This window comes from Haloarcula sp. KBTZ06 (assembly GCF_048595605.1).
GTDB classification, from domain to species: Archaea; Halobacteriota; Halobacteria; order Halobacteriales; family Haloarculaceae; genus Haloarcula; species Haloarcula hispanica.
The window spans coordinates 1039866-1153810 of the sequence record NZ_CP184337.1; the positions used below are offsets into that span (position 1 = coordinate 1039866).

The 113945-nt window shown below is 62.0% G+C and carries 100 protein-coding genes and 1 tRNA gene (2 of these 101 cut by a window edge); 53 read left to right on the forward strand and 48 right to left on the reverse strand.

Features of this window, described 5'->3' with window-relative positions:
- Positions 1 to 268, forward strand: the 3' portion of a protein-coding gene (locus ACNO8S_RS05555; RefSeq protein WP_014040079.1) for a hypothetical protein. It extends 188 nt beyond the left edge of the window; the window shows 268 of its 456 coding nt (coding positions 189-456); the start codon falls outside the window, past its left edge; the stop codon is at positions 266 to 268.
- 130 nt (positions 269 to 398) lie between these two features.
- On the forward strand, positions 399 to 578 hold the full coding sequence (locus ACNO8S_RS05560; protein WP_014040080.1) for an HEWD family protein: 180 nt from the start codon (positions 399 to 401) through the stop codon (positions 576 to 578).
- A 133-nt stretch (positions 579 to 711) separates the two neighbouring features.
- On the opposite strand, the gene ACNO8S_RS05565 is transcribed toward ACNO8S_RS05560, so the two are convergent.
- The gene (locus ACNO8S_RS05565) at positions 712 to 3537 is read right to left on the reverse strand and encodes an oligosaccharyl transferase, archaeosortase A system-associated (protein WP_420182618.1); all 2826 of its coding nucleotides are present in this window, start codon (positions 3535 to 3537) and stop codon (positions 712 to 714) included.
- Positions 3538 to 3633: 96 nt separating this feature from the next.
- Between ACNO8S_RS05565 and aglG the strand changes: the two genes are divergently transcribed.
- Positions 3634 to 4569, forward strand: coding sequence for a glucosyl-dolichyl phosphate glucuronosyltransferase (aglG, locus tag ACNO8S_RS05570; protein ID WP_420182619.1), 936 nt, complete (start codon positions 3634 to 3636; stop codon positions 4567 to 4569).
- A gap of 24 nt (positions 4570 to 4593) precedes the next feature.
- On the opposite strand, the gene ACNO8S_RS05575 is transcribed toward aglG, so the two are convergent.
- Genes ACNO8S_RS05575 through ACNO8S_RS05585 form a run of 3 tightly spaced genes read right to left on the reverse strand, consistent with a single transcriptional unit; the run spans position 4594 to position 7779 of the window.
- Positions 4594 to 5697 carry a sulfatase-like hydrolase/transferase gene (locus ACNO8S_RS05575; RefSeq protein WP_064287911.1) on the reverse strand — a complete coding sequence of 368 codons (1104 nt, stop codon included), beginning with the start codon at positions 5695 to 5697 and terminating at the stop codon, positions 4594 to 4596.
- Positions 5698 to 5753: 56 nt separating this feature from the next.
- Positions 5754 to 6719 (reverse strand): lysylphosphatidylglycerol synthase transmembrane domain-containing protein, encoded by a 966-nt coding sequence (locus tag ACNO8S_RS05580; RefSeq protein WP_064287912.1) that lies wholly within the window; start codon positions 6717 to 6719, stop codon positions 5754 to 5756.
- Between the two features lie 25 nt (positions 6720 to 6744).
- Entirely contained in the window at positions 6745 to 7779 is a 1035-nt protein-coding gene (locus tag ACNO8S_RS05585; protein ID WP_014040085.1) for a glycosyltransferase family 2 protein, read from the reverse strand.
- Positions 7780 to 8015: 236 nt separating this feature from the next.
- Here ACNO8S_RS05585 and ACNO8S_RS05590 point away from each other — a divergent pair, with 236 nt between their 5' ends.
- Both ACNO8S_RS05590 and ACNO8S_RS05595 read left to right on the forward strand, forming a co-directional pair.
- On the forward strand, positions 8016 to 9716 hold the full coding sequence (locus ACNO8S_RS05590; protein WP_023843212.1) for a glycosyltransferase family 39 protein: 1701 nt from the start codon (positions 8016 to 8018) through the stop codon (positions 9714 to 9716).
- 105 nt (positions 9717 to 9821) lie between these two features.
- Entirely contained in the window at positions 9822 to 10967 is a 1146-nt protein-coding gene (locus ACNO8S_RS05595; protein ID WP_420182620.1) for a glycosyltransferase family 4 protein, read from the forward strand.
- 3 nt (positions 10968 to 10970) lie between these two features.
- Here ACNO8S_RS05595 and ACNO8S_RS05600 read toward each other — a convergent pair whose 3' ends face one another.
- Complete coding sequence (locus tag ACNO8S_RS05600; protein ID WP_420182621.1) at positions 10971 to 12371, reverse strand: flippase; 1401 nt, start codon at positions 12369 to 12371, stop codon at positions 10971 to 10973.
- 183 nt (positions 12372 to 12554) lie between these two features.
- On the opposite strand from ACNO8S_RS05600, the gene ACNO8S_RS05605 reads away from it, so the two are divergent.
- From ACNO8S_RS05605 to ACNO8S_RS05620, 4 genes are all read left to right on the forward strand, one after another.
- On the forward strand, positions 12555 to 13502 hold the full coding sequence (locus ACNO8S_RS05605) for a hypothetical protein (RefSeq protein ID WP_420182622.1): 948 nt from the start codon (positions 12555 to 12557) through the stop codon (positions 13500 to 13502).
- An 88-nt stretch (positions 13503 to 13590) separates the two neighbouring features.
- The gene (locus ACNO8S_RS05610; RefSeq protein WP_420182623.1) at positions 13591 to 14772 is read left to right on the forward strand and encodes a glycosyltransferase family 4 protein; all 1182 of its coding nucleotides are present in this window, start codon (positions 13591 to 13593) and stop codon (positions 14770 to 14772) included.
- A gap of 68 nt (positions 14773 to 14840) precedes the next feature.
- Positions 14841 to 15818, forward strand: coding sequence for an alkaline phosphatase family protein (locus ACNO8S_RS05615; protein WP_420182624.1), 978 nt, complete (start codon positions 14841 to 14843; stop codon positions 15816 to 15818).
- A 2-nt stretch (positions 15819 to 15820) separates the two neighbouring features.
- Positions 15821 to 17275 (forward strand): sulfatase, encoded by a 1455-nt coding sequence (locus tag ACNO8S_RS05620; RefSeq protein WP_420182625.1) that lies wholly within the window; start codon positions 15821 to 15823, stop codon positions 17273 to 17275.
- On the opposite strand, the gene ACNO8S_RS05625 is transcribed toward ACNO8S_RS05620, so the two are convergent.
- Complete coding sequence (locus tag ACNO8S_RS05625) at positions 17266 to 18114, reverse strand: TrmB family transcriptional regulator (RefSeq protein WP_014040092.1); 849 nt, start codon at positions 18112 to 18114, stop codon at positions 17266 to 17268. The genes ACNO8S_RS05620 and ACNO8S_RS05625 overlap by 10 nt on opposite strands.
- A gap of 328 nt (positions 18115 to 18442) precedes the next feature.
- Between ACNO8S_RS05625 and aglJ the strand changes: the two genes are divergently transcribed.
- On the forward strand, positions 18443 to 19513 hold the full coding sequence (aglJ, locus tag ACNO8S_RS05630; RefSeq protein ID WP_014040093.1) for an S-layer glycoprotein N-glycosyltransferase AglJ: 1071 nt from the start codon (positions 18443 to 18445) through the stop codon (positions 19511 to 19513).
- Between the two features lies 1 nt (position 19514).
- Here the strand turns inward: aglJ and ACNO8S_RS05635 are convergent, their stop codons facing one another.
- The gene (locus ACNO8S_RS05635; RefSeq protein WP_008309691.1) at positions 19515 to 19841 is read right to left on the reverse strand and encodes a hypothetical protein; all 327 of its coding nucleotides are present in this window, start codon (positions 19839 to 19841) and stop codon (positions 19515 to 19517) included.
- A 46-nt stretch (positions 19842 to 19887) separates the two neighbouring features.
- Complete coding sequence (locus tag ACNO8S_RS05640) at positions 19888 to 20238, reverse strand: winged helix-turn-helix transcriptional regulator (protein ID WP_014040094.1); 351 nt, start codon at positions 20236 to 20238, stop codon at positions 19888 to 19890.
- Positions 20239 to 20374: 136 nt separating this feature from the next.
- On the opposite strand from ACNO8S_RS05640, the gene ACNO8S_RS05645 reads away from it, so the two are divergent.
- Both ACNO8S_RS05645 and ACNO8S_RS05650 read left to right on the forward strand, forming a co-directional pair.
- Complete coding sequence (locus tag ACNO8S_RS05645) at positions 20375 to 20794, forward strand: DoxX family membrane protein (RefSeq protein WP_420182626.1); 420 nt, start codon at positions 20375 to 20377, stop codon at positions 20792 to 20794.
- A gap of 115 nt (positions 20795 to 20909) precedes the next feature.
- Positions 20910 to 22568 carry a rhomboid family intramembrane serine protease gene (locus tag ACNO8S_RS05650; RefSeq protein WP_420182627.1) on the forward strand — a complete coding sequence of 553 codons (1659 nt, stop codon included), beginning with the start codon at positions 20910 to 20912 and terminating at the stop codon, positions 22566 to 22568.
- Here ACNO8S_RS05650 and ACNO8S_RS05655 read toward each other — a convergent pair.
- The 7 genes from ACNO8S_RS05655 to ACNO8S_RS05685 all read right to left on the reverse strand — a co-directional run bounded on the left by ACNO8S_RS05655 (position 22565) and on the right by ACNO8S_RS05685 (position 30784).
- Complete coding sequence (locus ACNO8S_RS05655) at positions 22565 to 23191, reverse strand: METTL5 family protein (RefSeq protein ID WP_191449280.1); 627 nt, start codon at positions 23189 to 23191, stop codon at positions 22565 to 22567. The genes ACNO8S_RS05650 and ACNO8S_RS05655 overlap by 4 nt on opposite strands.
- A gap of 50 nt (positions 23192 to 23241) precedes the next feature.
- Positions 23242 to 24801, reverse strand: coding sequence for an ATP-binding protein (locus ACNO8S_RS05660; protein ID WP_420182628.1), 1560 nt, complete (start codon positions 24799 to 24801; stop codon positions 23242 to 23244).
- A 96-nt stretch (positions 24802 to 24897) separates the two neighbouring features.
- Entirely contained in the window at positions 24898 to 25971 is a 1074-nt protein-coding gene (locus ACNO8S_RS05665; protein WP_420182629.1) for an ATP-binding protein, read from the reverse strand.
- A gap of 2 nt (positions 25972 to 25973) precedes the next feature.
- Positions 25974 to 26420, reverse strand: coding sequence for a response regulator (locus tag ACNO8S_RS05670; RefSeq protein WP_008309678.1), 447 nt, complete (start codon positions 26418 to 26420; stop codon positions 25974 to 25976).
- Complete coding sequence (locus ACNO8S_RS05675) at positions 26413 to 28344, reverse strand: ATP-binding protein (RefSeq protein ID WP_420182630.1); 1932 nt, start codon at positions 28342 to 28344, stop codon at positions 26413 to 26415. The genes ACNO8S_RS05670 and ACNO8S_RS05675 overlap by 8 nt, the downstream gene beginning before the upstream one ends.
- 64 nt (positions 28345 to 28408) lie before the next feature.
- Complete coding sequence (gene dph2, locus ACNO8S_RS05680; RefSeq protein ID WP_050037863.1) at positions 28409 to 29455, reverse strand: diphthamide biosynthesis enzyme Dph2; 1047 nt, start codon at positions 29453 to 29455, stop codon at positions 28409 to 28411.
- A gap of 54 nt (positions 29456 to 29509) precedes the next feature.
- On the reverse strand, positions 29510 to 30784 hold the full coding sequence (locus ACNO8S_RS05685; RefSeq protein ID WP_050038286.1) for a methyl-accepting chemotaxis protein: 1275 nt from the start codon (positions 30782 to 30784) through the stop codon (positions 29510 to 29512).
- A gap of 265 nt (positions 30785 to 31049) precedes the next feature.
- Between ACNO8S_RS05685 and ACNO8S_RS05690 the strand changes: the two genes are divergently transcribed.
- The gene (locus ACNO8S_RS05690; protein WP_008309674.1) at positions 31050 to 31448 is read left to right on the forward strand and encodes a YlbF family regulator; all 399 of its coding nucleotides are present in this window, start codon (positions 31050 to 31052) and stop codon (positions 31446 to 31448) included.
- 153 nt (positions 31449 to 31601) lie between these two features.
- Here the strand turns inward: ACNO8S_RS05690 and ACNO8S_RS05695 are convergent, their stop codons facing one another.
- Positions 31602 to 32051 carry a universal stress protein gene (locus ACNO8S_RS05695; protein WP_008309672.1) on the reverse strand — a complete coding sequence of 150 codons (450 nt, stop codon included), beginning with the start codon at positions 32049 to 32051 and terminating at the stop codon, positions 31602 to 31604.
- A gap of 112 nt (positions 32052 to 32163) precedes the next feature.
- Here ACNO8S_RS05695 and ACNO8S_RS05700 point away from each other — a divergent pair, with 112 nt between their 5' ends.
- The 3 genes from ACNO8S_RS05700 to ACNO8S_RS05710 all read left to right on the forward strand — a co-directional run bounded on the left by ACNO8S_RS05700 (position 32164) and on the right by ACNO8S_RS05710 (position 35202).
- The gene (locus tag ACNO8S_RS05700; protein ID WP_050037865.1) at positions 32164 to 32997 is read left to right on the forward strand and encodes an MBL fold metallo-hydrolase; all 834 of its coding nucleotides are present in this window, start codon (positions 32164 to 32166) and stop codon (positions 32995 to 32997) included.
- Positions 32998 to 33168: 171 nt separating this feature from the next.
- A complete protein-coding gene (locus ACNO8S_RS05705) occupies positions 33169 to 34266 on the forward strand; it encodes a hypothetical protein (protein WP_129755012.1) in 1098 nt (365 codons plus the stop codon).
- A gap of 39 nt (positions 34267 to 34305) precedes the next feature.
- Complete coding sequence (locus ACNO8S_RS05710) at positions 34306 to 35202, forward strand: hypothetical protein (RefSeq protein ID WP_420182631.1); 897 nt, start codon at positions 34306 to 34308, stop codon at positions 35200 to 35202.
- An 8-nt stretch (positions 35203 to 35210) separates the two neighbouring features.
- Here ACNO8S_RS05710 and ACNO8S_RS05715 read toward each other — a convergent pair whose 3' ends face one another.
- The 7 genes from ACNO8S_RS05715 to ACNO8S_RS05745 form a co-directional block, all read right to left on the reverse strand.
- On the reverse strand, positions 35211 to 36155 hold the full coding sequence (locus tag ACNO8S_RS05715) for an ABC transporter permease (RefSeq protein ID WP_420182632.1): 945 nt from the start codon (positions 36153 to 36155) through the stop codon (positions 35211 to 35213).
- Positions 36152 to 37159 (reverse strand): ATP-binding cassette domain-containing protein, encoded by a 1008-nt coding sequence (locus ACNO8S_RS05720; protein ID WP_420182633.1) that lies wholly within the window; start codon positions 37157 to 37159, stop codon positions 36152 to 36154. Before ACNO8S_RS05720 ends, ACNO8S_RS05715 begins: the two co-directional genes overlap by 4 nt.
- A complete protein-coding gene (locus tag ACNO8S_RS05725) occupies positions 37146 to 38531 on the reverse strand; it encodes a right-handed parallel beta-helix repeat-containing protein (protein WP_420182634.1) in 1386 nt (461 codons plus the stop codon). The genes ACNO8S_RS05720 and ACNO8S_RS05725 overlap by 14 nt, the downstream gene beginning before the upstream one ends.
- Positions 38528 to 39328: a hypothetical protein gene (locus tag ACNO8S_RS05730; RefSeq protein ID WP_014040109.1), complete on the reverse strand. Its 801-nt coding sequence runs from the start codon at positions 39326 to 39328 to the stop codon at positions 38528 to 38530. Before ACNO8S_RS05730 ends, ACNO8S_RS05725 begins: the two co-directional genes overlap by 4 nt.
- Positions 39329 to 39358: 30 nt before the next feature.
- Positions 39359 to 41341 (reverse strand): TAT-dependent nitrous-oxide reductase, encoded by a 1983-nt coding sequence (nosZ, locus tag ACNO8S_RS05735; protein WP_129755008.1) that lies wholly within the window; start codon positions 41339 to 41341, stop codon positions 39359 to 39361.
- 1 nt (position 41342) lies between these two features.
- Entirely contained in the window at positions 41343 to 41855 is a 513-nt protein-coding gene (locus ACNO8S_RS05740; RefSeq protein WP_050007404.1) for a plastocyanin/azurin family copper-binding protein, read from the reverse strand.
- Positions 41856 to 42097: 242 nt separating this feature from the next.
- Positions 42098 to 42823 (reverse strand): DUF7260 family protein, encoded by a 726-nt coding sequence (locus ACNO8S_RS05745; protein ID WP_050037872.1) that lies wholly within the window; start codon positions 42821 to 42823, stop codon positions 42098 to 42100.
- A 535-nt stretch (positions 42824 to 43358) separates the two neighbouring features.
- Between ACNO8S_RS05745 and ACNO8S_RS05750 the strand changes: the two genes are divergently transcribed.
- From ACNO8S_RS05750 to ACNO8S_RS05790, 9 genes are all read left to right on the forward strand, one after another.
- Entirely contained in the window at positions 43359 to 44165 is an 807-nt protein-coding gene (locus tag ACNO8S_RS05750; protein ID WP_014040113.1) for an IclR family transcriptional regulator, read from the forward strand.
- Positions 44166 to 44897: 732 nt separating this feature from the next.
- Positions 44898 to 46181, forward strand: a complete 1284-nt coding sequence (gene gdhB, locus ACNO8S_RS05755) for a glutamate dehydrogenase GdhB (protein WP_008309650.1) — start codon at positions 44898 to 44900, stop codon at positions 46179 to 46181.
- Positions 46182 to 46187: 6 nt separating this feature from the next.
- Entirely contained in the window at positions 46188 to 47135 is a 948-nt protein-coding gene (gene rocF / locus ACNO8S_RS05760) for an arginase (RefSeq protein WP_049942903.1), read from the forward strand.
- 176 nt (positions 47136 to 47311) lie between these two features.
- Entirely contained in the window at positions 47312 to 48634 is a 1323-nt protein-coding gene (locus ACNO8S_RS05765) for an aspartate aminotransferase family protein (protein ID WP_014040115.1), read from the forward strand.
- Positions 48635 to 48693: 59 nt separating this feature from the next.
- A complete protein-coding gene (locus tag ACNO8S_RS05770) occupies positions 48694 to 49482 on the forward strand; it encodes a basic amino acid ABC transporter substrate-binding protein (protein ID WP_014040116.1) in 789 nt (262 codons plus the stop codon).
- Between the two features lie 4 nt (positions 49483 to 49486).
- Positions 49487 to 50167 (forward strand): amino acid ABC transporter permease, encoded by a 681-nt coding sequence (locus ACNO8S_RS05775; RefSeq protein WP_014040117.1) that lies wholly within the window; start codon positions 49487 to 49489, stop codon positions 50165 to 50167.
- Positions 50164 to 50916 carry an amino acid ABC transporter ATP-binding protein gene (locus ACNO8S_RS05780; RefSeq protein WP_014040118.1) on the forward strand — a complete coding sequence of 251 codons (753 nt, stop codon included), beginning with the start codon at positions 50164 to 50166 and terminating at the stop codon, positions 50914 to 50916. Before ACNO8S_RS05775 ends, ACNO8S_RS05780 begins: the two co-directional genes overlap by 4 nt.
- Positions 50913 to 51899, forward strand: a complete 987-nt coding sequence (locus ACNO8S_RS05785) for an amino acid ABC transporter permease (protein ID WP_420182635.1) — start codon at positions 50913 to 50915, stop codon at positions 51897 to 51899. Before ACNO8S_RS05780 ends, ACNO8S_RS05785 begins: the two co-directional genes overlap by 4 nt.
- 42 nt (positions 51900 to 51941) lie before the next feature.
- Positions 51942 to 52658 (forward strand): helix-turn-helix domain-containing protein, encoded by a 717-nt coding sequence (locus ACNO8S_RS05790; protein ID WP_050037877.1) that lies wholly within the window; start codon positions 51942 to 51944, stop codon positions 52656 to 52658.
- Between the two features lie 352 nt (positions 52659 to 53010).
- On the opposite strand, the gene ACNO8S_RS05795 is transcribed toward ACNO8S_RS05790, so the two are convergent.
- Positions 53011 to 54048, reverse strand: coding sequence for a tyrosine-type recombinase/integrase (locus ACNO8S_RS05795; protein ID WP_064287928.1), 1038 nt, complete (start codon positions 54046 to 54048; stop codon positions 53011 to 53013).
- The gene (locus tag ACNO8S_RS05800; RefSeq protein ID WP_151103272.1) at positions 54045 to 54458 is read right to left on the reverse strand and encodes a DUF5805 domain-containing protein; all 414 of its coding nucleotides are present in this window, start codon (positions 54456 to 54458) and stop codon (positions 54045 to 54047) included. Before ACNO8S_RS05800 ends, ACNO8S_RS05795 begins: the two co-directional genes overlap by 4 nt.
- A gap of 1291 nt (positions 54459 to 55749) precedes the next feature.
- On the opposite strand from ACNO8S_RS05800, the gene ACNO8S_RS05805 reads away from it, so the two are divergent.
- Positions 55750 to 55872 (forward strand): hypothetical protein, encoded by a 123-nt coding sequence (locus tag ACNO8S_RS05805; protein ID WP_004962120.1) that lies wholly within the window; start codon positions 55750 to 55752, stop codon positions 55870 to 55872.
- 597 nt (positions 55873 to 56469) lie between these two features.
- The gene (locus ACNO8S_RS05810) at positions 56470 to 57066 is read left to right on the forward strand and encodes a hypothetical protein (protein WP_023843222.1); all 597 of its coding nucleotides are present in this window, start codon (positions 56470 to 56472) and stop codon (positions 57064 to 57066) included.
- Between the two features lie 174 nt (positions 57067 to 57240).
- On the opposite strand, the gene ACNO8S_RS05815 is transcribed toward ACNO8S_RS05810, so the two are convergent.
- From ACNO8S_RS05815 to ACNO8S_RS05825, 3 genes are read right to left on the reverse strand one after another with little or no spacing between them, the layout of a single operon-like run.
- On the reverse strand, positions 57241 to 57663 hold the full coding sequence (locus tag ACNO8S_RS05815) for a hypothetical protein (RefSeq protein WP_050007401.1): 423 nt from the start codon (positions 57661 to 57663) through the stop codon (positions 57241 to 57243).
- 47 nt (positions 57664 to 57710) lie between these two features.
- Positions 57711 to 59633: a HAMP domain-containing protein gene (locus ACNO8S_RS05820; protein WP_014040126.1), complete on the reverse strand. Its 1923-nt coding sequence runs from the start codon at positions 59631 to 59633 to the stop codon at positions 57711 to 57713.
- A gap of 2 nt (positions 59634 to 59635) precedes the next feature.
- Complete coding sequence (locus tag ACNO8S_RS05825) at positions 59636 to 60844, reverse strand: ABC transporter substrate-binding protein (protein ID WP_420182784.1); 1209 nt, start codon at positions 60842 to 60844, stop codon at positions 59636 to 59638.
- A 336-nt stretch (positions 60845 to 61180) separates the two neighbouring features.
- Here ACNO8S_RS05825 and kdgK1 point away from each other — a divergent pair, with 336 nt between their 5' ends.
- From kdgK1 to ACNO8S_RS05840, 3 genes are all read left to right on the forward strand, one after another.
- Positions 61181 to 62140, forward strand: coding sequence for a bifunctional 2-dehydro-3-deoxygluconokinase/2-dehydro-3-deoxygalactonokinase (kdgK1, locus tag ACNO8S_RS05830; RefSeq protein WP_420182636.1), 960 nt, complete (start codon positions 61181 to 61183; stop codon positions 62138 to 62140).
- A gap of 100 nt (positions 62141 to 62240) precedes the next feature.
- A complete protein-coding gene (gene pyk / locus ACNO8S_RS05835) occupies positions 62241 to 64031 on the forward strand; it encodes a pyruvate kinase (protein ID WP_050038287.1) in 1791 nt (596 codons plus the stop codon).
- A gap of 52 nt (positions 64032 to 64083) precedes the next feature.
- Complete coding sequence (locus ACNO8S_RS05840; protein WP_420182637.1) at positions 64084 to 65055, forward strand: ROK family protein; 972 nt, start codon at positions 64084 to 64086, stop codon at positions 65053 to 65055.
- Between the two features lie 30 nt (positions 65056 to 65085).
- On the opposite strand, the gene ACNO8S_RS05845 is transcribed toward ACNO8S_RS05840, so the two are convergent.
- The 4 genes from ACNO8S_RS05845 to ACNO8S_RS05860 all read right to left on the reverse strand — a co-directional run bounded on the left by ACNO8S_RS05845 (position 65086) and on the right by ACNO8S_RS05860 (position 71623).
- The gene (locus ACNO8S_RS05845) at positions 65086 to 66261 is read right to left on the reverse strand and encodes a Cdc6/Cdc18 family protein (RefSeq protein WP_050037880.1); all 1176 of its coding nucleotides are present in this window, start codon (positions 66259 to 66261) and stop codon (positions 65086 to 65088) included.
- 62 nt (positions 66262 to 66323) lie between these two features.
- Positions 66324 to 67415, reverse strand: coding sequence for a hypothetical protein (locus ACNO8S_RS05850; RefSeq protein WP_014040132.1), 1092 nt, complete (start codon positions 67413 to 67415; stop codon positions 66324 to 66326).
- Between the two features lie 3 nt (positions 67416 to 67418).
- Complete coding sequence (glpK, locus tag ACNO8S_RS05855) at positions 67419 to 68951, reverse strand: glycerol kinase GlpK (protein WP_064287933.1); 1533 nt, start codon at positions 68949 to 68951, stop codon at positions 67419 to 67421.
- A gap of 128 nt (positions 68952 to 69079) precedes the next feature.
- Positions 69080 to 71623 (reverse strand): extracellular solute-binding protein, encoded by a 2544-nt coding sequence (locus ACNO8S_RS05860; RefSeq protein ID WP_420182638.1) that lies wholly within the window; start codon positions 71621 to 71623, stop codon positions 69080 to 69082.
- A 350-nt stretch (positions 71624 to 71973) separates the two neighbouring features.
- Here ACNO8S_RS05860 and glpA point away from each other — a divergent pair, with 350 nt between their 5' ends.
- From glpA to ACNO8S_RS05875, 3 genes are read left to right on the forward strand one after another with little or no spacing between them, the layout of a single operon-like run.
- A complete protein-coding gene (glpA, locus tag ACNO8S_RS05865; protein WP_420182639.1) occupies positions 71974 to 73704 on the forward strand; it encodes an anaerobic glycerol-3-phosphate dehydrogenase subunit GlpA in 1731 nt (576 codons plus the stop codon).
- Entirely contained in the window at positions 73694 to 74968 is a 1275-nt protein-coding gene (gene glpB / locus ACNO8S_RS05870) for a glycerol-3-phosphate dehydrogenase subunit GlpB (RefSeq protein ID WP_420182640.1), read from the forward strand. The genes glpA and glpB overlap by 11 nt, the downstream gene beginning before the upstream one ends.
- The gene (locus tag ACNO8S_RS05875; RefSeq protein WP_420182641.1) at positions 74965 to 76341 is read left to right on the forward strand and encodes an anaerobic glycerol-3-phosphate dehydrogenase subunit C; all 1377 of its coding nucleotides are present in this window, start codon (positions 74965 to 74967) and stop codon (positions 76339 to 76341) included. Before glpB ends, ACNO8S_RS05875 begins: the two co-directional genes overlap by 4 nt.
- 24 nt (positions 76342 to 76365) lie before the next feature.
- On the opposite strand, the gene ACNO8S_RS05880 is transcribed toward ACNO8S_RS05875, so the two are convergent.
- Together ACNO8S_RS05880 and ppc are read right to left on the reverse strand one after the other, a co-directional pair.
- A complete protein-coding gene (locus ACNO8S_RS05880) occupies positions 76366 to 76818 on the reverse strand; it encodes a universal stress protein (RefSeq protein WP_008309612.1) in 453 nt (150 codons plus the stop codon).
- 97 nt (positions 76819 to 76915) lie between these two features.
- Entirely contained in the window at positions 76916 to 79612 is a 2697-nt protein-coding gene (gene ppc, locus ACNO8S_RS05885) for a phosphoenolpyruvate carboxylase (RefSeq protein WP_050037886.1), read from the reverse strand.
- Positions 79613 to 79765: 153 nt separating this feature from the next.
- Between ppc and ACNO8S_RS05890 the strand changes: the two genes are divergently transcribed.
- The 10 genes from ACNO8S_RS05890 (at position 79766) to ACNO8S_RS05935 (ending at position 91411) form a co-directional block, all read left to right on the forward strand.
- Positions 79766 to 80470 (forward strand): helix-turn-helix domain-containing protein, encoded by a 705-nt coding sequence (locus ACNO8S_RS05890; protein WP_014040140.1) that lies wholly within the window; start codon positions 79766 to 79768, stop codon positions 80468 to 80470.
- A gap of 416 nt (positions 80471 to 80886) precedes the next feature.
- The gene (locus ACNO8S_RS05895) at positions 80887 to 81219 is read left to right on the forward strand and encodes a hypothetical protein (protein ID WP_023843227.1); all 333 of its coding nucleotides are present in this window, start codon (positions 80887 to 80889) and stop codon (positions 81217 to 81219) included.
- Between the two features lie 397 nt (positions 81220 to 81616).
- The gene (locus tag ACNO8S_RS05900) at positions 81617 to 83029 is read left to right on the forward strand and encodes an ABC transporter substrate-binding protein (RefSeq protein WP_420182642.1); all 1413 of its coding nucleotides are present in this window, start codon (positions 81617 to 81619) and stop codon (positions 83027 to 83029) included.
- 2 nt (positions 83030 to 83031) lie between these two features.
- Positions 83032 to 83844, forward strand: a complete 813-nt coding sequence (locus ACNO8S_RS05905) for an ABC transporter ATP-binding protein (protein WP_151146475.1) — start codon at positions 83032 to 83034, stop codon at positions 83842 to 83844.
- A complete protein-coding gene (locus tag ACNO8S_RS05910; RefSeq protein WP_420182643.1) occupies positions 83841 to 84539 on the forward strand; it encodes an ABC transporter ATP-binding protein in 699 nt (232 codons plus the stop codon). The genes ACNO8S_RS05905 and ACNO8S_RS05910 overlap by 4 nt, the downstream gene beginning before the upstream one ends.
- The gene (locus tag ACNO8S_RS05915; RefSeq protein ID WP_420182644.1) at positions 84536 to 85525 is read left to right on the forward strand and encodes a branched-chain amino acid ABC transporter permease; all 990 of its coding nucleotides are present in this window, start codon (positions 84536 to 84538) and stop codon (positions 85523 to 85525) included. Before ACNO8S_RS05910 ends, ACNO8S_RS05915 begins: the two co-directional genes overlap by 4 nt.
- Before the next feature lie 139 nt (positions 85526 to 85664).
- Positions 85665 to 86828 (forward strand): branched-chain amino acid ABC transporter permease, encoded by a 1164-nt coding sequence (locus tag ACNO8S_RS05920; protein WP_079980826.1) that lies wholly within the window; start codon positions 85665 to 85667, stop codon positions 86826 to 86828.
- A 148-nt stretch (positions 86829 to 86976) separates the two neighbouring features.
- Complete coding sequence (locus tag ACNO8S_RS05925) at positions 86977 to 87831, forward strand: alpha/beta fold hydrolase (RefSeq protein WP_080510065.1); 855 nt, start codon at positions 86977 to 86979, stop codon at positions 87829 to 87831.
- The gene (locus ACNO8S_RS05930) at positions 87824 to 89485 is read left to right on the forward strand and encodes an AMP-binding protein (RefSeq protein ID WP_420182645.1); all 1662 of its coding nucleotides are present in this window, start codon (positions 87824 to 87826) and stop codon (positions 89483 to 89485) included. Before ACNO8S_RS05925 ends, ACNO8S_RS05930 begins: the two co-directional genes overlap by 8 nt.
- Before the next feature lie 54 nt (positions 89486 to 89539).
- A complete protein-coding gene (locus tag ACNO8S_RS05935; protein WP_420182646.1) occupies positions 89540 to 91411 on the forward strand; it encodes a PAS domain S-box protein in 1872 nt (623 codons plus the stop codon).
- Positions 91412 to 91489: 78 nt separating this feature from the next.
- On the opposite strand, the gene ACNO8S_RS05940 is transcribed toward ACNO8S_RS05935, so the two are convergent.
- From ACNO8S_RS05940 to ACNO8S_RS05950, 3 genes are all read right to left on the reverse strand, one after another.
- Positions 91490 to 92740: a mandelate racemase/muconate lactonizing enzyme family protein gene (locus tag ACNO8S_RS05940; protein ID WP_014040150.1), complete on the reverse strand. Its 1251-nt coding sequence runs from the start codon at positions 92738 to 92740 to the stop codon at positions 91490 to 91492.
- A 212-nt stretch (positions 92741 to 92952) separates the two neighbouring features.
- Positions 92953 to 93023 (reverse strand) — tRNA-Pro (locus tag ACNO8S_RS05945).
- A 95-nt stretch (positions 93024 to 93118) separates the two neighbouring features.
- Complete coding sequence (locus tag ACNO8S_RS05950; protein ID WP_014040151.1) at positions 93119 to 94204, reverse strand: right-handed parallel beta-helix repeat-containing protein; 1086 nt, start codon at positions 94202 to 94204, stop codon at positions 93119 to 93121.
- A gap of 113 nt (positions 94205 to 94317) precedes the next feature.
- Here ACNO8S_RS05950 and ACNO8S_RS05955 point away from each other — a divergent pair, with 113 nt between their 5' ends.
- Together ACNO8S_RS05955 and ACNO8S_RS05960 are read left to right on the forward strand one after the other, a co-directional pair.
- Complete coding sequence (locus tag ACNO8S_RS05955) at positions 94318 to 95652, forward strand: DEAD/DEAH box helicase (RefSeq protein WP_050038293.1); 1335 nt, start codon at positions 94318 to 94320, stop codon at positions 95650 to 95652.
- A 90-nt stretch (positions 95653 to 95742) separates the two neighbouring features.
- Positions 95743 to 97320: a DUF790 family protein gene (locus tag ACNO8S_RS05960; RefSeq protein WP_050037936.1), complete on the forward strand. Its 1578-nt coding sequence runs from the start codon at positions 95743 to 95745 to the stop codon at positions 97318 to 97320.
- A gap of 79 nt (positions 97321 to 97399) precedes the next feature.
- Here the strand turns inward: ACNO8S_RS05960 and ACNO8S_RS05965 are convergent, their stop codons facing one another.
- The 4 genes from ACNO8S_RS05965 to ACNO8S_RS05980 all read right to left on the reverse strand — a co-directional run bounded on the left by ACNO8S_RS05965 (position 97400) and on the right by ACNO8S_RS05980 (position 100670).
- Complete coding sequence (locus ACNO8S_RS05965) at positions 97400 to 98623, reverse strand: nucleotidyltransferase family protein (RefSeq protein WP_420182647.1); 1224 nt, start codon at positions 98621 to 98623, stop codon at positions 97400 to 97402.
- The gene (locus ACNO8S_RS05970) at positions 98617 to 99531 is read right to left on the reverse strand and encodes a hypothetical protein (protein ID WP_420182648.1); all 915 of its coding nucleotides are present in this window, start codon (positions 99529 to 99531) and stop codon (positions 98617 to 98619) included. The genes ACNO8S_RS05965 and ACNO8S_RS05970 overlap by 7 nt, the downstream gene beginning before the upstream one ends.
- 424 nt (positions 99532 to 99955) lie before the next feature.
- Positions 99956 to 100471 carry a lasso peptide biosynthesis B2 protein gene (locus ACNO8S_RS05975; RefSeq protein WP_336357975.1) on the reverse strand — a complete coding sequence of 172 codons (516 nt, stop codon included), beginning with the start codon at positions 100469 to 100471 and terminating at the stop codon, positions 99956 to 99958.
- Positions 100374 to 100670 (reverse strand): PqqD family peptide modification chaperone, encoded by a 297-nt coding sequence (locus ACNO8S_RS05980; RefSeq protein ID WP_420182649.1) that lies wholly within the window; start codon positions 100668 to 100670, stop codon positions 100374 to 100376. The genes ACNO8S_RS05975 and ACNO8S_RS05980 overlap by 98 nt, the downstream gene beginning before the upstream one ends.
- Positions 100671 to 100820: 150 nt before the next feature.
- Between ACNO8S_RS05980 and ACNO8S_RS05985 the strand changes: the two genes are divergently transcribed.
- Entirely contained in the window at positions 100821 to 102629 is a 1809-nt protein-coding gene (locus tag ACNO8S_RS05985) for an ABC transporter ATP-binding protein (protein ID WP_420182650.1), read from the forward strand.
- 33 nt (positions 102630 to 102662) lie between these two features.
- Here the strand turns inward: ACNO8S_RS05985 and ACNO8S_RS05990 are convergent, their stop codons facing one another.
- Together ACNO8S_RS05990 and ACNO8S_RS05995 are read right to left on the reverse strand one after the other, a co-directional pair.
- On the reverse strand, positions 102663 to 103163 hold the full coding sequence (locus ACNO8S_RS05990; protein WP_014040158.1) for a DUF7122 family protein: 501 nt from the start codon (positions 103161 to 103163) through the stop codon (positions 102663 to 102665).
- On the reverse strand, positions 103160 to 104071 hold the full coding sequence (locus tag ACNO8S_RS05995; protein ID WP_050038294.1) for an RsmB/NOP family class I SAM-dependent RNA methyltransferase: 912 nt from the start codon (positions 104069 to 104071) through the stop codon (positions 103160 to 103162). Before ACNO8S_RS05995 ends, ACNO8S_RS05990 begins: the two co-directional genes overlap by 4 nt.
- A 51-nt stretch (positions 104072 to 104122) precedes the next feature.
- Here ACNO8S_RS05995 and ACNO8S_RS06000 point away from each other — a divergent pair, with 51 nt between their 5' ends.
- Genes ACNO8S_RS06000 through ACNO8S_RS06015 form a run of 4 tightly spaced genes read left to right on the forward strand, consistent with a single transcriptional unit; the run spans position 104123 to position 107808 of the window.
- Positions 104123 to 104896, forward strand: coding sequence for a proteasome assembly chaperone family protein (locus ACNO8S_RS06000; protein ID WP_079980829.1), 774 nt, complete (start codon positions 104123 to 104125; stop codon positions 104894 to 104896).
- Positions 104896 to 105891: a signal peptide peptidase SppA gene (gene sppA, locus ACNO8S_RS06005; protein WP_050037941.1), complete on the forward strand. Its 996-nt coding sequence runs from the start codon at positions 104896 to 104898 to the stop codon at positions 105889 to 105891. The genes ACNO8S_RS06000 and sppA overlap by 1 nt, the downstream gene beginning before the upstream one ends.
- Positions 105892 to 105931: 40 nt before the next feature.
- Positions 105932 to 107053 (forward strand): DUF373 family protein, encoded by a 1122-nt coding sequence (locus tag ACNO8S_RS06010; RefSeq protein ID WP_014040162.1) that lies wholly within the window; start codon positions 105932 to 105934, stop codon positions 107051 to 107053.
- Positions 107054 to 107088: 35 nt separating this feature from the next.
- Positions 107089 to 107808, forward strand: coding sequence for a diphthine--ammonia ligase (locus ACNO8S_RS06015; RefSeq protein ID WP_014040163.1), 720 nt, complete (start codon positions 107089 to 107091; stop codon positions 107806 to 107808).
- Positions 107809 to 107836: 28 nt separating this feature from the next.
- On the opposite strand, the gene ACNO8S_RS06020 is transcribed toward ACNO8S_RS06015, so the two are convergent.
- Positions 107837 to 108805 (reverse strand): sugar phosphate nucleotidyltransferase, encoded by a 969-nt coding sequence (locus tag ACNO8S_RS06020; protein WP_023843233.1) that lies wholly within the window; start codon positions 108803 to 108805, stop codon positions 107837 to 107839.
- Positions 108806 to 108889: 84 nt separating this feature from the next.
- On the opposite strand from ACNO8S_RS06020, the gene ACNO8S_RS06025 reads away from it, so the two are divergent.
- A complete protein-coding gene (locus tag ACNO8S_RS06025) occupies positions 108890 to 109537 on the forward strand; it encodes an NUDIX hydrolase (RefSeq protein ID WP_146417317.1) in 648 nt (215 codons plus the stop codon).
- A gap of 25 nt (positions 109538 to 109562) precedes the next feature.
- Here the strand turns inward: ACNO8S_RS06025 and mce are convergent, their stop codons facing one another.
- On the reverse strand, positions 109563 to 109952 hold the full coding sequence (gene mce / locus ACNO8S_RS06030) for a methylmalonyl-CoA epimerase (protein WP_050007297.1): 390 nt from the start codon (positions 109950 to 109952) through the stop codon (positions 109563 to 109565).
- Between the two features lie 81 nt (positions 109953 to 110033).
- Positions 110034 to 111716, reverse strand: a complete 1683-nt coding sequence (locus tag ACNO8S_RS06035) for an acyl-CoA mutase large subunit family protein (protein WP_050037945.1) — start codon at positions 111714 to 111716, stop codon at positions 110034 to 110036.
- 128 nt (positions 111717 to 111844) lie between these two features.
- On the opposite strand from ACNO8S_RS06035, the gene ACNO8S_RS06040 reads away from it, so the two are divergent.
- Positions 111845 to 112318: an FKBP-type peptidyl-prolyl cis-trans isomerase gene (locus ACNO8S_RS06040; RefSeq protein ID WP_014040168.1), complete on the forward strand. Its 474-nt coding sequence runs from the start codon at positions 111845 to 111847 to the stop codon at positions 112316 to 112318.
- 19 nt (positions 112319 to 112337) lie between these two features.
- Here the strand turns inward: ACNO8S_RS06040 and ACNO8S_RS06045 are convergent, their stop codons facing one another.
- The gene (locus tag ACNO8S_RS06045; protein WP_420182651.1) at positions 112338 to 112922 is read right to left on the reverse strand and encodes a GNAT family N-acetyltransferase; all 585 of its coding nucleotides are present in this window, start codon (positions 112920 to 112922) and stop codon (positions 112338 to 112340) included.
- A gap of 108 nt (positions 112923 to 113030) precedes the next feature.
- On the opposite strand from ACNO8S_RS06045, the gene ACNO8S_RS06050 reads away from it, so the two are divergent.
- Entirely contained in the window at positions 113031 to 113735 is a 705-nt protein-coding gene (locus ACNO8S_RS06050) for a helix-turn-helix domain-containing protein (RefSeq protein WP_420182652.1), read from the forward strand.
- Positions 113736 to 113763: 28 nt separating this feature from the next.
- Here ACNO8S_RS06050 and ACNO8S_RS06055 read toward each other — a convergent pair whose 3' ends face one another.
- Positions 113764 to 113945, reverse strand: partial view of an ABC transporter ATP-binding protein gene (locus ACNO8S_RS06055; RefSeq protein ID WP_420182653.1) — the final stretch only. It continues 556 nt past the right edge of the window; only the last 182 of its 738 coding nucleotides appear in the window; its start codon lies beyond the right edge, outside the window — the gene reads right to left on this strand; it ends in the stop codon at positions 113764 to 113766.

The following is a 113945-nucleotide window of genomic DNA, read 5'->3' on the forward strand; positions in this document are numbered from 1 at the left end:
GTGGGCCATCGTCACGGATCTAGGCCTCATCGAGGAGTTCGATTTCTTCTGGGACTCCTTCGCGGGCCGTGTCGGCTACCATGCCCCGGGCTTGCCCGAAGACTGGCGTGAACGGGAGATTCACCCGGACATCGACTCCTGGGGCACTGTCTCAGGTATCAACGCCGGACTGACCGAGTTCGGACAGGTCGTCTGTGAGGTACTGGCCGACGAGTACATCGACTGGGAAGCGGAGGAAGTCGGTGCGGACGACCTCCCGGACTTTTGAGCGTCGTATCGTTTGCACTACCCGGGAGTCAGTGTCGGTACAGCACACCCACGGCGTCGGTTGCGAATCGCTTCGGACAGCCCGGTCAGGGACCGGCAGCCTGATAACGACCCACGCGCTTGCACCAGATATGGCTGAAATCGTCACCCCACGCAAACGCGAGTGTGAGCGGTGTGGGCGGGTCGACGAGTGGGACCCAGAACAACACAGTTGGCGCATCGTCACCGACGACGACACCAAGCAGTCCGGCGACCCGCACTGCCTCCACGAGTGGGACATCAACGGCACGTTCAATCCGCTAGCCGAGTGAGCGCGGTACCGCTGCTGTCGGTTTTTTCGCGAGCATGGACCACTGCTAGAACGCAGTCCGTCGACGGAATCCTGTAAACAGTCTCAAGTGGATCGAACAGGCGGTCGGACAGTGACAGACCGCTGTGACTCCGTTATGCGCCCGCTTCAGCCGCGTCCTCGGTCATCGGGGTGCGCGATTCACCGCTGGTCTCGTCGCCCTGCTGAATCGTTATCGGCTCCAGTTCGACGGTTGCGGCGGAGTCGTCCTCACCGATGACCTGTCCTTCAGTGACCTCAGTCGTGCCGGTAAAGCCGGTCCGGTTCCCGTCGTTGGTCCCGATTGCTGTGAACTGGTACTGAGTCTCGGCACGGACGCTCACGTTCGTGTAGCCCTCGTCGGTCCCCCAGTTGTCGTATCCGGTAGTCGAGTAGGGAACGGTCATCTCGAAGTTCCCGTTCTGGTCGGTCTGGGTCCGCTGGCGGTAGACGAACGTCTTGTTCGTGGCCGGGTTACGCATCTCCACGGCGGTCCGCACTGTCGTGTTCGCCGGTCCAGTTCCTTCGACCGTCGCACCGGGGACGCGCTCGAATATCTTCGTCCAGGCCGAGTGCCGGTACTGCGAAGTGTCTGGGAACGCCTCGGTCTCACTGGACCCAACCAGGCGGTAGTGCTCCATCGCCGGAACCCGCTCGGGTGGAGCGCCACCGTACCCACCGAGTTGTGAGGTCGTGTCCTGTTCGACGTACTGACGGGCTTCCTCCATGCTCTGGAACTGGCGAACGATCTGTCCCTGCCGCTGGCCCTCCGGTTCCTCTTCGTTGGTCGGCGCACCACGGTACTGGCCTCCCTGGCGAGTCTCCTTGTTCTCCCAGTCGATGACAATCGGTTGCGGCTCCGCGGCACTGCCGTGGAACCGGTACAGCCGAGTGACCATCGTCTCGTAGTAGGCCTGCTGCTGGAACGTCACCTGCTGGACACCGCCGCCCCGAGACTGGACGTACATTCGACTGTAGAAGTCACTGGCCTGCACCCCGTCGACGAATGCCGATGGAGCGAAAAACTTGCCACGGTAGGGGTCGTTCCCGTTCGTCTCGACCATCCGCCAGTCGACGGCCACGTACCGCGTCTTCGCGTCATCCTCGTCTGTGCTGTCGAGGACATCGTTCGCCTGCGTTTCGTTCTGTGCAACTAGGAACGGGGCAGCCGTGTCCGTTCCCTGCTGGAAGGGGTTCGCATTCGGGACGCGCTCGGCCCTGGTAGTAATCCAGTGCCCGTAGTCCCACCACGACAGGACGCCGTACTGCCCTTCCTGATAGTCGAAGTCCTCTTGTTGCTCGTACGTACCGTAGTAATCGAGCGTCGCGTCGCCACCGGAGCCGTACGCGCCCTCCGCAGGCGTGTTCCCTTCCATCCACTGCAGGCTCTCGTCCCAGCCCTGGATACTTGGGCCGGGGCCGGTCTCGCCAGCCTCGACCGGCGACGTCGTACCGAAGGCGAACAGCGGGACGACGATGACGAGGAGTACCGTGAGAATTGTCATGACCTGATAGTATTCGATCCCGTCGTCGGCGCTGAAATCGAACCAGAGTATAAACCGACCGACGACCATCCCTGACAGCACTGCGATTGGCGCAGCGATATAGTACGCGAACCGCTGCTGGGTGAACGTGGCAAGCAGAATGAACAGCGCCCAGACGACGACGAGTAGCTCTTCGGCGGGGGCGTCGTCGGAGAGGAGCTGCTTTCCGAGCAAAAACAGGCCACCGATCGCCGCAACGATGACAGCGAACCCGTGTGCATTAAACAGAACGCCGGCGTCCCGCAGTGGGGCCGCTTCGCCGACGGTGCTGGCCGTTTCGCTGATGGAGAATCCGATGACCCGCATTACGTTTCGCGTAAAGAACTCCCACAGAGTAGGGGTCAAGACGGCCATCAGGACAGCCCCGATAGCGAGAATCCCGAACACGGTCGCAGGGTACACGTACCGGCCGTACTCGCGCTGCTCCATGAATCGGGCCAGCCATGCCATGAACACGCAACCGAGGCCAACGGCCAGTGCCAGACCCGGCTGTAGCAGCGACTGAGAGGTCGCTGTGATTTCAAGGACGGTGATTCGAGACGCGCTCACTACAGCGGTAGTCGTCATCGTGATTGCGCCCGCGATGGCCGTGTGTTCCGGACTGCTGTCGTGAACGTACTCCAGACACAACCGGAGCAGGAAGAAGACACCGAGTATCCCGAGAAGGAGTACACCCGGCGGCCAAACCCAGAGATACAGCGCAATCGCCACACCGGCCAGCATGGACCAACTGATGGTGTCCCGCAATGCATCGATATCTCGCTCAAGGAACTGCTCGTAGATCGGCTTGTCCCGCGCGGCGATGCTGACAGCCACCATGACTCCGAGGACACCGAGTACCTGAAAGAGCGCTTCAGCGACGTGGTGGTCGGAGAAACCGACGAGGCTCCGCCGCAGGAGCCACCCCGTCGAGAATGCCATCACAGTAACTGCAGTTACACCACCGAGGCGGCCGCCGAGTCGCCGTCCGATGAGGTACGTCGGAACCGCAACGAGCGTCCCGAACACGGCCGGCGCGAACAGGAGCGTCATCGCGACCGTCTGGTCGCTGGGCGAACCCAGACCGATAATGAGGGCAACCGTCGCGATGATCTGATCGAACAGCGTCCCGAACTGCCCGTTACTGGTCCCGTACGGGAACGCGGTCCAGGGGTCGAACGGCATCGTCGCAGGCCAGTTCTGGACCACGTACTGCGTCGAACGGTAGTGGTACCAGGCGTCGTTCCCGCTGAACAGCACCTCGCCATCAACGATAAAGTTCTGCCAACTCCGGACACGATTCCACAGCATGAACCCGAGCAGTACCAGGAGGACCGGAACGTGGTACCAGCGCTCGGCCCACTCCAGGGCGGACTCGAGTTCGGGGTTGTCGTCAAGATAGCCCCGTGATTGACTCATTGCACGGAAAAACTGCCAAGGCGCGCATAAGCCTTTTGACCTCTGTGCGAGCGCAGGATGGAAACGCCTAACAGCACCGGTGGCACACCACCGACCATGCGAGTCTCGGTCGTGCTCTGTACGCACACGATGGAGCGGTACGACGACTGCCGGACGGCGGCCGAGAGTGTCTTAGCCCAGACCTACGACGACGTGGAACTCGTACTGGTCTCGGATGGGAACCGCGAAGTGTACGAACAGTACGACTCTGACTACGGCGACCGGGACGCTGTCCTGACTCACTGCAACGATGCAAACGTCGGACTGCTAGAGAGCCGGAACAACGGGGCCGAAGTCGCCACCGGTGACGTAGTCGCGTTCATCGACGACGACGCAATCGCCGATGAAGAGTGGGTCGCGGCGCTAGTCGATGCCTACGAACGACACGACGCCCTCGCGGTCGGCGGCCGAATGACGCCGGCGTGGGTCGCCGGCAAACCGAGCTTTCTCCCCGAGGAGTTCTACTGGCTCATCGGCGTCACCCACCGTGGCTTTGGCCCGAATGGCGACCCCGACGAACCCGGCGTCGTCCGCAACACCTTCGGCTCGAACATCTCCTTCGACCGGGACGTGTTCCTTGAACTGGGCGGCTTCGACGACGATATCGGCGGCCGCCAGGGCGAGAAGAACCTCCAGGGCGGGGAGACGGAACTCTGTGCGCGCTTGCGAACGGAATACGACGAGGGAGTGTACTACACCCCGGACGCGCTCGTCGCGCACAAGATATTCGACTACCGAACCGACCCCGGGTGGCTCGTCGACCGCGCGTTCTGGCAGGGGTACTCGAAGCGCGGCATGGAGGTGTTTGTACCGGAATCGACCGGCGAGGAGTCCGATTTCCTCAGCGACCTCCTGTTTCGGTTCCTCCCGTTACGTCTCCGTGGACTCGTCGAATCTCCGTCGCTCGGCGCAGTCCTGCAGCTGGTCTTCCTGTTTCTTCTCACCAGCAGTGTCGGCGTGGGATACCTTTACGGAATGTACGTCTGGAGATAGCACTGACCGGTCTACAGTACGACGTTACTCAACGTATCCAAGGTCCTGAAGTCGCTCTTGGACCTCTTCTGCCTGTTCGTTCCTTTCGACATGGGTATCAGTACCTGCTTCCGTCATCGATACACGTCCATCGGTGCTGGTAACGGTGTAGTCGTTGGTTGCGAGTCGGAGTGAAGCCGTATTGTGCCAGGGCGCAATTGTCAGCGTATACGACCTGGATTCTGATCGAATATCGATACCGTTCCACTCCTCGGGCGGATCTATGCCGGCTTGAGTAGCGATCATCGGCCCAATGTCGAGGAGACTACACCGATCTCCAGTAAGCGAAATATCGTTGCTGACAATGGGAACGGTGACCAGCTTATCGGCTGTTCGCCTGCGCTGTGGTTGATGATAGTAGTACCCCTCTTCCCCGAATTCATCGCCGTGATCTGAGGTGAATATGAACGTCGGATCACCATCGAGATCCATCAAAAGATCTTCAATGACGGTATCGACTCTTGAGAGGGCATTTTTATAGGCCGATGTAATCTCTTGGTGTTCGGAATCCTTGAGCGAGGACGGTGAAAACAAGGCTTTCCTATCGAGTGACCTCGAAATGGCGTCATCACCACGGCCATATGGCCGATGGCTACCCATTAAATGCACCCACATGAACCGAGGCCCAGTAGCTTCGTTGAACTGCTCTATTGCTTGCTCGACAACCGCTTTATCAGTCGGAAGATCGGACATTTTCGCATGTGGCGGAAAGAAGCGATGGTAGACTTTTCGAAGAAGATCAAACTGCCCGAGAATCTCCCGTCGGTTGCTGCCGCGATTGCCTGCATCAACGAAATTCTCGTACTTATCGAACCCCTGATTGAAATTGAACACTTCGTCAAGTTGTGGGCTCGGAGCTAGACCGATTGTCGTGTACCCGGCGTTCGACATGACTTCGGGTATTGTTGGTCCAGCTACAGCCGACTTCATCGTTGCCTGGTACTGACTAGACAGGAGGCCTGCTAGACTCGGCCTGGTGTAATGGCCGACTGTCGTTCCCGATTGTGTTGGGAATCCCGAAAGAAACTCCATCTCTTCGATGTAGTCATACCGGACCGAATCAGCTGTAATCAGCACGATATCGTTCATTTACTTGGGATTGACAGTCGGGCATTATATCCCTTCTTGAATCAGGTTTCGAAGTTTCAGGAACGGAGAGTATGAACGGCATATACGGCGCCACCGATAATATTGTTTATTACTCGGAGAATAAGCTGCATTACGACTCCGAACGTCAACGCGACACCGTCTCCGACTCCCACCGAAGTGAACAGATATAGATACGCGCTCTCACGCACCCCAAAGCCTTGGATTGATATCGGCAAAAAGAGGAAGAGTTCCACTAGTGGAATAAATACAAAAAAGTACACGAGTGGTATCTCAATCCCAAGCCCCAAGGCGACGACGTAGTTGCTGGCGATCAGTAAGACTCGGAACACGACCGAAAGTAAAAGTGCAATGACCACTGCTCGTTTGGCTTGACGATACTCGTACACTGCAGTGTACAATCTTTCAGCCCGGTTCCCGATGTCGAGCACTTGTATGTCAAAAATCGTTGTTTCTAGGACTGGACGTAACAGGTCAGTAAATAGCAATAGTGGTATCGTAATTATCCCGACCGCACAGCCGAGGAGTACCATATCTGCGATCCGAGTCGGAACTAGTTCGTAGCCAAATGCGACCGCAACCAAAACGATACACAAGATCGAGTAGAGGCCAGCAATCCGCTCAATCACGACAGAAGAAACTGATGCGGATCCGTCGTTTGTATCCGCATAGAGGTAGTACATCCGTGCAGTGTCTCCACCGATAATTGATGGGAGGAACGCATTGAAGAACTGGCCGATGTAGTAATAAACCCAAGCGGTGAGGAGCGTTAATTTTATACCTTTCACAGAAAGCAGAACTCGCCACTTCCAAGCGCTGAGGCCGACACCAAGAACACTTAGTCCAACAGCGATAATTAGTGTGACTGGCTCAAGCGTTTGGAGATGTTCAATGAGTGTGTCGAATCCGACTCTACTGATCACATACCAGAGTAGTATTACACTGATAGAAACGCGAAGCAAAGCCGAGAGGATGCTACGGATGTCTGTGTTTCTTCTTGACATACTAATACAGGGTGTCAGCTATAGGTCACTTGTTTTCCGCGCCACCGCCGATAACTACTTCCACACGGTAGGGGTCTCTCTCAATGTAGTGTAACTTTGTAATCATCTCCGCCAGAAATCCGAACATAATCAAAATAAGGCCAAATAGAACGAGTGCAACCGTTAGTACAAGTCGGGGAAGATTTGGCAGTAGCGGGACACCCAATACGTACTTCGAGAACACTGCATGAATCCCGATTAGCATCCCTATCCCAAACGAAACCAATCCGAACCCACCGAGGAAGTGAACCGGTCGGGTTGAGTACCGGTTCCAGAATACCTGAAACAAGAGGTCAACAAAGCCCCTTATGAGTCGTTTCGTGCCGTATTTTGAACTGCCCTCCGTCCGGGGGCGATGGTTAACTGGGATTTCTGTAATTCTGTAGCCCCGGTTGTACAATTTTGCCGGAATATACCGGTGACCCTCTCCATACAACTCTATTTCGTTAAGAGCATCTGACCGATATGCCTTCAGAGTACAACCGAAATCGTGGATATCTGGCCCGGTCCAGCGTGCCATCCGTGTCTGTATCGCGGATGGTATCGTCTTTGTCAACGGGTCGTTCCGGTCTCGCCGCCAGCCACTGACGCAATCATAGCTATCGGATTCGCTGTCCCCACTTATCAACATATTGAGGAGGTCCGGAATGTCTTGTGGGTCGTTCTGTCGATCAGCATCAAGAGTTACGATAAATTCGCCAGTTGCTTGTTTGATACCCGCGTTCAAGGCTGCACTTTGTCCAAAGTTGCGGGACAGTAATAATCCGAGAACGTTCTCATTGTGTTCTGCCAAGTCACGGATAACGCTCCTAGTACCATCGGTACTACCATCATCAACGATAACGATGTTATATGGCGAAAATGCCGGTTCGTCCTGGAATACTGACTGGATTTCCTCGATTAGTGGCTCGACATTATCCACTTCATTGTACGCTGGCAGTACAACGGAGGTTCGAACCTTGTCATGGTCTTCACCTGTGAATTCACTTGCGTTACCCCGTACGTCCTCTGTCGTCGCCATTATGTGATGCCGTGACTGTGATTCTTCAAGCAGGTTTATTAACAGTTGTCATTCACAGTACTGCCCACGATAGAAATCATATAGAGTCGTTGTATCGGTAGTTGTTAGTAATTGTCTTCTGGGGCTGGAGAATACTCAGTAATCTCAGCACGAAGAACAAGTTATGATAACCATGTGCAGAGGGTACTCTCGTAAAATCGCACAGACTATTACAGTCAGTGGGTAATCAAGAAGAAATGCCCTCTAATCTGTGGAACAGAATCAGTAAGTCGGTCCGACGTGAGCCGGTTGTCCCGATCATTGCGCTCGCTGCGTTCCTGTTGATGTTCTTCGGTACCTGGCGACTGCGGCCGCATCTGACGTTTCCGGACGAAACCGGCGCTATCGAACTCGCTCTCAGGATGGGATACGAGCAGAACCCCTTCATCGATAACTTCCGGAAGGGTGGGAACCTTCACCTCTACCTTCTGGCGCTCTCTTTTGTCCCGGTGACGCTGTACTGGCTCGTGACCGGACAGTTCGGCGACATCATGTCGGGCGCAGCTAGCGTCGGCAGCTCGCCGAGCTGGGGTGTGTCGCCTGATCTTCTCACAGCCTTCTACGACGTGCTGTTCGCCGGTCGGCTAGTATCTGTCCTGTTCGGTGTTGGGACTGTTGTCGTCCTCTATTACCTCGGTAGAGAACTACTGGACCGCCGTGCCGGAATCCTTGCGTCCGTTTTTCTCACGACTTCTGTCGGGTATGTCCTCACCGCCCACTACGCAACTGAGGACGTCCCGATGACGTTCTTCCTCATGCTCGGGTTCCTGCTAACGGTTCGTGCGTTTCATTCGAGAGAGACCAGAACGCTGTTGGCTGCCGCACTGGTCGCTGGCCTGGCAGCGTCAACGAAAGCAACGGCCGGGCTCCTCGTTCTTCCGATCGCTATCGTCATCATCGAACGCCACTGGGACGGGTCGAGGACCGTTGGTGAGTTCGTCAAAGCGGTTTGGAGGTACCCGACGCTAACTATACTCAGCTACGTCACTACAACGCCATCGATATTCGTCCATCCGGGTTCATGGGCCGACGAGATATCTCGATATATCTACCGAAGTACGAGCGATTCTGTTGCGTACAATTGGTCGGACCCGGGGTGGCTCATCCAGCTCGCACACCTCGCCGAAGGGCAGGGAATCATGCTATTCCTGTTTTCTATACTGTCCGTACTGCTTGTCATCGCCTTCCTCTTGCGGGGTACCCTCGACAGTGCGGTTTGGCTGTTGCTCGTCTATGCCATCCCGTACTTCATCGTCATCACGCAAGGGAATATGACACAGTTCCCTCGGGTAATGCCGCTCTTCCCGATTCTCGCGGTCCTCGCTGGTATCGCTGGCTCGGAGTTGAGTCAGTTCTCCCATCCGGTCCGTCTAGCCGGGATCGGACTTCTAACGCTTGTCATTGTCTTTTCTGGCGTACACACGACCGTTGGTGTCGCAGATATTAACGAATCACGTCAGGAGGCCACGGCGTGGACACACGCCAACCTAGATAGCTCCGACACTGTTGACGTGTACTCGCAGCAAGTGTATCTCCCAGAATTTCCAGACGAGACAACTGTGAACCGATATGAAATCCACTCCACCTTCCCCCGAGAAAACTGGCAGCCAGGGCTTGAACGTCTGGACTGTAACGCGCCCGAGTACGTCGTGCTCTCCAGTTACCACTACTTCCGCTTTTTCAAGGATCCGTCCGTGTTCCCGGATGTGACTGAACGCATGTCGGCGCTGTTTGCCGAGGAAGACTACGAAATCGTCCGGACGTTCGGTCCGCCGGTGAACACCGAACTCAGCGCGGAGCGAAAGTTCAGAGACAGCGCCGGACTTTCGTCGTTCCCCGAGGACGGAAATCCGACTATCCTCGTGATGAAGCGGATAGACGATGAACCGACCTGTTAATGACAACTATATGTCTAAATCACTCCCCGGGACCCGTTCTCTCCACCCACGGACACTACAGGGTAGCCAGCGAATCACCCGTGACACTGGGCGAAAGTGGCATCTATGACTGACGAATCGCTCCAGAGCGTCTGCGTCGTGACCCATCCCCTCGCCGCTGCTGGCGAGAACGCCACACGAAGCCTACTCGACATCCTGTCGGCTGTGACATCAGTCGCGCTCGTGACGGCTGACCTGCCGGCTGATTCCGAGATTCGCGACCGGCACGAACTCGTCGAGCTCACGCGAAAAGGCGCGGGCGACTCCGTCGTCACCGCCGCCGTCCGGTTCCTGCTGAACCAACTCCGGATGTGTCGCGTTATTGCTGACCGTGACGAGGACGTAGTCCTGTTTTTCGGCGCAACGTCGTACCTGCTTCCCATTATCGCGGCGCGGTTGCTCGGTAAAACGGTTCTCGTCGAACCCCGCGGCGACGTGCCGCTGACGCTCCGGCTGAACTGGGAACAGCAGTTGCCGGACCCGGTGGCTGCCGGGCTCGCCGGTGCCGTCCGTGCACTCGAACGAGCCGGCTTCGCCGCGGCTCACGGCGTCATCACGTACACGCCCGAGATGGCCCGCCAACTGGACCTGCATCCGGAATCCCCGACCGTGTATCCGACGGGGGCGCGCCACGTCCGGACGGACGAATTTCGCGTCCAGCAGCCCTACGCCGGCCGCGACCGCGTCGTTGGGTTCCTCGGACGGCTCGACGAAGAGAAGGGCATCCGGGAACTCGCTTCTGTCGCCGCGGAACTACCTGATGACGTGACGTTCCGGTTCATCGGTGACGGTGACCTCCGTGAGTGGCTGGAAACCGAACTCGCGTCTGAAATCGAACGTGGCGCAGTCGAACTCACCGGCTGGGTGGATCACGACGACGTACCCGATCAACTCAACGATCTCTCGCTGCTCGTGTTGCCGTCACAGCCGACGGAGGGACTACCGACGACAATTCTGGAGGCGCTGGCCTGCGGAACGCCGGTACTGGCCTCGCCGGTTTCGGGCGTTCCAGACGTTGTCCGCGAGGGCGAAACCGGCTTCCTGCTCGATTCACGGGAGCCGGCGGCGCTTCGACAGACAATACTCGATATTCTGGACCGAGACGACCTCGACAGCATCAGCGAGAACGGACGCGATCGAATCGAGACCGAGTACAGCTTTGAGGCGGCCTGCGAGCGGTACAGGTCGATACTTGTGGCGTGCAATCGGTAGGCGCTACACCATCTGTAACACGCGCTCTCTGATTTCGCGGTCCGTTGCCATGCCGAGACCGTACGCGACGACGCCGAGTGCGACTAAGCCACCAAGCTTCAAAAGCGTCGATGGCGGTAAGATGGTTGACGCCGCGTACACCACTGCGCCCATCATTAACGCTGTGACCGTCTGTCTTCCGAGCGCCCGCCAGTTTGCTGTCACAGTGATGAACCGCCGGAGATACGCGATCTGAATGACGAGCGCGATGCTGACTGTCGTTATTGTTGCCGCCGCTGCACCGAACGATCCGAGTTCCGGGACCAGTAACAGATTGAGTACAACGTTTGCAACGAGGGTCAGCGCTGCCGTCCGGAATACGAGATTCGGGTGGCCGATCCCCGTGAGTGTCCGCTGGATCAGGATTCTCGGGGCCTGCAACAACTTCTCCGCCATCAGGAGGATGAGGATTAACCCACCCGTGTCGAAGTCATAGACGAGTTGCATGAATGGATCGGCGAGTATCGCTACACCGACTACGGCGGGGATGACAAGCAGGAGACCATATGTGAAGCCTTCGCTTAGGGCCGTTTCAATGCGACTGTACTCATTGCGTGACGCCCACTCGCTGATAGATGGAAACACTGCCTGGCTTAGGGCTTGGCTAGCCATTACTGCGACTACACTGACCTTCCAAGAAGCCTCGTATACGGCAACAGCGGTCTTTGACGCGAAGTATGCCAACACGAGCGTGTCTGCCCAGTTGTATGCTAGCGAACTCACACTATTGAATGATGTATACTTCGAGAAACTCCAGAGGTCTCTGACAGTTTCCCAAGTTGGGATAGATAGCGTACTTGATAAGGCGAAGTAAAATATGACAAATTTCACGACAACTCCAATCAAGACACCATATAACAGAGCAAATATCTTCAACCCGGCTATGATTAGCGCGATACTTGTTACTATACGAATTACTTCACCAAAGAGTTCGATAAGAGAGCTAAGCGCCACTCGCCCTTCACCACGAAGGGCCGCTCCGGTAAGCCATCTCCCGGTACTGGAAATAATAAATACAATCAGTAAAGGTACGGCCGCCACACCAATATATTCGTCTACATAGCCTTCAAGTACCAACAATCCGAGAGACATAATTACAATTGGAGCGAGTGTTATGAGGTATCCTGCAGTCAAGTACGACCCACGCTGTTGAGTTGTCGTTTCGCTGATTCGCTTCTCTATCCCTGTATCGACTCCAAGCCGCGCTCCGGTCATCAGCACGCTCGTGACCGCATCAAAGGTGAAAAAGATTCCAAGAACCGTTCCTCCGAGAGTTTGAGCAAAATATGCGGTTCCAACAAAACCAATTAGACTCAGTACGATATTACTGGCGTATATAACAACACTTGACCGGTCGATATCCATCGATATCTGTGGATTTCTCCCATATGTTTATTATTCTGTCCTTATTAAAACAACGAGGGTTCTTAGCGATGCTAGATGATGTCACTCAACTCTACTCTCCAATTGTACCGTATTTAATTATCCGGGCCTGGACAGGGTGCCATTTCAAAACATTCATTCGACCACCAAATCAACACAGTACAGATGAGCTTCTCTGATTGGTTTTTTGATACAGTGGACCGCCTACAATCAGATCCTTCTCCAAAGAATCTCGAGATAGCACTCAGAAAGTTATGGGCTGGCTTGCTCGGGAGATTCGCTCCAAAGCAACAGGAAGGGCAGGTGGTTTGGGACGAAGACTGGGATATATTGGTCATCTTGGACGGATGCAGGGCTGATGCCATGGAAGAAATCATACAGGGTACTTCTTATCAATCTCTTTTTGCTGATAGCAAACTCGAGACGCGCTGGTCAGTCGGCGGTACCAGCTCTGAATGGATCAAAAAAACGTTTAATGAAAGACATTCAGCAGAGATCCAAGAAACCGCATATATCACAGGCAATCCATATACGGACCAGATACAATACGATGAGTTTTCAGAGTTCACTCATTTTGGGATCGCCAGTACGGAGTATGATATTCGGACGGTTTCGCCTCGGAAACTGACTGATCACGCGATTAACACTTGGAGAAAACGCGACGAGAAAGGCGTTGATAGAATGATTGTTCATTATATGCAACCGCATGCACCCTTCCGGTCGCGACCAGAGTGGTTTCGTGAATTCAAGGGCACAAAGAAGTTCGGTAGCAAAGTCTGGTGGCGCCTCTGTGATGGCACCGTTTCGCACGACGACTTCTGGACTGCATATATTGACAACCTAGAGTGGATACTGGAAGAAGTTAGTATCCTCTCAACGTCTATTGATGGCTCCATCGCTCTAACCGCTGACCACGGCAATGCAAAAGGTGAATGGGGGGTATATGGCCACCCGAAAGGAGTTCCGGTCAGTGCTGTAAGAGAGGTCCCGTGGATTACACTAGACGGGATAGATACTGAGGAATATACCCCTGAGTATAATGTCTCTGATAGCGGCGGAGATGATCAAAAGCCTGCCCGTGAATCGCAACTTGAAGCCTTAGGTTATAAGTGATAATCATATCTGAATACACTCCATGGCTATCTGGCTAGTAGAGAGACGACAAGAATAACTGTTAATTCCCCCATCTCCCACCATCAGTATGCCGCGAGTTCTCATCGGACCGACCAAAACAGACATTCATAACAACGAATACGGGAAGAGTTACAATCTCCTGAATAACCTGTACGACGATAATTTTACTGTCGATATATACACGAGATCAGTTTCTGATACTCTTAGACCGGAAAACGTTACTGTGTATCCGCTTGGGGGCTCTAACAGGATCTCGTTCTATAGTTATTTGTATTATAGACTTTTAAGAGAACTTCGGGAGGGATCTGTTGATATATATCACCACATGAATCTCAGCTACAGGTGGTTCAATCCAATCCTCGTTTCAGAGCTTCATGACAATGTTCCTGTCGTCGTTGGACCGTGCCAAACAGGGCATGCCATCATGGCTGAGGAATTCAATCGGATGCTTTCTTCTTGGGTGGGGAGAAACCTTCCGAGGCCATTTACGGATCCACTTCACACAATTGTTGATGCGACTCGCGATATAATCCTTGATCCACCTCGGATGGATTTGTTCAAGCGAACGCTTGACGCCGCAGACCGAATTGTGGTTGTCGATCAAGAAGCCTACGAGATGTATGCTGACCTCGTTGACGAATCGAAGCTCCGGACGATCCCGCTGGGCGTTGATCCGGACGTCTTCGAGTACAGTGAACCGGACGACTCACATGAACTCGTGGCCATCGGGAGCCTTCGGGAACGGAAAGGCTATGATATCTTGATCGAAGCACTTGATCAAATCCAGCAGGAATATCCCGAAGTCCAGCTCCACGTCTTTGGTGACGGGCCGCAAGAAGACGAATTGGTCGCTCAGGTCAAGCATCTCGATCTAGACGAAAACGTCACGTTCCACGGGTATGTTGACCAGTCTATTGTCCGAGAACACTTATCCCGAGCACGTGCCTTCGTCCACCCTTCTCGGTCAGAGGGCTTTTCGATGGTCCGTCTGGAAGCCATGTCGACCGGCTGTCCAGTGGTCGTTACCAATGTTTCTGGAGCAAACGAAATGGTCCGCGACGGGGAGGAGGGCTTTGTCGTTCCGACAGAGGAACCGGAACCAATCGCAGACGCCGTCACCACCTTGCTCTCCGATTACGAACTCACGAAACAGATATCCAGACAGGCACGAGACCGTGTTGAGGAGAAGTACGACTGGCGGAAAATCGCGGAGGAGTACCTCGACCTGTACCGTTCGCTGTCTGGCTAAGGTCGTACCGCCGTCTATCGCGTGCATCGAAAGGTCTTAAGCCGTCGACTGAGACGTTCAGGGTAGATATGGTCCTCGTAGTGCTGGGTATCGATGCACTCGACCCGGAACTAGTAGACTCGACGGCACATCCGAATTTGACGCTCGCTGACCACCACGCTATCGAGACGATCAGGAGCGTCGAGGGCGGCCCCAGCACGCACGAACTCTGGCCGACGATCATTACCGGGCTCAGGCCCCCGGAACACGGCATCACGCTTGACGACGGCGTTGCCTGGGAGAACCCCGTCCTCCGGTTCGGGAGTGCTGCCGCGGACTACCTTCTCCCGTCAGGGCTGCAGACGCGTCTCGGCGCGTGGCTACTGAACAACACCGAACAGGACGCGTTCCGGATCCCGGCGACCTACTACGAGGAGAACGGCCTGTCGACAGTGTTCGACGGCCGGGAGGCGGCTCCAATCGGCATCCCCAACTACGTCATCGACCCGGGCACGGAGGACCGCGAACACAGCCTCCGGCGGAACCTCGGCGACCTCTTCGAGCGCGACCTCGAAGCGAAAGGCGGCCACTCGTCGACAGACCCGGCGCTGTTCTACGAGCAGTGCCTCGAAATGTCGATGGTTCGCCTCGCTCGCGCACGACGGGCGCTCAGAGGTGGGCGACACGAACTGGTGTTTGCATACACGAGCGGGCTCGACCTCATCGGCCACGTTGCGTACGAACAACCGTCTCTACAGGACCGCGCCTATGAAGAACTCGACGAGTTCGTCGGCGAGGTTCGAGACGACCTCGGTGACAACGACGAGCTACTGCTCGTCAGCGACCACGGTCTGCAGGACGGCGTCCACACCGATGAGGCGATGGTTGCGGGGACCGACGCAACCATGGTCGACGCAATCGAGAGTGTCGTCGACGTCCGGGCGGCTATCGAAGCCGAACTCGACGAAACAGACCACACGTCGACACCGCAGGTGACGGCGTCGGACGACGGCGACCGGTCGGGGGAGGAAGTCAAAGAGCACCTCGAAGATCTCGGGTATATGTAGCCATGTCGGGCGATCCAAACATCTTGCTGGTCATCCTCGACAGCGTCCGTGCACAGAACCTCAGCGCCTACGGCCACGTCAACGAGACGACGCCGTTTCTGGACTCGTTCGCCACAGAGCGGGCGACGCTGTACGAGCAGGCCCGAGCGCCTGGTGCGCGGAGCGTCACGAGCCACGCGAGCATTTTCTCCGGGTTGCACGTCGAAGAACACGGTATCGTCTCGGCGGGGCATCGGCTCGACCCGTCGGCGTCAGTCTTCGCACAGCTGCGAGAAGACGGGTACAGCACCGGCGTGTTCACCGAAAATGACTGGCTGACGGCCGTCGATGTCGGACTCCGGGACGGGTTTGACGAGATCGTCGGGGCGCGGAACGTCCCGTTCCCGGGCGCAGTCAACCCCCACGAGTTTGTCTCGAACGAGGGACGGGGACAGTACGCGGAGTTCGTCAGACTCGCGCTGACAGACGACGCGCCGCTCCGGTCGCTGGCAAACGGTGTGGCGACGAAACTCCAGTCCGATTACAAGCGGTTCCTCCCGGATAGCGTCAGAGCATCGACGCCGGCGGACGTCTACGTGGATTCGCTGCTGGACTGGAGCGACCGACAGGACGGGCCGTGGGCGGCGTGTCTCAACCTGATGGACGCCCACATTCCGTACGAACCGATGCCGGACTACGACCAGTGGGGGGGCTCGGAGGCGTCGTCGTTGCAGGCTTCCTTCGAGGACCAGAAGTGGGACTTCAACGGCGGACACCGCCCGTGGTGGCAGAAGAAGGCGGTCGAGTCGCTGTACGACGGGGGGATTCGCCAGATGGACGCGGAACTCGAACGGCTCGTTTCGTCGCTCGAACGGCGTGGTGAGCTTGATGACACGCTTCTCGTCATCACGAGCGATCACGGCGAGGGCTTCGGCGAACAGAGCGACGTTCGGCCGGGTGTCCGGGTCGCCGAACACGGCGTCGCGATTCACGACAGCGTACTCCACGTCCCGCTCATCGTGCGCTATCCGGGCCAGACCGAGTCTCATCGGGTCGACCGTCCCGCGTCGCTGGTCGAATTTCCGCGGGTCGTGAACCGGCTTCGGGCCGACGATCAACAGACTGCCGGCTTCTGTCCCGACGGACCGGTCCTCGCTACTGCGGTCGGCCTCGACGAGCCGCTGCAGGAACGCGCCGGTGCGTACGTCGGGGACCTGTCGCCGTGGACCGCCACGTCGCGAGCGGTGTTCAAAGACGACAGTGAGGGAGTTGTCAAGTACTGTACTAACCGCGACCGCGCCGCCACCGTCGTCAGCCGCGACGCCCAGACGTCGTACAAAGTGTCCGACGGCGGTGCGGAACACGTCGACAGCGCATTCGAATCGATAGAGGAACTCGACGTCAAGACGGCGGGCGAGGACTTCGACGACCTCGACGACGGGACGTACCAGCGGCTGGAAGACCTCGGCTACGTCTGATGGGCCGTTTCGACGCTCTCGTACTCCCAGATCAGATCGAAGTACCGCTTCATCCCGGCGACGAACGACCCGTTGTCCGTAATCGCGGCCTGGCGCATGTGGTTGGGAACGTCCGGCTCCTCGACCAGTAGAATCGCCTCGCCGCTGTCGTAGTCCATGCTCGGGTCGACGAGCGTGCCGCGCCAGGGGAGTTTCTCCGTGCTGAACCGCAGGTCGACAGCGGGGAACTCCGCCGTCAGCCGCTCGACGATGTCAGCCTGGATGGCTGCCTTCTCCGGTGGGAGTTCGTCGGGATGCAGGAAGAGAACGCTGACTTCGACCCCACGGTCGAGTGTCTTGGCCAGTGCACGCTCGACGTTGTCGAGGTAGGCGAAGCTATTGGTGATAACCCGAAGCGTCTCGGCGGCGTCGTCGTATAGCCGTCTGGTCTCGCGTTCGCTCGGTTCACCCACGTCGACGACGTGGAACAGTTCGGCCGTCGGCGAGATGTCCTCGCTGGCGCGGTCGAACCGCGGTTCGTACTCGGCGAGGAACGCGTCGCGGTAGGAGTCGATGTCGGCGGCGAACGATTCGTATGACTGTCTGTGGTTCTCGACCGCCCGGTCGAGGATTTCGCCGGGCGATTTCGGCTGGTATTCCTTGGGACGACCGGGAATCACCTTGATGAAGCCGCGGTCGGACAGCGCCTCCAGCACGCCGTAGACGCGGGCCTTCGGGATGCCGCTCGCTTCAGCGAGATTCGGGGCCGTCGTCCGGCCGAGCGAGAGCAACTGTTCCAGCGCCGTCGCCTCGTATTCGGTCAGCCCGACCAGGTCGAACACGTCCGCAGGGTCGCTCATACACGCTCATGTGTGGCAGGGGATGTAAAACGCGTCGCCCGTCGCCGGAACCTATTAGTGGGTGGCTGTGAGTAGTTACTCGCAGAGTGAGTAACATGACTGCGACATCCCAGACCGAAGAAGACGATCACCTGGCAGACATCGAAGACGGCTGTGGCTGCGCGGAGGTCTGGGAGCACATGAGCGAGCAACGCGACGACTGACACGGCTGTTATCAGTTGCTTCCGACTGTCGCCGCTTGCTTGCCGATGACTGCGGGAACTTAAAACAGAATCCGCACGCGGCCAGACCCGCATTTATTTGCCTTCGCGTGGATGACGTTGAATCAATGGCCGACCGAGACGACGTCTGTATACTGTTGCCGACATTCAACGAGGCTGAGACTATCGAGTCGGTCGTGTCCGGGTTCCGCGAGCAGGGCTTCGACGACGTCCTCGTCATCGACGGTGGGTCAACCGACGGGACACAGGACATCGCCGAATCGGCCGGCGCGCGGGTCGTCGAACAGTCCGGCTCGGGGAAGGGGCAGGCCGTCAGGGAGGCGGTGACGCGCCACATCGAGCAGCCGTACGTCCTGATGGCCGATGGGGACGCGACCTATCGGCCCGACGAGGCGGACAGGCTCCTCAAGCCGCTGTTGTCGGGTCAGGCTGCCCACGTCATCGGGAACCGGTTCGCGGATATGCAACCCGGCGCGATGACGAAGCTGAACCAGATCGGCAACCGCATCATCAACAGGGCCTTCGAAACGATTCACGGACGGGACCTCACCGACATCCTCTCGGGGTATCGAGCGTTCACGCGTCAGTCGTTCCAGCGGAGTTCGCTGACGGCGTCTGGCTTCGGTATCGAGACGGAGATGGCCGTCGAGTGTGTCAAACATAACGTCTCGACGGCGGTGGTGCCGATCACCTATCAGCCCCGACCAGACGAGTCCGACACGAACCTCCGTCCGTTCCGGGACGGCGCGACGATCATCCTGACGCTGTACCAAATGGCGAAGACGAACAATCCGCTGTTTTACTTCGGAAGCGTGGGCCTCGGGAGCACCGTGGTCGGGTTCCTACTTGGAGCGTACGTGGCCTACGACTGGGTCGTCAACAGTATCTCACACGAGGTGATCGCCGTTGTCGGCTCGTTCGCCATTCTACTGGGGATTCAGCTCCTCATGTTCGGCGTCCTATCGGATATGCTCGTGGCGGTGAATCGCGAGCAGACGCGCCGGTTAGAGGACATCGCAGTCCAGCTCACACACGAGAGCCGTAGTCGGCCGGTGGATGTGTTCGACGACCAGCGGGTCGGCGACGCAGAGCACGGCAAGAAGGGCGACGCGGAAGACACCGGAGACAGCGACATAGAGACAGAGCCGGCGGTGTCCTCCCACAGTTCCGACGAGTAGCTCAGAACGGGACCAGCGCGCGTAGCTGGGAGAGAATACTGTTTCTGGTGGCTTCCCGTTTCCGTTCGAATATCGGATGAAGGTCGTTGAGTAGCTCCTGCTCGTTGTCGAACTCCGTGGCGGTCGTCTCCTCGAGTGCCTCGGCGACGGTCATCGAGTGGCCCGACGCGTCGAACGGGACCGCGATGTGGCCGGCGGCGTCCCGGACCTCCCTCGCCGTCGCGGGATACTCGATGTCCACGTCCGACAGGCGGGCGTCGAGTGCCGCGATACCGAACTCGATGACGTCTGGCTCGTCGCTGTTATCGGCTGGTGGCCGTACTCCCATTGGTAAAGCGATGGGGCCGGGGGATAGAAAAGTCTGCGTTGTCGGATCAGCTCTGGCAACCGGCCAGCCACTCCTCGGCCCAGTCCTCGATTTCGTCGAACACTGGACAGAGGGATTCGCCCTTGGGCGTGAGCTGGTAGTACGTCGCGACGGGGGCGTCCTCTTCGAGCCGCCGGTCGACGAAGTCCATCTCCTGGAGGTCGTCGAGGACCCGCGAGAGGGTTCGGGAGCTGGCGTCGGTGGCGCGCTTGAGTTCGTTGAACCGCTGTTCACCGTTCTGGAGTTCGTGGAGCACGACCAGCCGCCAGCGCGACCCGATCTGTTCCAGCGACTCGATGACGGCACACGGCCCGCTCTCTTCCTCCTCGTCCGCGGTGGTGAATACTTCAGATGACATCGGTGCTACCTGGTATCTCCCTTGTCCGGGAACGTACAAATAGGTTCGCATACGAACCAAGTAACGTAATGAAACTACCAATCGCGGTTCGACAGTCTCGTAGCGAAACCACTCCTGTACCGGCGGTGAGCGCCTGATGGCGTTCGAGTCCGCTGGTGCGGGCGAACTGTTCCTGCTGGGCCGACTCCTGTTCGGCGGGGTGCTTGCGTTCATGGGTCTGAACCACTTCCAGAGCGCTGAGCAGATGGCTCCGTACGCGGAGGCGAAGGGGCTCCCGGCACCCGTGGCGTCGGTCTACGGGAGTGGCGGGTTGCTCCTCGTCAGCGGCGTCCTCGTCGTCATCGGCGCGTACCCCGTTATCGCGGCCGGGGCGCTGGCGACGTTCCTCGTCGCCTCCGCCGTCACCATGCACGACTTCTGGGCGGTCCCGGACGACCAAGTACAGGACGAGATGACGCAGTTCCTCAAGAACGTCGCCCTCGCCGGCGGCGCGCTGTCCCTGCTTGCAGTGGCCGGCACGTCGTGGCCGTACAGCGTCGGTATGTCCCTGTTTTGAGGTGACGCGTTCACTGGCTCGGGTTGCCTGACACCGACCCGTTCCCTGTTTGTCACTGTTGGAGAGTGACACCTGCCGCCATCCATAAGCCGTCCCGTACCTGAACTGTGCGTGAATGATACAGTCGCTGCCGACGCCGGCCATGCCCGCGTGGCTCCCGTGGCAGGAAGCGGTCGTCCTCATTGTGGTGCTCGCCGTCCTCGTTGCCGTCCGCCGCCTGTCGGCCGCGCGACCTGGCGACGGCGTACGGGCGCGCCTCTTCCTCGGCGTTCCGTGGGGGACGCTGCTGACGATGGCCGGCGTCCTGGCGGTGTATCTGTTCCTGCAGGGCGCGTGGTGGCACCCGCGGGACCCGCTTGTCACGCCGTTCCGGACGTGGTCGTACTTCTACCCGTTCGGGATGCTCACCGGGGCGTTCACCCACGGCAGTCAGGGGCACATCACGGGGAACCTCATGGGCACGCTGGTGTACGGGACAGTCGCGGAGTACGTCTGGGGCCACTACCCCCGCAAGCGTGGCGTCCAGACCTTCACGTCGCTGCGGACGAATCCGCTCGCCCGGATTCTGGCCGTTCCCGTCGCCATGTTCGTCGTGGGCGTGTTCTCCGCGGTGTTCGCTATCGGGCCGATTGTGGGCTTTTCCGGCGCGGTGTTTGCCGTCGCCGGGTTCGCGCTCGTGACGCGGCCGACGCTGTTTCTCGGCGCGTTTCTCGGGAACCGCGTGCTCGACCTCCTGTATTCGGCGCTTCGCTACCCCGTGTCGACGGCCTCGGGCCAGACCCGCTTTGTGACGCCGTGGTGGTCCAACATCGCCATCCAGGGCCACGCCATCGGCATTCTGGCTGGCGTCATCGTGGCCCTCGCGCTACTGTGGAACCGGGACGAACGCCCCGACACGCTCCGGGTGTTCTTTGCGACGCTCGTGTTCGCCGTCGCCCAGGGCCTGTGGGCGGTGTATCTCCCGCTCGGCGGCGGCCGGTTTCGGCTGTTCCGCTGGGCCGGGACGGCACTGGTGTTCGTTCTGGCGCTCGTCGTCGCCGCGTCGACCGTCGGCTCCGACCGCGAATTCCGCCCTGGATTCGATCGTCGCCCGGCCTCACTCGCAGTGGTGGTCCTGCTCGTCGTCCTCGGCGCACTGAGTCTTGCCGCCGTCCCGACGAACGTCGTCGACCTGGAGGACGACCAGCTCCCCGAAGACGGCATCGAGGTCAGAGACTACGTGGTGACCTACGACGAGAACGTCCCGAACGCGTACTTCGAGAGCATCTGGGTCCCAACGCAGCGAGAGGGGGCGAGCGTCAACGCCAGCGGTGTCATCGTTGCCAGCGCGGAGCGTGAGGTCTGGATCGCCGCCGTCCAGCCGGGCCGGCTCGCGGTCAACGGCAAGGAGCGAGTCACGGTCGGCGGGGCGACCTGGCGCGAGTCGGTCTACGCGAACCGGACGGACTGGTCGGTGCTCGGCAACGACAGCGTCTATCGGGTCCAACTCAGGCGCGAGGGCGGCCAGCCCCGGACGGCCCACACCTCGGAGCCGTCGACGGCGGACGTGATACTGGATGGGCGGAACGTGACAGTGGCTGCCCAGCAGAACGGGTTCGACGTGAGCGTAACACGGGGGAACGAAACGGTCGGGCAGGCACCGCTCCCGGCGAACATGACGCAGACGCGGATCGGCGGGCTGACCTTCGAGCGGAACCGCTCACGGCTGTACGCAGGGACAGATGGCACTCGCGTCAAAATTGCGGAGCGTCGCCAGCAAGCGGCGCGGAACTAGGTCCAGTCGATGCGGTACACTTCCGCGGTGATCGCCTGCCGGTCCGACTCGTGGAACTCGAACTGTCGCGGCAGGTCGAACTCCGTCTCGAAGGCGTGGGTCACCTCGCCGCCGTTGTCGTCAGTGAAGGATTCGACAAACGATTGGCTTCCGTCGTTGTGAATCGAGTACGAAACGCCCGCGATGGACGCGGCAGTTTCGAGAAACCGTCGGTCAGCGTGTTCATTGTCCGACTGTGCGCCAAAGGGCGGATTCATGACGACAGTGGTTTCCTCGACAGGAGGTGCCAGCGGGGCCATGGTGGCATCTGCTCGAACCCACGACACTGGCGTCGTCGACCCGACCTTCCGCTCGTTTTCGCGCGCCGTCGACAGCGGTGCGGGGTCGATATCTAGCCCGACCACCCGCGCCGGCGACCGCAGCGCTGCACCCAGCGCCAGCATCCCGGTGCCACAGCCGAGGTCGACGACCGTCTGTCCCTGGATATCGTCCTGGAGGTCCGCAGTATGGACCAGATGCGCCGCCAGGTCCGGCGGTGTCCGGTACTGTTCGAGACTGGCCCGTGGGTTGTCGAACCCGGCGACAACGGCGAGTTGCTGGGCGAGCGCACTCTTTGTCGGCATTACTGGAGATACGCCCGATTCATTCAAAAACGTTTGGAAATGCCCAGTAGTTATTCGGACGGGAGTGCGACGACGAATTCGCTGCCGCCGAGGTCGCTTTCTTCCACCCAGATGTCGCCGCCGTAGCTGTCGACCATCACCGACACGAAGTAGAGTCCGAACCCAGTCCCCGTCGACTCGGTTCCACGCTCCCCTTTCTCGAAGATCGCCTCGCGCTGTTCGGGCGGTATCCCAGGGCCGTCGTCCGCGATGCGAAGGTGGACCATCGAGTCGACGCGTTCCGTCGTCACCTCGATTGTGGTGCCTAGATCGCCGTGCTCGACGGCGTTCGTCAAGATGTTCCCGACAACATCGTCGAGGAGGTCGTCAGCCACGACCTCGATGCCGTCAGGGATGTCTGTTTTGAGCGTGCAGTCCTCGTCCATCGAGGCCGCTTTTCTCGTGGCCCCTTCGACGACCGGCCCCAGTGCGATCGTCTCTGCCTCGGTCAGGCCGTCGTCAGACATCGTGCTCAGCACGCTCCGGACCTTCTGTGTGAGGTCGACGATATCCCGACTCCAGTCCAGAATCGTTTCGGCGTAAGTCGCCTGTGTCCCGCCGAGTGCGTCTGCAAGCGTTTCCGCACGCGCTTCGATGACCGTCATCCCGTTGAGGATGTCGTGTCTGAGGATGCTGTTGAAAAACTCCATCTGCTCTTCGTGGCGCTTGAGATCCGTGATGTCTGTCCCCTCGACGATTATTTTCTGCACGGTCCCGTCGACCGTTACCGGCCGAGCCACGACGGAGGTCGAGATCCGCTGGCCGTCTGCGCCGATATGCTCAGCCTCGAACCTGACCATCTCACCGTCCATCGCCCGCTCGACAGCGTCCTGACAACGGTACGCCACTTCCTCATTGTGGTTCCACCAGGGCGTGTCCCAGAACGGTTCCCCGAATACGGCTTCGTCATCAGCATCGACGAACCCGAGCGCTGTTTCGTTCGCCCTGAGGAGGTTTCCGTCAGCGTCGAGGATACCGATGAACGTCTCCGGTGAGTTGAACGTCGCTTCCAACAGTTGCTGGCTCTGCTCGCGTGTGTCGACAGCTAGCTCGCGTTCGATCTCCGCTTCGACCCACTGCGTGAGATGCTCGAACAGCGTCTGTTGCCAGTCCGAGAACTCAGAAATCGCCTCGTTGTCGTTGACGAAACACAGCGTTCCGTACTCCGCCCCGTCCGCTCGAAGTGTCGTGCCGACATACGCCTCCAGTCCGAACCGCTCGTAGGCGGGGTCAGTCGACATTGACTCGCTCGCGTTGGTGACGATGTGTATCCCGGATTCGTCGAGGGTGTGTCTGCAGTACGTCTCGGAAAGTGGTGTCTCGGCCCCCGGCGTAATCGTCGAAGACAGGCCGCTACTGGCGACGATTGTGTGTTCGTCGCCGGAGACGACCGCGATATGCCCGTTCGGAAACCCCAGGTGTTCTCGACCGACGTCCAAGACTGGCTCGACACGCTCCCGAAACGAGGTCCCGCTGGCCGCCATCGCTGCAGTGAGGTCCTGCATAGCTGCCAGATAGCGATCTCGCTCCTCCGAGTCGCTACCCTCGGGACAGTCCAGCGGATCATCCATAGCAGGTGACTCGGTCTCCCGGGAGTTGAAGATTCGGACCCGTTTCTCAGGAGCTGAAATGCACCCGAGCGATGACGGTGTGACAAGCAGCCACCCCTACAGAGTCGCGTGCGGGAGTTCAACGTAAAACGCTGCACCGCCGCTGTCGCTGTCCTCGACCCAGACATCGCCGCCGTAGCTCCGGACCATCGTGTCCACGAAGTAGAGGCCGAAGCCAGTGCCGCCGGACTCAGACCCTTTCTCGCCACGTTCGAAGATGCGGCGGGCCTCGCTGTTCGAAATCCCGTCCCCGTCGTCCGCTAAACAGACGGTCACGACGCCTTCCTTGACCGTTGTCGTCACGTCGATGGTCACGTCTGGTCCGGCGTGTTCGACCGCGTTCAGAAAGAGGTTCCCGAACACGTCATCGAGCAACTCGTCAGCGACGACAGTGACCGCCTGTGGCTCGATAGTAACGGTACAGTCGTCGCTGACTGACCGGGCGCGGTCCGCCGCATCGTCGAGGACAGCCTGTAGCTCCCGGTGCTCGTGGTCCCGTTCGCCCTCTTCGGTGACCGTCTCAAGCACCGCCCGGACCTTCTCGGTGAGTTCGATGAGGTCGTCGCTCCACTGGACGACAGTCGACGCATACTCGCGCTCCTCGCTGTCGAGCGTGTCTTCGAGCAGTTCCCCCCGCGCCCGAATGACGTTCATCCCGTTGAGGATGTCGTGTTGCAGGATGCTGTTGAAGAAGTCCATCTGGTCGGTCTGGCGCTGAATGGCACGCTGCTGGCGGCTCCTGACGACTGCATACCGGAGCGCTCTCACGAGTCGGTCGCCGTCCAGGTCCTCTTTCGGCAGGTAGTCCTGTGCGCCCCGGTTGATCGCTTCGATAGCCACCTCCCGGTCCTGCATCCCGGTGAGGACGATGATCGGCACTCCCTCTACGATCTCGGTTGCCCGGTCAAGGGTCGTAAGCCCTGTTGACTCGGGGAGTCCGAGGTCCAGCAGTACCACGTCGTAGGCCGCCTCCGAATGCTCGGCGACCGGTGCAAGCGATTCGACGTGGGAAACCGTCACGTCGTCGACGAAGTGCGCCACCGCCGGCGAGTTCAGGTGATGCTCGACGAGGCGGGCATCGCCCGGGTTATCCTCGACGAGGAGCACGTCGAGATGCACCGTCTCAGCCATCGTTATTTCGGCGGCCGCTTGACGACCGTAAGGAAGAAATCTTCAATGCTGCTCACGATGTCGACGAAGCCGTCGAAGTCGACCGGTTTCGTCAGGTAGGCGTTCGCGTGGAGATCGTACGATTCGATGATGTCCTCTTCCGCCTCGGAACTGGTCAGCACGACGACCGGAATCCGCCGGAGCGACTCGTCGCCTTTCATCTCTTCGAGGACTTCCTGCCCTCCTTTGCGGGGCATATTGAGATCGAGCAACAGCAGGTCCGGCCGCGGTGCGTCGCCGTACTCACCTTCCTGCCGGAGGAACGCAAGCGCCTCGACGCCGTCGTTGACGACGTGAAGGTTGTTCAGCACCTTCCCCTTCTCTAGGGCTTTCTCGGTCAGTTTGACATCGCCGGGGTTGTCCTCCGCCAGCAGAATCTCCACCGGCCGCCCCTCGCTGGAGTCAGTCATCGCCATTCACCTCCGTCACCGCGGGCAGCGTAAATTTGAATATCGCGCCGTCGTCGGACGGTTCGACCCAGATGCGGCCGTCGTGGCGCAGGACGATTCGCTGGCAGACGGCCAGCCCGATGCCGGTGCCCTCCGTGTCGTGGGCACCGGCGCGGTGGAAGATGTCGAACACCTCCTCACGGTCCGTCGCCGGAATCCCCGGCCCGTTGTCCGAGACGGTGAACGTCACCATGCCGTCGTCTTCTTCCGCGCTGACCTCGATACGGGGTTCGATGCCGGCCTCCGTCGCGTACTCGATGGCGTTTTCCAGCAGATTCTGGAACACTTGGCCGACCTGGTTCGAGTCGGCGTCGACGCGTGGCAGTGACTCTGCCGTGATGGTAGCGTTCACCTCCTCTATTCGCATCTGCAAGGCGTCCAGCGTCCGGTCGAGGACCGCTTCCGGGTCCGTCTCCTCGAAGTCACCCGCCTTCGTCTCGACGCGGGAGTACCGCAGCAGGGCGTCGACCATCTCCTGCATCCGGTGGGCACCGTCGACGGCGAAGGCCATGTACTCGGCGGCCTCCTCGTCGAGGTCGTCGCCGTATTCGCTGTCCAACAGGTCGACGTAGCTCGACACCATCCGGAGCGGTTCCTGCAGGTCGTGGGACGCGATGTAGGCGAACTGCTGGAGCGCCTCGTTCGAGCGCTCTAGTTCGGCCTGTTTCGATTTGAGCCGCGTCTCGCGTTCGATTCGCTCCAGCGCGGCAGCCGCCGTACTCGCGAGAATCTCAAGCAGGAACCGCTCGTCGCCGTCGAACGACGCCACGGTCTCGGACCCGATACACAGCATCCCCTGGTCATCGAGCGGGAGACACAGGAGCGTCCGCATCGGCATCGCCGGCGCTGACGGGTTCGACAGTTCTTGATAATTCTCGATAACGGTCGGCTCGCTGGTGTGGAAAATACGGTTCTCGTCGCTGTCTGGCCCCATCGGCGGGAGATCCGCCGCCGTTTCCACGCCGGCGAAGTCGGTCGCCTTTGCCGTCGCGCCGATTGGATAGAGCGTGTCGTCGCCGCTGTCGTGGGACCATATCGCGGCGAGCGGCTGGTCGACGATACGCTGTGCAATCTGTGTGACTGTGTCCGCGGCCGCAGTCTCTGTGCGGCTGTACAGCAATTCGTTCGTCGCGTCGCTGAGCGCCTCGACGCGCTCCTCGCGGCGTTTGAGGGCGGTGATATCTCTAGCTACACTGACGACCTGTTTGAGTTGTCCGCTGTCGTCGAACACCGGTCGATACCACGTCTCGAAGACGAGGTCGTCGACTTCCTGTGTCACGCGGACTTCCTCCCCGTCGAGGGCCTTCTCGACGGCGGTGATGATGTCCGGATACTCACTGTACGTCTCGAACACCGATGTCCCTTCGAGGTCGCCGGGTTCCATTCCGAGCCCTTCCAGCCCCTTCCCGGCTGAATACGTGAACACGCCGTCCGGGTCTAGCGTAAACACCACGACAGGGAGATTCCCCATCAGGGTGTGGAGCTGTTCGCTCTGTTCTGCGTGTTTTCGTTCCCGCTCGCGGATGCTGGTCACATCGTGAATGAACGCCACAACACGGGTCTCGTCGCCGAGAGCAGCTCGCTTGAGCGTTACCTCGACCAGTTGGTCCGTGCTGTCGGGTCCCTCCGTTGCCCACTCGACCTGCGCCGAACCTGACGTGGCTGCCTCGGCTATCAGGTCGTTTGCGTCCGCCGTGGAGAACCCCGGCGGACTGAACTCGCCGACGTGCATCCCGACGATGTCGTCCGGAGTACACCCCAGGAGCGCGCCCGCGGCCTGGTTGGCCCGGACGACGGTTCCGGTGTCGGCGTCGTGGATCATAATCGGGTCCGGACTCGCCTCAAAAACGTCCTGATAGATAACAGCGTCCTCTGTAGAAGCCATGGACCGTATCAGCGCCCGCGCTACAAGACAGTACGCCCCTTGTTATCAGCGGTGAAAACTGGCGCTACCAGGTACCGTGAAAGGTGTCGAACTCCAGGGATTCGAGCGGTTTCTCGCCGATAGCGATCTCGTACTCGCCGGGCGTGAGCATCGGCTTCTTGAACTGCGGGCCGTCGTCGGTGGTGATGCGCGGACAGCCGGTGTTGACGTAGGCGTCCATCCCGAAGTTCGTCAGCCGGTCCGGCGTCACCTCGTCCATGGTTATGAGGTAGGCGTTCTCGTTGTTGTCGACGATCTCCTGGGCCTTGTCCCAGCGGCCCTGACCGATCTTGGTACAGAAGATGACGCCCCAGGACTCGGCGTCCATCGCGCGGTGGACCGCGCCGTAGCGTTGCTTCATGAACTTCTCCGTGTCGGCGACGGTGACGACGTTGTTCACCGGGTCGGCGATGACGACGTGTTTCTCGGGGTGTTCCATCGCCAGTCCGAGGGGGTGGAACTTCCCGCCACCCACGTACAGCATCTGGTCGGCGTCTACGTCGGCGCTGGCGTAGTTACAGCCCAGCACCTGGCCCTCGTGGGTGAGCCGCTCGTCGCCCCGGCGCGTGTGGACTGTGTAACCGCGCTCCTCAAGCCACTCGCGCATCTCGTCGAACTTGTTCATATGCTGGGCCGTCGTTACCAGCCCCACGTCGGGGTCCTCTTCGGGGTCCGCGAGCTGTTCCTCGCGGGCCTGCTCCATGATGGGGAAGACGTCGACGTTCGAGAACAGCGGTACGTAGATGATCTTGTCCGATTCCTTCATCGGCGAGTGGCCGAAGTGGACGAACACGTCCGTCCGGCGCATCATGTACGTGTCGAGGTCGCAGGCCCCGTAACAGGGCTGGCCCGAGAGCAGCACCGTCACGTCGTCGGGGAGGTTCTCGCGGAGGTCATCGGCGACGGCCGGGCCGCGGCGCTTCAGCCCCTCGGGGAACTGCAGTCCCACCTTCTCGGCGTCTCGCTCCTCGACGGCTTCGACGATTCGGTCGAGCTCGTAATCCCACTCGCGGTCGTGTTTGAGCGACAGTCCGGTGTTCCGGAGGTCGCCGTCAGTCCGCTCTTGACTCATTGCAACCCTGTATCGGTTCGAGCGGCATAACCCCCGTGTTTCGGCGAGCGACAGTTACTCCATAATCTCGGCAAGCTGTCGCTCGACCCGCTCGACGTTCTCCTCTAAGTCACGAGCCATCTGGTGTTGCGTCCCGTTGGCGTCAGCCAGTTCGTCGATAGACTCGGAAACCTCGGCGGCACGCTGGGCGATCTCGTCGATCATGCTGGCGATTTCTTCGGCGCTTGCGGCCTGGTCGTCCGTCGCCTCCGCGACCTCGCTGATACCCTGTTCCGTCTCCGAGGTCGCGTCGAGGATGGCCTGCTGGTTGTCTAGCACCGTCTCCAGATCGGTGAGGGCTTGCTGAACCGCATCGGTCGTTTCTTCGACGTTTTCGGCGGTGTTGTCGGCCATCTCGCGGACCTCGCCGACGATGCGCTCGACCTCGTCGGCGTGCTGTTTGGACTCGTCGGCCAGTTCCTTGATCTCGTCGGCGACGACCGCGAACCCGTCGCTGTCGCTGTTGCTCCGCGCGGCCTCGATGTTGGCGTTCAGCGCCAGCATGTTCGTCTGGTCCGCGATGTCGTTGATGACCTCGACGAACTCGTCGATCTCCTCGATGTGGCCGCGGAGTTCCGTCGAGTCCGACGCGACCTGTTCGGCGGACTCAGTCGCGTCCTCGACGCGTTCGATGGTTTCTTCGGCTGTCTCGACGGACTCCTCGGCGAGCTCCCTGGCCTCGCCGCTCTGACTGCTCACTTCCTCGGCGCTGGAGGCGATTTCCTCGACTGTGGCGCTGAACCCGGAGACCTCGGACTGGACCTCGTCGAGGTTGTCGGACTGCTCGCCGGCCATGTCTTTGATCTCGTCGGACTGCTCGGTAACGGCCGCGGCGGAGTCGCTGATTTCGCCGACCGCCGACTCGACGTCCGTCGCCATCTGAGACTGGAGGTTCTGGAGCGCTTCGCGCTGTTCGACGATATCGCTGAAATCGATCAGTAGCTCTAGCGCACCGATAGCGTCCCCGCCGGGGCCCATGAGCGGGATCGCCACTGCCCGCGCGTGTGCCATCGTCCCGTCGGGTCGTTCTGCCGAGCGGAACTCGTCTTCCCGGACTGGCTCCCCGGTTCTGATGACCTCCTGGGCGAGCGTCTCGTCTTGGCCTTCCGTGCCAAACACGTCGTAGGCGTTCATCCCGACCGCCTTGCTCGCCGGGAGCCCGAGCAGGTTTTCAACCGTCTCGTTCCAGTGTGTGATATCGCCATCCGCGTCGACGACGAACGCCCCTTCCGGTAGCTCCTCGACAAGCGACTCGAACGCGTGGAGCCAGAACTCCTCGCTGTTATCCATAGACTCCGGCAGCAGTTCCCCCGCTGTAGCTTGTTTAGCCATTATTGTAAACAGCAATGAACCGGGTAAATGATTTCTGGCCGATTACAACTGCTGATAACTGAGTGGCGTCATATTGACACCGAGGAGAGGCGGGAATTCACGACTGGAACAGAGTCCCACGGGGTAACAGACGCAGCCTGTCGTACCAGCACTGGGCAGCTATCCCGCCTGAAACAACCCGGTTTCGGCAGGCCTATACCGCCCGAGTCCATACCAATCGGTGATGAGCATCGAGACCGATACCGCCGCTGATATCGACGGTGACCACGTCGAGGCGCTCGCTACAGAGTTCGGCGAGGCAATCGCCGAGCTACCGGTGTACCAGCGATTCAAGGAGACGAAAGACGCCGTCGAGAACCACGACGAGGCGCAGGCGGCCATCAAGGAGTTCGAGCAGATCCGCGAGGAGTTCATGCTCGCCCGCCAGACCGGCAACGCCTCTCAGGAGGACCTCCGGAAGGTCCAGCAGAAGCAGGAGGAACTCCACGACATCCCGGTGATGAGCGACTATCTGGAGGCCCAGAACGAACTCGAACTGCGCCTGCAGGAACTCAACGAGATCGTCTCCGAGGAACTGGCCGTCGACTTCGGCCAGAAAGCCGGCGGTTGCTGCGAAGACTGAACAGCGGTACTTCTCGCGGTCGCGTTTTTCGCTGACTCCGCAGCTACCGGTCAAGAACGCAGATGACGCCGACAGCTACCATCCGTCAGCCGCACTGTTCCACCGACAGTTATGGCCAGTCAGTGACACGGCCCCGCTGGCCGGGCTGTGCTGTCACTCCTCGACTTCGGTTTTCACCACGACCGCCGGTCGCTCGGTCAGCCGAAGCACCTTGTCGGTGATGCTGCCGAGGAGACTCCGGTACTCCGCCGGCCGCCGCTTCGTCCCGAGGACGAGCAGGTCGACGTCCGCCTCGTCGGCGGTTTCGATGATGGATTCGGCAGGCCGTCCGTGTTTCAGAGTCGTCGTCACGTCGACGCCGGATGCCTCTGCATCGGCCTCTATCCGGGCCAGCGTCTCCTGGCCCGTCTCTTCGAGGCCGTGTTCCGGCCCCTCCGATTCGTCGACGTACTCGTCGCCGCTGTAGGCAGTGTACACGTCTTCGTCGACGACATACAGCGCGTGGAGGGCCGCGCCGTGTTCCGCTGCGAGGGCAATCGCGTGGGACTCGGCGTTGGTCGAGGCTTCTGTCCCATCCGAGGCGAGGAGGATGTGATCGTACATACAGGTCGTATTTCTCCCAACTGGGAAATAAACCGAGGGTTCCGTTCTCAGACAGCGGGAGACACCCGGCGTCTTCGAAACATCTTAGCGACCGGGCGTGGCATCTCTGCACATGACAGTCGAATCTGATTGGGACGACTGGCTCCCGCGTGCGGTGGAGTCGGCGACGCCTGACGGGCTGGCGATCTGGTATCTGGGCTGTAACGGCTTCATCGTGAAATCGAGCGGCGGAACGACCGTCTTCATCGACCCGTATCTCGGCACGGGCGACCCCCCGCGGACCGTGCGGATGGTCCCGGTGCCGTTCAACCCCGAGGACATCACCGAGTGCGACGCGGTTCTGGGCACCCACGAGCATACCGACCACGTTCACGGGCCGTCACAAGCGCCGATTCTCGCCGGGACGGGCGCGGACTATTACACGACCGACAGCGGTCACGATGTCATCCGGGAGGAAGCGTGGCTGGAGAACTACAGCGTCACCGACGACCAGCTCCACGAAGTCACGGAGGGTGACACGCTCGAAATCGGCGATTTGACCGTCCACGTCGAACCGGCCAACGATCCCGACGCCGAGCATCCGGTGTCGTACGTGTTCGAACACGAATCCGGCACGTTCTTCCACGGCGGCGACGCCCGTCCCGGCGAGTTCGAAACTGTCGGCGAGCGCTACGACATCGACGTCGGCGTCCTCGCGTTCGGGACCGTCGGGATGATCGACGACAAGGAGACCGGCGAACCCACACGAACGCAGTGGTACAACGACGAGAACATGATTATCGAAGCCGCGAACGAACTCCAACTGGACACCCTCGTCCCAACCCACTGGGACATGTGGAAGGGGATGACGACGGAGCCGACCGTCCTGCACAACCACGCCAACAGCTTCGCGCATCCCTCGACGCTTTCAATCGTTGAAATCGGCGACCGGTACGATCTCGACTGACAACGGTCTGCCAGTGTCGCACGGACGGTCTGTCCGTCTTTGCTGGCTCACGTCCTGTTCGTGTTACTGAGGTTACGTCTCTATATTATATTAATCAGTATCGTATAGAAAAAAGGTGTAAATGTTGGTCAGGTACGTACCTTTAATACTATTGCTGAGACCATACAGACCATGAGCAATTCGCAAGCCTACGACGAAGTTACTGTCACCGCAGATGGCGTGACAGTGACCAAGCGGTTCGAGGCGGACGAGTTCCCCGTACCCGCGATAGCGTTCAATCTCACTTCACGGCGGTCTGTTCCGGTGACGGTCAGGCTAGTCGACACCGTTCCAGAAGACGTAGCAGTCGAGGATCTGGGCTTTCACCCCGAGTACGGCAGCGAGTACTGGGACATCAACGAAAACCGGATCGCCTTCGAGAAGGAACTCGAACCCGAAGCTGACTACACGACCGTCTACGGTATCCGTGCGACGGGCACCGACGACGTCGAGAAGTTCCTGACGGAACCCGAAATCGAGAGTGTGAACCCGCCTCTGGACGAGGACGAGGAAGACCTCGTCGGTGGGGGCGACGAGGCTGTTCGGGACGTCATCGCCGGTGACGCCGACAGCGTTCCCGGTCTGGAAGACGATGACGACGAGGACATCGAGACGCTGGACCTCTCGGACCCGAACAACCCGGACTCAAGCGTCGAAGCCCCGGAAGAGAGCAACGCCGCACCGGCAGATTCCGAGGTCCAATCCGGCGCTGTCGTCGCGACGATGGCACAGGAAATCCGCGATCAGAACGTCTCCCCCGAAGACGTGAAGCTCCTCAAGCGTGCGCTCGACGCCGTCTCCGAGGACGACAGCGACGCCGGCGGCGTCAACGACGCCCGGATCCAGCGCATCCAGAGCGATGTCGCGGACCTCCGTGCGTACACCGACGCTCTCGAGGAGTTCCTCGAAGAGAACGGTACCGGCGAGGACATGATTCAGGAGTTCGGCGAGCGCCTCGATTCCTTCGAAGCGACTCTAGAGGATTTCGAGGACGAGGTCCAGTCGGCGACGGATGCAGCCACGTCCGCCTCCGATCAGGTCGACGACCTCTCCGGGGATGTCGAGAGCGTCGAAGGGCAGCTTGACGCCCTCGAAGACGATATCGAAGCTGTCCGCGAGGAGATCGACGACGGCGAACTCGCCGACCGGATCGACGAAACCGAATCGGAGATCGAAGAGCTCAAACAGTGGCGCGAACAGCTGTCGTCGGTTATCGGCGGCGGCGAATAACCGAACTCGTTTTACCGGTCCCCCGTCTGTGCCTGCATAATGACGACGACGAGAGTGGCCGTGCCGCGCAAGGGCCGGCCCCTCGAAGCAGTGCTGGAGCGACTCGCCGGGCGCACGGGGACCGCCGACCTGGCCGACGATATCATCTCGACGCTTCGCTACGAGAAAGCCGTCACCAAGGGTAACCAGGACGCGGTCGCCGACGTGTACCATCGCATCAGCGACTACTCCTCGCTCGATGAGCCATACGAGCCAGAATACACGCTGCTCCGTGACGACCGCGACGGGATGCCCCGACGGATCGTCTTCGACAGCGTCACGGTTCCGACCGAACACGGTGACGTCCAGCTGGTCGGCCGCGAGGAGCCGTTCCGGGCGCTCCGGACCCACGAGTTCGCGCTCGGGTTCGACAGCGCCGACCTCGTTCTCGAAGAAGTCGTCCAGCTTCGGGACGAACCGCTGACCGCCATCCACGAGATCAACGACCGCATCGACCCGCTGGACACGGACGTGCGGGTCGTGACCGGGCTGGGCGATACGGTGTATCACACGCTGCTGGCGACGCCGGAGGTCATGGACTCACAGGACGGCCCTCTCGACCGGGCCTTCGTCACCAACTACGAGGGCGAACTCTGCATCTCACCGCGCTACGAGCGACTCGTCGAAGCCGTTCTCGGGACGAGCGCGCTCGACGGCGTCTCCTTTACCTATCCGACGGAAGGCGGCGAAGAAGAGGAAGACATCGCGGCGACCGGCCTCGGCGTCTACCTCACCGTCACGGGGTCGACCGCGCGCGACCACGGCCTCGAACTCGGCGAGCAGTTGTTCCCCAGCGAGACCGTGCTTCTTGAAAACGCCCACGAGCGCACCGAGACGACGAAACAGGTCGCCAGTCTGTTCGAAGAACCGGAAGAAACAGCGCTGCAGTCGGTCTAAAACCGTTTTCAGAGACGGCGTCGCTGGATGAGTTTCGCAGCGACACCGACGGGCACGACGACCCACGCCGCAAGCGCCGCGGCGACCATCGGCGCGGTCAGCCCGGCCTGTGCCAGCACGCTGCCGAAGCCGCCGGCGACCACGTCCACCTGCGAGAGCGCGAGCACGCGGAAGCAGTCCACGGGATTGAGGAGTATCGCCGCGGCGATAGCGCCGGACCCGAGGTCGAACCCCGCGACGGCCCCCAGTGCGACCAGGTCGTGCAACAGCGCGACCCACAGCCAGATGGCGAGTGCGGCACCGAGCGCGTGGGTCTTCGTCCGGGCGACCGTCGAGACCAGCACTGCCACGCCCAGCATCGCACAGGCGGTCAGCACCGCTGCGAGTGCGACGGCCGCGTACTGGCCGACGCTGGCGAGACCGATGTAGCGGACGGTCAGCAGCGCGCCGGGGACGAAGCCCAGCAACATTGCGCCGGACAGCACCGCCGCCCGGCCGACGGCGGTCCCGACGACGACACGGCCTTTCGTCACCGGGAGCGCGAGCATGAGTTCGAGCGACCCGCGCTCGTCCGCCCCGACGATGGCGTCGTAGCCGACCGCCAGCGCGGTCAGCGGAACGAGGTAGACGCCGAGTTCGGCGATGGTCGCGATTACCGCGTCGAAGCGACCCGGGCCGACCGAACTTGCGCCGAACTGAACGACGGCGGTGGTGAAGAGACCGAACAGCAGCGCCACGCCGAGCGCCCATCGGCTTCGGACGGCCAGCCGGTACTCCCGGCGAGCGATGGTGAGCAGGCTGCTGTCGGCAAACCGAGCAAGCGCCGATTCGTCGGCAGCGTCCGTGGCCGTACTTCCCTCGGTTCCGCCGTCGTGCAACCGGGTGGCCGGAGCGTCGACCGAAACGACGCCGCCGTCCGGGGTCGGATCTGTCGAGGAGTCGCCCTCGCTCATGCCGGCTCACCTCCGGAGTCCTCGGTCGCCGCCCCCGCAGCCGCTGCCGCCGCCGTGCTGTCGGAGCCGGGGTCATCGGCGTCGTCCGCCCCGACGGCATCGTGGAACGCAGCTTCGAGGCCGGGTTCGCGGACTTCGAAGCGGTCGATGTCGTACGCCTCACCGACGACGGTCAGCAGGTCGTAGGCATCGGTCGGCGTGGTCTGTGCCGTTAGGTCGACGCCGGCGCGGCTGACACTCGACGCGCCCTCGTGGTCGCGAAGCATGCCTGCCACGTCGCTCGCAACCGCCTCGGACGCGAGCGACAGCGACACCGTCACCTCGTCGGCGGCGGCGCGGCGAAGCTCCTCGACCGGTCCCGCAGTCGCCACCTGTCCGTCGGCGATGATGACCGCCTCCGAGCAGAGCCGCTGAATCTCCCCGAGCGCGTGCGAGGAGAAGACGATAGTCACGTCCGTCTCGGCCGCCAGGGATTCCACGACCTCGTGGAACGCCCGGATGCCGTCGGGGTCGAGCCCCGCGGTCGGTTCGTCGAGTATCAGCACGGCCGGCTCGCCGACGAGTGCCGTGCCGAGGCCGAGCCGACGGTTCATCCCGTTGGAGTAGCCGCCGACGCGGCGGTCCGCGGCGTCCGCGAGTCCGACGGTGTGCAGGATGCGCTCGACGTGGTGTGCCCGGTCTTCCCGGGGCACCGAGCGCATCCGGGCGTGGAAGCTGAGTATCTCGCGGCCGGTCAGGCTCGGCGGGAAACCGGCGTGCTCCGGCAGGTAGCGCACTCGCTCGCGGACGGTGGTCCCGTCGGTCGGGTCCGCGCCGGCGACGGAGACGCTGCCAGCGTCCGGTCGGTTCAGCCCGACGAGCAGTTTGAACAGCGTCGTCTTGCCGGCCCCGTTCGTGCCGAACACGCCGAGGGTGGCCCCCTGTTCGACAGACAGACTCAGTCCGTCGAGCGCCTGCACGTCGCCGTACGCTTTCGATACGTCGTCGACATCAATCACATTCATAGTAGCTCCTCCAGTTCTCGTGGGGTGGTTCGGTGAGCGGGCGGGCGTCGACGACACCGGGCGACTGGACGACGGGCACGGACGACTCGGCCAGCCGAACGGCGTCGAAGGCCGGGCTACTGGCGAACACCCGCGCGGCGGGCTTTTCGGCAGTCACTTGCTGGACGGTCCCGGCCGGCTGGTAGCGGGTGTCGCCGACGCCGTCGTCGTCAACATCGGTCGGGTTCGCCCGGGACCAGTAGTTCCCGACGCTCTCGTTCCAGTGGACCTGGTCGCTCATCACCGCGAGCACCGGCCGGTTGTTGCGGATGAAACTGTTCTCGGTCACGGTTCCGTCGGTGCTCCCCGCGGCGATGTGGACACCGATATCGTTGCCGACGACGAGGTTGCCGACGATGCGATTGCTGACGGAGTTGTAGACGAACAGCCCGTTCTCGTTGTCGACGAGGTGGTTGCCGCGGATGTCCGTGTCGTCGATGCTCTTGACGAGGATGCCGTGGCCGGACTGCCCGCTGTTGTTGACCGCGACGTTGTCCTCGATGACGAGGTGTTTCGACACCATCAGCGCGTACCCGACGTCGTTGTTGAAGGCGGTGTTGTCCCGCAGGTGCGAGTCGTCCGAGTACATGTAGTGGACTCCATAGCGGAGGTCCCACATCGTGTTCTCGCTGGCGTTGACGTCTTTGGCCCAGTTGAAGTACAGTCCGTCCCGGACGGTGGTGATGTCGTTGTTCCGGATGACGCTGTCCTCGGTCTTCCAGATCTGGACGCCGTTGCCGCGTTTGGTCAACTGCGTTATCTCCTCGCGGCCGACGATGGTGTTGTTGCGGATCTCGGCGTCGTCGACGCCGTCGAGCCAGATGCCGAAGGTCATGTCGGTCACGCGGCTGTCGCGGACGGTGACGTCGCTTCCGTTGACGAATATCGCGGCGTCGTTCGTCGCGGCGCTGTAGCCGCTGTTGCGGACCCAGAGGTCCGCCACGGTGACGCCCTGCGCTTCGACGGCGAGCACGTCGCCCTCGCCGTCGCCGTGCAGCAGCGCTGACCCGGGACCGTTCCCGGACAGCGTGACGTTCCGCGTCGTTACGACGAGAGTCTCGTCGAAGCGACCGGCAAGCGTGACGGTGTCGCCGGGGTCCGCCGCATCGACTGCCGCCTGTGCGCTATCGTAGGTCTCGCCGTCGACCGTTGCGGTGCCGTCGGCCGACGGGGCGGTGAACGAGTCGGTCTCGGGCACGTCGGGGTTGAAGGCGAGGTCGTCGCTGCCGGTCGGGCCGGCGCTGGCCATCCCGACAGCCACGACCGACAGCACGAGCAGGGCCGCGGTAGCGACGGCGAACACGCGCTCGAAATCGTGGGACAGTGGGCTCATGAGTGGGTTTCTGGTTGGTCAGATTTGACCGCGGTGGTCGTGGGGCGGTGCGGGGCGTCATCCTCGTCGTCGGTGTCGCCGTCACGGCCGAGGCGGTCCCGAACGGCGTCGGGAAGCCCGGTGAGCCCGCTACGGAATCGGGCCGGGAGTTCGCTGAACGTCGCCGCCTGGTCGCGGTAGTAGTACGAAACCGCGAGCAGTCCAACGGCAGCTGCGGCCATGTACGCGCCGAGGCCGAACCGGGAGACGCTCGTGATGTTGGCGACCTGATACTGGCCCCACAGCGGCGGCGTGAAGCCGTCGACGCCCATCACCGGCGCGCCCGGGTCGAGCGTGTGGCCGGCCTGCCAGAGCCGGTACTGGATATCGGCCAGCATCACGGTGAACACCAGCACGGTGCCGCCGAACTGGTATTTCAGGCCGCGCTTGAGCTTCTCGGTAGTCGGTGCGACGGCGACGAACACCGACAGCAGTGACACGCCGATGAACGCAACGGGCCCGAGCGCCCACTCGGGCACGTCGATGGCGTTCTCCTCAACGGGGAAGTTGGGCTCGACTAACACCGGGTCGGGGAAGTAGAACCCGACGTAGTGGTTCAGCCGCGCCATCTCGATGAAATCCCCAGTCAGGTGGGGGTAGGCGTACAGGGAGACGTGCAGCGTCGTGCTCGGATACTGGACCGCGTCGACGCTGATGTGCCACATCGGGAACGCGAGCGCCGCGACGAACAGCAGCGCCGCTCCCACGGGGAGGCCCCGTCGAATCTCGCGGAAGTCGTCGATGGTGGGTCGTTGCATGGCTGAACACCTCCGAAATGGGTTGTGTCGCTACCCCTCCGCCGGTTCGACGATCATCCGGCTGCGCATCTCAAGGTGCAGGGCGCTACAGAAGTACGTGCAGTAGATCCAGTACACCCCGGGGTCGTCAGCCGTGAACGTGACTTCGCGGGTGTCCTGTGGGGCCACGGCGTAGTTGATGTCGTGCTCGGGGATGGCAACGCCGTGGATGATGTCCTGTACGCCCTCGATGTTGGTCGTGGAGAGTTTCACCTCGTCGCCCTCCTGAACCGTGAAGTCCGGCAGGCCGAACTCCGAGCGCTTGGTCGTCATTTTGACGTGGACGCTGTTCTCGCCCGTGCGCTCGACGCCGGAGTCCTCCTCGGTGATGTAGGTCTCCTCGTAGTCGTCCTTGTCGTAGACCTTCTTGGCGTCTATCTTGTCCTTGTGGGCGAACACGCAGTCGTGTGGCTCGGGGTAGGCCGGGTGGTCCGCGACCAGTTCCATCTCCTCCTCGCCCTGCCCGATGTGGATGAGCTGGTCGTTGTCGGGCATAATCGGGCCGACCGGGAGGAACCGGTCCTTGGAGAGTTTGTTGAGGCTGACGAGCCACTCCCCGTCGGGGTCGGTCGTCATCGCCTCGAGGGCCTGAATGTGCCCGGGGTTGTAGTGGACGTCCTGCTTCTCGATGATGGGGTCCTCGGACCCTTCTTCGGCCTCGACGGCCGCCTCGATGTCCCACTTGACGGCCTGTGAGTCGATGAACAGCGACGTGTAGGCGTGTCCGTTGCCGTCGAAGGTAGTGTGTAGCGGGCCGAGTCCGACGCGTGGTCGCCCGGCGACGACATCTTCGGGGTCGGAGGAATCGGCCAGCGCGTTCAGGTCGATCATCGTCACCGTCGGCGAGAGCTTCCCCGCGACGAAGGCGTAGTCGCCGTTCGGGCCGACCTCGACACAGTGGGGGCTTTTCGGCGTCGGGATGTACTTCACGATCGGACGGTCGCCCTGGTTGAGCGAACTCCCCTGCGTGCCGTCGACGACGGGGATGCCGTTGACCTCCTCGTAGTTCCCGTTCTCGACGGCCTGCTCGATGGCCGGGATGTCGAAGGCCTTGACGTTGTCCCGGTCGTCCTTCGTCATGCCCTGAATGTCGGTGGCCTCCTCGCTGTTGTACGCCGAGGAGATGGCCCACCGACCCTCTTTGCCGGTGTCGACGATGTCGAGGTTCCCGTCGACTTTGACCTGCCACTGGGTCTCCATCGACTCGGGGTCGACGGCGACGAACAGCGACGTGTAGTTGTCCGGGTTCTTCGCGTCGGTCCCGTCGTTGGGCAGCGGCACGCGGAACTCGCCGTTGCCCAGCACATACTTCGTGTCCGGCGAGAGGACACAACAGCCGTGGATGGCCTGCATGTTCGGGACGTCCGTGATGGCGTCCGTTTCGAAGTACGTGAGATTCACGCGGGCGATGCGGCCGTTGGCCTTGTCGTTGACGTACAGGTATTCGCCGTCGTAGTCACCGTCCGTCTCCGAGAGGTTCGGGTGGTGATTGTCACCCCAGCTATACCCGCCGCCCTCTTCCAGCATTTCCTGAGTCCCGTCAGTGAACCCATAGCCCGACGCACAGTCGGTGTTGAACACCGGAATACGGGTGAGTTCCCGCATCGACGGGATACCGATGACCCGCAGTTCGCCGGAGTGGCCGCCGGACCAGAAGCCGTAGTATTCGTCGTGTTCGCCCGGTTCGACCGTGTGGCTCGCGCCGCTGCCCGAGGGTGTCGACTGGCTGCCGGCACTGCCATCGCCACCGCCGGTCAGCGCTGAACAGCCAGCGACGGACCCCATCGCACCGGCGGCGACGCCGGCCTTCATGAAGTCTCGGCGACCGAGCGAGAGGCCGGGCAGTCCCAGCGAGAGGTTGTCGTCCGCAGTCGATTCGTCGGGGGACTCGACCTCCGCCAGTACCGAGTCGAGGGTTTCTTCGTACTCTTCGAGGACTTCGTTCGGATCGCGTGGGGTTTCGTTTTTGCTCATATCAGACCACCTTGATTGTGCCGACCATCCCGTTCATCTCGTGGGGGATGCAGTAGTACTCGTAGGTCCCCGTCGTCTCCAGCGTAACCTCGTAGCTCTCGCCTTTCGGAATGTTGCCTTCCTGCCCGTTACTGTAGCCGTCTTTCGCGGCCTGCAGGGAGTCGAACCCGCCGGACGCGAAGTAGTCCGCGCCGTCGGGGATCTCGTCCTCGTAGGCCGTCACCGTGTGGCCGATGCTGCCGACGTTCTCGAACGTGACCGTCGTGCCTGCCTCGACCTGGATTTTCTTCGGCTCGTATGCCAGTTCGTCCGTCATTTCGACGGTGCTCGTCTCGGTCCATTCGGACCCGCTCCCGCCGTCACTGGACTCGGTCTCGCCGCCGTCTGATCCGTCACCGCCGCTACCTGAGTCGCCGTCACCGCTACTGTCGGAGCCGCCGCCCGATGAACAGCCAGCTAGCGCGACTCCAGCCGCGAGACCCAGACCGCGAACGAATGTTCTACGCGTTTCCATGGTAGCTCACGGCTGCAACTCGAAGACCAACCTGTATATATAGGGAACCGCACTCTCATCTCGCAGGAAGCGGGGCGAATATGTTCGCCCGGAGATAGTGAATGGTGTCCTCTCGTGACGGTTGCCGCGGAATACAACGACTGTGTACTCGTCTCAGTACTCCTCAAGTTGGGAGGGTGTGCCGGCGTCCAGTTCACCGCGCTTCAGTGACGCCTACACCTGTCTGCCAGAGAGCCGCCCGTTCAGCTGTCCACAGATTCCTGTAACCGCGCGAGACTGGTCAACACCGGATACGTCCAGAGTTGCTCTTCGTACATGTACGTACAGAACTCGTGTGTCTCGAACCGGTAGACGCTTGAGTGGAGCTGGTCCTGGCGCTCCTGTAGAAGCGCAGTAACGTCACTCTGGAACGTCTCGCGATACCACTCGGGCACGACTGTGCTGTCGAGCGTCTCGATGATCTCCTGCAGACTGCTGCGGTACTCCAGCATCGACTCCTGTTCGATTTTGACAGCGCGGTCCAGCGAGGTCCGTTCGTCGATTGCTTGCTCGGTCGCTGCCACCAGCGAGCGTTTGAGCGGCGGCGAGAACCCGACGTTCGTCTCGGGGTGAAACAGCGCTGCGTAGTCCGGCCCAAACTCGATAGCGACGTTCTCGACCAGCGATTCGTCGTACACTGACTCGTAGTGGTCGACAGCCAGCACCGTGTCGGCGTAGGCGTCCCGTAGCGCTTCGACGGGGTCTGATGCGGACTGTCGACCTCGCGCACCGACGGGGGAGGAGGGCTGGTCGGCGGGGTCGACGGCACGCAGGCGCTGGAGGAAGTCTTCGAGACCACCTTGCTCGGCCGCGAGCTCCGTTTCCTCCACGTCAAGCACGGAGAGAGCCGTCTCGATCGGCTCGAGAATGTGGTCTCGCCATGTATGCAGGAACCACTGCGTGCCGTCCTGCGCAGGCGTCGTTGACATACTAGTGTCTCGTTCAGTAACAACAATAAGTGTTTTAGTTACCGGACAACACCCCCGTGTTCTGGACGACTATTTATATATCCTTGTCGGCTAGCACCACCGTCTCCGGGACCCATCGTGCGGTTTCGATCTAGCAGCGATTACGGTACTGTAGAACAGCAGCAGATTCCATCAGAGGTAATTATATCTGTATTCATCATTTCTGGATAGAAAAACGGACTATATTAGAGACGGTTCCGAACTTTCAATCTAGAAGTGCGATATACGATATTAAAATTGATAGCTCAAGGATAAATAACTCAATAGTAGGTGCAAATTGAGCGTTAATCTGAACACCTCGATAAGACAGCGCCCTACGGCTCACAGCACAGACACACTCACAGCTCGGCTGTTACCGATTCTGTCCGCAATGAGTCGGACGGTCATACTGTGCGTGGCATTACTTCCTGTCGGTCGGTAGCGACCAAACGGGTGTTCCGGTCGCTCATCGCTCACATCCGGGTTTTTAAATAATGACGGCAACTCTACTGGGGTAATGACCGACGACGCCGACACACAAAACACGGGCCGGCGGATACAGTCCGTGGAGAACGCCTGCGAGATCATCGAAGCCGTTCAGGAGTCAAACAGCGCGACGTTGCAGGAACTGAACGAGCGAATCGAGCTCTCCCAGGGAACGCTTCACACGTATCTTGCGACGCTGACCGACTGTGGCTTTCTCACGAAGGACGACGACACGTACCAGCTCGGTTTTCGGTTCGTCACGATGGGCGAACACGTCCGCAACGAGACGGAACTATACACCGCTGGACAGGAGGAAGTGGACAAACTGGCGGACAGGTCCGGCGAGTACGTCCATCTGGTCGTCGAAAACGACGGGCGCGAAGTCGCCATCTACGAGCGGCGAGGGGAACACGCCGTCGGGATGGACTACCACCTCCAGTTACGGGAGGCCCCACAGCACCTCCACGACAGTGCTTCGGGGAAGGCGATCCTCTCGTGTCTCCCGTCCGAACGCGTCGAGGAAATAATCGACCGTGAAGGGCTCTCGCGACAGACACAGCACACGATTACGGACCGAGAGACGCTCTGCGACGAGCTAGAGACCATCCGGGAGCGAGGGTACGCGACGAACGACGAGGAAGAGATTCGGGGCCTTCGGGCGGTCGGTGCGCCGATTCTGGACAACGACGGGACCGTCGTCGGCGCGGTCAGTGTGACTGCACCGACCAGCCGTCTGAAAGGGACCCGTTTCGACACCGAAATCCCAGAGATGGTGATGGAGGCCGCGAACCTCATCGAAGTCAATCTCGAAATGACCTCGTTTGACCGGGGCACGTAACAACGGCGTCGTACACTCGTCTCCATCTGTCGGCGACGACCACGAAACGACGACGGCGTCCGGACTTCGACATTTGGATAGCTCAAATCTCGGCTGTGCTACTGTGACCGTCGAACGGAGCGATTCACCCAGCAAATGAGCCACAATAACAGTCGTACCATCGTTAGGAAGAGGTCGAGGTAGCGTATCAGGCCCGATAGCCAAGCCTGCAGGCTGTTTCCGGCGGGTCGCCGCGGGAGTTATACCTGTCGTGGGTGGTCTCTCTCAGTACAGTGCTCCGACACTGCTGTGCCAAGTCTATTTTTGAGATAGTCAAAGCACGGGGAAATTCTCTGTTCAGTACTAGGCCATGGTATAGCACGTCTGCGTCGATATTCTGCTATCCGGCGTGGCTTCATCTGACCAGTGTGGCCTCGCCTATGTTGAGCATATCAAAGATTATTTATCGGATATTCCGCAAATACGCCACTAATCTGGCCCATAATACTCTATAAGCGACGAATGAAGGTGTCTGCTTGGTTTTGCTATGTTCAAACTATTTGTCCCGCAGACAGTCCCAAATATTTATTAACAATACCGGTATTGGTGCCGATACACTGTCTCACTCCAGCCGTCGGATGTTGACAGTCAGGACGGAAGCAGCGTGCTGAACGACGCAGCGTACTCGCCCCATTGGTCCCGAAGCGAACGGGCGTACGCACCGGAACCAAGAGCCGAATCCACCAACCAATCATGAGCACACAGAAGGAGCCATCAGAACAAGCACCAGACGACGATGAATCGCCAATCGCGACAGCCCGCCGCCAACTGGAGCGGGCGGCCGAACACCTCGATCTCTCCGAGGGGCTGCTTGAGCAGCTCCGTCACCCATCGAAAACCGTCGAAGTGTCTGTCCCGATCCGCCGAACCGACGGGAGCGTCGAGGTGTTCAACGGCTATCGCGTCCAGCACTTCGAGGTCAGAGGGCCGTACAAAGGCGGCATGCGATACCATCCGAGCGTCTCCGCCGAGGAGTGTACGGCGCTGGCGATGTTGATGACGTGGAAGTGTGCGGTGATGGACCTCCCCTTCGGCGGCGCGAAAGGCGGCATCGTCGTCGATCCGTCGACGCTCGACGCACAGGAGACCGAACAACTGACCCGTCGGTTCGCCGAGGAGCTCCGCGAAGTCGTCGGGCCGACGAAAGACATCCCAGCACCCGATATGGGGACCGACGAACAGACCGTCGCCTGGTTCATGGACGCGTATTCGATGCAGGAAGGCGAGACGGTCCCCGGCATCGTGACCGGCAAACCGACAGCGGTCGGCGGGACACACGGCCGCGAGGAAGCACCCGGCCGGAGCGTCGCCATCGTCGCCCGCGAAGCGCTCGACTACTACGACGGAACCGTCGAGGGTGCCACTGTCGCCGTACAGGGCTTCGGTGCTGTCGGCGCGAACGCCGCACGCCTCCTCGACTCTTGGGGCGCATCCGTCGTCGCTGTCAGCGACGTCGACGGCGGCATCTACGACGAATCCGGCCTCGATATCGAATCGATTTCGGCTGACGGCGACGAACACGGCCAGCTAGGGGACGTCGACGCACCACGGCAGATATCTAACGCCGAGCTGCTGGAACTCGATGTTGACGTCCTCATTCCCGCGGCAGTCGGGAACGTCCTGACCAAGGAAAACGCTGCAGACGTGCAGGCGAGCATCGTCGTCGAAGGGGCGAACGGCCCGACAACGACAGCAGCCGACGCTGTGTTCAAAGAGCGCGACATCCCAGTCATCCCGGACATCCTCGCCAACGCCGGTGGCGTCACTGTGAGCTATTTCGAATGGCTCCAGCACATCAATCGCCGGAGCTGGTCCCGCGAGGAGGTCAACGAAGAACTCGAAGCCGAGATGCTCGATGCCTGGGAGGCTCTCCGGACCGAAGTCGAGGACCGTGACGTCACATGGCGAACGGCTGCCTACATCGTCGCGCTCTCACGAATCGGTGAGGCTATGAACGCCCGCGGGCTATGGCCGTAGCAACGGATGTCCCTTCAGTCTACCCACTCGCGAGACCACAGTCGTTCCGTGTCACCTGTCGCGGTGCTCGGTGTCCCCTTCGCGCTCGGTGCCGACCGGCGTGGCGTCGACATGGGGCCGTCGGCGATTCGCTACGGCGGCCTCAGTACCGCCCTCGATACGGCCGGCGTCGAATACACTGACGCTGGGGACCTCGCACTGCCGACGCTACAGTCGCAGTCGGCGACCACCGACGACGGCGCGAAGTACCTCGATGCGATCGCCGAAATGACCGACACCCTCGCCGACCGGGTGGCGACGGAAATAGCCGACGGGAGCGTGCCGCTGGTGTTAGGCGGCGACCACTCTATCGCGATGGGCACGATGCGTGGCGCGGCCCAGACGGACGAACTTGGCGTCATCTGGTTCGACGCCCACGGCGATTACAACACCCCGACTACGTCGCCTAGCGGGAACGTCCACGGTATGCCGCTTGCGGCCGCCCATGGCTACGGCGACTTCGCAGAGATGCCGTGGGCGACCGCCCCGAACGTCGCCGAGGAGAACACCGCCATCGTCGGAGCGCGGAGCCTCGACGCTGACGAACGAGCGGTCCTCCGTGAGAGCGACATCTCCGTCTTTACCATGGAAGATATCGACAGGCGCGGTATCGGACCGGTCACCGACGAGGCGCTCGACATCGCGACCGACGGCGTCGACGACATCCACGTCAGCCTCGACCTCGACTGGCTCGACCCGGACGACGCGCCGGGGGTCGGGACGCCAGTCCCGGGCGGCGTCACCTACCGGGAGGCACATACGGCGATGGAACGGGTCGCCGACCGCGACGCCGCCGAATCGGTGCTGCGCTCGCTCGACGTCGTCGAGGTCAACCCTATCCTCGACCAGCGCAACACGACGGGCGAACGAGCGGCCGAACTCGCCGCCAGCGCGTTCGGCAAGCGGATCCTGTAGCGTATCGTAGCCATTGAAAATCAAGGCACACCTGATCGCATGACGGCAGTGCGATCAGTGTGTACATCGTTTCAATTGTTACTATAGCTTCGAACCGCGGCACGCACCCAGTTGTGTGGCCGGCACGCGGGGCCGGAACACAGTGATTTATTACCAATGATGGCGATTGTGATAACATGGACCGCAATACTGCGGAGCCGCGTGTCGATAGCCTTCCCGGCCCACAGAGCAGCGAGTGGGTCGAGTACCACCACGAAACCGCCGCGCCGAGCACGTACGTGTACGATTTCGTCTGGGACATCACTGAAGACGCAATCGGTCCGTTCTGTACCGATGCGGACGGCAACGTCCTGCTCGATTTCACCTGCCACGTCGCCGCGTCACCGCTCGGCTACAACAACCCGAAAGTGCTCGACCGAGCCGACGAGTTCGACATGGTCGACCCGCTGAAAATAGCCGGCCAGGACTTCTACGTTAGCACCGGCGGCTCGCCCGACGAAACGTCGCTGCCGGGTCCCGCCCACCTGATGGATAGGCTGACCGACATTACCAGCCACTACGACTTCGACACCGTCTTCCTCTCGAACTCCGGCGCAGAGGCCGTCGAGAACGCGATGAAGATCTGCTACGACAACTGCGAGACGCCGAAGTACGGCATTACCTTCGACGGCGCGTTCCACGGTCGGACCCTGGGAGCGCTCTCGCTGAACCGTTCGAAGTCCGTCTACCGCCGGAAGTTCCCCGAACTCAGCGGGATCCACGACGTGGAGTACTCCGAGGCCGGGGTCGAGCGCCTCCGTTCGAAACTCGACGCAGACACCGGCCACATCCCGCCCGAGGAAGTCGCATTCCTCATCTTGGAGCCGATACAGGGCGAAGGCGGCTATCGCGTCCCGAGCCCCGAGTTCCTCTCGGCCGTCGACGACCTCTGCCGGGAACACGACATCCCGATCATCGCCGACGAAATCCAGTCGGGAGCCGGCCGCACGGGCGAGATGTGGGCTGTCGACCACTACGACATCGAACCGGACGTCATCACGAGCGCGAAAGCGCTCCGGGTCGGCGCGACCATCTCCCGCTCGGACATCTTCCCGTCCGAAACGTCGCGGCTCTCCTCGACGTGGGGGGCCGGAGACATCCTCGGCTCCATGCGCGGCGCACTGACACTCGCCGCTATCGAGGACCACGACCTGCTGGACAACGCCGCCGAGAAGGGGACGTACTTCATGGATCGGCTCCGCGAGGTTTCGGCGGACCGTCAGCTGGTCGAGGACGTTCGCGGTCTCGGCCTGATGACCGCGCTGGAGTTCGACACGGCTGACCGACGCGATGCCGTGATGGAAACCGCGCTCCAACACGGCCTTCTCACGCTCGGCTGTGGCCAGAAATCCCTCCGGCTCCTCCCGCCACTCGACGTCACCGAGCGCGAACTGGAACTCTGTCTCGACATCCTCGATTCGGTGTTTACCGAGGTTGCAGACCCTGTCGCGTCGGCCTGACCCTCGCGACTTCTGCAGTAACCGAAATGTTAAAATATGATTGATTCGACTGTGGGACTATGCCACGAGAGGCACGCGTAGACAGACGGAGGTATCTGCAGGCAATCGGTGGCACTGTCGCGACCCTGTCGGTCGCTGGCTGTCAATCGGGCAGCGGGGACTCACAGACGCTCACCGCGGGAACAGCGCCGGGCTTTCCGCCGTTCGAGATGAAGCAGGACGGCGAACTCGTCGGCTTCGACGTCGAGTTGCTGGAAGCTGTTATCGCGGCGTCGGAGTACGAACTGAGCGGGTGGGAAGAACTGGAGTTCAAATCACTCATTCCGGCGCTGAACAACGGGAACGTCGACGTCGTCGCGGCAGGCATGACGATCAACGACGACCGCGACGAAGCGATCGACTTCTCCGACCCGTACTACAGTTCGAACCAGGCCATCGTCGTCCGCGAGAGCGGGTCGTTCTCGCCGTCGTCGTTAGACGACCTCTCCGGAGCGACGGTCGGTGCACAGAAGGGGACGACCGGCGAATCCGTCATCAAGGACCAGCTCATCGAAGCGGGAACGGTTCCGGAGTCGAACTACAACGCGTACGGCAACTACGTGCTCGCCGTCGAGGATTTGCTGAACGAAAACGTCGACGTCATCATCATCGACGTCCCCGTCGCGAACTCCTTCGTGGCGGACCGCCCTATCGAGTCCGCGTTCGTCCACGAAACCGGCGAGCAGTTCGGCTTTGGGGTTCAGTCCGGCAACGACGAACTCGCGGGTGCGCTCAACAGCGGGCTGACTACCGTCGAGGACGACGGGACGTACCGGGACCTGACCGAGAAGTGGTTCGGACAGAAGTGAGGCCATGGCAGCAATCCTACTCCAGACCGCTGACTGGCTGTTCGTCGCCAACAACTGGGGCCTGTTGCTCGGCGGGACAGCTGTCACCATCGCGCTCACCGTCTCCAGTATTCTCCTGGGATTCGTCGTCGGGTTCCCGGCCGGTGCGATAGAGGTGTACGGCTCGGACAGGGCCCGGCGGTTGGTCGAACAGGTCGGGGTCGTCCTCCGTGGCACCCCGCTGCTGGTCATCATTATGATTCTGTACTTCGGCCTCTCTATCTCCAGTAGCGCGTTCGTCACGGCGACCATCGCGCTCGGTCTCCGGAGCGCCGCCTACCAGTCACAGATCTTCCGCGGTGCGCTCCAGAGCGTCGACGACGGACAGCTGGAAGCGGCACGCGCCGTCGCGATGTCCCGGTTCGAAGCGATTCGACACGTCGTCGTCCCGCAGGCGCTCCGCCGGAGCGTCCCGGGGTTCCAGAACGAGTTTACCATCGTCCTCAAGGACACAAGCATTGCCATCGTCATCGGAATCGGCGAGCTGCTGACGACGGGACAGAACCTCTACGAAGGCGGGCAGTCGACGGCGGCACTCGAAATATTCCTCGCCGTCAGCCTCGTCTACTTCGTGCTGACGTTCGCGACGAATCGGTCGCTCGACAAGCTCAGTGACTACTACGCCGTACCGGAGGGAACGACATGACACAGCCACTACTTTCAATCGACGACTTACACAAGTCCTACGGGAACGAAGAGGTACTGGAGGGCGTGGGCCTCGAGATGGACCAGGGCGACGTGACGGTCCTCATCGGCCCCAGCGGCTCGGGCAAGTCCACGCTGCTCCGATGTGTGAACCGACTGACGGAGATCAACAGTGGCCGGATCGCCCTCGACGGGCAGGACGTGACCGGAGCCGACACTGACGTCAACGAACTCCGAAAGGAGGTCGGCATGGTGTTCCAGGATTTCAACCTCTTTGCGCACCTGACGGCGCTCGAAAACGTCACGCTCGGCCCGAAAAAAGTACTCGGCATGGACGCTGCTGACGCCGAGGAAGCCGGCCGGACCCATCTCGAACAGGTCGGATTGCTGGAGCAGGCCGACTCCTACCCCGCTGAACTCTCCGGCGGACAGAAACAGCGCGTCGGTATCGCGCGCGCACTCGCGATGGACCCGGAACTGTTACTGTTCGACGAACCGACCAGCGCGCTCGACCCGGAACTCGTCGGCGAGGTCGTCGAGGTGATGCGCGACCTCGCAGCGGAGGGCATCACGATGCTCGTGGTCAGTCACGAGATGGACTTCGCGCGGTCGGCCGCGTCGGACATCGTGTTCCTCGACGACGGTGAAATCGTCGAACACGGCCCACCGGAGCAACTGTTCCAGAACCCGACAGCGGACAGAACCGAACAGTTCCTGAGCAGATTGCACGCACACGAGGAGACGGCATGAGCACGGCCGAATCGACAACGTCGCCGAATCCGGGGCTCCGTGACCGCGTGGAGACGGTCTTCACCGTCCGCCCCCTCACAGTCGGCCTGGCACTGTTCTGGGTCTGGGTTCTCGCCCGCTGGACCACTGATTTCGTTCTCGCGGGGGTATTCGGGCTTGACCGCGGCACGCCGTTCGTTCCGGCGGCCCCGTTTCTGACGACAGCGGACACTGTCGCCTCGCTCGCCGCGTCACTTGGTGTTGCCGGAGCGCCGCTCGTGTGGTTCGCCGACGCGCTCCGGTTTGCCGCCGACGCGACGGCGTATCTGCCGGCACTGGCCCACGGCGTCTGGACGACGGTGCTACTGACGGTCTTCAGCGTCTGTCTCGGGTTCACGCTGGCGCTCCCGCTCAGCGTCGTCCGTGTGTACGGAGGGCGGTGGGCCCGGTGGTTCGCGCTGTCGTACACGGAACTCATCCGCGGGACGCCATTGCTCGCCCAGTTGTTCGTCCTCTACTTTGCGACCTCACTCACGCAGGTTCTCAGAGGCGTCCCGGGGGTCGGCGTCGGATTCATTCCCGCGCAGGCGTTCTGGGTCGCTGTCATCAGTTTCACGCTGAACAGCGCCGCCTACCAGTCCGAGTATCTGCGCGCGTCACTGGAGTCCGTCGACGGCGGGCAGTTGACCGCTGCACGCGCCATCGGGCTCTCGAAGCTCGAAGGGATACGGTACGTCGTCGTTCCACAGGGCCTCCGACTCGCGCTTCCCAGCTGGACGAACGAACTCGTGTACCTCATCAAGTACTCCTCGCTGGCGAGTTTCATCACCGTCCAAGAGCTGTACGGCCGGACGAGTACCATCGCTAACGAAACGTACCAGTATACCGAACTCTTCGTGCTGGTGGCGATACTGTATCTGGCCCTGGTCGTGTCGGCATCAGCACTGATGGACCGAGTTGAATCGCACACCGCAACCGCCGGTGTCGGACACACCAGACAATGATTACGCTCTTAGGGTCACCGATCAAATATCTCAGCACATCCCATGAGCCAAACCGATAGCGCCGGAGCACGGCTAACACTCGACCTGTGGCATCCGAACTGCTGGGCTATCGAAGCGACCGACTGCACTGATGGCGGCATCCTGGCACACACGGTGCAACAGACCGCCCAGTCGCCAGCGGCATCGGTCAATGGCGTGTTTACGGCGTACGGAGCCACGAAGTCGGCTGTCGAGGACTGCCTCGACGCAGTCCGTGCGTCACCTCACGCCGGAGAGATACAGGAACTTCAGGCACGCATCGGACACAAGCGCGATGCACCGGGAACCGTCGTCAGACAGTTCCTGCTAGAGTACGACCCAGAAGAGTTAGTCTGCCCAACACTCCTCGAACACGGATTCGTCCACAGCGCGCCCGTTCGTATCGAAGACGGGCGCGAACGGTGGCAAGTGAGCTTCACCGGAGAGCGGCCCGAAATACAGTCCGCACTCGATGCCGTCGAAGCCGACGCCGACGCTGACGTGTCGGTCGAGTCCATCGTCACGCCTGACAGCGACTCCGAGCGGTCGGTGGGTGGGCTCCGAACCGACTCGCTAACGCCGGCCCAGCGGCGCGCGTTCGAAGCGGCCCGCGAGGCCGGCTACTATCAGTGGCCGCGTGGGATTTCGGTCCGCGAACTCGCCGACCAGATGGATATTTCGAAGACCACGCTCCTCGAACATCTCCGAACTGCGGAGTCGAAACTTCTGGACCCCGAGTAGCCCTCCCAGGGACCTGCATCCGGAAGGGTCTACGTCTGAGACGTGCGTGATCCCGGCATCTGCAGCCACCAGTAGGACGTTCCATTTCGAGCCGGTATGATCTCTTGTAGTCCGGTCGGGAGTCCCCCAACAAGCGCGTGCCAGAGCGCTGCTCGGTCGAGCTACCTGCTGGGAGGCCCCGCAGTGTAATCCGGCCGCACCTCCTGTCTCGTATGCGGCTATCGAAATCGTCCATTGAGACAACACAGCTGAGAAGCAGAATCCGCCCAGTTCTATATAGCGCTATATGATTTATTAGTTCAGCAGCCACCACCCGGAGTGCGGCAATAGTGTTGAATAGACAACAATAAAATCACAGTAGCGAGTAAATTTCGGCCTCGTACACATCCCTGACCCGAGTTCCCCATTCGTGGGTGTAGGTATCGATGACGTCCTGTGCCACGTCGCCTCTGAGGTATTTGACGACGCCGCGATCACCGGTCCGATCCCGAAGGTGTGTCGTGAAGAAGTGCCGGAAGTAGTGCGGCGTAACGTTCTCTTCGGCTCCCCCACCGTCCGAGTACCAACCGAACTCGCGCGCGTGGGATTCGACGATGTGGTGTACCATATTCGGCGTGAGTCGCTCCCCCCAGCTGTCGCTTGTAGACACAAACAGCGGCGCTGCTGGGGACTGTGTGTCCGGCCGAATTGCGAGCCAGTGCCGCAGCACTGATGCCAGTTCGGCGTCGACAGGGATCGTCGTCTCCCGTTTCCGCTTGTTGGACGCTGTCCGCTCTTCCCCGTTACTGGCCTCGCCACGAGCCGTGTCTGCCGCGACGAACAACGAGTCCGGACGCCCGTCGAGCCCCGCTCGGACCGGGATCTCCGGTCTGGGGCCGGGGGTTTCGAGGTTGAGGTCACGGATATCGAGGTTACACAGTTCGCCGGCCCGCATACCCGTTTTCAGCAACGTCACTACGATAGCCCGCTCTAGCGGATGTGGGACGCTGTCGACGAACGTCCGCATCGACTGGAGGTCGATTTCGCGGCGGGTCGGGTCGGTATTGATGGACTCGTCCATCTCTTCCATGACCAGCGTCATCGGGTTCGATTCGAAGACACCTACCTGTGTCATGTACGCGAAAAACCGGTGTAGATAGGAGGCGTACGTCGCGACTGTACTTTCTTCGACGTTACCGCGGAGGCTGTGAACATATGCCATGCAGTCCCGGTGGGAGGCCTCCTGGACGGGAATGGGCTGGTGGCCGTCTGCCAGATAGGACTCGAAGTCCCGAAGGACGCGCTCGTAGGAGGCACGAGTTCGGTCGCTCTTTCCGTGGTACGTGATGTCATCGAGGAAATACCCGACCGGGTCCGACTCGGCGTCCGGCGTGGTCGTATCCGTGCTCATTCGTCCCGAACGTACCCTCCGTGTCGCCCGCTGTACTGCACTTCGTTGTTGGACTGCAGTTCCTGCAGCGTCTCTTCGAGGCGTTCCTCGATATCGTCGGTCAGTCCGGCGAGCAGGTCGTCCCACTCGTAGTAGTCTCCGTCAGCCAGAATCTCTCGGACCCGGTCTTCCAGCCCGTCACCCCCAGGGGTAGCGTCCGGAGAACGGGGTTCCTCGCTCTCGCTCTCAGCGGCGTCCGACTCGGTTGTTTCGGATGCTACTGGCTCGAACCCGCTTCGGCCCGCCTGTACCATCGTCCGGACGAACTCGCTTTGACTCATATCCAGTTCCTCGGCGTGGGCCTGCCACTGTTCTTTCTGGTAGGCCGGAATGTACGTCCGAACCGTCGTTCGTTCACTGTCACTGGACACATTTTACCCTGGGACGCCGGGGACTTCAATGTAGTCCCATACTCAGGGATAAACACACTTATTTGGGTGCGTGGTACCCTATTTGCGGGAGTTATGCGCCGATACTGATAGTAGTCTGTCATTTTAGCAGTAGATAAGGTCAGATACACAAATACAAAATGGGCGTAGATTTCTGTCCCTCATCTGATCGGTCCACTCCATTACCCGGATAAAGTGCTCTGTTGAATAGCGGTGTTGGTTGAGGTGGTCGGAATTTGAGTCGGCTTGTTAGTAGCTGACGCTAGTGGTCTCAAGACCGGGGTCGTCTCAGTGTAGCTCAGATGCCGCTATTCAACACAGCAGGATAAAGACGTATGGTAGCACAGTCACGGATTGTCAATACGAGGCAGTGTCGTTCTGATCTAGTGAGAGACCACTTCGAGTGGGTCCGAGACTATTCCGGCCTGGTTCAGCTACTCACCAATACTCAAACCAGTGGACCGGACAGTCTGTCGCAACCGCTCAGGTGTCGCAGACCCTTCCTGCATACCGTCCCCTTGCTCTCTCACGCTGCATACCGACAGCCGCGACTTTCCCGGATGACACGCGCGTCAGTTCTGGTGACGCGCCTGTTGGCGCTGTTGCCAAATGGAGAGGCCGTCTATGTCCCGCCGTAATCGCCATATTACGACTTTATTGGGGGAAGCCGTCGTTGCCTAAGTATGCCGGGACTGTTCTCTCTCTCGGACTCAAGGCCCCAAAGTGTACTCCACAAGCTGCTAAAGCGCGCACCCGTCGCTGCTACAGTGCCAGTCTTGGCGACCCTCGCTATCGTGACCCTCTACACACCACTGGTTCGCTGCAGTGGCCGAAAAGCGCCCTCTCGCCACGAGAACAGTGGCTCGGTTGGGAAACACAGATCGCCGTTAAAATACCCTATCGACGGTTCCGCAGCCAAATGCAGAATGGCCTTCCTCAGAAGCGACCGCTGCGTACCGGTGACTTCGGTTACGGTCAGCCATATTCGATATTTCCGCTCCCGACTGAGCGGAATGTCCCGCTTTCCACCACCGTCCCTGAACGCTCTGTTCAGTGCAAGGTATAGGACGCTGTCAGCAACCAGATACGTGACCTACTCGAGCCTTGCTATCCCTTTTCCACATGGATCACCCAGGTATATCGAAAGTGGACCCAATATAAACCGCGAGTGCCAGAGAATGTCGGACTGAAACCCTACTTCATTAGCGTGTCCAGGCTGAAGCTAGCGACATGCGCGTTCGACGATACGCACTTTCTCAGGCGGGTGGGTCCGATGGCTAACGACGCACTTGTCCTTTTGTTCATGATTGCGATTGTACTCGTAGTCATGGCTGTTACCCTTATTGGTGGGTTCTATCTGGTCAAATACCTCGTCGAGCGGACGTTCAATTCGTGATCTCGTTTCCTCACCAGTGCGCGTCGGAAGTCTGTGGAGCTAAGTGGCTGAGATTACTGTCTGTAGTCCATCTACTGTCCTCGGACTCACCATCACACGGTCTGTTCCGAACACATAAACTGTATACCGCTATATCGAATGGGGGTTGGTGGTCGAAACGACGTGAATTTAGCGGGCATGTCCCGGTCTCGAACACCTCGCTGGTTATGCCCGAGAGCGTCGTTTCACAGATATCCGTCGAGAAGTCGTCGATATGGCTGACGACTCGATCAACCGCGATCTCTTTGAGGAAACAGCGGCGGCTCGCCACTGGTTCCACAGTCAAGGGTAATCCTATTGCTCGTCGTCCGTGTTCGAAGCGCCGGAGCGACGGTCGTCAATTTGGTTCGTCTCGTCGGACGTAGGTGGTTCAACCTACTCAGTCTCACATGGAATCAGCCGATCCAACAACTACACTTCTGAATAGCGGGAACTCTCTTTATCTCTCGGCCACCGCATTTCAGAAGCTACTGATGAATTTGGTTCGTTCTGTGGCACTTTGCGCCCAAATGTCAGCATAAGATTATATATAGTGGGGACTTGGATGGGAAACGGAGTATGGGTGAGGTACAAAGTCAAACCGGTGGTGGACTGTCACCACTTCGGTTCATGGTACAGAAGTACAATGAAGTGATTGACCGCGTCGTCGAGGGCATACTAGTGCCGTACGGGACACGCATAGCATTCCTCACGTATGCCTTCGTTTTTTCATATTATGGGTTTCTGAAGGTCCAGGCACTGTTTAGCGGGCTATCGACACCAGTCCGTGGTGAGGTCCATGCGGTGGTCACTATCCTTGGTCTTCCGGAACTAGGGATCTCTCTGACCGCAGTGATGGTGTTCATTGGAGTGTATGAGCTGACGATCGGGCTGTTGTTCCTCCTCCAGAAAATTCGGGCCATATTTTTCCTGTTCCTTGGCCACCAGTTTGTCACCCTCGCGACGCTCGTGATTGCCCGATCCGCGTACTTCCAGGAACCGTTTCTACTAGGGACAGTTCCGTGGCTGTTTGACGCGTTCGCGGCGTACATTCTGAAAAACACGATATTCATCGGTGGCTTTCTTGTACTGGCTGCTGTGGAACTCGGACAAGGAAGCCCCGAGGCTGCGACAGCTAAATCCGCTAAGATGGAGTCAGCAGTGTCGACTGATTGACCGCTGGCGCTAAAACGGTTTAGCACGGTGAACGCGGTGGGGGTAGTTGTTGCCCCACCTCAGTGATGTCGAATGTTGTACCAGCGCTGGGTCGTTGCCGAACCGCAGTTGCCACCAGCCCCGGCGCTGTAGAGCAGCCTGTCTGTGGTGCAGAGCGTCCTGTAAAATAGACTACTACTTGTCTTCTCCAGTCGCCACTCCCAGAATCGTTGTCTCGGCGTCGAAATATGTCGGGGCATCGGTATCGATTTCGAATTCAAGAACGGTTTCAAGATCACCGGTCCCCTCAGTGAGTTGCTCGGCGAGATCCGTATAGCCCTCTGCGAGCGTCCGGTATTCGTCGATTTCGTCCTGTTTCGCCTGTGCTCGCTTCTGCTTGGCCTCGATGTTTTCGACAGCGGCTTCCGCATCGGGTTCCGGTCGGCCTGAACTTTCAGACAATGTCGCACGAGCGTCGGCGGTGTCCTGTTCGATTTCTTCGAGCAAATCGGAGAGCTCCGCACTGCGCTGGTCCAGATGGCCAGCAAGAATCGCAGCCTGGGTTCGACAGTACTCGGCGAGTTCCGCCTGCGAGATTTCTCCTGCGTCGTCGCTCATTAAAAGAAGTACGTCGCCAGCGCGAAAATCGGTTTCGGTGAACCGGATTACTCTTCTTCCTCTTCGCCCAGACTCTGTGACGGACCGCCCGAGAAGACGAACTCGTGCTCGGCTTCGGTCTCGAAGCGGTTCAGGATGTCACCGAGTGGCTTCGCGTAGCGTTTGAGCTGTTCGGCACGCGAAGACACTTCGTTGAGCTCTGCGGCCTGCTCTTCGGCTGCGCCGGCCACGGTCTGGGTTTCGGCCATCATCTGGTCACTTGTCTCGGCTGCCGACTGTAGCGTCGTCGCCACCGTCCGGAACCGCTCGAGCGAGTCACCAAGGTCGATGTCCGGATTGTCCGCTTCCAGTTCTTCGAGCGTGTCCACGAGGGTATCGAGGTCCTCTGAGATGGTCGCGAGGCGGTCCTTCTGGTCGTAGGCGTCGTCGGAGATTTTCTGTGTGGATTCGGCCACCTGCTCGGACGCGTCACGGACGGACTCCGCACTCGACAGAACGACGTCTCCGGATTCCGCGACTTCGTCGGCGAAGCTGTTGAGCTGACCGATCGTCTTTTCGAGTTCGTCGACCATGCCGTTGAACTCGCTGGCGATCCGGTCCATCGACTCGTTCTCGCCGTCGGTTGCCATCCGCTCGGTGAGGTTTCCAGCGGCCGTCTCCTCCATCACGTCGGAGAATTCTTCGGCCTTCTTCTGGAGGTATTTGTTGACTTCAAGGGCTTCCGCGCGGGAAACCTCTGCCTCTTTCTGTGCACGCTCGGCCTCGTTGATCTGTTGTTTGAGCGCGTCGCGCATATCAGCGAACCCGCTGTACAGGCGGCCGATATTGTCGATACGACTGGTGGCGATCTCGACGTCGAGGTTCCCCTGTCGCATCTGGTCCGTCTTTCGGGTCAGGCGGTCGATGGACGTTGCCGTGTTGTACCCGAGTATCGCACCGACGCCCGCGATGAGCAACACCATCAGTGCCGTGCCGATAAGTCCGTACTGCTGGACGTTCTGGACGAAGCCAAAGACCGCGGAGTTGGGTGCGTGTACGAGAACGACCCAGTCAGTGCCCTGAATCGGTGCATAGCCGACAGTGTAGCGCTCGTTGAGTACGTCAGTCGCCGGCATGTCAGCGGTGACGCCGGACTGTTGCTCCGACGAGCGGAGGTCATCTGCCGCGTCGATCGGTTCCGTGGCAGGGCTGTTCGAGCTATACGACTGCAGCATGTTTTCGCCGAGGCCGCGGCTCCCGTCTCTGGGTTCGTCGATCATGACGACCGCCGACCCGTTGACGACCTGCGTGAATCCGCCTTCGGCCCTGTTGTTCCCCTGAAGCGAGTTCGCGATTTCGTCGAGCGAGTACTCGATGAGGATATACCGGTTCTGTGAGGCATCGACAGGACTGGCGAAGCCGACGACCGGGCCGGAGTTCGTCTGGTACACGTCGGAGACGGCGACATCGCTTGCCGTTTCGAAGTTCGCACCGGTAAGCCAGGCCCTGCTCGTCGATTCGAGCGCCGAGTTAGTCAGCACCTGTGAGTTAGATGTGCTGGCGACAACCTGGGATTGGCCGGCATTCCGTTCGACCAGATGGATGTCGGCAGCATCTGCGGACAAGGCGGCTTTCCGATTGTTGAGTTCGATATTGATGTCTTCGGTATCACTACTGGCCCAAACGTCGTCGGAAGAGACGAACTGGGTCGATAACCGGTTTCGATCAACCCACTGTGACAGGATATCAGCCTCCTGTGCGGCGGCGTTTTCGTAGTCGCTCAGAACCTGTTGTTCCGTGTAGTCCTTGACTTGCTCTGTCGCGGCAAGGCCGATGAGCCCAACCGACAGCGCCATCACGAAGAGGACGATACCGAATTTGAGTGCGAAGTTTCGCCGGATGAAATCCGGGACGACTGTTGCAAGAATCCCACCGGAGGCGTTCGAATCGTTTTCTGAACTGTCTGGTATCTGTGTGTCTCCTGAACTCATAGCTAGTTCCCTCCAAGCGAGCAGTTAGCCGCTGGACCGCTGTCGCATGCGTACTGTACATCCGCTGGTTCCCCAATCAGGCCGTAGTAGGTGCCGTAGGACTGCTGAACCTCTGGCTTTCCTTTCACGACTGGCACCTGGCGCATCGCCTGGTGGTCACAGGCTCGGAGCGTCTGTGCTCCGAGACCGGCGTCGTACTCGTGTCCTTCGAGCGCTCCGATGACATCGATCGGATTGAACGTTCCCGCCCGCTCGGCTGCACTGGCGTATTGCAGCGTTTGCGTGTATGCGATGTGGGCTGCTCCTGATGGGGACGCCGATTTCGAGGTCCCCGTCGAACTGCCGTACTCCTCACGGAACGATTCTCGGAAGGTATCAGACAGCGGCGAGTTGATCTCCGGACTCCAAGCGACCGTTCCGATAACACCCTCTATCGCATCGCCTGCGGTCCGAGCAATATCTCTCGAGGTTATCGGAAGGACGATATTCGACTCCGGGAACTCCTCCCGGAACGCTCTGAGTGCGTTTACTGCGTCGAGGCCCCCCAGTCCGAGCACGATCACGTCGAAATCGACCGACTTGATGTCTTCTGCGTACTGAGAGTAGTCGGTCGTCCCGACCTGAGCAGTTGTGTCCCAAACAGGTGCCCAGCCGAGATTCCCGAGGGCTGTATCCATCTCATCCCGGAGCGTCTGTCCCCACTCATTGTCCTGGGAGATCTTGACGTAATTGACGTCGTCTCCGAACTCGTTACTGAGGGCCGGAGCCAGCGCTTTGGCCGCCATGTGGTTGTTGTACATCTCGCGGAAGGAGTACCGGTTGCAGTCGATACCCGTCAGCGAGTTCGCGTTGGCCATCGTCGCCATGTACACGACCTGGTTCTGTGCGGCGACCTCCTGATTGGCCAGGCCGGAATTGCTGGACGTTCCGCCAGCAAGCATAATCACCTCCTCGCTATCAACAAGCCGCTGTGCGTTGCTCCGGGCGGTCTCCGAATTACCACCCGTGTCTTCGACAGCGAATTCGACATCCTTATCGAGAAGTCCGTCACCGTCCAGCGGTGACTCGTACTGCTCGCTCGTTACCCACCCACCACCGTTGTTAATGTGCTTGACCGCGAGTTTGAAACCTCGGAGCTCCTGCTTGCCGGCCGTTGAGTACGCCCCCGAGGAAGCGACGTTGAAACCGAACGTCACCGAATCCCCGGACACCGGAAAGTTTCCAACTGGCGTTGGGGTCGGCGTCCCGTCCCCATCTGTCACTCCCTCGCTGCCACCACAGCCTGCAAGTCCGGCCAGTCCGGCCGCACCAATCGAACGGAGTAGGTTCCGCCTAAAGACGGACGGCCCACCACCATCTCTCCCTGAATCCATACTGGCGTGTCTAAATTAGTATAGCACATAAACTTTTGGAGAAAACTTATACTGTCCATAACCCATGACGAAAAATACGAGCTAACGCCCTCCACCCCAGTAAGGTGTAATTAACAGGTCCGTTAGACGACGGGTTCTCCGGGATTTATACCCAGCCAGTGAGCAACGTCGGATATGACGGAGTTAGTTACGTTCGGTGAGACGATGTTGCGGTTGTCGCCACCTGACGACGAGCGACTGGAGACTGCAGACCAGTACATCGTCAGGGCGGCTGGTGCGGAGTCAAACGTCGCGGTCGCTGCTCAACGGCTTGGGCTCGATGCATTGTGGGCCTCAAAGCTCCCCGACTCACCGGTTGGTCGCCGAGTCACGGGAGAACTCAAACACCATGGCGTATCGGTCGATGTCGCCTGGGACGACTCGGACAGCGCCCGACAGGGAACCTACTATCTGGAGCAGGGTAGTCCACCGCGGGGCAACGATGTTATCTACGATCGCCAGAGCGCCAGTGTCACGACCGCCACACCGGGGGAGCTTCCGACGGAGACCATCGCGGACGCCGCGGGATTCCACACCTCGGGTATCACACCGGCGCTCTCAGAGACGCTCGAATCGACCACTGCTGACCTCCTCTCGCTCGCACAGGACGCGGGCACGACCACGAGCCTCGATCTGAACTACCGCTCGAAGCTCTGGACGCCGGCGGAAGCCCGCTCGGTCCTGACCGGGCTATTCCCGTCTGTCGACGTACTCGTCGTCGCCGAACGCGACGCGAACGTCGTGTTGGACCGGACCGGTGATGCGGAAACGATTGCCCGGGACCTCGCCGCCGAGTACGGGTTCGAAGCAACAGTAATCACCCGTGGCAGCGACGGGGCGCTCGCGCTTGCCGACGGGGCTGTAACGGAGCAACCGACGTTCGAGTCGACCGACGCCCATCCGGTCGGGACCGGCGACTCCTTCGTCGGCGGCTTCCTCTCGCAGTATCTCTCCGGTGGCAGCGTCGCGGACGGGCTCGCCTGGGGTGCTGCGACAGCCGCACTCAAACGGACGATTCCGGGCGACATTGCCGTCGTGTCACCCGAGGAAATCCGTTCGATTCTCAGTGGCGACACGGAAGCGATTTCCCGGTAGCTACGCCGTCCAGCAAGGTTCTTATCCCTTCGCGGGGAACGGCAGGGTATGATTAACTATGAACGCTGTAAACTGTGGCTCCCCAGAGACGGAGGTCACAATGCGTAGCGCAAAGATTGTCTGTACCCTCGGCCCTGCGTCGGACTCGGTCGACGACATCGCGTCACTTGCAAAGGCCGGGATGTCTGTTGCCAGACTGAACGCGAGCCACGGTTCGCCGGAACACCGCCGTGAAATGATCGATCGCATCCGCGAGGTAGACGAGGCGGTCGAGGAACCGGTCGCGGCCATGCTCGATATGCCTGGGCCGGAAGTCCGGACCGCGGAGATCGACGAGCCGATTCAGCTCACGGAGGGGTCCACCATCCGCTACGTCGTCGGCGACGACGCGACGCCCGAGGAGGTCGGCCTCTCGCAGTCGATCACGGCGGTCGAGCCGGGCGACCGGGTGTTGCTTGACGACGGACGCATCGAGACGACTGTCGAACGTGTCGAGGACGACACGGTGTTTGCGACCGTCGAGAACGGCGGTGAACTGGCCGCCCGCAAGGGTGTCAACGTTCCCGGCGTCGAACTCGACCTGCCGACGATTACGGCAAACGACGAGCGAGAACTCGACGTGGCCGCCGAGAAGGAGCCGGATTTCGTGGCCGCGTCGTTCGTCCGTGACGGCGAGGACATCTACGAGATCAGCCAGGCGCTCGAAGAGCGCGGCGTCGACATCCCGATCATCGCCAAGATCGAACGGGCCGGGGCCGTCGAGAACCTCGACTCGATCATCGACGAGGCCTACGGCGTGATGGTTGCCCGCGGTGACCTCGGCGTCGAGTGCCCGCTCGAAGACGTGCCGATCATTCAAAAGCGTATCATCCGTCGGTGTCACGAGGCCGGCGTCCCGGTCATCACGGCCACCGAGATGCTCGACTCGATGGTCCACTCCCGGCGGCCGACCCGCGCGGAGGCCTCAGACGTAGCAAACGCAGTGCTTGACGGCACCGATGCAGTGATGCTCTCGGGCGAGACAGCGATCGGTGACCACCCGGCTCGCGTCGTCGAGACGATGGACCGGATTATCCGCGATGTCGAGAGCAGCGAGGAGTACGCCGAGTCCCGGGAACAGCGCGTGCCAAACGCCGGTGACACCCGGACAGACGCGCTCGCGCGCTCCGGCCGGTTCCTCGCGCGTGACATCGGGGCGTCGGCGATTGTCGCCGCGTCCGAGTCCGGCTACACCGCCCTGAAATCGGCGAAGTACCGGCCCTCGATCCCCATCGTCGCGTCGACGCCGAGCGAGCGCGTCCGCCGGAAGCTCGCGCTCTCGTGGGGTATCACACCCGTAACGACCGAGTACACCACCGAAGGCGCTGATGCCGTCATCCAGACGGCAGTGCAGGCGGCTCTCGACACCGAAGCCGCGGACAGCGGTGACACGGTCGTCGTTCTCTCCGGGATGATGACTGAACTGGAGGGGATGAACACGGCGAACATGCTGAAAGTCCACGTCGCGGCCGAAACAGTCGCTAGCGGTCGGTCCATCGTCGACGGTCTGGTTACCGGTCCGGTTCACCGGATTTCGACGGCACCGCCCCAGGAGTCACCGGGCGACCTCTCGAAGGTCCCCGACGGGGCTATTCTGGCAGTGCCCGAAGGGTTCGACGGCGAATTCGTCGGCGACACCAGCCGTATCGGGGGCATCATCGACGCCCACGAGGGCGTCACGAGCTACGCGGCCATCGTCGCCCGCGAGCTTTCGATTCCGATGATCTCGAACGCGGACTTGCCCGATGCTGTCTCCGACGGATCGACCGTCACGCTAGACTCCGAGCGCGGCGTCGTCTACGAGGAGGCCGTTGGCCGAGAGGACATCTCGGGCAGGGAGCGAGACTACTGACCGCGGTAGAATCTGTGTAGTTAAGTATCGGTGGGGCAACCCTTCGACCAGCATGGGCGCTTACGCAGGGGTCGACCTCGGAGCGACACATATTCGGGCTGTTATCGGTGACGAGACGGGTTCGATACTCTCGTCACACAAAACTGAGACACCGCGTGGACCGGCAGGTATCGCGGTCACGGAGGTGGTCCTCGACGCGATCCGACAGGCCTGTGACGCCGCCGATATCGCCCCCACAGACGTGGTTGCCGCCGGTATCGGGTCCTTCGGTCCGATGGATCTGGCCGAAGGGGTCGTCGAAAACCCCGCGAACCTCCCCGACACCATCGACCGGATTCCGCTGACCGGGCCGGTGGAAAATCTCATCGGCAGCGAGCGGGTGTCGCTGCACAACGACGCCAACGCCGGCGTCATCGGTGAGCGGTTCTACTCGGACCGGAGCCCCGATGACATGGTGTATCTCACAATCTCCTCCGGGGTCGGTGCCGGGGTCGCTGTCGACGGGAATATCCTCTCAGGCTGGGACGGCAACGCTGGAGAAGTCGGCCACTTGACGATCGACCCACATGGGTTCATGACCTGTGGCTGTGGGCACGACGGCCACTGGGAAGCGTACTGTTCGGGCGAGAACATCCCGCGGTACGCCACACAACTGCACCGGGAGGACCCCGTCGAGACGGCGCTCCCGATCGAGACTGAGGAGTTTTCCGCGGCGGATATCTTCGAATATGCCGGCGAAGACGAGTTCGCGTCCCACGTCCTCGACCAGATCTGTCACTGGAACGCGATCGGCGTCGCGAACATCGTCCACGCGTACGCGCCCCTCGTCGTCTACGTCGGTGGGGCCGTTGCGCTCAACAACCCCGAGCAGGTGCTAGACCCGATCCGAGACCGGCTCGACGACATGGTGATGTCGAACATTCCGGATATCCAGTTGACGCAGTTCGGTGACGACGTCGTAGTCCGTGGCGCACTGGCGTCCGCGCTGACTGGCGGCACAGGTGACCCGTCACAGCGCGTTTGAAAAGCGTCGACCTGACCGCGAAACGTCGGCCTACTGTTGCAGGTCGTACAGCCGCCGGAAGGCCGTCGGGGGGAACCGCGGTTCGACACGGCTCGGCGGGCGGCCCTGTCCGTTGGTGGTCGTCGCCTCGACACGGTCGACGACACCGGATTCGGCCATTTCGTAGAGGAACCGTTTGACCGTCCCGGGCGAGAGGTCGACTGATTGTGCCGACGCAATCGCCTCCGTCGTTGCCGTTACCGAGGAGCGTTCGCTCTCCTCCAGGTCGATGAGTTCCCTGAGAACGGCCTGTCGGTTCGTCGGCAGGGAGAGGACGACGCCCAACGAAATGCAGGGGTCGGGCACCTCCGCGATGGCCGCGTCGACGTTGGCCTGTGTGATGCGGTCCTGGCCCCGTTCCTCGGCCAACTCCGCAGCGATAAACAGTGCGGCAAGGGCATCGTGGGCGTTTCCGTCCGCCCAATCGGCGATATGCCTCGCCAGACCGTGATCGAGTCCCTGCTGAGCCAGCCCGTTCGAGGTTCTGGTCATCAACACGTCGACGAGCATCTGCCGCTGATAGCGGTCGATACTGATCGACTCGGCGGTGTACCGCGTCAGTTCCGTTGTCGACGGGTCGTCGCGACCGATAGCGAGCCAGCTGACGTTGCTCGGTAAGCCAGCAAACAGGTCAACGAGGGCCGGGGCCTGGATGCTCTCCGGTTCGCTGATGTGGTCGACTGCAATGACGATGCCCGTGCGTTGCTCTCGTACCAGTTCGTGGAGTCGGGATTTGAGCGTCTCCGTCCCGATCCCGTGTTCCGGCACCGATTCGTCCACGAGCGAGTCCAGCACTGCATGGTAGAACGCGAACTCGCTTGCGGTCTCTCGGGCGTTCACGTAGACGAACGACGGCGAGGTCGGTGGCTGTGCACGGGTCGTCGTGTGGATAATCGCCTGTTGCTCCGTCGGGAGCTGTTCTAAATTGGCGAACAGCGCCGTGATAACTGCGGACTTCCCTGAACCACGGGGGCCGTACACGTACGCGTTCGGCGGAAGCTGCCCATCGAACACCGGATCGAGGTGGTCAAGTAGGCGCTCGAGCACCGGACCGCGGTCAGCCGGCTCCTCTATGTGGACGACCGGTGAGATCGACTCGTAATCCTGAATGAGCCGTGGCTCACCGTTCCGGCGTTGTCGACGCTTGATTCTCGCTTCGATGTCCATGCTTGGAAATTAGATCGTGTGTATATTCGATTGGACCTGTAAATAAAAAGCCGTATGAGTTCTTACGGCAGGGGGATCGCTGCGGACGTCGTGAACACTCCAGCCAGTGCCAGAATGCCCAGGATGAGGGTCGTCGTGATGATCGAGGCGGCTGGCGGGTCAAAGTGCGTATCCGAGTGCGCATAGAAGATGCGCTGGTAGACCTCACCGAACAGCGCACCCAGGATACCGAAGAATGCGCCCAGTCCGAGCGCGACTAGGACGCTCGCTCCATCCGTCATCGCCATACTAGCGACGAACGTTGCTGGGAGCGTCATGTGGTGTGTGACCGGGAATTTCTCCACGCCGAGGTTCAGGAACAGCAGACTCGCTGCTGAGATACCGAACGGGAGGAAGAGACTTCCAGTCTTCGCGAAGATGTACGCACCGAGGATGCCGGTGATGAGCCCGAGCATTGCGACGTGTGTCCACTTGTACTGGTGTGGCAGCCACGGCTCGACAGCCGGTCGCTCGGCAGCCATGGCTCCGCCATCCGTTGCGACTTCTTCACTGTTGCTCGACCGCATCTTTCCGCTCTCGAACGGCGACATATCGAGCAGGCCACTTCCGCGGGCACGGCCGATAACCGGGTAGCCGAAGACCAGACGGGCGATAACAGCCGTCAGGATAACGCCTGCTGCAGGCGGGTCGATTGGAATCCCGAGTCCACCGGACGTCTGCCGGATTGCCATCCCCAGGATGCCGAACACACCACCGACGGCGAGGACGTCCGGTCGGGTACCGAGGGCGTAGGCGATGTCCTTCGCCGGGTGGTAGTCACCGTCGTCCGGCTCGTACATTCCGTCGTACTTCGCGGCGTAAGCGGCTGCTGCCACACCACCAGCGAAGGCGACGTGTGGCCCGAACACGGGACCGAAGGCCAGCGGGCCGACGATGCCGGCTCCGTACCCACCGGCGCCACCCGCGATGACGTCAGGAGAACCGCCGACGAACGACTCTGAGACGACGTTGCCGGCTTCTCCGATAAGCACCATGAAGCCGGTGAAACAGAACGCCGGGAGTGCACCGATAGATGCCCCGAACGCGCCGCCCGCGAACGCCGCGATGGCGAGGACGAGCATATCGACTGCCGTGAGTCCGAATGCGATTGCCATCTGTTATTCCTCCTGTGCCCAGTCGCGGGAACGGTCGACGGCGTCGTCCCAGCGATCGTACATCTTGTCTGCCTTCTCGGCGTCCATCTCCGGCGAGAACTCCTTGTCGACCTGCCAGTTGTCGCGGAGCTCGTCGACGGTGTCCCAGTACCCGACGGCGAGACCGGCCGCATAGGCCGACCCCAGTGCGGTGGTCTCGTCGACCTGCGGGCGGGCGATATCCGTCTGGATGATGTCCGACTGGAGCTGACAGAGGAAGTTGTTCTTGACTGCACCGCCGTCGACTCGCAACGTCGTCATCTCGACACCGGAGTCTTCCTCCATCGCCTCCGCGAGGTCGCGGGTCTGGTATGCGATGGATTCCAGGGTCGCACGCACGATGTGCTCCTTTCGCGTTCCGCGAGTCATACCGACAATCGTCCCGCGGGCGCGGCCGTCCCAGTGCGGAGCGCCGAGCCCCGTGAAGGCCGGCACCATGTAGACACCGTCGGTCGATTCGACCGAGCGGGCCAGTTCCGCCGTCTGGGCGGCGTTGTTGATGAGGTCGACGTCTTCGAGCCATTCGATTGCCGCGCCGGCGATGAAGATGGAGCCTTCAAGCGCGTACTGGACGGGTTCACCGGACATCTGGAAGCCAATCGTCGTCAGCAGGCCGTTATCGGAGGCGACTGCTTCGGAACCGGTGTTCATCAGATAGAACGCGCCGGTACCGTAGGTGTTCTTCGCATCACCCTTGTCGAAGCAGGTCTGGCCGAACAGCGCGGCCTGCTGGTCACCCAGCGCGCCCGCAACGGGGACTTCCTCTTCGAGGAAGCCGTCCGCATCGGTGTGTCCGTACAGGCTCTCGTCGGAGGACGGGCGGACTTCCGGAACCATGGACTCCGGGACGCCGAACTCTTCGAGGAGTTCCTCGTCCCACTCCATGTCGTGGATGTTGTACAGCATCGTCCGCGATGCGTTCGAGACATCCGTAATGTGGTTGCCGGTGAGCTTGTAGATGAGCCACGCGTCGATGGTCCCCATCAGGAGTTCACCGTCTTCGGCCCGCTCACGGAGGTCAGCGCCGCGCGAGCTCTGCATCTTGAGTGGCTCCGCGTTGTCGAGGATCCACTCGGTCTTGGTTGCCGAGAAGTAGGCGTCACATTCCAGCCCGGTCTTCCCCCGGATCCACTCGACCTTGTCTTCCTCTTGGATCTCCTCGACGCGGTCGGTGGTTCGGCGGTCCTGCCAGACCAGCGCGTTGTGGACCGGCTTGCCGGTCTCTTTGTCCCAGACGATCGTCGTCTCACGCTGGTTCGTGATGCCGAGTGCCTCCAGCTGTTCGGCACCGACACCTGCATCCGCAAGCCCCTTGGTCACGACTTCCTGCGTGTTTTCCCAGATTTCGACGGGGTCGTGCTCGACCCAGCCGGGCTCCGGATAGATCTGTTCGTGCTTCTCGTAGGCGTTCGCAACGACCTGGCCGCTATGGTCGAATACCATGAAGCGAGTGCCAGTCGTTCCCTGGTCGATCGCGCCAACGTATGTGTCTGCCATTGTTGTGTTCTCCGTGGTGGAGGTAGCTTATTTATGAAAGCTACCACCTTGACAGTAAACAACATAGTGAACCATTATAAAGATTACTAATGGTGATGTTTGGCTAGTAAAGAAAGGACGGGACGGCGCTACCGGTCGGAATCGTACCGCTCAAGCTGTTTCGTGACCTGTGTGTCGAGTCGGTCGAGCGCGGACGGGACCGAGTCGGGCCCGTCCATACTGTCGACCGCGTCTTCGATGATCGTTCGCACCGTATCGAACGGACCGATCTGTGCGCCCCGTGTCGCTGTGGTGTCGCGTGTGTCGACGAGCTGGTCGAACGCCGTTCTGTAGTGTGGGTTCTGTTCGAACCAGTCCGCCGACCGGAGCTGTGGGATCGCATCGGCGTGCACTGGGAAGTACCCGGTTTCCTGATGCCACCGACGCTGCTGGGCCGGTTCGGTGAGCCATGTGAGGAACTCGCCGACCGCGTCGTGCACGGCCTCGGAAACCGCATCACCGACCCAGAGGGACGCACCGCCGACGAGTACGCCGGTCCGGTCGTCGAGGACGGGGAACCGGCCGGTTCCGACGTCGAAGTCAGCGCTGCTTTCGATGCTGTTCAGCGACGATGTCGAGCCGATCAGCATCGCAGCGTTCCCCTCGGCGAAGTGGGTCCGAGCGGCTCCTCTGGCTTCGATGCCGGGGTCGTGGTACAGTCCGTCCGCTTCGAGGCCTTTCCACCACTCGAATAAGTCGTGGGCGAACTCCCCGTCGAGATGGCTCTCCGTTGGCGACCCGGACCGCCCGTTGTTCTGGTCCACAAGGAGCTGGTCAGCCTCGGCAAACCACTGTTCGACGAACCACGAGTAGTTCGCGAACGTGATACCTGTATCCACGCCTCTCCCGTCGACGAGCTGCTCGGCCGCGCTTCGTACGTCAGCGAGGGTTTCCGGCGGTGAATCGGGATCGAGCCCCGCCGCCCTGAACGCGTCGCGGTTGTACGCCATCACCGGGTTCGACGCGTTGAACGGGAGCGAGTGGAGCGTCCCGTCGAAGCGGTAGTAGTTCGTCACCGGGTCGAGCAGCGAGTCGATGTGGGTTGCGGGGAGGAGATCCTCGACTGGCGTAAAGTGTCCACTGTCGCGCGCACGCGTAGTGCCGATCTCGAAGATCTGTGCGATCGCGGGCGGATCGCCGTTTTCGGCGGCGTTCAGCGTTGCATCGAGGGTCCCGCGGTAGCTCCCTTTCGACCGCAGTGTGAGACTAATACCCTCGGTCTGTGATTCGAACTCGCGGACGAGCTCTTCAAGCAGTAGCGCTTTCTCGCCGCCCATCGCGTGCCAGAACTCGACGACGGTTCCGTCCGTGTTCGCTGCCGCCGAACCGGTCGCAAGTTCGAAGGAATCCAGCGACGCGTCCAGTGATTCGGCCCGCTCGGTGAGCGTCGACACCCGCGTCGAGACCTCCGCGAGTTCCGTCGTCTGGTCCGCTGCGGCGTCGGCGGCGATAGCCGCCTCTTCGGCTGTCCGGGCGCTGATGTCCTCGACGTCGTCGACCATCGACACCACTTCCTGCGTGGAATCAGCCTGCGTATCCGTCGCATCGTCGATCTCCTGGACGCTCGAATCGACCTCTTCGACCATCGAGACGACGGAATCCAGTTCGTCGAGCGCGCTGGCGACTGACGAGCGGGTGTCTTCGACACTCTCCCGCGTATCGTACATCTCCGAAACCGTCGTGTCGGCCTGTTCGTGGACCTCCTGAATGGAGGCTGCGATCTCGTCGGTCGCCTCCTTCGTCTCGGTCGCGAGCGATTTGACCTCCTCTGCGACGACGGCGAACCCGTCGCCGGATTCGCCTGCTCGGGCCGCTTCGATGTTGGCGTTCAGCGCCAGCATGTTGGTCTGGTCCGCGACGTCCGTGATGAAACCCACAATCTCCTCGATGTCCGACAGCAGGTCGTTCAGTCGCTCGACCTTGTCGACGGTCGCTTCGGCGTTGTCGGTCAACCGGTCGAGCGTCGTCATCGCCGAGGACGCCGACTCCAGTGCGGATTCGCCTCGAACGCTGGCTTCGCTGGACGTGTCCGCGACCTCGTTTGCGGCGCTCGCTATCTCCTCGATCGTCGCCGAGAGGTTCCGCATCTCGTCGGAGATCGACTGTATCTCGTCGCGTTGCTCGTCCGACCCGGTCGAAATCTCTCCGACAGCGCCACTCACGTCCCGGCTGGCGGACTTGACCGACCCGAGACGGGTGTCGACCTGTTCCGTTGCGGCGGTCACCTGCTCGCTGAACGACGCCATCCGGTCGACGGTGTCGGTCCATTCCCGGAGCAGTTCACTGTATGCGTCGTACAGCGGCTCAGCTGCCTCAGCTGGTGGCTGCCCCGGTTTCGCAGTGAGGTCGCCGTCGGCGTTCGCCCTGGCAACAGAAGTGAGACGGTCGACAGCGGTTTCGAGCGCTTCACGTTCCGCCCGCTCTTGTTCGAGTTCCGCCGCCAGTTGCTCACATCGTGCTTCCAGCTCCGCCTGTTCAGGACCGTTTCCGGTCTCTGTGTCCTTCTGGAGGGCTTCTGCTGACGGCGGTTCAGTCTCCGACTCGTTTCCGTCCCGCCCCTCTGTGACGCCGCCGTCGGTGCGTTCCCCGTCAGGCGGGCCGTCTTCTGAATCAAGTGGGTTCCATTTACTCATTGTCGCTCCCGTTGGCCGAACGGCCAACACGTTCTCGGGAATAGTCCACTATCAAAATATATAATAGTTACTGTCGAAACGGTAGGAGTGATAATTAATCCGTGAGCGCGGTTTCTATCCTGCAACGTCGTCTGTAGTACGTCAGTAATTGAAAATGTGGAGTTATCTCTCGAATTTGAGAGAATATGTTCAACCACTGCCTTGACCAATCAGTAAAAAATAATGTGGTGTGCGTTTCCGATTAACAGTGGGTGTCACCGGGATTCCTCATGATTACATAGAAAATTTACTGCCCAAGCACCAGCAACGGTAAAGTGAAGTGTATGCGCTCCAAACCCACGGAAAGATAGATGGGACCGACACCACACATCGCCGTCATCGGTGGCGGCTCGACTGGGGCGGGCATCGCGCGGGACCTCGCGATGCGCGGGCTCGACGTGACCCTGGTAGAACAGGGAAACCTGACCCACGGGACCACGGGTCGGATGCACGGGCTGCTCCACAGCGGCGGGCGATACGCCGTTTCGGACCAGGCCAGCGCGACCGAGTGTATCGAGGAGAACCGGGTTCTCCGGGATATCGCCAGTCACTGCGTCGAAATGACTGGCGGCCTCTTCGTCAAGCGGCCGGAGGACTCCGAAGAGTACTTCCAGAAGAAACTGAGCGGCTGTGAGGAGTGCGGGATTCCCGCGGAAGTCGTCTCCGGCGAGGAGGCTCGGGCGATGGAACCCCACCTGGCGAAGGACATCGACAAGGCCATCAGCGTTCCCGACGGGGCAATCGACCCGTTCCGACTCGTCGTCGCGAACGCCGCGAGCGCACAGGAACACGGCGCACGGATCGAGACACACTCCAAAGTGACTGACCTCCTCGTCGAGAGCGGCGAGGTCGTCGGTATCGAGGTCGAACACGACTCCGGCCCCGGGAAACGCGTCCACGGCACGGAGGGCGGGACGGAGCAGATCCGCGCCGATTACGTCGTGAACGCGACGGGAGCCTGGGCCGGTCGCATCGGCGACATGGCCGGACTCGACATCGAAGTCCGCCCCTCCAAGGGCGTCATGACCATCATGAACATCCGCCAGGTCGACACCGTCATCAACCGCTGTCGGCCCAAGGGCGACGCCGACATCGTCGTGCCCCACGAGACGACCGCGATTCTGGGGACGACCGACGAGGAAGTCGAGGACCCCGAGGACTACCCCGAGGAGCAGTGGGAAGTCGACATGATGATCGACACCCTCTCGGAGCTGATTCCGATGCTCGACGAGGCGCGAACCATCCGCTCGTTCTGGGGCGTTCGCCCGCTGTACGAACCGCCGGACGTCGGCAGCGACGACCCGACGGACATCACACGGGACTTCTTCCTGCTCGACCACGACGAGCGCGACGACCTGCCTGGCATGACTAGCATCGTCGGTGGGAAGTTCACCACCTACCGGATGATGGGCGAACAGATCGCCGACCACGTCTGCGGGAAGTTCGGCATCGACGCCGACTGCCGGACCGCCGACGAGCCGCTCCCCGGCAGCGAGGACTTCTCGGTCCTGCGGGACTACATGGACGAGTTCGGGCTTCGCTCACCTATCGGCCGTCGGAGCGTCGAACGGCTCGGCTCCCGGGCCGACGACGTGCTCAAGACCGACGGGCCGAACCCGACGGTCTGTGAGTGCGAGGGCGTGACCCGCGCCGAGATTCAGGACGCTATCGAGGGGTCCGGCTCGGACCTCAACGCCGTCCGCATCCGCACCCGCGCGTCGATGGGGAACTGTCAGGGTGGCTTCTGCTCGCACCGGATGGCGAGCGAACTCCACTCGGAGTACGACGAGCCGGTCGTCCGCGAGGCCTGGGACGAACTGCTACAGGAGCGCTGGAAGGGACAACGACACGCCCTCTGGGGCGAACAGCTCTCCCAGGCGGCACTGAACTACGCGCTGCACGCCACCACGCAGAACCGCGACCAGGACCCGGCGGACGGCGATCCCGTCGATTTCTCGGCGTTCGATTCGGGCCGCGGACAGACAGGCGGCAGCGTCGACAGCGCGGACGTAGCCGCCGACGGAGGGACAAATGGCTATTGAGTCGGAGGTACTCGTCATCGGCGGCGGCCTCGGCGGGCTGACCAGCGCGCTGGCGGCCGCCCGCGAGGGAGCTGACGTGCGACTGGTCTCCTACAAACAGAGCACGCTCCGGCAGGCGTCGGGCCTTGTCGACGTGCTCGGCTACACGCCCGACGGCGACGGCCCGCTGACCGACCCGTACGAGGCGATTCCGTCGCTGCCGGAGGTCCACCCATACCGGAAAGTCGGCGTCCAGACGGTCCGGGACGCACTGTCGCTGTTTGACGACGCGGTCCCGACCTACGAGGGCGAACACACGGACACGAACGCGCTCCTGCCGACCCACGGCGGGAGTATCAAACCGACCGCCCGCTACCCGGCCGGGGCCAGCGCCGGTCTGGCCAGCGACACCCGCGATACGCTGCTGGTCGGCATCGAGGAAATGGTCGACTTCAATGCCCCGCACGTCGCCGCCCATCTCGACGCGACGGGCGTCCCATTCGACGTCCGCGGCGAGACGATCCGGTTCCCGGGCGACCTGCGCGCGGACGCGAAGGTCACGCGCTATGCCAAACTGCTCGATACCAACAGCGAGGTGGCAGTCCGCGGGCGAATGGTCCCAGCCCGCGAGGCGCTTGCCCAGCGCGTGAACCCGCTACTGGAGGACGAACAGCGGGTCGGCTTCCCAGCGATTCTCGGCGACGACAATCCCGGCGCTATCCGTGACTCGCTGAGCGACCACCTCGGCGTCGACGTGTTCGAGGTGCCGATGGGGCCGCCGTCGCTGCCCGGCCTCCGACTGGAGGACGCGCTGTTCTCGGCGCTGGACGAAGCCGGCGCGAGCATCGAAACCGGTAATCCGGTCGTCGACTTCGAGGGCGAAGACCGCATCGAGAAGGTGTTCATCGAAAAGAACGGCGCGAAGATACCCAACAGCGCCGACCAGTACGTCCTCGCCACCGGCGGCTTCGTCGGCAAGGGCGTCGAGTCCGACCGCGAGGGCGTGTACGAGCCGGTGTTCGACTGCCACGTCCCCCACGCCGAGGACCGGTACGATTGGTTCGACGGCGAACTGTTCGGCGACCACGAGTTCGCTCGCTACGGCGTAGCGACCGACGACGACCTGCGCCCCCTTGACGCGAGCGAGCAAAGCGAGTTCGAGAACCTGCGCGCCGCCGGCTCGGTGCTGGGCGGCTACGACTTCGCCGCCGAGAAATCCGGCAGTGGCGTCTCGATTGCAACAGGCTACGCGGCGGGCCAGCGCGCCGCACAGGAGGCACGATGAGTGACGCTGAAACCCCACCAGAGACAGAGTTTGACCCGGTAGCACCGAATACAGGCGAGGAGTTCGAACCAGTCGATGTCTTTCCCGACAGCGACGACTTCGACCTCCGACCCGGCGCGGACTCCTGTTACAAATGCTCGACTTGCGACACGAACTGCCCCGTCGCGGAGGTCGACGACGACTTCCCCGGCCCGAAGTTCCAGGGCCCCGAACAGTGGCGGCTCAAGCAGTCCGACGACGACCACGAGATCGACGACTCGGTGATGGACTGCTCGAACTGCATGCGCTGTGACAACGCCTGCCCGTCGGGCGTCCCGCTCAGCCAGATGCACAACACCGCCCGCGGGGAGTACGTCAGCGAGCAGATGGACAAGCTCTCCGTCGAGTACATCCGCAACCGCATCCTCGCGAACTACCGCACCTCCGCGTTCCTGGCGAGCAAGGTCCCCCGACTCGCGAACTTCGCCATGAACTTCGGGCCGGCCCGCTGGGTCATGGAGAAGACGATGGGTATCACCAGCGAGCGTGACTTCCCCGCCTTCGCAAAACAGACCTTCCGCGACTGGTGGGCCGACCGCGGCGGTCAGGTCCAGTCGCGGGAGAACGCGAGAGCCGCCCGCAAGCGCCGCGGACTCCCCGAGGACGCCGATAAGAAAGTTGCGTACTTCCACGGCTGTTACTCCAACTACAACACGCCGGAAGTCGGCAAGGCGACGGTCCGGGTGTTCGAGGAGTTCGGCTACGAGGTCGTCGCACCCGAGCAGAAGTGTTCCGGGACGCCGATGTTCGCAAACGGGATGCTCGACGACGCCCGCCGCCACGCCGAGACGAACGTCTCGTCGATGTCCGAACTCGTCGACGAGGGGTATCACGCAATCGCCTCCTGTACCTCGTGTTCGATGGCGCTCCGACAGGAATACCCCGAGCTGTTCGACATCGACGGTATCGACAAGGTGGCCGAAAACACCTTCGAGGCCATCGAGTACCTCCGCATCCACGAGGACCTCAAGGGCGAAGTGCAGGCGGCAGACGTTGACGGCGACCTCGCCGAGGAGTTCGCCTACCACGCCCCGTGTCACTCACGCAACCAGGGACTCGACCGCCAGGCCGTCGAACTGTTCCGCGACCTCGACGGCGTCGAAGTCGAAGACGTGGGCGACTCCTGTTCCGGCATTTCGGGGACCTACGGCTGGAAGGAAGAGAAGTACGAGAAGTCCATGGAGATCGGCGAGGAGATGTTCGAGCACATGGACCACGCTGAGGGCGAAACCGGCATGACCGAGTGTCCGACCTGCGCGATGCAGATGGAACACGGCAGCGGCTACGAGATCCGACATCCGCTCGAACTCCTCGAAGCCGCGCTGGTGGAGTAACTGAAAAACTCGCTTTCTGCGGTCTTAGTCCTCGCCGCGGACGAACGTGACCGGACACGGCGCGTTCAGCATGACTTCCTGTGCGGTGGAGCCGAAGACGGCCTTCCCGGTCGGCGAGCGCTTGCGGCCGCCGACGACGACGAGGTCCGACTGCGTGGCCTCGGCGAGGCTGACGATCTGCTCGCCGTGGTTGCCCACGGCACCGCGTACCTGTGTCGACAGCCCGGCGTCGTCGAACCGCGAGACGAGTTCCCGGACGGTTGTGTGGCGGTCGGCGACCTCGTCGGGGTCGGCTTCGCCGGTCGATTCGAATTCGAGCCTGTCGACGACGCCGTCGTACTGGTCGTCGGTGAATACGTGTGCGACGATGACTGTCGCGCCGGCCGGGCTCGCGATATCGAGCACGGCGTCGGCGAGTTCGTCGATTCGGTCGGCGTCGTTTGGTCCAACTGCAAGAAGAACAGTTTCGAGTGCCATACCGGCTACTCCGGGGGAAGACGCCTAAATCCTTCGATGGGTACTACTTTTGTAGTAAGTCGTTCGCACGATGCCGCACCCAGTGTCGATCAGTGCCTCACCCGGTGTTTTTCATCCCGGCCGCGATACCTTGGACGGTCAGCCGCAGCGTCCGGCGCTCGGTATCGGTTCGGTGGGACTGCTTGAGCAGGCGGACCTGCAACAGGTTCAGCGGGTCGACGTAGGGGTTCCGGCGCTCGAGGTTCTCCTGCAGCCACTCACGCGAGAGCAGGCCGTCCTGCCCGGTGATTTCGAGCACCTTCTCGACGGTGTCCTCGTACTCCTCGACGATACGCGGGTAGATGCGCTCGCGGAGTTCGGGGTCGGCCAGGTCGGCGTACTCCTCGGCGATTTCGAGGTCAGTACGGGCGAGCGCCAGCGACGCGTTGTCGAGCTTCGTCCGGAAGAACGGCCAGTTCTCGTACATCTCCTGTAGCGTTTCCATGTCGCCGCCGTTTTCGAGGTAGGCGTCCAGTCCGGTCGCGATAGAGTACCAGCCGGGGATGATACATCGGGCCTGCGTCCAGGAGAACACCCACGGGATGGCCCGGAGATCCTCGACACTGCGGTCCTCGCTTCGGGAGGCCGGCCGCGAGCCCATGTTGAGGTTCTCGATGACGGTGATCGGCGTCGCCTGCTCGAAGAACTCGACGAAGCCGTCCGTTTCGAGCAGGTCCTGGTACTCGTTGCGGGCGGCGTCGGACGCTGTCTCCATCGCCTCCTCCCACTCGTCGGGAATCTCCTCGACGGGCTCCTCAATGGCGTTTTTCCGCGCCCGGATCTGGGCGTTGAGCATCTGTTCGAGGTTGCGCTCGGCGATGTCGTGGTTGGCGTACTTCTCGGCGATGGCCTCGCCCTGCTCGGTGAACTTTATCTGACCGGTCACTGTCTCGTTCGGCAGGGCCAGCATGGCGTCGTTCATCGGGCCGCCGCCGCGGGAGATGGAGCCGCCGCGGCCGTGGAACAGGCGCATCTCCACGTCGTAGTCATCGGTGATGTCCGCCAGTCGTTTCTGGTTGTTGTACAGCGACCAGTTGGCGGCGAGGAAGCCGTTCTCCTTGTTCGAGTCGGAGTAGCCCAGCATGATCTCCTGGATGTTGTCCCGGGCCTCAAGAGCCTGGGAGTAGGCCTCGTTCTCGAACAGCGTGCCCATGATGCGGCGGGCTCCGGAGAGGGCGTACTCCGATTCCAGCAGCGGCACCACGTCGAACCCGCAGTAACCGGGCAGGTCGACGATGTCGACCTGGTCGGCGAGAAACAGGACCTCAAGGGCGTGACTTGGTTCTTCACACCAGGAGATGGCGTAGGTGTCGATAGCGTCGATGCCGAACTCGTTTTGCCAGTCGGCGGCCGCGCGGAAGCGGTCGAGGACGCGGGTGGCGTCCTCCGAGAGCCCCTCGGTGTCTTCCATGTCGATGACGGGGTTGTCCTGGAGGATAGCCTCGGTCAGGAACTCGACACGCTCGTCTTCGTCCATGCCGGCGTAGTCGATGCCCTCGCGCTCGACGGATTCGGCGATGGCATCGGTGTGCATCTTCCGGTGGTCGCGCAGGTCGAGGCTGGCGAGGTTGAAACCGAACGTCTCGACCTTGCGGATCAGCGGGTCGACGTGGGCCTCAGCGATGACCTCGGCGTCGTTCTCACGGAGACTGTCGGCGATGACGCGGAGGTCGGTCAGCAGTTCCTCGTCGTTCTCGTAGCCGCCCTGGCGAACGTCGCTGACCCGGATGACGGACTCGCGCATCAGCCGGAGCTTCTGGCGGTAGGGCTCGTCCGGATACCGTTCCTCGGCCTCCGTGGCAATTCCGGGGAGCCTGGACTTGTGACGGTCCAGTCGCTCGTTGAACAGCGCGTCGGTCGCGATGTTCGAGGCGTCCTGACTCAGCACCCCGGAGAGTTCCTTGAGCTTGTTGCGGTACAGCGGCAGCACGGTGTCACGCTGGCGCTCCAGCGTCTCCTCGGTCACCTCAGTGGTGACGAACGGGTTGCCGTCGCGGTCGGAGCCGGCCCACGAGCGGAACTCGTAGAGTGTGTCGATGTCGATGTCCTCGTCGTACACGTCTTCGAGGGTGTGTTCGAGTTCGTCGTACACCTCGTCGATAACGTCGAACAGGACGTTTTCGAGGTACCACTGGACGTTCAGCGCTTCGTCGGTGACCTCCGGGCGGCGGTCTCGGACCTGCGGGGTCTGCCAGAGACTCGTCACTTCAGCGTCGAGGTTGCGCTCGATGCGTTTCTGCTCGCGGTCCGTGAGCCGCCGCTCGTCGAGTCGTTCGATGTCACGGGCGACCGACCGGAGCTTCGCCTTCACCGTCTTCCGGCGGGCTTCGGTGGGGTGAGCCGTGAACGTCGGCTGGATGAGAACGTCTTCGAGCACCTGCTCGAACTCCTCCGGGTCTGCGCCGCGTTCGGCCAGGTCCCGAACGGCTTCCTCGACGCTGTCGGCCAGTACACCCTCCTCGCTCCCCTCTCGGATTTCGCGGACCCGTTCGCGCTCCTCGGCGAGATTGATAAGTTCGAAATAGGTCGTAAACGCGCGTGCGACGATATCCTGGGTCTCCGGGTTCAGTCGGTTCAGTGCCCGGTGGACTTCGTCCCGCGTCTCGGCGTCACCGCGCCGGTAGTCGATACACGACGTTCGAATGGTTTCCACCGTTTCGAACGCCTCGGTCGAGGTTTGTGCTTCCAGCACTTCGCCCAGGAGCGCACCCAACTCCCGTACGTCCTGGTTTATCTCTCTGGCGTGCAAAGTCATACCACTTCCTCCAGAACCGAGCCCTAAAACACTATTGAAACGGTGTATCAGGGATAGACGTTCGTGAAGAACCCGGTTTCGGGAAATAGCTATTATTAATCGTGGGGTTCTTTACCGTATCACACGAATCACACAGGATACAGTGGACTGCCAATGATAGATATCGCCCTGGACATGGAGCAGTACGACTGTCCCTTCATCGACACGACGGCAGACCACGACGTCGCCTTTGCAGCGGTACACTGGGACTTCGACCAGCGTGCGCGGGAGTTGGAGACGCGGATGGTTGTCGAAGCCGAGGACGCGGGGATACTCGATACGGGGCTGGACAGTCTGCAGGCCCACGAGAACATGAACGACTGTGCGCTGTTGCGCCGCGAGGACAACGCCGCCCACATCCGGACGACTATCGAGGAAACGGCGGCGATGCAGACCATCCGGGACAACGGCGGCTACATCACCGGCCCGTTCCACATTGAGGCGGGCAGCGAAACCTGGCACGTCGGATTCGACCGCGGCCGGGACGCCGATACGACGCTCTCGGAACTTGACCGCGACAACGAGTACGACGTGGTCGAACGCACGTCGACGACGCTCCCACAGCTCCAGGACCTCGTGCAGAACGCCGGCGCGGCGATGACGCTCGTCGACGGCTGCCGGGACCTCTCAGACACCGAACGCGAGACGCTGGAAACCGCCGTCTCCGAGGGCTACTTCGAGTCGCCCCGGGACGCGACGTTGGGGTCGCTTGCCGAGGACTTCGGCGTGTCCAAACCCGCCGTCTCGAAGAATCTCCGACGCGGCGAGCGGAAGATGATCCAGCGCGTCGTTGAGGCGCTGGACGACATCGAGGACTGATTCCGCTGTCTCCCCCGGCCTGTTCGCTACTCTGTTCAGAATGACAGCTGGGTGCAACTGTCACAACGGCCGTACCTAGCTCCCACTGTAGGCCTTAGCGTTGTTTTACTGCATAACTGACACTCGTGAGAGCGACATCGATACAAGACAACACCGATTGCGTGGGCTGAGATATGAATCAGCAAATGCCGGTCAAACGAATCCTGAACTGTCCGCATATCTGTGCTGCTGGGTGGTGACCGCTGATTCCACCCAGACGGATAGAGTAAGGGTTACTTCCATGCATGATTCCGAGATTGTGACCTGCTTAAATCATATTCCCACGGCCGGACGCAATACGAGTGCAAAGGAGGGGACCGGTCAAACAAATATTTCGACCAAAGATATTTTTATACAAAAGCAAAGACAACATAATCATGACTGCTGAAGAAGACGAATCATCATCTAGAAGAGCCATACCGGCTCTTGGGATGCTTTTCAAAACGGTATTTGGGTTGCTCTTGCGAATCATACTCGCACCGTACCGTCGGCTCGCAAGGCGGTTGCTTGTTGGAGTTATCCTGATACCAGTTGCCGTATTCCTCGGCGTGTTCATTTTTGCGGGGTTTGCGGGAGGAATGGAACTGTTTGACTTCCTCGGTGTGAACCGTCAGATTGGGTTTCTGATTTCAATCACCGTCGGAATGACCTTGCCGTGGGTGGTCATCCTCGGTATCCTGCATCGATACACTGACCACGAAATTCTCTAACTACCCGCAGTGCGACTGGGACAGCGAATAGCGGCGTATTTTCGTCCGAACTCTGGTCGGGTTGATAAACAGTTCTCTGATGGACCTTTGTCGCAGAAATCTACTCGATTTCGTCGGACACACAGTTCGCTGTGGCCCTTGGACTGGTCCTCTCTATCATTCCGGCGTTACTAACGTGGGTGACCGCTGAAATATATCGATTGACAGTTACTGAAGCAGTTACGTAGCAGATAGTCAAATCGGTGTGAGCGCATAATTCGCCAAGGAAAGAACGATACAGACCGTTTACGACCAGTTTTGTGACAGTCCCGGTACGGACGAGAATTGCGGTCTGTCTCGCCGCGTTAACATGTTAACTCAGCACACTATGTAGTCGGCGAGTCTACGATAATCTGTTATGCAGAACACGGCTACACGGAGGCGCGTTCTCGGCGCGCTCGGTGCCGGCGTTGTCGGGCTCAGCGGCTGTGTCAGTGACGACTCATCCATGACTGAACAGGACGGTTCGGACGGCGGCACGACGGACAGTGGCACGAACGGCGAATCGGGCGGCGGTGACTCGACGCAGACGGTCAGCATCGGCGTGCTTCAGCCCCGCGCCGGCGACCTGAAATACTACGGCGACCAGTCGCTGTGGGGCTTCCTCTCCGGGCTGGCGTACAAGGGTGAGACCGATCCGCCGACAGACGCCGGCAGCGGCGAGGTAACCATTACCGCTGGTGACACGGAGTACCGCCTGCTAATACGGGACACGGAGTTCTCGGCGGACACGGCTCAGACGGCGGCGACGAACCTCGTCGAGAACGAGAGCGTGGACATGCTCGCCGGCTGTGCGTCCTCGGCGGTCGCCAGCCGGGTCGTCACGACGGTCGTCAATCAGGCGCAGGTCCCCATCATGCTCGGTCCGGCGGCGTCGGCCGACATCACGTCCAACTCCGAGACCTGTAGCGACCTCGTCTACCGAGCGAGCGAGAACACCGCGATGGACGCCCGCTCGGGCGGGAAGTACGTCGCCAGAGAGACGGACGTTTCGAGCGTCTACCTGTTCGGCGCGGACTACAGTTTCGGCCGCGCAGTCGTCAACAACTACCGGGACGTGCTGGAGGCCGAAGGCGTCGATATCGTCGGCGAGCGATTCGTCGAGCAGGGGTACGCCGAGTGGGATGGGCTGCTTGACAACGCCGAGGAGGCCGGGGCCGAAGGCGTCGTCGGCGGGTTCACCGTCGCGACACTCCCGGCGATGTTCAACGCATTCCTCTCGGGCGACTACTCCTATCGGGTGTTCGGCGGGTTCGCCACCAGAATCACCAACAGCGTCGTCGGCGGGACGATGCAGAGCGTGCTCGGCGAACCCCTGACCGAGGAAAAGATCAGAAACTCACAGCTCGGGCCGTTCACGACTCGCTACCACTGGAACCAGTACGACAACCCGATCAACGACGCGTTCGTCGAGAGCTACACCAACGCCTACGGCGTCGTCCCGGACCTCTTCACGGCCGGGACGTTCACCGGCGCGTCGGCGATCCACCAGGCCGTCCAGGAGAGCGGGTCGACCGAGGGCGCGGACATCGCCGACGCCCTGAAGGGGATGACCGTCATCGACACGCCGAAAGGCGAGAACGGCTACACCTTCCAGGAGTACAACAATCAGGCACAGTCGGCGATGACCGTCGCGAACCCGATTCCGACGACCGACGAGTGGGCCGACAACTGGGGAGCCGCCATCATGCCCGGCGAACCGCTCGCTCGCATCAGCGCCGACGAGACGACCATCCCGCAGGACAGCGACCAGATGGACTGTTCACTGTAGGTATGCTCAGAACACAGGGACTGACCAGAGAGTTCGGGGGACTCACTGCTGTCGACAGCGTCGACTTCGAACTCGACGCGGAACTGTGCTCGCTCATTGGCCCGAACGGGGCCGGCAAGACGACGTTCTTCAATCTGCTGACCGGGAGCCTCTCGCCCACCGAGGGGACGGTCGAACTCCGGCGTGACGGACAGTGGGAGGACATCACCGACGCGTCGCCCCACGAGACGGCCAGCAAGGGCATCCATCGGTCCTATCAGGTGACGAATGTCTTCCCCAACAGCACGGTGCTTGAGAACGTCCGGGTCGCCGAACAGGCCCACAGCGACGACGCCACGACGTTCTGGCGCAACGTCGACCACTACGACGAGTTCACGGAGCGCGCCCACGAGATTCTCGACCGGGTCGGGCTTGCCCACCGGGCCGAGGACCTCGCGAGCACGCTGAGCCACGGCGCAAAGCGCAAGCTCGAAGTCGCTATCGCGCTGGCCGGCGACCCCGCGGTGCTCCTGCTGGACGAGCCAAACGCCGGCGTCTCCTCGGAGAGCGTCGACGAAATCCGGGACCTCATCGAAGCAGTGGCGGAGGACTACCCAGTCCTGCTGGTCGAGCACAACATGGACATCGTGATGGGCGTCTCCGACCGCGTCGTCGTCCTGCATCAGGGCGCGGTCATCGCAGACGGGCCACCAGCAGAGGTGCGAGCTAACCCCGACGTACAGTCGGCGTATCTCGGTGGCTACGAACCGGGCAGCTTGGACGATGACACGACAGCGACCGGGTCCGGAACGGACTCGGAGGAGGGGACGGCGTGAGCCTGCTCGAACTGAGCGGCGTCCACACGTACTACGGCGACAGCCACATCCTCGAAGGCGTCGACCTCTCCGTCGAGGAGGGTGAGGTGGTCGCGCTGGCCGGCCGCAACGGCGTCGGTAAGACGACCACGCTGCGGACGATTCTGCAACTGACACCGCCACGCGAGGGGTCGATCACCTTCCGCGACGAGTCGCTGGTCGGGCTGGAGACACACGAGGTCGCGACTCGGGGGCTGGGTTGGATTCCCGAGGACCGCCGAATATTCGGCCAGCTCACCGTCGAGGAGAACCTCCGGACGGCGATTCCGGACCCCGAGGACGTGCGCGACGGCCTCCGACTGGCCTTCGACTCGTTCCCGATACTCGAAGAGCGACGCGGGCAGGAGGCCGGGACCCTGTCGGGCGGCCAACAGCAGATGCTCGCCATCGCCCGCGGGCTGGTCGGCGACAACGACCTGCTGCTGGTCGACGAACCGAGTGAGGGGTTAGCCCCCCAAATCGTCGCCGACGTGGCCGAGGCGCTGTCGAAAGCAAGCGAGGATGTGACGATGCTGCTGGTCGAGCAGAACCTCCCGCTGGCGCTCGACTTGGCCGACCGGTTCTACATCCTCGACAAGGGCCGCGTCGTCGACGACGGCGACACGGCGGCGGTGACGGCCGACGACGAGCGGTTCAGGAGGTATCTGTCGGCATGATACTCGAAGCGCTCGTGGAGTTCCTGACGCTCGGCGAACTCGGCGGTGTCATCGTCAACGGGCTCGCCAAGTCAGCGCTGTACGTGATGATTGCCAGCGGTCTGACGCTGATTTTCGGCCTGATGGGCGTGTTGAACTTCGCCCACGGGTCACTGACGATGGTCGGGGCGTACCTCGGCGGCCTCCTGATGGTGATGACAGTCACCGGCGGGACGGCCCCGCTGACCCGCCTCGGCCTGTTCTTCGTCGCCATCGTCGTCGTGTTCGCGCTGCTGACGGTGCTTGGCGGGGCTATCGAGACAACCATCATCCGGCCGCTGTACGACCGGCCGCCAATATACCAGATCCTGCTGACGTTCGGCCTGACGCTCGTCATCGAGGAGGTCGTTCGCATTGTGCTGGGTGTCTACGGCCTCCAGCCGCTGTCGGACTGGCAGGCCGCGCTGGCGACCAAGCCGCAGTTCCTCCGCGAACCGGTCGCCCTCGGTCCCGTCAGCGTCGGCTGGATGTCGCTGTTCCAGATACTCCTTGGAACTATCACGGTGGTCGGCATCTGGGCGTTCCTCACAAAGACCCGCTATGGCCTGTACATCCGGGCCGGGAGCGAGGACACGGAGATGGCATCGGCGCTTGGCATCGACGTTCGGCAGGTGTTCACCGTCGTGTTCGCGCTGGGTATCGGGCTGGCCGGCGCGGCCGGAACGCTGCTGATGTGGGACCCGACGTGGGGCGCGAGCGTCCCGCTCGCAGCCGAGACGCTGCTGCCGGCGTTCATCGTCGTCATCGTCGGCGGCCTCGGGACGTTCCGGGGCACTGTTGTCGCGGCACTGGTCGTCGGGATGGCCGACGCGGTAACGACCTGGTGGTTCCAGAACGTCATCGAGTTCACGGGCCTGCCGGAACTGGTGTTGTTTCTGGTCCTCGTGGTGACGCTCATCGTCCGCCCGCAGGGCCTGTTCGGCGTCGAGGAGGTGGGGGGCCATTAGCGCTGAAACCGAGGCCGACGCCGAGGCGGCGTCCGAGCCACAGACCCCCACGACTGTTGAGACGGGGTGGCCCCGCGAGTACTTGCGGGACCACACCGCTCACACCCTCGTTATCGCCCTGCTGGCGCTGTACCCGCCGGTGTATCACACGCTGTTGAACTCGCCTGTCGGTGCCGAGACGCAGATGCTACTGCCGACCGTAGAGACGATGGTCGGCGTCCTCTATTTCGGCCTCTTTGCTATCTCCTTTGACTTCATCAGCGGCTACACCGGCTACCTCTCGTTTGGCCACGCGGTGTTCTACGGCACCGGCGCGTACACCGTCATCCTCATTGCTAACGGGAAGCTGCCGTTGCTTGGCCCCGGGACGCCGTTCATGCTGTCCCTGCTGGTCGGCGGTCTCATCGCCGTCGTGCTGGCGATGCTCGTCGGCCTCGTCTCGTTCCGCCTCTCTGGTGTCTACTTCGCGATGATTACGCTCGGCTTCGCGCAGGTGTTCTACGTGTTCGTCCGCGGCTGGGACTACGTGGCGACCAACCCCCGGGACGGCCCCGCGGTCGGGCCGAGCCACGCCGAAGGCTTCCAGATTGGGGTTCCCGGCATTGACCAGCTATCCCTGTCAATCGGCGTACTCACCGGCGACGAGGTGGCCCTGCTTGGGTCGACGCTGTCCGGGACGGAAGTGTCCTACTACATGATCGGCCTCGTCGTCCTCGCATGCTACTTCGCCATGCAGCGAATAATCCACTCCCCGTTCGGGCGGGTGCTGATTGCCATCCGGGAAAACGAGGAGCGCGCTATCGCCATCGGCTACAACACCTACCTCTACAAGCTCGGAGCCTTCGCCATCAGCGGCTTCTTCGCCGCCGTCGCCGGCGGACTGTTCGCCGGCTTCAAGCGGTCGGCCAGCCCGGAGAACTCCTTTTACTTCCTGGTGACCGGCGACGCCCTGCTGGCGAGTATCATCGGCGGCTTCGGGACGCTTGCCGGTTCGCTGTACGGGCATCTATTCGACGAGACCGTCCGAGAGTTCCTCTCGAAGGCCGGGCAGGGTGGCGGCCTGTTGCCCTATCTCCGCGCCCTGCTGGGCCAGGAAACGCTGGACGCGACGCTGGTCGGCGAGACGACTATCGGCGGCCTCATCGACCTGCTGTTGAACGGCCACGCGAGTCTCTACGTCGGTATCGTGTTCGTGCTGTTCGTGCTCTATGTCCCCGACGGACTGCTCGGGACGCTGCGAGCACGCATCGGCGGAACGTTCGCCGAGGCGCTGCCGGCGAAACTTCGGGGTGATTCGGAATGACGAAACCAGTGAAAACGACCGTCGAACCGCCAGACCGTACGACGACTTGGGCGTGGGGCGGCCGCTATCCACCTGGTCGGCCCACGGAGGCGTATCGACAACAAGACGACACGCAGTGTGACAACCCGAAGGGGGAGCCAGCAGAGCAATGACCGCGGAACCGGACCACTTGAAGGATATCCAACCAGAACCTGCCAGTATGCAATACGCGACTAACGACGGCGTCTCGCTCGCCTACGAGCACGAGGGGCCGTCAGACGCCGAGACTGTGGTCTTCGTCGAAGGCATCGGCTACGGCCGCTGGATGTGGCTGTGGCAACAGGAGGCACTCGTCGACGAGTACCAGACCCTCGTATGGGACAACCGCGGCACCGGCGACTCCGAGGAGCCCGACGGGCCCTACACGATGCGCGAGATGGCCAGCGACCTAGAGGCCGTACTCGACGACGCCGGCGTCGAGCAGGCCCACGTCGTCGGGGCCAGTATGGGCGGGATGATCGCCCAGCAGTACGCACTGGAGTACGATCGGGCGCAGTCGCTGACGCTCATGTGTACCTCGCCAGGCGGGCCGGAAGCCAAGGCGGTCCCCGAGGAGACCCAACAGCGGATGTTCAACGTACCCGAGGACCTCGACAAGCGCGAACTCCGGCGGTACAAAATGCAGCCCGCGCTTTCGGATCGGTTCATGGGCACCCACGAAGACCTCATCGAGCGCATCATCGACTGGCGCATCGACAGCGACGCCAGCGACCAAGCCCTCGAATGGCAAGGCGCGGCTGTGCAGGCCCACGATGTGTCGGACCGCCTCCAGCAGATTACGGAGCCGTGCCTGGTCATCCACGGGACCGCTGACGAGGTCGTCCCCTACGAGAACGGGAAACTGCTGGCGCGGGGCTTGCCAAACGCCGACTTCATCACCGTCCACGGCGGTCCGCACCTGTTGTTCATTGAGGAGTACGACCGCGTCAACACACAGATACGGGAGTTCATCGACGATGTCTGAGGGGACGCCACAGGAGTGGGTCGGTGCCTGGAGCGAGCGCCGGGCCGCGCTCACGCCGGACCGCGAGGGATTGGTGGATGCGACCACCGGCGAGCGGTTCACCTACGCCGAACTGGACCGGCGAGCGAACCGGACCGCTCGCCTGCTCCGGCAGTACGGGGTCGGTGCGGACGCCGACGCCGCCCGCACTGCGACGGACGCCACGGCGGCAGCCGGCACCGTCGCCGTCGTCTCGCGGAACCGCCCCGCCGTCGTCGACCTGTTCTTCGCCACGGGCAAGACCGGGAGCCGACTCGCCCCGCTGTCCCATCGGCTCGCGCCCCCTGAACTCGCCGAACTCCTTGACCGCGTGGACCCTGAAATCCTCGTCGTCGAGTCCCCCTTCGCAGAGACTGTCTCGACCGCTCTGGAGACAGCCGACGCGACTGCGCCCGAAATCATCCAGCTCGAAACCACCGACGGCGCGTCCTCGGATTCCACGCTCGACAGCACGCTCTACGCTTCGGCCCTCCCCCAGGATGACGCGCCCGTCGAGACGGCGACCCCGGCCCCCGGTGACACGCACCTCCTCCTGCACACCGGCGGGTCGACGGGGACGCCCAAGGAGACGGAAATCACGCATCGCGGCATCGTCTGGAACTCCCTGAACACGATTACGGCCTGGGGGCTGCGGGCCGACGACGTGACGCCGATGGTGTTCCCGATGTTCCACACCGGGGGCTGGAACGTCCTCACCGTCCCGCTGTGGCATCTGGGCGGAACGGTCGTCATCGCCCGCGAGTTTGACCCCGGCGACGTGCTGGAGACCATCGATACTGAGGGTGGGACCGTCCTCGTCGCCGTCCCCGCAGTGCTGCGAATGATGACGGACCACGACCGCTGGACGGAGACGGACCTCTCGACGCTGCGCTTCGCCAAGTCCGGCGGCGGCCCCTGCCGCAAGAGCGTGATGGAGGCGTGGTGGGATCGCGGCGTCGACCTCTCGCAGGGGTACGGTCTCACCGAGTGCGGCCCGAACAACTTCGCGATGCCGGAGGGCTGGCCCCGCGAGAAGGCCGATTCCGTCGGCAAGCCGGCGATGCACGTCGACGCCAGAGTCGTCGAACCCGACGACGGTGACAACGGCGATGGTCCCTCCGACGCGCGAAAGACGGTCGACCCCGGCACCGTCGGCGAACTCCAGTTGCGCTCGCCCCACGCCGCGACGGGCTACCTCGACAACCCCGAGGCCACCGCCGAGACGTTCGGCGACGGCTGGGTGTCGACTGGCGACCTCGCCCGCGCCGACGCAGACGGCTACTACTACATCGAGGGTCGAACCAAGCATATGTTCGTCAGCGGCGGCGAGAACGTCTATCCCGCGGAGGTCGAGGACGCTATCGCCGACCATCCGTCGGTCGGTGAAGTCGTCGTGATTCCGGTGCCCGACGACAGGTGGGGCCAGGTCGGCAAGGCCGTCATCGAACCTGCGACCGATAGCACGACAGGCGGGGCCAGCGACCGGTCGCTGACACTCGACGGCCTCCGGACGTTCCTCGACGACCGACTAGCCCGGTACAAACACCCCCGTGAGATTGCGTTCGTCGAGGCGATGCCGACCAGCGGTCCGGACAAGATCGACCGGGGTGCAATCTTGGACCGGTTCGGGGCGTAATCCGTCAATGCAGGCGTATCTTCAAGAGGGGTGATGCAGTTCCACTTACACAAGATGGCTGACACATATGCGACGACGGATTCGATACATGTGTTGCAGGTGGACGACACCCCGCTACTCGACGAGACTGTCGAGTTCCCGGATGGACGAGACCCGGACTCGCTTACCCTGACTACGACTGACCGGGCTGACAGTGCGCTCGAACGTCTCGAAGACAACGCTATCGATGGTATCGTTACCGCGGACGACCTCCCGGACCGGTCCGGCCGTGAATTCGCTGAGATAGTCCGCGAGCGGGATAGCAATGTCCCGGTACTGCTGCTGACCGAGTCGGAATCCGTCGCCAGTGACGCGGTCTCGAACGGAGTCACCGACGTTTTCAGCAGAGACACGGCTCTCGGGCGTGGCGATCTCCTCGCCAATCGGATTCGGTTGCTCGTCGAACACCACCAGTCGACAGAAATCGCTAGCCGGACCAGACGGCGACTCACGGAGCTGGCGGAACAGTCGAACGAACTGCTGTGGGTGTTCTCCGGGGACTGGACCGAGCTACAGTTCGTCAATTCGGCATACGAAACGCTCTACGGCCGCTCCGTGGAGTCCCTGCAGGCTGACCCCGCAGAGTTCATGACAGCGATTCACCACACGGACCAGGAGAGAGTCATGCAGGCGATGCAACGCGTGTCAGCCGGCGAATCCGTCGACCTCGAATTCCGTATTACCAAACCAGATGGCGAACAGCGCTGGGTGCGGGCCGAGGCGCAACCGATCGTCGACGACGGCACAGTCACCAGAATCGTCGGGGCCTCGTGCGACATCACCGAGCGGAAGCGACGCGAGTCCGAACGCGTCACGGAACTGGATAGCCCCGACGCGCCGGTCGATGCAGTGCCGGATCTGTTCTATGAACTCGACGAGAACGGCGATCTGGTTCGCTGGAATGATGCACTGGCGGCAGCCACCGAGCACGAAGACGCTGACCTCGAGTCGATGGCTCTGACAGCCCTCTTCGCCCCGTCCGACCGCGAGACGGTTCGTCAAGGTATTGAGACGGCGTTCGAGACCGGTGAGGCGTCGTTCAAAGCCGACCTGCTGACCGCCGACGGAACGACAGTCCCGTACGAATTCACTGGCGGCCGGATAACGGCTGCTGACGGCTCGACGCTCGGCGTGGCCGGTATCGGACGGGAGATCTCTACCCTCGACAGCCGTCAACAGGCTCTCGAACAACAAAACGAGCGCCTCGACGAGTTCGTCAGCGTCGTCAGTCACGACCTCCGGAACCCGCTTGACGTCGCCCGGGGCCAGCTAGAACTCGCACAGATGGAACACGACAGCGAGCATCTCGATGCAGTCGAGCGAGCCCACGACCGTATCGGCCAACTCATCGAGGACCTCCTGTCGCTGGCCCGGAACGGCGAGGCCGCGCTCGACAGCGAGTCAGTGCCGCTCCAGACCGTCGTCGAGCAGTGCTGGCAAACCGTCGAGACCGGCGACGCGACACTGGAGCTACGGACCGCTGCCGTGGTCCGCGCGGCCCCCAGCCGGCTCCGGCAACTGTTCGAGAACCTCATCCGCAACAGTGTGGAACATGGACAAACGCCACACACCGAGAAACAGGGAGACACCGGCGAGCAGCGTGCGACAACCTCGATATCACAGTCGCAGGGAGCGGCCACCGACCTGACGATAACTGTCGGCGAACTGAACGACGGCTTCTACGTCGCGGACGACGGCGTCGGGATTCCGGCCGACGAGCGCGAGGACGTGTTCGAGGGCGGGTACTCGCTGGCTTCGGGTCCCGGGTTCGGCCTCCGAATCGTCGATGAGATCGTCGACACCCACGGCTGGTCGATAACGGTCGCAGAAAGCGACGCCGGCGGTGCTCGCTTCGAGATCACCGGCGTCGAATTCGATGCGGCGTAACTGTGCCGCCGTGATATCGGGTGACCACCACGTCACCCGGTGCCGTCCCAGTCAACACCAACAGATGGGGGGCTGAACTTACGCTTCGTCGAAGACGGTGTCGCCCTCGACGACGTGCTCTTCGACGGCGTCGAGATCGAGCGTCAGACCGAGACCCGGCTCTTCCGGAATCTCGATGTAGCCGTCCTCGATGACGGTCTCCTCGACTAGGTCCTCCCACCAGCCGAGTTCGTAGGAGTGGTACTCGACGGCGAGAGAGTTCGGGACAGACGCCCCGACGTGGGCGCTCGCCATCGTCGCAATCGGCGAGGAGACGTTGTGCATCGCGACCGGGATGTAGTACTGGTTCGCCACATCGGCGACCTTGCGCGTCTCGCGCATCCCGCCGACCTTCGGCATGTCCGGCGCGATCATGTCGACGGCCTGGTTCTCGATGAGCCGCCGCTCCTCGGTGACGCGGTAGCGGTTCTCGCCCACGGTAATCGGCGTGGTCGTGGACTTGGTGACTTCCTCCTGCACTTCGAGATTCTCCGGCGGAACGGGGTCTTCGAGCCACCAGACGTCGTACTCCTCGATGGCGTCGGCGAGGCGCTTCCCGGAGCTGCCCGAGAACGTCCAGTGACAGTCGAAGGCCACGTCGGCCTCGTCTTTGACCTCCTCGGTGACCTTCTCGACGATCTCGGCCTTGTGGCGGATTTCGCCCGGGCGGAGGTGGCGGTTCGCGCGGTCCTTTTCGAGGCCGCTCGGCACGTCGAGATCGAACTTCAACGCGTCGTAGCCCAGTTCGTCGACGACGCGGCGCGCCTCCTCGGCGCAGGCGTCGGCGTCAGCCTCTTCCTCGGTATGGCAGTCGCAGTACACGCGCATCTCGTCGCGGTACTTGCCGCCCAGGAGCTGGTAGGCCGGCACTTCGAGGATCTTGCCCGCGAGGTCGTGCAGTGCGACCTCGATGCCAGCGATGGCCGTCACGGTGACGCCCTCGACGCTCCCCTCGCCGCTCATCTTCTGGATGAGGTGCTCATAGAGGCGGTCGATGTCCAGCGGGTTCTCGCCGACGACGAACGGCTTCATCCGCTCGATGAGTTCCGGGACGCCCGCGCCCCAGTATGCCTCGCCCGTACCGACGATGCCTGCGTCGGTGTAGATCCGGACGAGCGTCCACGGGAAGTTCCCGTCGACCATCGTCGTCTGAACGTCTGTGATCTCCACGTCACGGCCGCCACCGCGCTTGGCGGTGACGCCCATTGTCTCCGCAGAGAGCTCCCGCATGGTGTACTCTGCGTTCGGGTCGTGCAGGTCAGCGTAGTCTACGTCGTTTGCCTTTCCCATACCCCTCGCTTGCTATCGGCATTACAAAAGTGTAGAGGAAATCGGTCTCGTTCTGGCAGGGCCGCACAAATCACAATTTGGCTGTCAGCCTTCCTCTGCTTCCGCCTTGGGTGTCTGATTGATGCTTCCGTCAACCACTGTGGCAGCGCAACCCTCGCGGCCCGTATGAAACCGCTGCTGTCCAGTTGTATTCCTTGCACAAAGCCTTGAAGTGGGACCGCCGAGATTCGAACTCAGGTCCGACGGACCCCATCCGCCGAGGATACCGCTACCCCACGGTCCCGCACTCTGGGAGAAGAGGGTGTTTTAATTAAGGGCTTCGCTTTGGTGGCGAGAGTGGCAGCCCGTGACGGGGTAGGCAATGCCGGCGTGTCTGCTTCACTCGGCGACTTTGATATCGGGGCTGTCGATGGTGACGTTCTCAAGCGACCAGCCCTCGCTCGCGGAGCGGGCGTCGACACCGATGGCATTCTGCTCGGCGGTCACGGAGACGGTCGATTCAGAGACAGTCCACGACGCGTTGGTCTTGACGGCGTGGATTCCCTGTTGCCGGCTTTCGATGATCGTATTCTGGATGGTCCACGCGCCGGTCGTTCGAGCGCTGAAGACCCCGATATCCCGGGTTTCGAGGGTGGCATTTTCGAGCGTCCACGCACCGCCCGAGAAAGCGGTCACCAGGCCGGTGTCGCTCCGGCGGACCGTCAGGTCGGTCACCGTCCAGTCGCCGTCGCTGTCGATAGCTTTGACGCCGGTATCGCTACGACGGACCTCCGTGTTCTGGACCGTCCAGTCGCCAGTTGTCCCGGAGGCATCGACGCCGTCCGCGCCGGACCGGTCGACGACGACCGCTGCGACCGCCCAGTCGCCGGAAGACCTGCGGACGTCGGCGCCGTCGCCGCCGACAGCGACGAAGCGAGTGTCGCGAATCGTCCAGTCGCCGCTGGTCTCGCGGGCGAACACGCCGCTGTAGGTCGTGCTGGCGACGGCGGCGTCCTCGATAGTCCAGTTCCCGGACGAATTCGGCGCGTAGACGCCGACGTCGGCAGCGATAACGGTCGTATTACTGACCGTCCAGTCGCCATTGGTCCCGTTGGCCATGACACCGAAGCGGTAGTTCCGCACGGTAAATCCGGTGACGGTCGGTTCGGCTGGGCCGGCCACCGTAACGCCGGTACCGTTGACGAACCGCGAGCCGTCCAGTATCGCCCGGTCGGGTGCGACGAGGGAGATGTTCTCGTTGATTCGGACTTCTTCGTAGTAGGTGCCCGGCCGGACCTCGACGGTGTCACCGCTATCGGCGGCGTCCACGGCGGCCTGTATCGACCGGTAGTCGGCACTCCCGTCTTTGTCGACGGTTAGTGTCTCCTGTGCCGTCTGTGTTCCTGCTACGCTTGCCGGTACCACGGCGAGGGTCAGCACTGCCGACAGCAAGAGGGCAATTACTGCTGCTCGTGCGTCGTCCATACTAAGAATAGTGGGTGCGAACGGACGTAAACTGTATTGTTATTTTACCCGGTGGTGCCCCCGGCGATGTGGCCCACGAAAGCGTTATCGGCCGGACCGGCGAACCCCGGAGTGTGCTGGAGTTGACGTACGAGTCGGGGACCATCCGCGTGACGGGGGACCCGTCGTCGGACCTGCCCGGCGTCGAGTACGACGAGCGCTCGCAGACAGATCGAGCGCCGGCCTACCGGTACGCCGAACTCGTGAACGCACTCGACGAGCGCGGGCTGGCATACGAGGACCACGTCAGTTCGCTCCCGTCGCTGTCGCTCTCGACGACGTACGACCTCAGAGCGTACCAGCAGGCAGCGCTGGACGCTTGGCGAACGACCGGCGATAGAGGCTGTCTGGAACTCCCGACGGGGAGCGGCAAAACCGTCATCGGCATCGCGGCGATGGTCGCGCTGGGGACGCCGACGCTGGTCGTGGTCCCGACTATCGACCTGCTGGAGCAGTGGCAGCGCGAGCTACAGCGGGAGTTCGACCAGCCGGTCGGCCGCATGGGCGGGGGCGAACAGCGCGTCGAGGACATCACGGTGTCGACGTACGACTCGGCGTACCTGCGGGCCGACGAACTCGGGGACCGATTCGGACTCGTGGTCTTCGACGAGGTCCACCACCTCGGCGGGGAGGGGTACCGGGACATCGCTCGGCTGCTCGCCGCGCCGGCACGGCTCGGGCTGACGGCGACGTTCGAGCGCCCGGACGGAGCCCACGAGGTTATCGAGGACCTCGTCGGGCCGCTCGTCCAGCGAGTCAGCGTTGACGACCTGGCGGGCGAGCACCTCGCGGACTACGATATCAAACGAATCGAAGTCGCGCTCACGCCGGACGAGCGGGACCGCTACGAGGAGTCTCAGAGGACGTTCACCGACTACCTGAAGCAGTCCAACATCCAACTCCGGTCCGGCAGCGACTATCAGGAACTCGTGAAGCGGTCCGGCAACGACCCGGCGGCCCGGGAGGCGCTGCTGGCGAAACAGCGCGCCCGCGAAGTGATGATGAACGCCCAGCGGAAGGTCGACCGGCTGGCGACGATTCTGGACCGCCACCGTGAGGACCGCATCATCGTCTTCACCGCCCACACTGACCTCGTGTACCGCCTCTCCGAGCGGTTCCTTATTCCAGCGATAACACACGAGACCGGTGCGAGCGAGCGTCGGGAGATCTTAGAGCGGTTCCGCGACGGGACCTACTCCCGGGTCGTGACGGCGAACGTCCTCGACGAGGGTGTGGACGTGCCCGACGCCAACGTCGCCGTCGTCCTCTCGGGGAGCGGGTCAGAGCGGGAGTTCACCCAGCGACTCGGCCGGATTCTGCGGCCAAAAGCCGACAGCGGGCGGGCGCTGCTGTACGAACTCGTGACTGAGGAGACCGCCGAAGAGCGCGTCGCCAGGCGACGCAGATAGCGGGCGTCGCAGCATCGAGGTGCCCCTAAGTATGTTGAGAGATTGCCCTGACTCCCCGTGTTTTTGTCGTTCCGTCGCGGAGACACGCGTGTGCTGACGAAAGACCTCCTGCGGGTGTCTCGGGCGGGCGGCGGCTATCACCTGCAGTTCGCCGATGCCGATGTGGAGCGACTGGCGGCCCGCGTGCTCGGTATCTACCAGGGCCACGTCGGCGAATCCCGTGAGACGCTGGAGACGGCGCTCGCGGACGTAGAGCGAGAGGCCGACGATTTCAAACTCGTCCGCGGGCTGGCGAAACTCGTCGAACGGGAGGCTGCCTTCGAGACGCAAGCTCTGGTCGACCCTGTCCGCGCCCGCCGTCGGGTGTTCGAAGCCGCTGCGGACGTCGGCGTCGTGACCGAGGCCGAGCGCCAGCAGGCACTCTCCGAGGCGGCCGACCACTTCGGCACGGATGCCGAGACGCTGGCCGACACACTGTACGCCGACCGCGACTCACGACAGATTCTCACCGATGTCGACTCGCGCTGGGGGCCGGCCGAACTGCGGACCCAGTACAACCTCTCGCTGGCGCAAACGGCGCTGTTCGACGCGACCGAGGTTCGGGTCCGCTCGTCAGACCCGAACACGCTCGTCTCGGCGGTCAAACGCCTCCGGCTGATGTACGAGATCCGGCGGACAGAAAGCGGTCGGGAGGTCGTGGTCACGGGCCCGGACGCGCTGTTCTCGAATACACGCCGGTACGGCACCCGCTTCGCTCGTCTCCTTCGGACAGTCGCGGCCGCGAGCGAGTGGGAATTGACGGCGACCATCGATGACCGGGGTACCGAGCGGGAACTCACCCTTTCAGATGCGGATGTCTCCGTTCCCGGCGTCGAGCCCGTAACTGAGGTCAGCTACGACAGCGGTGTCGAAGCCGACTTCGCCGGGCGGTTCGCCGCGCTGGACCTCGACTGGGACCTGATCCGGGAACCGGAGCCTCTAGCGGCAGGGGAACACGTCATCATCCCGGATTTCGCCTTCGAGTGGCGACCCGGCGCTGATACCGGCGTTCGGGACACCGGGCGCAGTGGCGGGGGCTCGGACGGGGCTGACGGGGCTGCCAGTGACGCTCCCTTCCGGATTTTCTTCGAAATTATGGGTTTCTGGACGCCGGAGTACGTCGAGAAGAAGCTCGCCCGCCTCGACGCGCTGGCGGACGTGGAGATGCTGGTCGCCGTCGACGAATCGCTCGGTGTCGGGGACGAAATCGAAGCGACGGATAACCGAGCGATTCCGTACGCCGGGACGGTCAGCGTGAAAGACGTGCGGGATGCCCTGCGACCCTACGAGGAGCGGCTGGTGCGCGAGAGCGCCGCGGAGATACCCGATGAACTCCGGCCGGATGCCGACGTTACCTCGCTCGCTGACCTCGCCGCGGAGTACGGCGTCAGCGAGGATGCGCTGGAAGACGTGGCCTATCCGGCCCACGAGCGCGTCGGGCGCACGCTCGTTTCCCCTGCCGTGTTAGACGACCTGGCCGAGGAGATCGAGCCCGGAATGGCGTACGAGGCGGCGAGCGACAGACTGGCAGACTACGGTATCGAGGATGACAGCGCCGCCCTCGCACGCCTTGGCTACCGCGTTGCCTGGGAAGGGCTGGGTGAGGGGACAATCCAGCCACGGGAGTGAGCCGCCTGTGGGATACCGCTGAGAATCAGCCCCCAGATACAGCGAATCGTCGCCGGAACGAAGCGAGCGACTCGGCTGTTCAGGTCGCTTCGTCAAGTGGCTCTTCGGACCGCTGTCGCTGCCACTGTGGCACTTCGAGGAGGAGTCGGAGCGGCCAGATGACGTAGTATAGCGGATGCAGCGGACCGGGGAGCGGGCAAAACTGGTACTCCGAGTAAGTCGGGTGAAGCGACGAATGCAACAGCAGGAGCGGCACCAGCGCAGTTGCCGAATCGCTGGCAGCCAGGTGAAACTGAGCGGCCTCGAACTGCGTGGGTGCCTGTGGCGTCCCAGCGGCCAGCGATTCGACGACGGCCTCGGTTAACTCGGTGACGCGGTCGTCCGTGCGAAGGCGATCCAGTATCGGCGCTGGGAGGGCATACCCGAAGACAGTACGGGCGAGCGCGGCCCCGAGCAGTAGGTTCCGCTGGACGCCAGTTTCCCGCGCCCGAGCGAGGACGTGTGACCAGTCGGCTTCCGTCGACTCCAGCGCCGCAACGAAATCACAGAGCCACTTCAGGAGATACCAGCGGTGCTTGGTTCCGTGGAACGCTAACACGAGTAGCCGGTCTGGCTGTGCAAGCGCCGGAAGCGGTTGGCCGCCGACCGCGACTGTGTCGCGGCGGTCCCAGAGTTCACCGAACGGTGTGGTGAACGGTCGCTCGGCGTCGCCCACGCGCCAGCGGAGTTCCACGTCGAACTCCGGACCTCGCATCTCGTACTCGTGAACGATTGCCTTCGTCACGGGACCGCCCAACAGCGCGGCGTCGTCCAATCGCGGCGTGCCCCCGCGCCACTCGTAGCCTCGCTCTTCCAGAATATCCGCGGCGACAGTGATATCTTCAGGATGGACGAGCAGATCCAGATCGTTGTACTCCCGCACCGTTGCGTCGTCATAGGCGGCGGCGGACAGCGTCGGTCCTTTGAACGGTACCGCGCGTACACCGAGTGTCTCAAAACTCTCGATTATCTCCTGTAGCTCGGTCGTGAACGCGAGATTTCGCATCCGCTTTCCCTGTACTGTGCTGCTAAGTCGTGTCAACACGGACTCTGGCACGGTGAACGCATCACCGCTCTCGCGTGCTATCGGTTCCAGCCCCTGATAGAGGAGTTGCACGACGCCATGATATCGGGCGAGTTCAAGGACGCGGTCCCAGGCAGGTTCGGCATCCAGCGCGGGAGGGTCGGGGGAAGCGTCGGTGACGATTGCGGTACGAACACAGTCGACTACCAATTGGAGTTCGGGTTCAGCCTCCGTTAGCATGGCTTACTCTCGAGATCAGACTGAATCCGGGCTACGACCTCCGGGAGCATATCGAGATCGAACGGTCGGCGGAGCCGTTTTATATCTGTCATGTCGACGATCTCCCCGCAAGCACTGAAATTGGACACGGCCTGGCCGTCGGCGTCCAGCGCGCCCAGCGTGTACGTGTTATCGACGAGCGCCATGACCTGTTCGTCCGGCCTGACTGAATCCACCCCGATAGAGTCGCCGTCTTCGAGCAGATAGATGCGTTCTAGCGGCACCGGAGTCGCGGGCTGGTCGTGTCTGAGCCCGTAGAAATGTCGCGGGCGCCCGCTGTGGACCTGTTCCGGCGGCTCGACCGGGGGGTCAAATGCCGCAACTGCCTCCGGGTCGAGTTTCATCGATGGGTAGCCGCTCCGGACGACTGGACCCGCATCAGCCAGCGCTATCGCGGCCACGTCGTCGCTCAGGACACGGTGCCCGTCAAGCAAACAGGCCATCGCAGTCGTCGTTTTTCCGACCCCGGACTCCCCGACGAACGCCACTGCACGCCCGTCGATGCTGACGGTACTGGCGTGCAGCACGAAGTAGCCCCGCTGGTCCAGCAAGTGATTCAACGCCGGGCCGACCAGTACGTGGCGGAGGACTTCGCTTGGCACGTCCGAGGCCGGGTCTACAGCGATGGACGTCCCGTCGAGAATTCTGACCGTTGCGGCGTCGTATAGAAGGTAGTATTCGCGCTCGTCTACCGCGTGAAAGGTCGATTCGGAGTCAGCCGACAGTGGGCGAGGGAGCCGTTCTTCAGTGATGGTGACGTCGGCCCGCCCGTCGGGCTCTGTCTCAGCGGGCGGAAGCTCCGGTACGTCGAATGCCGAGCGGACTGTCAGTCCAAAGGCTTCGTACGTGGCTGTGTTTACTGTTGCCATCCTGCTAGGTCCCTCCCTGCGTAGTTGTCCATCGATTCCGTCCGTGCTGAAACACACCCCATCTACGACACCCCTGGTTCATACCAGATCGCTTGACTGCTGTGGTGGATAAGAATGCACTCTCTACTTCCGACACACAGCCACGAAACCGTCACGACGTAGCCACTGACCGGTGCCAGTGTCGAGGATCAATAAAGGAGGGATCAGTTAGATACGTGAACCGACTGCGGACGCTAGCTCCACTTCCCGTATCCGTCGTCGTGGTCCCACCAGTTCGTCTTTTCTTCGACAGTTCCGTACGTTTCGACCGACGGCGTTTCGTATTCCTTCATGGGTTACCCCCGCCTCTGGTTTCAGATGTAGATGTATTTGTTATAGTACTCATTACTGTTGAATTCATACAGAATGCCGTGTTTACTATTCGTTAGCCACGTACTTCGCGTTCCGTGAGTGTGCGGAAGCGCCCAAAGTCGTCGACATCCCCGATAAGGACAGCCCCGTTGGACTCGATCCAAGCGTGAGCCTCGAACGTCTCGGACTGGGTGTCCACGCCGAAGCGGAGACGATGCGGCAGGTCGTTTGCTACCAGCAGTGTGCTACCAGTGAGTGCTCGGTCAAGACAATCGTAGGAACCTGGGAGACGTGATCCTGCTGTCAGAACCGCCCACCGTACTGACTCTGGTGACCCGGACTGACGATGACACGGGAGGTACTGAGAGACCATACCGAAATATCGCTCTGCGTCCTCCAGCCCAGCGACTGCAAGCAGTACCTTGCTCGCAACGATCAGTACCACAGCTTCACAGAGCAATAGCTTCTGCGCCCGTGGCAACGCCCTGAACTCACGGAGTCGGGCTCGCATCGACCTTGATGAGTTGCTCCGCGGCAAGCGTTTCCAGGAATCGTTCCACGTCATTTGCCACTCGGTCTCTGTCGACATCGTACTCCTCGACCAGCGTTGAGACGATAGCCGCTGGTTCCGTCGGTTCCTGGATTCGGTCCCAGATGTCCGGGCCGACGCCCGACAGACCCTGATACCGCCCCGTCTCGTTGTTGAGCAGCACGATCTCGCCGTCGATTGTCGTGGTGACACAGTTATCAGTTGCGACGACAGCCGATCCAGAATCTATCGCGACCATATGTGGACTCCAGGGATACTCGCACTATTTGTTATGGCCTCTTTTCGTCGCCGTCACGACCCAGACAGGCGGTAGACGCTCCCTTCGCTCCCGTACTGCCCAACCGTAGAGAGTCGGTAACTATGTTACATAGAACTCGCATCCGGACCAATGGCTGATACTCCCTCCGTCAGTGAGAAATACGCATCGCTGCGCCGTGTGGCACTGTATCGTCCGGCGCTGACGGGGAGTATCGTCGCCGCCAGCCTCTTCGTGATGCTGCTGGAGGGCGTCGGCCTCTCGTTCCTGTTTCCGATACTCGACGCCGCACAGGCCGGGCAAGGCCTCCCGCTTCAGGCGGACGGTGTTACCGGTCAGTTCCTGTCCGCGTACGCCGCCGCCGGACTGCCGCTCACGCTCGAATCCCTGCTACTCGGCCTCGCGTGCGTGATGGTCGTCCGGTTCACGGCATCGTTTGCGGTGAAATGGCTCGCGGCGAAGCTTACACAGGCGTACGAACGCGACCTCAAAAACCGGGCCTACGAACTGGCGATGAACGCGTCGGTCGCCTACTACGACGACAAGGGGTCCGACGACATCATGAACACGATTCTGACACAGACCCGGTACGCCGGCCGTGTCATCGGCCGGATTATCCAGTTCTTCCAGCAGGGAATCCTCTGTCTGGTCTACATCGGAATCGCACTGGCTATCGCGCCGATGCTGGCAGTCGGTGCGGCTGTCGCTCTCGGCGGGGTCACGGCGCTCATCAGATACGGCATCGAGCCCGGGTACGCCGTCGGCGACCGTGTGGCGACGGCAAACGAACGGCTGCAGGAGACAACACAGGCGGGGACGCAGGGTATCCGTGACGTGAAGCTGTTCGGCATGCGCGACGGACTGCTTGCCGAGTTCCGGGATACACTCGACCGATACACTGCAACCAGCATCGCCGTTCGCCGGAACGAGGTCGCAATCGGTAGTCTCTATCGGCTCTCGGTCTCGCTGCTCCTGTTCGGTCTCGTCTACGTCGCAATCAGTTTCCGGGCGCTGTCGATCGCTGAACTCGGCGTGTTCCTGTTCGCGATGCTCCGACTCGCGCCCCGACTGAGTTCGCTCAATTCTACCATCTACGCCATCGAGGGAGAGCTACCACATCTGGTTCGCACCCACCAGTTCATCGACCGCCTCGAAACCCAGCAGGAACCGACCGGTGGGAAGCCGGTCCCGGACTGCATCAAGGAAATCGCGTTCGAGAACGCCTCGTTCGCCTACGAGGACGAGCCAGTACTCGCGGACTTCTCGATGACTGTCGAGCGAGGCGAGTTCGTCGGTATCGTCGGCGAGTCCGGTGGCGGCAAATCGACAGTCGTCTCGCTGCTCACTCGGCTCTATGCCCCGGACAGCGGTGAGATCCTGGCGAGCGGGACGCCGATTTCGACCTATGCACTCGACGAATGGCGTGACGCTGTTGCGATGGTCCGACAGGACCCGCATATCTTCAACGACTCCTTGCGGTACAACCTCACCGTCGGCAGGGATATCTCCGACGAGACGCTGTACGAGGTCGCCGAGAAGGCCCTCGTCCTCGAATTTCTCGATGACCTTCCGCAGGGGCTCGACACGGTGCTGGGCGACGACGGCGTGAAACTCTCCGGCGGGCAACGCCAGCGCGTCGCACTGGCCCGCGCGCTGCTGACGGACGCAGAGATACTCGTACTCGATGAAGCCACCAGCGACCTCGACTCGAACCTGGAACGGCAAATCCATCGAACCGTCGAGACGCTCGACGGGGACCAGACCGTGATCGCAATCGCCCATCGGCTCTCGACCGTCTCTAACGCCGACCGAATCTACACCGTCGAGGACGGGCAGGTCACAGAACGGGGCAGCCACGCCGAACTGCTTGACGACGACGGCACGTACGCGGAGTTGTACGCGATGCAGGGAACGCCGGCCGCGAAGTCTTCCAGCGGTTGAGCCGCTCTCACCTGCCCGGTTGTACCGCCCGGTTCAGACCTCTCGCCGGCGACCCTTCGGCACCTGGGACCTGAGTTCGCCGTACACGTACAGGCCGACGCCGACCGGTTCGGCCTCGCCGGCGAGGTCGTGGGTGACGACGAGATACCCCCAGTCGCCGTCCCAGTCGAGTTCCTGATCCTCGCCCGCGACGAACGCTCGGGCAGTGTCCTCGTCGAGGTGAATGACGTTCTGGCTGGCGTGCTCGCCGAATCGCTGGACGGCCTCCAGCGTCGGCTTCCAGTGTTCCTGGCGCGTCCGCAGGAACGTCATTCCAAGGCCCTCGATGTCGACAGGCGATGGCGGACTCCCCTGATACAGCCACAGTTTGCCAGCGCCGCGTTCCCAGAACGTGTATCCCTCGAAAGTCTCCGGCGGGACGCCGAACCGCTCGGTCCAGAAGTCGAGGACTTCCTCGCGGGTCGCCCGCTCGGGGTCTTCTCGCTCTTCGTCTGTCTCTGGGAGCCGTGTGAACTCCGTGCTCTGGTCGCTCATTCCGCGGGTACCTCCAGTTTCGCACAGAAGAACCCGCCCGTGTCGTTGTGATGCGGGTAGATGCGCTTGGCGTCGGCGACGCTGGGGTCGAATGTCTCGTCCTGCCACTCGGTGATGCCGGGGGCGTGGTCGAGCGGGAGGTCGTAGTCCACAATTTCGCAGGCCGTCTCGCCGAGAACGAAGTCCAGTACGGCCTCGTTTTCCTCCGGGGCAAATGTGCAGGTGGAGTAAACGACGGTTCCGCCGGGTTCGGTCACTTCGACGGCTCGCTTGAGGATTCCTTTCTGGACGCCGGAGATGCCTTCGACGTGCGAGAGCGTCCAATCTTCCAGCGTATCGGGGTTCTTTCGAATGGTCCCTTCACAGGAACAGGGGACGTCGACGAGTGCCCGGTCGTATCCCTCGCCGCCGAAGGGCTTGAGCGAGTGGTTGCGCCCGTCCTCGTGGGTGACAGCGACCGTGGTCGCGCCCAGCCGCTCAGTGTTGGTCCGTAGCGCCGAAATCCGTCCGAGGTTGTTGTCGGTTGCGACGACTTCGCCGGTGTCCTCCATCAGCGCGGCGAGCTGAGTCGTCTTGCTCCCCGGTGCCGCACAGGCATCCCAGACTCGCTCGCCAGGCTGGGGGTCCAGTACGGTCGCCGGAATCACGGACACTTCCTCCTGCCCGTGAATCCAGCCGTGGAAGTACGGCCAGTTCGCGCCGGGGGAGTCCTCGGGCAGGACGAACAGGCCGTCGTGCCAGTCGACGGGTTCGTAGGCGATGTCCGCGTCCGCAAGCGCCGTTCGGACCCTCTCGACGGAGGCTTTGATGGTGTTGACCCTGACAGCCGACGGTAGCGGGCGTTCACATGCGTCGATGAACGCCTCGAAGTCGTCGATGATGGGTCGGTAGCGGTCGAGTGGTTCCATTGTCCGGCGTTCGCTGGCGGTCGGTTTGTGGGTTTCGAACGGCACTGGCCCATGGCTTTCAAGCCGCCGGCGGCCGATACCACAGACATGGCACACATACAGGTCCACCGCGACGACATTTCGCTCGATTCCCCGACACTGGTCGAGGGGCTCCCGGGCGTCGGACTCGTCGGCAAGATAGCCGCCGACCATCTCGTCGACGTCTACGATATGGAGTACTACGCGTCAGCCCACTGCGAGGGACTGCCAGAAATCGCCGTGTACGGGACGGACGATCCGGACGTTCGCCCGCCGGTCCGACTGTACGCGGATGAGGGCCGTGACCTGCTCGTCCTCCAGAGCGATGCACCGATCTCCCCGTCCGGCGCGAAGGAGTTCGCCGGCTGTATGGTCAGCTGGTTCGAGGCCAACGACGCGACGCCGATCTACCTCAGCGGCCGTCCTGCCGAGAAAGACGGTGTACCGGACGTGTACGGCGTCTCAACCGGCGACGGGGCGGCGATGCTGGAGGAGGCGAACGTGGACTCGCCCTCGGAGAACGGCGCGATCACCGGGCCGACCGGGGCGCTGGTCCACGAATCACAGCGGGTCGGGCTGACGAGCATCGGGCTCATCGTCGAGGCCGATCAGCGCTTTCCTGACCCGGAAGCGGCGCGGGCGCTCCTGCAGACGGCGATAAGCCCGCTGGCCGACTTCGAGGTCGATACCGAGGCACTGGTCGAGCAGGCCGAGGAAATCGGTCGAGCCAAGGCGCAACTCGCACAGCAGCTTCAGGAAAATCAGGAGGAGAGCACGAGCGCACAGCCGCTCGGGATGTATCAGTAATGGCGGGCACAGACGACATCGTTCGTGGGTTACTGGTCGTAATTGTGGTCGGTATCGGCACGGTCCTGGGCTGGGTGCTGTTCGTCAGAACGCCCGACAACCTCGCCCAGTTGCTCGGCGTCCTGCTGGTCGTCGCTGTCGCCGTCGCCACCGCCCGTATCGGCAGCAACATCGCCGGTTCCCTCCTCCCGGCACACAACGTCGCGGAGGTCGCCGTCGAAGGGCCGATCAGCCGTGACGGCGGTGGCGGCATCACCAGTCCACCGGTGGGCGCGTCGGCCGACGACATCGTCGAACAGATAGACCGTGCCGACGCGGACCGGGGCTCAGAGGCGCTGCTCCTGAAACTGAACACGCCGGGCGGCGAAATCGTCCCCAGCGAGGACATCCGCATCGCCGCCGAGGAGTTCGACGGCCCGACCATCGCCTACGCCACGGACGTCTGTGCCAGCGGCGGCTACGACATCGCCGCCGGCTGTGACGAGCTCTGGGCGCGCGAGGGCTCTATCGTCGGCTCGATCGGCGTCGTCGGCTCGCGGGTCAACGCCAAGGAACTGGCAGACCGCCTGGGCCTCTCCTACGAGCAGTTCACCGCCGGCGAGTACAAGGACGCCGGCGTGCCGTTGAAGGAGATGACCGAGGACGAGCGCGAGTACCTCCAGGGTATCGTCGACGACTACTACGATCAGTTCATCGACACCGTTGCCGAGGGCCGCGAGATGGACGCTGAGACGCTCAAAGATACCGAAGCGCGCATCTTCCTCGGCGACGAGGCGGAAGAACGTGGGCTCGTCGACCGGCTCGGCACGCGTGATGACGTCGAGGCGAGCCTGGAGCAACGGCTGGGCGAGGCTGTGACAATCAAGGAGTACGAACCCGAGCGCGGCCTGACCGGCAAACTCCGCGGAGGCGCACAGCAGGTCGCCTTCGCCCTCGGCGCGGGTATCGCCGGCGTCGCCGACGGCGATATCGAGGGCCTCTCCTTCCGGCGATAGCTCGGGAGGTTTTTTATTCGGGGACCGCCTTCGCCGTAGTGTGACTACGCTGGTGGTGTGTATCGACAGGGACAGTCCGGCCGCAGCGGCGTGTCCCGTCGTCGGCCGCGACGCCGTCGAGTCACTCATCACGCAGACGGGCGTCGTAGACCCGGAAGACAGCCGGGTCAACTGTTTGCTGGAAGGGCTCGCGGTCGCGGACGAACTCGAAGCCGAGGGGTCCTCGCCGGTGCTTGCCGTCGTCGGCGGCGGGAGCGACAGTGTCGGCTCGGACCGGGAGATCGCCAGCCAGATCGACGACCTGGTCGCCAAGCACGACCCGGACTCCGCGGTCGTCGTCGTCGACAGTGCCGACGACGAGCGGCTGGTTCCCATCATCGAGAGTCGCGTCCAGGTCGACGCCGTCGACCGGGTCGTCGTTCGTCAGGCCCGCGACATCGAATCCACGTACTACCTGCTCAAGCAGTTCCTGGCCGACGAGGAACTGCGCAAGACGGTGCTGGTCCCCGTCGGGATCATCATGCTCGCGTTCCCGCTGTTGCTCGTCGTCACCAGCCCGACCATCGCCGTCGGCGCTATCGCGGCCGCCATCGGCGTGTTCCTCATCTACAAGGGACTGGGTATCGACGCATACCTCTCCCGACTTCCCAGCCAGACCCGGGAAGCCCTGTACTCGGGACAGGTGTCGCTCGTGACCTACGTCGTCGCCGCCGGCCTCTCGCTCGTCGGCATCTTCGCCGGCGTGCTGGGCGTCTCGGCGGTCGGCGATATCAGCCCCTTCCTGCTTGCGAACCGCTTTGCCTTCGCGTCCGTGCCGTGGCTGACCGGCGCGGCGCTGGCCGCTTCGCTCGGTCGCCTGCTGGACGAACTCATCCAGCAGGAAGGGGTCCGGAGCGCGTACGTGAACCTCCCCTTCGGTGCGGTCGCGGTCGGGCTGGTCGTTCGCGGCTTTTCTGCGTACTTCCTCGAACGCGGTGGCGTGTTCGAGCCGTTTCAGGTGCCGGAGACGAACCTCGGCATCGTTCAGGTCCAGGGGTTCATACTGGAGGCGGGGACCCGCCTCGGGCTGTTCATCCTCGCAGGTATCCTCATCAGCATCGTCGGCGTCCGGGTGGCGACCTACGTCAGCCACACCGATATCGAGGACGAACTGGTGGAATAGACAGCGATTTACGCCGCCGCCGGCTACCGGCGGCTATGACAGACGGCGCGTGGGTTTCGCTGTTCTCCGGCGGCAAAGACTCCTCGTGGGCGTTGTACCGGGCACTGGAACGGGGCCACCCTGTCGAACATCTGGTGACGGTCCACCCGGAGGGCGACTCCTACATGTACCACGTTCCGGCGACTCGACTGGCCCGCCTGGCCGCCGAGAGCATCGGTATCCCACTGGTGGAAATCGAGCCCGATGACTTCGAGGCCGACGACGTGCTCGACTCCGGCGACCAGGGCGACGCCGAACTCGAACCGCTGGAGGCCGCGCTACGCGAACTCGACGCCGAACTGGACGGCGGCATCACCGGCGTCACCGCTGGCGCAGTCGAGAGCGAGTACCAGACGACCCGCATCGAATCGATGGCCGACCGCCTCGAAGCCAACGTGTTCGCGCCGCTGTGGCAAGAGAACCCACGCGACCTCGCCGACGCGATGCTCGACGCCGGCTTCGAGATACGGATCATCCGCGTGGCCGCCTACGGGCTCGATGAGTCCTGGCTGGGTCGCACGCTCGATGCCGACGCGCTCGACGAACTGGAGGCGCTCAACGACGAGTACGGCGTCCATATTCTCGGCGAAGGCGGCGAGTTCGAGACGCTCGTCACCGACGGGCCACACATGGACCGCCGGATCGAACTGGAGTACGAGACGGAGTGGGACGGCAGTCGCGGGACGCTACAGATCGAAGACGCGTGGCTGGCGTAATCGGGAGAATCAAGACGGCTAGGCGGAGTCAGTCGCCGTTCGTCAACTGTGTGTGTGCGCCGATGAGCGCTCCGGCGAGGTCCAGACTCTCGACCTGCGTATCCCGGTCGATAATCGACTCGCGGATGTCCGAATCGAGGATGGTCGTGTCCGGGAACACGATGGTGCCGTCGAGGCTGGAGTTGACGATTTCTGCCCCCGAGAGGACGTGGACGTTCTCGCCGAGCGTGGTGTTCTCGATGGTGGCGTCCTCTGCGACGACGTTGTCGCCGTCGAGTTCCCACGCGACGGCCTCCAGATAGCTTTCGGGCGTCCCGATGTCGTACCAGGCGTCGTCGAAGGTGAACGCCCGGACCGGACCGTCGTCGACGAGCCACTGGATGAACCAGCCGGGTTCGTCGGGGTTGTTTCCATCTTCGAGATACTCGTTGAAGCGAATCGCATCGGCCGGGAACGCGTAGCAGGCAATCGAGACGAGCGTGCTGTTGGGGTCGTCGGGCTTCTCTTGAAAGTCCGTGACTTCCTCGCCGTCCAGTTCGATGAGGCCGTAGGAACTCGCCTTCTCCCGCGAGCCGACATCGTAGGCGGCGAGCGTGGGATCGCCGTACTGCTCGAAGTAATCGACGAAATCGGCGATGTCGAAGCTGATGAGGTTGTCGCCGGCGATGACCAGCAGGTCCTCGTCGCCGAGCCCCTCCCGGTCGACCAGTTGGGCGAGCGCGCCGACGACGCCGAACTTCTCGTCCTCTTCGGCGGTTTCCTCGACGGTCAGGGACGGCTTCTCGAAACTACTCGCGGCGATGTGGTCCCGGAAGTCGTCGGCAAAGCGCTGATTCGTACTGACGAACACGTCCGAGATGCGATCGTCCTTCTCCAGTTCGCCCAGAATCCGGTCGATGACAGTCGTCTCACCGACTGGAAGCAGCATTTTGGGCCGGTTCTTGGTGACAGGCCAGAGCCGGGTGGCGTACCCGCCTGCGAGGACAATCGCTTTCATGTCCGGAAGCAGACAACCAGAATACAAGTTCTTTTTCATCGGCTGGACCGCGGCACTTATCGGTGGCCCGCAGTATCACCTCGTATGACTGGCGACGACACCCCGGCCGACGCGGAGGCCGGCGACGCGAACCTCACAGAGAAAATCAACCAGACGAACGTCGACAAGCGCATTGCGAGCCTGGAAGCGGCCTACGACGAGGTTCCGGTCACCGAGGAGGCCTTCGAGCTGTCGCCCGACGAATACGCTGACGTGTTCGCTGCGACACGCGGGACCGGCTACTCCGGAAACAGCGTCGTGTTCGTCACTCGGGACGGCTCCGAGTTCCCGGAGCTAAGCGACCAGATACCCGATCAGGCGGCCGGCGACACCCGCGACCGCGTTCTGCTGGTGCTGGGCCGCGGCGCTGATATGTGGGCGCTGCCGGGCGGCGGCAAAGGCGACGAATACGAATCGGTACAGGGGACCGCCGTCCGCCGCGTCAACGAACAGACCGGCATCCGCTGTACGGTCACCGGCGTCGCAGAGGTCGTTCACTCGAAGTACTATCCGGATACCGACGCACAGGGGTCGGTACACACGCTAGACATCTACCTCGAAGCGGAGTACAAGAAGGGAAGCCTCGATGTGGACGAGTCGGAACTCGTTGGAGCGGCGTGGTTCGCGGAGCCGCCCGAGCGGCTCACGCCCGGTGCCGAAGAACGGTTTGCAGCGTTGCTCGACGACGAGTGAATCCGGGCCCGGGACGAGAAGCCGATTAGTGTTCGACGAACTCCACGAGCACCCCGCCGGTCGTCTTCGGATGGAGAAAGGCCACGTCGTGTCCCCACGCGCCGGGCCGCGGCTTCTCGTCTATGAGGTCGATGCCGCAGTCACTGACTGTCTCTAGCGCGGCAGCGATGTCGTCTGTCTCCAGGGCGACGTGATGGATACCCGGGCCGTTGCTGTCGAGATATCTGGGAATCGCGCCGTCGGCGTCCGGCAGCGGTTCCAACAGTTCGAAGTACCCGTTGCCCATCTCCAGAAACGTCACCTGCAGGCCGTCGAACGTCTCCTCGTGGACGACCGGTGTTTCGAAAGCCTCGGCGAACAGTTCCACGAGCGGAGCGGCGTCGTCAGTTGCGATACCGGCGTGGTCGAATCGCATGGACGGCCGTACACCGGGGTAGCTTATAATTCTGGAGCACAGATGGCTCGAAAACAGGACGGTCCCGCGTTTCGACCGACCTTACATCGACGAACCGGGCTGGTACTCGCCGAACACGTCCCGGAGCACGTCACACACCTCGCCGGTCGTGGCGTACACCTTCACGGCGTCGATGATGTAGGGCATGACGTTCTCGTCGCCCTCGGCGGCCCCCCGGAGCGCGTCGAGTTTCGCCTCGACGGCCTCCTCGTCGCGCTCCTCCCGGACGGTGGCCACGTTGTCTTGCTGGGCCTGTTCGACGGCCTCGTCGACTTCCTCGATGTCCTGTTCGCCCTCTTCTTCGACCTGATACTCGTTGACGCCGACGATGATGCGCTCGCCGGCCTCCTGTTCGCGCTGGCGCTCGAAGGCCACGTCCTGGATCTGGCGCTGGACCCACTGCTCCTCGATGGAGCGGCGCATCCCGCCGCGGTCGTCGACCTCCTCGATGAGGTCGCGGGCCTCGGCTTCGAGTTCGTCGGTCAGCGACTCGACGTAGTAGCTGCCGGCTAACGGGTCGATTGTGTCGGCCGCGCCGGATTCGTGGGCGAGTATTTGCTGGGTCCGCAGCGCAGTCCTGACAGACTGCTCGGTCGGCAGGCCGATGGCCTCGTCCTTGCCGTTGGTGTGGAGGCTCTGGGTCCCGCCGAGGACCGCCGCGAGTGCCTGGTAGGACACGCGGACGACGTTGTTCTCGATCTGCTGGGCGGTCAGCGTCGAGCCGGCGGTCTGAGTGTGGAACTTCAGTTGCTTGGACTTGGGGTTCTGGGCGTCGAAGCGCTCGTCCATGATTTTCGCCCAGAGGCGACGCGCCGCCCGGAACTTCGCCACCTCCTCGAAGATGTTGTTGTAGGAGGCGAAAAAGAACGACAGTTGCGGGGCGAACTCGTCGACATCGAGGCCGGCCTCGATGGCTGCCTCGACGTACTCGATGCCGTCCCCCAGCGTGAACGCGATTTCCTGAGCGGCCGTCGAGCCGGCCTCGCGGATGTGATACCCCGAGATGGAGATGGTGTTGAACTTCGGCGTCTCGGCGGCGCAGAACTCGAAGATGTCGGTGATGAGCCGCATCGACGGCTCCGGCGGGTAGATGAACGTGTTCCGGGCGATGTACTCCTTGAGAACGTCGTTCTGGATGGTCCCGCGGAGTTCCTCGCGGTCGACGCCCTGCTTGTCGCCGACGGCGATGTACATCGCCAGCAGCACCGACGCGGGGGCGTTGATGGTCATGCTGGTCGACACCTCGTCCAACGGGATGCCGTCGAACACGGTCTCCATGTCGTCCAGCGAGTCGATGGCGACGCCGGTTTTGCCGACTTCGCCGGCAGCCATCGCGTGGTCGGAGTCGTAACCCATCTGCGTCGGGAGGTCGAACGCCATCGAGAGCCCAGTCTGGCCCTGGTCGAGTAGGTAGTTGAACCGCTCGTTGGTCTCCGTCGCAGTTCCCATCCCGGCGTACTGGCGCATCGTCCAGAGTCGGCCTCGATAGCCGGTCGGATACACGCCGCGGGTGTACGGTTCCTGGCCGGGGAAGCCCAGATCCTCTTCGTAGTCGAGATCGGAGATGTCTTCAGGGGTGTACAGACGGTCTACTTCGTGTCCCTCGGTGTCCGTGGTGAACGTCTCCTTGCGTTCGCCAAAGCGGTCGACGGTGGGCTGGACGTCGTCTTCCTCCCACTGAGCCTTCGACTCCCGTATCTCTTCCAGCTCGTCGGGGTCAAACATGGACGGATTGTCGGACGGCGGAGGCTTAAGGGTTCTTAAATCCTTCACGGTTTGTAATGCATCCCGTCACGATACGGCAGCGCGCTGTTCCGAGGTGGGTTTATATCGTCGGTATCTATCGAGGACGTATGCCAATCGAACCGGGAGACGGCGTCACCATCGAGTACGTCGGCCGCTTCGAGGACGGGAGCGTCTTCGATACGTCACGTCCCGAAGTCGCCAGAGAGCACGGACTCATCGAGGCACAGGGCGTCGAGGCGAGCGAGTACGCACCGCTTTCCTTCACCGTCGGTGCAGGGGATATCATCGAAGGGATCGACGAGGCCATCGTCGGAATGACTGCGGGTGAGGAGGCCACTGTCACGGTGCCTCCGGCGAAAGCCTACGGGGAGTTCCAGGCCGACCGCGTCCGCGAGTACGACCCCGAGACGTTCGAGGGTATGGTCGGAAAAGAGCCGGAGGTCGGGCTCCACGTCGAGGCCGAGAACGGCCTGCACGGGGACGTGACTGCGGTCCGTGACGACGCTGTCGAGGTGGATTTCAACCACGAACTGTCCGGCAAGACGCTCGTGTTCGATATCGAAGTCGTCGACGTCAGATAATCCGTCCGTCGTCGGATAATCAGTCGCCCGTGTCGTACTTGTAGGTCGCTTCGTCGGGATCGATGCCGAAGTCCTCGGGTCCCTCCTCCGGCTCGGGTTCCTCGGACTCGCCGGCACTGGCCCGCTTGAACCGTTTGCGGAGGTCCCCCGGTACTTCGAAGCGGTCGATGGCCACCCGGAGCGGCACCGCGTCGGGCTGGATGTTCTCCTGTTTGGTCGCGAGTCGGTCCCGGAGCGAGTCAGGGAGTTGCGCCGGCTCGATGCGCTCGAAACCGAACTGCGCGAGGTACTCGGAGGCGTTCGTCAGCGAGTAGACGGTGTCGAACCCCTCGTCGCCGGCGTACTCGACCAGGCGCTCGATGACGTGTGCGCCGACCCCCTGGTTGCGCCATACGGGCAGCACGCCGATACTCGTCAGTTCACAGACGGACTCCTCGTCGCTCTTGTGAATACGGATACGGCCGAATCCCGCCTTCTCGTGGCTCTCCTCGTCGATAGCGACGACGTAGTCCCGGGATCTGAAAGCCGTCTCGTCCAGCCCCATCTCCTCGATACGGTCGAGCAACCAGACTTCCTCTCGGTTTTTCGCATCCCGGACGTACATACTCGAAAGTTAACTGCCGCAGTCAAAAGGGTTTGCGGCGTGACTGGCACGGTCGGGTTACGTGGCGGAGAGGCAATCACTAAGAGAGTTCAACATGATTGATTACCCATGATCTCGCTCGAGATGGACATGGTCCAGTACGACTGTCCGTATATCGACACAACACGGGACTACGAGGTGTCGTTTCTGGCCAAGCAGTGGGATTTCCACCCTGTCGAGCGGGAGTTGGAGACGCGGATCATGGTCAACGGCGCGGACCGGGAGGAACTGGATCGCGGGCTGAACGCGCTGGAGACGCACGATCACATGGAGTCCTATCAGCTTCTCCGTCGGAAGGGCGACCTGGCGCTCATCCGCTCGCGCATCGACGAGACGAACGCGATGAGCGTCATCCGCGACCACAGCGGCTACATCACCGGGCCGTTCCGCATCCGGAACGGGTCGGAAATCTGGCACGTCGGCTTCGATACCGAACGCGTCGCGGAAGGCACCCTGTCGGAACTGGACCGGGACAACGACTACACCATCCGGTCCCGCGAATCGGTCGACCTCGAAGACTACTACGACCTGCTGCAGAACATCGACTCGGCAAAGCGGCTGGTCGACGGCTGCCGGGAGCTGTCGGATGTCGAACGGGACACATTGGAGAAAGCCGTCGAAGGCGGTTACTTCGACACGCCTCGGGACGCGACCCTGTCGTCGCTCGCCGAGGAGTTCGACGTCTCCAAGATGGCTATCTCGAAGAACCTTCGGCGGAGCCAGCGGAAGATACTCGACCGCGTCACGACGGCGATGAACGACGTGACCGAGTAGGCCACCGGTCCGGTGCTCCGGTTTTCCGCTACTCCGTGCCGCTCCCTTGCATCAGCTTCTGGATGTCTTCGTCGGCCGCCAACTCCTCCGGGTCGCCGCTGGCGACGATATCGCCCCGTTCGATGACGTACAGGCGGTCGACGACATCGGGGACGTGCGTGACGTTGGACTCCGCGATGAGCACCGCGATGTCGCGGTCGTTGATGGCTC

What these genes read in the sequence shown, in the direction of transcription:
- ACNO8S_RS05560 (WP_014040080.1), top strand. Translation starts at nt 399, where the DNA reads ATGGCTGAAATCGTCACCCCACGCAAACGCGAGTGTGAGCGGTGTGGG.
- ACNO8S_RS05565 (WP_420182618.1), bottom strand. Translation starts at nt 3,537, where the DNA reads ATGAGTCAATCACGGGGCTATCTTGACGACAACCCCGAACTCGAGTCC.
- aglG (WP_420182619.1), top strand. Translation starts at nt 3,634, where the DNA reads ATGCGAGTCTCGGTCGTGCTCTGTACGCACACGATGGAGCGGTACGAC.
- ACNO8S_RS05575 (WP_064287911.1), bottom strand. Translation starts at nt 5,697, where the DNA reads ATGAACGATATCGTGCTGATTACAGCTGATTCGGTCCGGTATGACTAC.
- ACNO8S_RS05580 (WP_064287912.1), bottom strand. Translation starts at nt 6,719, where the DNA reads ATGTCAAGAAGAAACACAGACATCCGTAGCATCCTCTCGGCTTTGCTT.
- ACNO8S_RS05585 (WP_014040085.1), bottom strand. Translation starts at nt 7,779, where the DNA reads ATGGCGACGACAGAGGACGTACGGGGTAACGCAAGTGAATTCACAGGT.
- ACNO8S_RS05590 (WP_023843212.1), top strand. Translation starts at nt 8,016, where the DNA reads ATGCCCTCTAATCTGTGGAACAGAATCAGTAAGTCGGTCCGACGTGAG.
- ACNO8S_RS05595 (WP_420182620.1), top strand. Translation starts at nt 9,822, where the DNA reads ATGACTGACGAATCGCTCCAGAGCGTCTGCGTCGTGACCCATCCCCTC.
- ACNO8S_RS05600 (WP_420182621.1), bottom strand. Translation starts at nt 12,371, where the DNA reads ATGGATATCGACCGGTCAAGTGTTGTTATATACGCCAGTAATATCGTA.
- ACNO8S_RS05605 (WP_420182622.1), top strand. Translation starts at nt 12,555, where the DNA reads ATGAGCTTCTCTGATTGGTTTTTTGATACAGTGGACCGCCTACAATCA.
- ACNO8S_RS05610 (WP_420182623.1), top strand. Translation starts at nt 13,591, where the DNA reads ATGCCGCGAGTTCTCATCGGACCGACCAAAACAGACATTCATAACAAC.
- ACNO8S_RS05615 (WP_420182624.1), top strand. Translation starts at nt 14,841, where the DNA reads ATGGTCCTCGTAGTGCTGGGTATCGATGCACTCGACCCGGAACTAGTA.
- ACNO8S_RS05620 (WP_420182625.1), top strand. Translation starts at nt 15,821, where the DNA reads ATGTCGGGCGATCCAAACATCTTGCTGGTCATCCTCGACAGCGTCCGT.
- ACNO8S_RS05625 (WP_014040092.1), bottom strand. Translation starts at nt 18,114, where the DNA reads ATGAGCGACCCTGCGGACGTGTTCGACCTGGTCGGGCTGACCGAATAC.
- aglJ (WP_014040093.1), top strand. Translation starts at nt 18,443, where the DNA reads ATGGCCGACCGAGACGACGTCTGTATACTGTTGCCGACATTCAACGAG.
- ACNO8S_RS05635 (WP_008309691.1), bottom strand. Translation starts at nt 19,841, where the DNA reads ATGGGAGTACGGCCACCAGCCGATAACAGCGACGAGCCAGACGTCATC.
- ACNO8S_RS05640 (WP_014040094.1), bottom strand. Translation starts at nt 20,238, where the DNA reads ATGTCATCTGAAGTATTCACCACCGCGGACGAGGAGGAAGAGAGCGGG.
- ACNO8S_RS05645 (WP_420182626.1), top strand. Translation starts at nt 20,375, where the DNA reads ATGGCGTTCGAGTCCGCTGGTGCGGGCGAACTGTTCCTGCTGGGCCGA.
- ACNO8S_RS05650 (WP_420182627.1), top strand. Translation starts at nt 20,910, where the DNA reads ATGATACAGTCGCTGCCGACGCCGGCCATGCCCGCGTGGCTCCCGTGG.
- ACNO8S_RS05655 (WP_191449280.1), bottom strand. Translation starts at nt 23,191, where the DNA reads ATGCCGACAAAGAGTGCGCTCGCCCAGCAACTCGCCGTTGTCGCCGGG.
- ACNO8S_RS05660 (WP_420182628.1), bottom strand. Translation starts at nt 24,801, where the DNA reads ATGGATGATCCGCTGGACTGTCCCGAGGGTAGCGACTCGGAGGAGCGA.
- ACNO8S_RS05665 (WP_420182629.1), bottom strand. Translation starts at nt 25,971, where the DNA reads ATGGCTGAGACGGTGCATCTCGACGTGCTCCTCGTCGAGGATAACCCG.
- ACNO8S_RS05670 (WP_008309678.1), bottom strand. Translation starts at nt 26,420, where the DNA reads ATGACTGACTCCAGCGAGGGGCGGCCGGTGGAGATTCTGCTGGCGGAG.
- ACNO8S_RS05675 (WP_420182630.1), bottom strand. Translation starts at nt 28,344, where the DNA reads ATGGCTTCTACAGAGGACGCTGTTATCTATCAGGACGTTTTTGAGGCG.
- dph2 (WP_050037863.1), bottom strand. Translation starts at nt 29,455, where the DNA reads ATGAGTCAAGAGCGGACTGACGGCGACCTCCGGAACACCGGACTGTCG.
- ACNO8S_RS05685 (WP_050038286.1), bottom strand. Translation starts at nt 30,784, where the DNA reads ATGGATAACAGCGAGGAGTTCTGGCTCCACGCGTTCGAGTCGCTTGTC.
- ACNO8S_RS05690 (WP_008309674.1), top strand. Translation starts at nt 31,050, where the DNA reads ATGAGCATCGAGACCGATACCGCCGCTGATATCGACGGTGACCACGTC.
- ACNO8S_RS05695 (WP_008309672.1), bottom strand. Translation starts at nt 32,051, where the DNA reads ATGTACGATCACATCCTCCTCGCCTCGGATGGGACAGAAGCCTCGACC.
- ACNO8S_RS05700 (WP_050037865.1), top strand. Translation starts at nt 32,164, where the DNA reads ATGACAGTCGAATCTGATTGGGACGACTGGCTCCCGCGTGCGGTGGAG.
- ACNO8S_RS05705 (WP_129755012.1), top strand. Translation starts at nt 33,169, where the DNA reads ATGAGCAATTCGCAAGCCTACGACGAAGTTACTGTCACCGCAGATGGC.
- ACNO8S_RS05710 (WP_420182631.1), top strand. Translation starts at nt 34,306, where the DNA reads ATGACGACGACGAGAGTGGCCGTGCCGCGCAAGGGCCGGCCCCTCGAA.
- ACNO8S_RS05715 (WP_420182632.1), bottom strand. Translation starts at nt 36,155, where the DNA reads ATGAGCGAGGGCGACTCCTCGACAGATCCGACCCCGGACGGCGGCGTC.
- ACNO8S_RS05720 (WP_420182633.1), bottom strand. Translation starts at nt 37,159, where the DNA reads ATGAATGTGATTGATGTCGACGACGTATCGAAAGCGTACGGCGACGTG.
- ACNO8S_RS05725 (WP_420182634.1), bottom strand. Translation starts at nt 38,531, where the DNA reads ATGAGCCCACTGTCCCACGATTTCGAGCGCGTGTTCGCCGTCGCTACC.
- ACNO8S_RS05730 (WP_014040109.1), bottom strand. Translation starts at nt 39,328, where the DNA reads ATGCAACGACCCACCATCGACGACTTCCGCGAGATTCGACGGGGCCTC.
- nosZ (WP_129755008.1), bottom strand. Translation starts at nt 41,341, where the DNA reads ATGAGCAAAAACGAAACCCCACGCGATCCGAACGAAGTCCTCGAAGAG.
- ACNO8S_RS05740 (WP_050007404.1), bottom strand. Translation starts at nt 41,855, where the DNA reads ATGGAAACGCGTAGAACATTCGTTCGCGGTCTGGGTCTCGCGGCTGGA.
- ACNO8S_RS05745 (WP_050037872.1), bottom strand. Translation starts at nt 42,823, where the DNA reads ATGTCAACGACGCCTGCGCAGGACGGCACGCAGTGGTTCCTGCATACA.
- ACNO8S_RS05750 (WP_014040113.1), top strand. Translation starts at nt 43,359, where the DNA reads ATGACCGACGACGCCGACACACAAAACACGGGCCGGCGGATACAGTCC.
- gdhB (WP_008309650.1), top strand. Translation starts at nt 44,898, where the DNA reads ATGAGCACACAGAAGGAGCCATCAGAACAAGCACCAGACGACGATGAA.
- rocF (WP_049942903.1), top strand. Translation starts at nt 46,188, where the DNA reads ATGTCCCTTCAGTCTACCCACTCGCGAGACCACAGTCGTTCCGTGTCA.
- ACNO8S_RS05765 (WP_014040115.1), top strand. Translation starts at nt 47,312, where the DNA reads ATGGACCGCAATACTGCGGAGCCGCGTGTCGATAGCCTTCCCGGCCCA.
- ACNO8S_RS05770 (WP_014040116.1), top strand. Translation starts at nt 48,694, where the DNA reads ATGCCACGAGAGGCACGCGTAGACAGACGGAGGTATCTGCAGGCAATC.
- ACNO8S_RS05775 (WP_014040117.1), top strand. Translation starts at nt 49,487, where the DNA reads ATGGCAGCAATCCTACTCCAGACCGCTGACTGGCTGTTCGTCGCCAAC.
- ACNO8S_RS05780 (WP_014040118.1), top strand. Translation starts at nt 50,164, where the DNA reads ATGACACAGCCACTACTTTCAATCGACGACTTACACAAGTCCTACGGG.
- ACNO8S_RS05785 (WP_420182635.1), top strand. Translation starts at nt 50,913, where the DNA reads ATGAGCACGGCCGAATCGACAACGTCGCCGAATCCGGGGCTCCGTGAC.
- ACNO8S_RS05790 (WP_050037877.1), top strand. Translation starts at nt 51,942, where the DNA reads ATGAGCCAAACCGATAGCGCCGGAGCACGGCTAACACTCGACCTGTGG.
- ACNO8S_RS05795 (WP_064287928.1), bottom strand. Translation starts at nt 54,048, where the DNA reads ATGAGCACGGATACGACCACGCCGGACGCCGAGTCGGACCCGGTCGGG.
- ACNO8S_RS05805 (WP_004962120.1), top strand. Translation starts at nt 55,750, where the DNA reads ATGGCTAACGACGCACTTGTCCTTTTGTTCATGATTGCGATTGTACTC.
- ACNO8S_RS05810 (WP_023843222.1), top strand. Translation starts at nt 56,470, where the DNA reads ATGGGTGAGGTACAAAGTCAAACCGGTGGTGGACTGTCACCACTTCGG.
- ACNO8S_RS05815 (WP_050007401.1), bottom strand. Translation starts at nt 57,663, where the DNA reads ATGAGCGACGACGCAGGAGAAATCTCGCAGGCGGAACTCGCCGAGTAC.
- ACNO8S_RS05820 (WP_014040126.1), bottom strand. Translation starts at nt 59,633, where the DNA reads ATGAGTTCAGGAGACACACAGATACCAGACAGTTCAGAAAACGATTCG.
- kdgK1 (WP_420182636.1), top strand. Translation starts at nt 61,181, where the DNA reads ATGACGGAGTTAGTTACGTTCGGTGAGACGATGTTGCGGTTGTCGCCA.
- pyk (WP_050038287.1), top strand. Translation starts at nt 62,241, where the DNA reads ATGCGTAGCGCAAAGATTGTCTGTACCCTCGGCCCTGCGTCGGACTCG.
- ACNO8S_RS05840 (WP_420182637.1), top strand. Translation starts at nt 64,084, where the DNA reads ATGGGCGCTTACGCAGGGGTCGACCTCGGAGCGACACATATTCGGGCT.
- ACNO8S_RS05845 (WP_050037880.1), bottom strand. Translation starts at nt 66,261, where the DNA reads ATGGACATCGAAGCGAGAATCAAGCGTCGACAACGCCGGAACGGTGAG.
- ACNO8S_RS05850 (WP_014040132.1), bottom strand. Translation starts at nt 67,415, where the DNA reads ATGGCAATCGCATTCGGACTCACGGCAGTCGATATGCTCGTCCTCGCC.
- glpK (WP_064287933.1), bottom strand. Translation starts at nt 68,951, where the DNA reads ATGGCAGACACATACGTTGGCGCGATCGACCAGGGAACGACTGGCACT.
- ACNO8S_RS05860 (WP_420182638.1), bottom strand. Translation starts at nt 71,623, where the DNA reads ATGAGTAAATGGAACCCACTTGATTCAGAAGACGGCCCGCCTGACGGG.
- glpA (WP_420182639.1), top strand. Translation starts at nt 71,974, where the DNA reads ATGGGACCGACACCACACATCGCCGTCATCGGTGGCGGCTCGACTGGG.
- glpB (WP_420182640.1), top strand. Translation starts at nt 73,694, where the DNA reads ATGGCTATTGAGTCGGAGGTACTCGTCATCGGCGGCGGCCTCGGCGGG.
- ACNO8S_RS05875 (WP_420182641.1), top strand. Translation starts at nt 74,965, where the DNA reads ATGAGTGACGCTGAAACCCCACCAGAGACAGAGTTTGACCCGGTAGCA.
- ACNO8S_RS05880 (WP_008309612.1), bottom strand. Translation starts at nt 76,818, where the DNA reads ATGGCACTCGAAACTGTTCTTCTTGCAGTTGGACCAAACGACGCCGAC.
- ppc (WP_050037886.1), bottom strand. Translation starts at nt 79,612, where the DNA reads ATGACTTTGCACGCCAGAGAGATAAACCAGGACGTACGGGAGTTGGGT.
- ACNO8S_RS05890 (WP_014040140.1), top strand. Translation starts at nt 79,766, where the DNA reads ATGATAGATATCGCCCTGGACATGGAGCAGTACGACTGTCCCTTCATC.
- ACNO8S_RS05895 (WP_023843227.1), top strand. Translation starts at nt 80,887, where the DNA reads ATGACTGCTGAAGAAGACGAATCATCATCTAGAAGAGCCATACCGGCT.
- ACNO8S_RS05900 (WP_420182642.1), top strand. Translation starts at nt 81,617, where the DNA reads ATGCAGAACACGGCTACACGGAGGCGCGTTCTCGGCGCGCTCGGTGCC.
- ACNO8S_RS05905 (WP_151146475.1), top strand. Translation starts at nt 83,032, where the DNA reads ATGCTCAGAACACAGGGACTGACCAGAGAGTTCGGGGGACTCACTGCT.
- ACNO8S_RS05915 (WP_420182644.1), top strand. Translation starts at nt 84,536, where the DNA reads ATGATACTCGAAGCGCTCGTGGAGTTCCTGACGCTCGGCGAACTCGGC.
- ACNO8S_RS05925 (WP_080510065.1), top strand. Translation starts at nt 86,977, where the DNA reads ATGACCGCGGAACCGGACCACTTGAAGGATATCCAACCAGAACCTGCC.
- ACNO8S_RS05930 (WP_420182645.1), top strand. Translation starts at nt 87,824, where the DNA reads ATGTCTGAGGGGACGCCACAGGAGTGGGTCGGTGCCTGGAGCGAGCGC.
- ACNO8S_RS05935 (WP_420182646.1), top strand. Translation starts at nt 89,540, where the DNA reads ATGGCTGACACATATGCGACGACGGATTCGATACATGTGTTGCAGGTG.
- ACNO8S_RS05940 (WP_014040150.1), bottom strand. Translation starts at nt 92,740, where the DNA reads ATGGGAAAGGCAAACGACGTAGACTACGCTGACCTGCACGACCCGAAC.
- ACNO8S_RS05950 (WP_014040151.1), bottom strand. Translation starts at nt 94,204, where the DNA reads ATGGACGACGCACGAGCAGCAGTAATTGCCCTCTTGCTGTCGGCAGTG.
- ACNO8S_RS05965 (WP_420182647.1), bottom strand. Translation starts at nt 98,623, where the DNA reads ATGCTAACGGAGGCTGAACCCGAACTCCAATTGGTAGTCGACTGTGTT.
- ACNO8S_RS05970 (WP_420182648.1), bottom strand. Translation starts at nt 99,531, where the DNA reads ATGGCAACAGTAAACACAGCCACGTACGAAGCCTTTGGACTGACAGTC.
- ACNO8S_RS05975 (WP_336357975.1), bottom strand. Translation starts at nt 100,471, where the DNA reads ATGTCGACAGAGACCGAGTGGCAAATGACGTGGAACGATTCCTGGAAA.
- ACNO8S_RS05980 (WP_420182649.1), bottom strand. Translation starts at nt 100,670, where the DNA reads ATGGTCGCGATAGATTCTGGATCGGCTGTCGTCGCAACTGATAACTGT.
- ACNO8S_RS05985 (WP_420182650.1), top strand. Translation starts at nt 100,821, where the DNA reads ATGGCTGATACTCCCTCCGTCAGTGAGAAATACGCATCGCTGCGCCGT.
- ACNO8S_RS05990 (WP_014040158.1), bottom strand. Translation starts at nt 103,163, where the DNA reads ATGAGCGACCAGAGCACGGAGTTCACACGGCTCCCAGAGACAGACGAA.
- ACNO8S_RS05995 (WP_050038294.1), bottom strand. Translation starts at nt 104,071, where the DNA reads ATGGAACCACTCGACCGCTACCGACCCATCATCGACGACTTCGAGGCG.
- ACNO8S_RS06000 (WP_079980829.1), top strand. Translation starts at nt 104,123, where the DNA reads ATGGCTTTCAAGCCGCCGGCGGCCGATACCACAGACATGGCACACATA.
- sppA (WP_050037941.1), top strand. Translation starts at nt 104,896, where the DNA reads ATGGCGGGCACAGACGACATCGTTCGTGGGTTACTGGTCGTAATTGTG.
- ACNO8S_RS06015 (WP_014040163.1), top strand. Translation starts at nt 107,089, where the DNA reads ATGACAGACGGCGCGTGGGTTTCGCTGTTCTCCGGCGGCAAAGACTCC.
- ACNO8S_RS06020 (WP_023843233.1), bottom strand. Translation starts at nt 108,805, where the DNA reads ATGAAAGCGATTGTCCTCGCAGGCGGGTACGCCACCCGGCTCTGGCCT.
- ACNO8S_RS06025 (WP_146417317.1), top strand. Translation starts at nt 108,890, where the DNA reads ATGACTGGCGACGACACCCCGGCCGACGCGGAGGCCGGCGACGCGAAC.
- mce (WP_050007297.1), bottom strand. Translation starts at nt 109,952, where the DNA reads ATGCGATTCGACCACGCCGGTATCGCAACTGACGACGCCGCTCCGCTC.
- ACNO8S_RS06035 (WP_050037945.1), bottom strand. Translation starts at nt 111,716, where the DNA reads ATGTTTGACCCCGACGAGCTGGAAGAGATACGGGAGTCGAAGGCTCAG.
- ACNO8S_RS06040 (WP_014040168.1), top strand. Translation starts at nt 111,845, where the DNA reads ATGCCAATCGAACCGGGAGACGGCGTCACCATCGAGTACGTCGGCCGC.
- ACNO8S_RS06045 (WP_420182651.1), bottom strand. Translation starts at nt 112,922, where the DNA reads ATGTACGTCCGGGATGCGAAAAACCGAGAGGAAGTCTGGTTGCTCGAC.
- ACNO8S_RS06050 (WP_420182652.1), top strand. Translation starts at nt 113,031, where the DNA reads ATGATCTCGCTCGAGATGGACATGGTCCAGTACGACTGTCCGTATATC.